We start from the raw sequence: 115,343 nt of genomic DNA, 5'->3' as shown, positions 1-115,343 counted from the left end.
TAGTTCTAATAACAGCTATAACATCAGCACCTTGACGAGCTGCTGCCTGTGCTTGGACTATATCCTCATAGATATTTCCTGTAGCTACTATTACATATAGATATGGTTTTTTTCCTTCACCTATTGTGCCTAGATATTCATTTCTTTTATTTCTATTTGTTTTAATTCTTTCTACTGTCTTTTCTGCTATTTCATATATTACTTCTTTTATTTTGCTTTCATCAGCAGCTGGAAGTCTTGTAATATCTATTTCTCCTGCTGCTATTTTTTCTGCTACTTCTTGAGGTGTAAGCCCTGTATTTACTACTGCATTCCCTATCCAATATGCCGCACCTCTTTCTAGTCCTCCGCCTTCTTTAATATTATCTACAACTACGTTTGGAAGAGGTTTTTCGATTTCATCTACTCCATCTATTCCTAGAAGTCTTGCTATTGTCCTTTCTGTTGCAGTTGTAGTATGAGCATCTATAAATTTTTGTACCTCATCTGCTATATTTCTAGCCGCATTTCTTGAACTTTCTATTAGTTTTTGATCAAGATTTAACTTGGACATATTTTATCACTCCTTTGTCATTTCAATTAACAATTAACAGATAACAATTAACAATTCAAAAGATTTTCTTTTGTTGTTTTAACAATAGAGTGTAATATTCTACAGATTTCTTGGCAATCTAATAAATATTGATCATGCTTTAATTTATCTAGATAACCTGTAGCAATTAATAATTGAATCCAATATTCAGTCTCATTAGCCTCTTTTAGGGAAATATACATTTTAGATAAAAAATCTCTTTTACTTTGTCCTTTAATTCCTTCTTTTACATTTGCTCCTATACTAGTTCCAGACCTTAATATTTGTTTAGACATTATAAATTCATTCTTGCCTGATAAATATTTATATATATTTATCGTATCAATTGCAAATTTAAATGTTTTATCTTCAATCAGATTATTATTCACTACATCACCTCTTTTAATTGTTCTTTGTTAATCGTTCTTTGTTAATTGTCTAAGTATTTTTCCGCCAGCTTAAGTATTTCTTCATCCAATCCCATTATTCTAGCTATATTTAATGCATCCTTAGGAACTGCAGTGTCTTTTTCTACTACTCTCAGGCTGTAGTCCATGTATTTGTTAATTATCTCCATTTTCTCATGGGAATCCATCTCTTTTGCCAAATCAAATATATTTATTTGAGATAGTCCTACTACTTGTAGGTGAACTACATTGTCTAGATTTGCTACATTATCATAATGTGTAGTTAATAGTGTTATGGAATTTTTGTCCTTTAGATAGTCAACTATTGCTTTGGATATAGCATAACCTTCCTCTGGGTTAGTACCCCTTGCTAATTCATCTATGAGAATTAGCCCTTTTCATTCGATTTAGATATGGCTTCTCCAACTATTTTAATTTCTCCGCCAAATGTAGATAGTCCTGAGTCCGTGGATTGCATATCTCCAATGGAAGATTTTATAAATTGATTTAAACCTAATTTCATTCTTTTGGCTGGTACAAATAATCCATATTGTGCCATGACTGACAATAGTCCCACTAACTTTAGACTAATTGTTTTACCTCCCATATTGGCTCCTGTAATGCAAGCTACCCCTTCTTTTAAAAATATGGATACGGGAGTAAAGCTTAATTCTTTTTCTTTCAGAAAATCAGCCACCTTTGGATGAATTCCATCGATGATTTCTATTTCATGTTCTTCTACTATATCTGGTTTTACTCCATTTATATCTAGGGCATATTTTGCTTTACCAAGGATTAAATCTAGCTTACCTATACTTGCCATATTTCTAAATATTTCTCTTCTCCTCTTACCAATTTCCTTAGAAAGATTTTCTCTTATTCTCAGCTCTTCTCTTTCTTCTTTGTCCTTTAAAATAAGAACTTCTCGTTCTAATTGATTCATTTTTTCCGTTGGCTTTATAGTAAACTTTATATTCATATAGGTTTCTGAAACATAGGTAAGATGAGAGTAGTTTTGGATTTTTTCTATTAGTTCCTTCTTATCCTTGGATATGACTACAGATGAATCAGGTCTCAGATCTAGATTTAACTTTTCCTTTATTGTATCCTTAAGTTCTTTTTTCTTTAATTTTATTTCTTTATCTGCTTCACGCTTCTTTTCTCTAATTTGTTTCAACTCATCAGAGTAGGTATCATATATATAAAATGTTGATATTCCTGTGTTTTCAGGATCTAAAAGCTTTTCTAAGGATTCTATTGGTTTAATTTCTGTATCATCAAAGATTGGTATATTATTTTTCTTTATTAATTCACTTAGGTCTCTAATTAAAAAAAGAAAGTTTTTTATCTCAAATAACTCTACTTCTGTGAGGATAAATCCCTCCATAGCCCGTCTAGTCGAGGTTCTTAAATCCTTTATATGAGCAAAGATATTGTTAAACTCCCTTCTTATCTCTTTATTGTAAACTGATGGCAAATAAGCTTCTATCTTATCTAGTTCCTCCATTAGTTCTCTTTCTCTACCTAATTCAAATGCTTTAAGCCTTCCTTTATACATCATCCATAGGGTGTAAGAGTGGATATCTTATTTAATATATATTGAAAATCTAAGGATTCTTGAGTCACTTCATCCATAAATATCATTCTATTCACCACCTAATATCAAATCCATTACTGGAATATTCTTTATATAGGATTGCATTTTAAATAAGAATTCTGCCGGTTCAAAGTAATATCCTTGGGGTGCATACGGATTTACCGTTATTCCTACTAAATTTATTTTATCCAGAACTTTGACCTTAACACCTTGCCTCATAAATTTCAGCCAATCCTTAGGATTTATAAATATTTTTGTACCGTCCGTAATTACTATCTCTATATTTTTATATCTTCTTGTTGATCTAGTTAAATCCTCTAGAGTATTTTTCACCAAAGAACCTGGAATTACTAAGTATTTTGAATCGTCTCTTAGGTGATCTCCTATTATTGCGCCTCCATTTAATGCTGTTTTTAATGGGATGATATCTACTTGATTATTTTCATTTATTACTGCTATTTGATTTTCATTTATAATATTTCTAGTGATTTCCCTTACATCATGATCTTCAATAGCTGGAAGTCCTAATGTATTCACCACATGAATTGTTTCTTCTATTACTTTATTTACATCTCTAGATAATACAGCTCCTGTAGATAAAATAGTAGCCTCTGATATAGCTGGAGCTGCTTGGGATAGCCTGTCAAGGGCTCCATCTATGATGACAAATTTGGCACCAAGATTTAACATAATATCAGAGACTGCTTTTATTTCAGAAAGGCGCTGGGGGCCTGCTATTTGAACATAGCCCCCATCCCTTACTCTGCCTATTATTATTTCACCTAAAGGTGTTCTATATTCTGTCACACTTATAATCTCTATGTTAGCATCTCCTAGATCTAGCATTCCTGTAGCTGTAGCTATAAGAGTGCCTTCTTCTACAAAGATACGCGGCTTCTCTGTTTCTGTTACTATATCTAGAGATTCTCCATCACGACCTATGGATGTAATACCAATAGAAAGCCCCTCGTCAATAGCTTCCCCTATTAAATGGTTTAATGCTACAGTCTTTCCACTATTTTTAGACATTCCTACTATAGATATTGTTTTGTACTTACCATTTATTAGTTCTAGCATGATAAAAACCCCCAGTTTTTTTCAATTCACAATTCACGGTTCACATTTCACAATTATTAGGATCTGGTTATGGAGTCTTTTTTTGCGACCTTTGATCGCTTCACTAGCTGTGAATTGTGCATTGTGAATTGTAAATTTATTTAAGCTATGCATTGTGAATTAGTCTTTTCTATGTCTTCTTTCTAGATAGCTTGGTTCTAGAGCTTTTACCTCTGGTCCTTGAAGTAGTTCTGCAACTCCTGTGATTCTGCCTTCTCTTTCACCTTTACATACAGGACAATTACATGGCTCTTCTATCATTTGTGGTTCTGTATATGTTGTGATTATACCTTCGTAGTTTCTTAATACTACCTTAGTTGGTGATTGTGATATTACATATTGAGGCATTACTGGGGTTTTTCCTCCTCCGCCAGGAGCATCAACTACAAATGTTGGCACTGCATATCCTGATGTATGTCCTCTTAATGCTTCTATTATTTCTATACCTTTTGATACTTTTGTTCTAAAATGTTCAATTCCCATAGAAAGGTCACATTGATAGATATAGTAAGGTCTTACTCTCATCTTAACTAATCCATGTACTAAGTCTTTCATTATATGTGGACAATCATTAATTCCTCTAAGCAATACTGATTGATTACCAAGTGGAATACCAGCATTTGCTAATTTTTCACAGGCTGTCTTTGATTCAGCAGTGATTTCCTTTGGATGGTTAAAGTGAGTATTTAACCAAATTGGATGATATTTCTTTAGCATGTTAACTAAATCATCTGTAATTCTTTGTGGCAATACTACTGGTGTACGACTTCCGATTCTAACTATTTCTACATGTGGAATTTCTCTTAGTTTTTTGATGATATATTCTAACACATCATCTCCTACTAGTAGAGCATCTCCACCTGAAAGTAATACATCTCTTACTTGTGGAGTATTTCTAATGTACTCTATACATGCATCTATTCTGTCTCTAGGCACTCCCATATCATTTTGTCCTGCAAATCTTCTTCTAGTACAGTGTCTACAGTACATAGAACATTGGTCTGTAATTAGGAATAATACTCTATCAGGATATCTATGGGTTAATCCTGGTACGGGTGAATCTTCATCTTCATCTAATGGATCTTCAAGGTCAGATGAGCTAATATGAGTTTCCATTAATGTAGGTACTGCTTGCATTCTAACTGGACAATGCGGATCATCTGGATCCATTAGAGATGCATAATATGGTGTAATACCTACTCTAAATTTCTCCATTACCTTACCGATGTTCTTTTCTTCTTCCTCTGTTAAGTTTATTATTTGTCTTAGTGTAGTTACATCGGTTACTCTATTTCTAACTTGCCATTTCCAGTCATTCCATTCTTCTTCAGTAACATTTTTCCAAAGCTCAATTTCACTATAATGACGCATTACTTCTCCTCCTTTATTAGGTTAATACTAACTAATTCATACTCAAAGGTCCGTCATGAAGCCTGCAATTTTATTCAATGCGCAACTTAGACAATGTATAATTGAGAAGGCAGAGAATTGGAATTAGACCCGAAAAATCTGCCCAAATAATTGTGAATTGACTAAGCGTATAGCTCTGTAAATATCTTTCTTAAGGATTCTGATTCTCTCATTAATTCTAGTGATATTGCTGCGTGGTCTTTAGTGTATCCGTTTCCTACTATCATAGTTACGTCTTTACCTACTCCTTCTGCTCCTAATGCTGCTTTTGTAAAGCTTGTAGCCATACTGAAGAAGTATACTATTCCTCTGTCTTTACAGATTAAAATAGATGACATTTCTGTATTTGGGATATTTACTGTATTGATTACGATATCAGCCATTTCTCCATTTGTAGCTTCCTTAACCTTTTCAAGGATTTCTACTGCATCTGTTGCATTTGCTTTGATATATACATCTGCTAAATTAGCATCTTTACATCTTTGTAGAGTAGTATCTCTTGAACCTATACAGATAACCTTACCTGTAACTCCTGCTCTTTTCTTTGCTTCATATAGACAAAGCATACCTGATTTACCTGTTCCACCTATAACTACTACTGTATCTCCAGGTTTAACTAATTTTGCTGTTTGAGCTGGTGCCCCTGCTACGTCTAGTACTGATAATGCTAGGTTTTCAGGCATATCTGATGGAATTACTGCATATATTCCTGATTCAAATAATATTGCCTTACCTACTATATCTACTTGATCTACATCTGGTCTTATTTCTTTGAATTCATCTATACGTAATGGTGTTAAAGATAAAGATACTAATGTAGCTATTTTGTCTCCAACTTTAAGATCAGTTTTACCTTCTAATGCCGGTCCAATTTTTTCTATTGTACCAATTAGCATTCCACCTGAACCTGTAACTGGATTTTGGTGCTTACCTCTTTCTGCTACGATACCTTTCATTATCTTTTTAATTTCTTCTATGTCGCCCTTAGCCTGCTCTTTAATTTGCGTAAAGCTTGCTGAGTCTACATTCAATGTTTGAACGTCTATAAGTATTTCGTTGTCATAAATTTCCATATCATTGTCAATTTTAAGTGCTGGTTGTGGTAAAACTCCCTTTGGTTCAATAACCCTATGAGTACCGTATGGACATCCTTTTTTCATAATTGCATTCCTCCCCAGTATTTTAAATTAAATTTATTCACTAATTAATATAATGCAATATCTATGCCAATGCCAAATCAAATGTCATTTTAAATCATAAAACGACATTTGTTAATTATATCACGATGTTTTAGCTGTTTTGGGGATTTTTTTCTTTGGAAATAAAAATTTAGAGTTGAAAAAATAGGTTTTTAATGATTTTAACAATAGAATTTGTGCCGAATATTGGGCAGTATGACAATGCACAATTCACAGTTCACAGTTCACAATTAAGGAAGCGACCGAAGGTCGCAAAAAAGACTTAAAAGCTAGACCCTAACAACTGTGAATTGTGCATTGCGAATTGTGCATTAAATCAAAGCCCTAGCTTTGACAATCTATACTGTAATGTTTGTCTTGGTATTTTTAGTAATTCTGCTGTTTTAGTTATATTATGATCTGTTTGTTTTAGAGCTTCTTTTATTAAATTTCTTTCTGTTTCTTCTAATATTTCTGAGAGAGAGGATTCGTGTAGTTCATGATTTTTCTTATGCTGTCTAAATTTATATGGAAGGTCCTCTATATCTATTATTTCTCCATCAGATATACTCATTATACCTTCAATTAAATGTTCCAACTCTCTTACATTTCCATCCCACTCATAATTATTGAATATATTTAGTACACCCTTGGATATACCTTTTACTTTTTTACCTAACTTCTCATTAAATTTATTAATGAAATAACTTGTAAGTACAGGTATATCATCCTTTCTATCTTTAAGGGGCGGGATTTCAAAAGATACTACATTTAATCTGTAGTACAAATCTCTCCTAATTTGTCTTTTCTCCACTGCTTCTTCTGGTGATATATTCGTTGCAGCAATTATTCTAACATTAACTTTAATTGTATTTGTAGCTCCCACTCTTCTTATGGTACCATCTTGTAAAACTCTAAGGAGCTTAGATTGAAGTTCTAAAGGCATAGAGTTAATTTCATCTAAAAATAATGTGCCTCCATGAGCTAATTCAAACAATCCAGGTCTATCTTCCGCTCCAGTAAAGCCTCCCTTTATAGTACCAAAAAGTATTCCTTCTAAAAGATTACCTGGAAGTGCTGCACAATTCTGTGTGATAAAGGGTTTATATCGCCTCGAGCTTGCATTGTGAATAGAATGAACAAATAATTCCTTTCCTGTTCCAGTATCTCCCGATATCAATACAGAGGCGTCTGATTCTGCCGCCTTTAGTGCAAGGGACTTCAACCTTATCATTTCTTTGTTTTCACCTACAATATCTAATAAGGTAAACTGAGCAGATTCTTTAGCTCTATCTATGGTATTCTTTTCTTTTTTATTATTATATAATTTATTTTGAAGGTCTACTATTTTCTCCGACATTTGACGTACTGTCGTTATATCCTTAGATATTTCTAATGCTCCTAAGATTTTACCTTTTGATGTTATTGGTATGGATGTATTTATTGTTGTAATTTTTTCACCTTTATAGTTAAGAAATGTTTGCTCCTTCTTATGCATGGATTCTCCTGTACGAATTACTGTGAGAAGGGTACTGGTTTCTTCTGTAAGGGATGGATATACTTCAAGTAAATGTCTCCCTATAACCTTCTCTCTTTCTATTCCATCTATGCCTTGAGCAAATTTATTATAATAAACTATTATTCCATTTTTGTCGATAATATGTAGCCCCTCTTCTAAATAATCTAGAATTTCCAATACATTTTCTCTAAAGAATAAATCTTTCATATCTTCATCCTCCTTAAGCTTAGAACCCCTCTTATATTCTGCCTAATTTTGGGCGGCATATGCCTAAAATTAGGCGGATATCCGCCTAATTCAAACTATTAATTATTATCATATATCTATTTTACTAATAATATATAAATATTACAACTAAAAAGAACACACTGTTAAAGTGTGTTCTCTAGTTTTATATAATTATTTTGCTGGAGCTTGTTGAAGTTGCTCTATTTGTTTCATTTGCATTTCCATCATTTTCATATAATCAATTGAATTATTTTCATCTACTTTAGGCATTTCTACTTTCACATCTTTACTATTTATATTGTAGCTCTTTGAAGTATAGTTGATACCTAATTTAATTATACCTTTCATTTCTGGAGCTTTTTCTCCTACAACTTCAGCTATTTGACCTAGATCTATTCTTAAGTCAATATTACCAACTTCATGAACTATATATCCATCTTTATTGATACCAAATTCAATTACTATACCTTTATCTCCTAAGATTTTAACATCTTCGTATTTATCCATGAATTCATTGAATTTTACTTTGAATTCTGGTAATTGTTTTTCAAGATCTTCTAATCCTTGTTTAATTTCAGCTTCTGCTGCTTTCTTTTCTGCTTCTGGAATAGTTACTACCTTCATTACTGCATTCATATATTCTTTTATGAATTCAACAACCTCTTTTTTATCTAAGCTATAGTTTACAGCATATTTTACAAGTTCTTTTAAGGTAGCATCATTTAATGTCAATTCATATATGTTTAACATTTCTTTGTTTACTACTTTGCTACCTTTTTCTTCAACCATTTTTATATCTGGTTTAAAATCTTTTTGGATTTCTTTCATAAACTCTGCTAATTTAGGTTGGAACTCTTTACTAAATTTCATCAATTCATTGAAATTTAATTCTTTACTTTCTTCTTTCATCATTTGTCCCATATCAAGAACTAAATATTGTTTTTCAGGATCATTTGGAACCATGGAATTCATTAACATTTGAGGCATCTTTATGATTTCTTTCATTTTTAGTTCATCAGTTGACATATCCATATCAACCCAAACATTCATAGGCATTACCATACCGCCAAAGTTCATATTCATATCTACTTGTGCTTGGCCTACTGTCTGTCCCTTGTTGTATTGTGCCTTTTGATTCATTGTGATTTTGGAATTATTTACCATAGCACTTACTTGCTCTAACATTATCTGATCTTCTTCTGAGAACCCTTCAGTTTCAAAGGTAAATCCCATTTCCATCTCAGACTCTATTGAAGTTACATCTTGCATTTTGTTAAAAGCATTGTATAGCTTTAATTCTCCGCCAACACAGCCCGTTAATGATATGGATAACGCTAATATCAATGCTAATACCGATATTTTTTTCATACAATCCCTCCTAGATTTTTTTGCATAATATTATGTATATGCTCATTATTATCATTATATCAAGTATTATCATTAGTATGCAAGTGATTTGACAAAAAAGTGACCAAGGTCATCAAAAAAACAAGGACTCATTTTTCAAAATGAGTCCTTGTTTTAAACTTAGAATGTTAAAGTGCCATTCTCATCTTTTATTATTTGCAATATTTGTTCTTCTCTACCATCCAATGCATTTATATAAATAATAAAATCAGAATCATTATATTTTCCTTTAAATTCATAGCATAAAATCTCGTTTTTTCCTTTTGGTATTATAGCTAACCTAGCAGAATCTATGTTGAAATCCACTTTAACTTTAGATCTTGCCTCGCTTTCATCTATATGCGGAGTTTCTATATTTCTCTCATGATGATTCATATAATAAGCTGATGCATCAAATCCTACTATTTCTCCTGTATCCAATGCTACTTTTACTTTAATTAAATCAGGATAAATTGTTACATCCTTTTCCTTATATGCAAAGTTAAATAAGATGGTTCCATCATACTTTAATGAATAGTTAGACTCCATATTATCAAAACCTTTTTCCTTTAAGTACTTCAATGCTTTGTCTTCTGCATTCTTTATTGATAATTTTATATTGGAAACTGGTCTTGGATTTACCATCCAAACTACTTTGCCGCCTTTTTTAGATACACCCATATATACCGCTAAGTCCTTTTGCTGATTTTGAGGATATAAATGGAATGTGTACGAAGGTATTTTAACTTCATTCATATTCTCACCTTCTTCAAATGCCTGTATATCTCTAACCCTATCTTTTCCAAAAAATTCTAGTGCTGTATTTCTGGCCTCATCCATTGATACATCATTATCTGGAAGACCTACGGGTTTTCTATTTAACATTTGATCTGAAAATGGTCCATCATATATCAGTTCAGGAGTTTTTGCCATTTGTTTATCTAATGTTACCAAAGATGTTTGAAATACCTTTTGATTTCCCTGCTCTACTTTTTTACTCTGCTTACTGCTCATTGAGCCCAGTGCGAAATTTGATTCTGCTAGACTATCATAAATCTTGGAAAGTTCACCGTTAAATGCTGCAGAGTTGGTTTGAAGATTGTTTAATGCTTCCCTTTGTTCTTTTGTTACACCTTCTCCCAAAAGATGTCTCTGTATTAAATATGATGAATAGTCTGCCGCTTGCGTTAAAAATTTCTCTGTTTTTGCTGATTCTGCATGAGTTATTGGCATCTGTCCTAATTTGTCTTTAGCAGAGAATGCTTCATTCATAATTTGTGAAAATAATACTATATTCTGCTCCTTTGAATCTGCTACTAAGGCCTTGGATAAATTTACTTGAACATTTTCTACATGCTTTTTCACATCAAAGAATAGTCTTTGGTAGTGATTTTCTAATGCTATTTCATGTTGTTTCCTAACTTGATATTGATTATATCCCCAAACAAGTGCTACGACTAATAGAAGACCTAGCAGAGTTGGTGCTATGAATCTTCGACTATCTCTCATGATTTCACCTCCTATATTCCAAACCAGTGTTTACCAATTTTTAGCGTTACCTTTCTAGACCATATCCATTTGGATGTGGCAGTGGCTGGATTCCAATAATAGAGACAACCATAAGTCGGATCCCAACCATTTAAAGCATCCCTTGCTGCTTTTATGGAATCTTTATTTGGAGTTAGATTTATTTGTCCATCAGCTACTGCTGTAAATGCTAGAGGCTGATATACTACTCCAGCTATAGTATTTGGAAAAGAAGAACTTCTTGTTCTGTTAAGAACTACTGCCGCTACGGCAACCTTACCTACATAAGGTTCTCCCCTTGCTTCACCATGAATAGTTCTTGCTAAAAGATACTCATCAGCTTTTCTATTTACACCTTGAGTCTGTGCCGCAGTTGTAGTTGTTGCCATACCTAAGGCTTTAGCAGTGGAAGGTCCTACTATTCCATCTACCTTCAAACCATTTTTAGCTTGAAACTTTCTAACAGCTCTATAGGTTCTTGCGCCATATATTCCATCTACACTGCCATCATAATATCTCCATCTGAGAAGTTTATCTTGCACTGTTCTTACATCATTCCCCTGTACTCCCCAATATAGGGTTCTAGGGCTGAATAATGAATTATAGTTCGTGGCTGTTGGCTCGTAGAAAAGAAAAACTGAAAGAAACAACATTGTTAAAGCAGTTGTGATTATAATGAATTTCTTCAAGATTATTTACTCCTTTCATTGTTTTTTCCTATAGCCCAATGATAAGTTCTCTCCTATTTTATCCCTATAAAAAGAACTTTACATCAATGGGTTTCAAGAAAAGCTACCTTAAAGATGTTTTAACAGGAGCTTCTTCTTATAACCCAATGATAAGTTCTCTATATTTTATTTTCATAAAATAACTTTACGTCAATGGGTATCAAGAAAAATTACCTTTAAAATGTTTTAATAGGAGCTTTTTCTTATTTTTAGTAAATTTCCATATTTTATACATGAAAATATTAAAACCTGCAATAACTATAATAATTATTGCAGGCTCATTATTTCCTTATATTTATTGACTTCATTTATTTTTTGTTCTTTGGTTAATTCTTCTTTCTTATTATTTTCTTTCTTATTATCTTTTTTCTTATCTTTTTTAAATTTTTTCACAATTTCTGCTGTCTTCCACTTTAATTTTAATTTTGGCTGTTCTTCTTCTAAGGTCATCTCCAATTCTTTCTCTAGATTATAAGCCACTGAATGTGTAACATCTACAAAACATAGTGGAGGAAACATTACACACCACCAATTTTGACCTTTTCCTTCTCCAAGTGTAATGAGTAATGTCTCATATTCTCCCGATGGAAGTACTAAATTTCCATACTTTCTTGTAGGAAAATTATCTTGTCCAAGGGTCACTGCTACATTATAATCTCTTCCTTCTTCCTCTATTACTCTCTCTGTTATGTACTTCATCTCTTCCATATTATCTTTTATTATTCTTCTACTTTCTCCTATAGATTTGGTATCTCTGAACTTATCATTCATTTCTTTTAATATTTCATCTCTAATTTTAAGTTTTAAAGCTTGATCTTCTTCTTTATCACTATTAGCTCTTATATGAAATCTAATAATTTCATCCTTGAAACCTTCTTTTGCTTTATTTTCTATCAATGGGTGTATTATATAGGTAAAACTAATAATAAATAAGGATAATAGCAGTATTAATTTTTTGTATTTCATATACTTGACCTCCTATTTGCTTGTCCTAGATTTGTATTATAATTCTTGCCAAATATAGTTTCTTTATACATATTTTCCAATAAAAATAACTATAAAAAATTGTGCAGCCTTATATCTCAGTATATAAGTTCATCAGAAGGCTCTACATTTTTTATAGTTACTGTTTCTCAATTATCTCTCAATTGTCACTGCACCAATCCTCTTCTTCTTATCTCAACAGTTAATGCTACTTCTATATCCATTTGAGAAAAAATCTCATCCCAATCTTTTGATACTTCTTTCCATACCTTTGGATGAAATTTAGATATATACTCTCCCACCCCTATGGCATCTGCCTTATATTCTTTCTGCAGCAACTTCAGAGTCTTATTTATTTCTTCTTTTAATTTTGTCTCTATTGCTTTTTCCATATCTTTTAGTGTGCTAGCACTGTCGATTAAAGGATTATCTCTTAAGATATATTCTTGTAATGCTCCCTCTAACTCCACATCTATTCTTACTTTTAAATTTTCTCCCTCTCTTACTAATTTCTTTTTGGCGCTTGCATCAGTTAATGAATATGATATAGCAGCATCTCCAAGTTTAGCATCTATTATATCTGACTTGACACTACCTCTTATTAATGATATCGCTCTATTTTCCAGTTCTCCTAAATGACCTATGAATTCATAATTTTTAAATATACATGCCCCAAATACTTTTATATCTTCACCATGAGCTGCAGTCCTAGGCATCAACGCCACACCTCCAATATCTGTGTTTTTAATGAATCCAGTTAGAGTTTGAGGTGTATATCTCGATGTAGTCCTTGTTCGTCTGAGCATACTAAAGAGAGTTCCTTCTATGACTTCTTGTCTTTTAGCTTCTGGTACAGCTAGAAGTAAATCTCTGGCTTTTTCTTCTGCCATTACAAGTCGTGTTTTTTTATTTATAACAAAATCTCTATTAAGTCCATCTAATATTTCTCTAATTGCTTCTTCATCTCTAGCAACTTCATGCCCTAATACTAGCAGTCTCAGATGCTTAAAATAAAATGGATATTGCAACCTTGTATGTAATTGAGAGCTTCCCTGAAAAACAGATGGTGCTATAGTTGATATTACATGGACCCTTTCCTGCTGGGTTGCATTCTTTCCTATGGTATTTATATTTGGATATGATATGGTTATAATATATTTTTCTCCTTCTCCATCATTTAAATCTACTCCTATGGAATAGGGAAATAATCTTTGGTTTATTTCTACCATATCCCAACACCCTGTAGTTAAAAAGGTTAAAATTATTATAATTAATATTAGTTTGAATTTCTTCATCTTCTTTTCCACCTTAACTTTATATATCCAATACAATAAATTAATATAGGTAATATAAATATTGATACTAATCCAGAGTAATTTATAAATGTTCCTAATTGTTTTTTTACATCTATAATGTTCTGAGGAATTAATGATACTATATATACAATTGGCAGTAGAGGTATAATAAACAAACTATGGTCTCTTGTAATAAATAACTTTGATAGAACCTTTCCCGCAGAGTAATAGGTCGAAGCCATAGTTGCAAATACAATTAAAACCCAGATAGCCATCACTAGTTCATCTAAGTTTTCTATAAAATATCCTGGCAAATCAATCTCCTTTATAATAGATAATGTAGGAAAAGTTTGCCTTTGTAAGTGATGTATTCCATATTGGGACAAACAAAGTATAAATATGATGACATACATAGCCATTACAATTCCAATTCCTGTAAGACTAGCCTTAAGAGTTTTTTTCCTTTCTTCAGTAAAGGGTATTGAAAATAATAATATTTCAAATCCAAGATAACTAAAAAAGCTAACCTCTATACTCTTGGGTAAGCCTTTCATACTAGACTGAAATACAGGAAGTATATTAGTAAAATCTGAATTTGGCAATGATACAAATATCAAAAATATTATGAATCCTAATATAACTGGATATATAAGATATGCTGCCCTACCAATTATTTGAATTTCAGATCTAGCTATATAGGATGTAGTAAGTACAAAAGTCACTATCATTATCTCAGTTGGTGTAGTCTCTAAAAGAAATGCCTTCAATATTTCATCTAGATTTCTGGCAACAGAAGACATCAAGGCTACAAGATAAGAAAATACAAAAATAAGGAATATATTAAATATCCACTTCCCTAACACTTCCTCACCTATCTCAAAGAAATCTTTATCTGGATAGAGATCAAATAATTTGTTGATAATTACAATCCCAGCAGCCATAAGTAATCCACCGATTATTATGGCTATCCATCCATCTTTACCGAGAAGTACCGCTACTTCATTAGGAAGTGATAATACACCTACTCCTACTATGGTGGAAACTACTAATGCCCTTATTTGTTTAGTTGATATTTTATTACTTTCTCTCATCTTTCCAAGATCTCCTCATCCTTATCTTATTCCTTGGTCGTGTGAAGGTAGGTCTCTCCTTAAGTTCTTGAATTGGTGCCTTAGTTAAAGTATCCTTTAGCTCACCAGTCCTTACTCCTAAACCTGAATATGGTGATGTAAATGGTACACCAAAACTATTTAATTTAATCAGATGTGTCCCTAAGAGAATAACTCCAAGCATTATGCCGTATAGCCCAAAGATAGCTGCACCTAAAATAAGTATAAATCTCCAGACTCTTAAACCTGCTGCAAATTCATAGCTAGGTATGGCAAATGAAGCTATGGTAGTTATAGCTACTATAATTATTAAAATAGCACTTACTATCCCTGCTTCTACTGCTGCTTGACCGATTATAAGCCCACCTACTATCCCTATGGTAGTACCTATAGGGCCAGAAATCCTTGTGCCAGCTTCTCTTATAAGTTCGATGGTAACTTCCATTAAAAAAGTTTCTACGACTGCTGGAAAGGGTACATTGATTCTACTGGCTGCTAAATAATATGTTAATTTTGTAGGAAGCAGCCCTGGATGATACGAGATAATAGCTATATAGAGAGCAGGAGATAGAAGGGACAGGGCCACTGCTATCAGTCTTAAAATCCTAACTCCCTGAGCTTCTTGCCATCTAGTATAATAATCCTCTGATGATTGTAGCAGTGTACCTACTGTGGCAGGTACTATTAGTGCAAAAGGTGAATTATCTACTATAATAACTACACGGCCCTCATAGAGAGCTGCCGCCGCTGAATCTGGTCTTTCTGTATTCTCTATTTGAGGAAATGCAGACATATAATTATCCTCTATTAAATTTTCCAGCATAGAACTATCTAATACGGCATCAATATCAACAGACTTTAATCTTTCATTCACTTCTCGTACTAAGGTTTTATCTACTATATCTTCCATATACATTATTGCTAAACTAGTCTGAGATCTTCTACCTACTGTTTGCATCTTAATTTTTAAGTTTGTGTCCTTTATTCTTCTTCTGACTAAGGTCATATTTACCTTTACTGATTCAGTAAATCCATCCCTTGGTCCTCTTATTACTGTTTCCGTCTGTGGCTCGCTAATACTTCTAGAAGCCCAACCCTTAGAATCAAATACCAAACATTTATCCACTTTGTCAATTAAGATTACTGTATCACCAGAAAGTACTGAATTTACTATATTATCTATATGAAATTCTTCTTTTACATCTATGGTCGTCAAAGTCTCTTTTGAAATTATATCTATTAAAGGGGTCTTAAAGCCCTTGAGGGAGAAAGTTTTTATCTCTTCTTCTATAAATAACGAATAAATAGCATGCTCTGCAATATATTCCTTATTTACTAATCCATCTATATATATTAAAGTCATCTTTACCCTGTAAACATCGCCTATCTCTATTTTTCTAAATATTATATCATCGCAATCAGTAAATAACGTCTTAAATACTTCTTCATTTTTCTCTAGATCTTTGAGTAATATTTTTTGCATACATTACCCTCCTACATCATTAATAATAGAATAAACATCAAACCACCTATGACCATATAGGAATAAGATATAATCTTAACTATCTTTAGTTCTCTCATATATCCTTTTTGTTTATATCTTCTTCCATCAACTACTAGAGTAAAGATTCCCACAGCAATTATCATCAAAATAGTATAATTACTAATGATTCCTTTTAATGCTTGAAGTAATTTAGAAAACAAAAAACCCACCTCCTGTAATTTATATACTTTACAAAAGATGGGTAATATATACATCTTAGTATTAAATTGTCTTTGCCAAAAGAACTATCCCTTTAGAATATTTTTCTGTTAAGATTCTCCTGCAAAATTTAAGTTTATCCATATCATCGAATAGCCCAAAGACTGTTGGACCACTACCACTCATAAGAGCACCTAAGGCACCATAACTCACCATATCTCTCTTAATTTCAGATATAATAGGATTCTTTTCTATAACTACCTTTTCCATGACATTAGTTATATTATCTGCCACAGATTTAATATCATCTCTTTCTATAGAAGATATTATTTTTTGTACATCCATTCTCGCTTCTTTATTTAGTCTAAGACTTCCATATACCTCAGTAGTTGAAACACCTATACCTGGGTTAACTAATAGTATATCCTTATCTTTAAATGACTTAATTTTCGTTAATCTTTCACCTATGCCCTCCGCTAAGGCGGTTCCTCCCATAATACAATATGGAACATCTGCACCAATTTCGATTCCTATTTCTCTTAATTCTTCTTCACTTAAGTTTAGTCCCCAAAGTTGATTTAGTCCCTTTAAAACAGCAGCTGCATTCGCACTACCTCCTGCCAATCCAGCTGCTATAGGAATCTTTTTGTGTATATTTATTTGAATACCCTTATTTATGCCAATTTTTTCCTGCATCTTTTTCCATGCACAATATACTAAATTTGTAGAATCTAGCGGAAGCTCTTTATTATTGCAATCTAATTCTATATCTTCTTCGATTTCTCTCATAATCAATGTGTCACTAAGATTTATTTGCTGCATTATAGTACTTATTTCGTGATAACCGTCTTCTCTTTTATATAATACATCGAGACCTAGATTGATTTTACCGTAGGACTCTAATACGATTTCTCTCATTTAAACTTCTCCCTTGTGAAAATTTACCTTTCCATTATATCATAGTTCCTACGATACTATAAAGATGCAAATTTAAAAAGATATATCTATTGTTTTTTCAATGATTATTTTCTCTCCTGGCAGTATATTGTTTGGACTTAAATTCTCATTCGCCTGTAATATTTCTTCTATTGTTGTATTATATCTTTTAGCTATATCCCATAATATATCATTTCTTTGTACTATATAAATTGTTATGCTAGGACGATTTTTCTTATCTATTATCTCTCCTGTTTCTTCCAATGAATTTATTACAGATAATAATCTATTTCTATTGATTTTTATTTTATGTTTTATAGCTCCTTCTATAACAAATATATCTTTAGACATATTTGATTTAATAGATTCTAAATCTAAACTTATATCTATCAGTGGATCTATAACTTTTTCTTCCATAGGCAAATAATATTTATATGGAATCTCCTCTCTCAAAGTATTGATTTCATCAGTATCAGAGTCCAGATAAATTCCATGTAATGAAAGAATTCCTTCTACTACTAGCTCATCATCTATAATTCTGCTGTCTATAATAGTTGGGTGCCCTGATATATTATATATTTCCTTTATTCTATACTCAGACAAATCTTTCAATATATTTTCTCTGTGAATTGTGCTTTTTATGTTTTCAATTAAATTAATTTCTCCTATTCCTATTTTAATTTTTTCCTTAGTTGAATATGCATCTACTATTAGATTTTTTTCATTTTCTGAATAAGCTAGACCTGATATTCTTAGTTTTGCTTCTATGTCTAATATTTTAAGTTCTCCTTCATCATTCTCCAATACCTCATAGCTTCCTTCCACCACTTCTATCATAAGTTCTTCCTGAGCTCCAGCTAATGCTCCGGGCATTTCTAAAAAATGATTGAAAGGTATTTCCTCTTCCACTGTGGCAATTCTATTTTCTCCATAATAAACTATCCTAGCGTTTACCATACCCGAAACTATTATTCTATCTTCTACCACTGTGGCTTCCTGCTCGTAAGCCTGTATAGTCATCTTAAGTATTTCTTCCATTGCTGGCTTTTCTTCCCCTATTTCAAAAGCTTCCTTTACAATAGCATAGGATGTTTCTCTACCATAAATCTCCTTATACTTAATGGTTTCTTTTAATGTCTGTAGGTTTTGCTTTTCTCCTATATCCTTAATTATCTCTATATTATTGACCTGCTCTACTTTCCCTTCAAGACTTACTAGGGCCTTTAGAGATAATTTTCTCTCATCTAATATCTCTTCCTCTATGTATTCAATATTAGATTTTATAGTTGCTGACATATCTTCCGTAATCCCTGATATTTCTATTTCCTCTCTAAAATCTGCGTTAGCATCTATTGTATATATATTATTTTCCTCTTCTTGTGATTTATAGACTACTTTAAATTTTACTACTCCTGATATTACTAGCCTATCTCTTATTACTTTAGTACTAAGTATTTCTACTAGACCGTCTGTCCAAAGTACCTTCCCTAGATCTGCTTTTGATGGATTTAAGTAAATTTCCGTTTCTACTAAGGCTTGGGTGTCTTCTTTTCCTCTTAGTTCTTCAATCCGTAAGACATCTTTTATTAACTCAATCGACATAATATCCCCCCTAATTATTTCATATAACTATCCTATGAAGATATATATGCGTAAATGTGCTAAATAATGAATAAAGACATAAAAATAACTGTACAATCAATGTACAGTTATTTTTTAAGATATTTTTACCTGTGGTTGGGTTTGTGAGCAAACAGTTACTTCTACGGTTCCCGTCAATATGTCTGTGTAGGTATATGATACTTTTCTACTACTATCATATTCGTTATTAATCCTCACAACAAATAAATTAGGGTATGCTGCTTCCAATATTCCTTCTCTAACTATAGTCTTTTTTCTACCCTTATTTGCTCTTAGTATTACAGTTTTGTCAATACATTTCTCGATGTCCTTACGAATCCTAATCAATATATCTTTTTCCAATATAGCAAACCACCTTCCATTAATTGCTCCCCGGCAGTCGAGGCAGAAGAAGTGTTTGGGACACTCATGTATGCATTATATCATAGAATTCCTATTTTGTCAAACAAATAAATTATTATACTATTATTGAGTTATTTTGTCAATTATAATTATCAATTATTTTTTATTAATTTTTTTATTTTTCTCCAGAATTTAGTTTAAGTATATCCTCTTCAGTCAGTTTTATATGCTCTATCATTGCATTAGCCGCCTTTTCTGGATTTCTGTCTTTTATTGCATTGATTATATTTCTATGTTGTTACACAAAGTAATACATATTTAAATATTCATCATCTCCGCTGTAAAGCTCCCTGATAGATTTTATGAAAGGTGAATAAGATTAGATATTATAAAAGCTATATGACTGAAAATATTGGGATTTTTGACAAATACTATGATATAATACAGTTAATTGTATAACAAGGGGGAAATAATTTTGAAGGGTACTATTGTTTCTGCATGGGTACAAACTTGTAGGAAACTGTATGGAGAAAATATAACCAACGAGGCATTAGATCATTTTAATATTAGTCCAAATAAAATTTTTACACCTACGGAAGATATTGAAGATAGAGTGGCTAGAGGAATTCTTGACTATATTGCTAAAAAACTAGGAAAAACCTCTGATGAGGTATGGAGAACCATGGGTAATCACAATGTCATTACTTATTCTAAGGTTTATCCTGCATTCTTTAGATACAAGAATTTATATTCTTTTCTTCAAGCAATGTATGATATTCATGTTGTAGTTACTAAGAGAATAACTGGTGCAAAACCTCCTATTTTAGGGATAAAACCTATAGATAAATATACTGCACATATGACTTATAATTCTTCTAGAGGAATGTTTCCTTATTTCCACGGTATGTTAGAAGGTGCTGCTAAATATTTTAAAGAGGACATTAATATTGAAACTTTAGAGAAAACAGAGGATTTTACAAAAATATCTATCACTTTTCCTGAGGAGATTTATTACCAAAAGAAATTTAGATTTAATAAAGCATTATCTTTTGGATTTATGAAGAATATGGAGGGAAAAATCGCCTTGTCTTCCCTTCTATTAGTAGGTATTCCTGGAGTTTTGTTATCTAAATTTGTAGTTCCGTCAATAGCCTTTCCTGGAATTTTAGTTCTTTCTACTCTTGTTCCATTTTTAGTTAGTAAAGGACTGTTTAAACCTCTTAAATCCATTTATAGTTCTTTAGATGAAATCATGAATAAAGACTTGTCTATAGTGGAAGACATATCTACTAATGATTTCTTTGAAGATATCAATAATAAGTTGAAGGATTTAAAAGAATCTCTAAAAACAGACTTTGTAGGATATAAGGGTACTACCGATGAGCTAAATGTTTTTGCCGATAAATTCGCCGAAATTTCTAGTAACATGAGCTTTACTTCATCTGAAATATCAAATGTAGTAGAACAAGTGGCAGGAGGAGCTATAAATCAAGCTGAAGAAACTGAGCAAGTAGCATATCAATTAAACAACTCAATTGTTTCTTTAAATGATGTTGTTAGAAAAGAAAATCTAGGTAAAGATGAACTGGAGTCAGCTGTTGAACAAATAAATATGGGTTTTGAAGATTTAAAATCTACCTCTGATAGCTTAAACCATGTACTGTTACAGTTCTCTAAAGTAAAATCTAAGGGCCAAGACTTACAAAATAGGGCTACTGAAGTTCGCAATATTGTTGAGACCGTTGAAAAAATTGCTGAGCAGACCAATTTATTGGCTTTAAATGCCAGTATAGAAGCATCCAGAGCCGGAGAGTATGGAAGAGGATTTACTGTTGTTGCAATAGAGATCAGAAAGCTTGCAGAGGGATCTAAAGAGGCGGTTCAAACTATCAATGATAATTTAGAATCCTTCATCAAAGATATAGATGGATTTGTATTTGATATATCAGATCAGTTTAATATACTCGAAAGGGAAAACGTTAAACTAAATTCAGTTGCAGAAGAAAATCAAGCATCTGTAAATTCCATATCACAAGTATCTGATTTAATTATTGAATTAACAAATGAACTTACAAACGAGACTAATAATATAAATAATATATCTCAGGGTATAGAATCCTTAGCAGCCATCGCCGAAGAAAACTCTGCCTCATCTCAAGAAGTATCTGCTAATGTACAAGCATATACTGAAGAGATTAGAAAGATGACCGAAAGTATACATGAGTTTAAAAAAGTCAGCATGGAATTTAGCAAAGACTTGGAAAAATACATTGTATAAAAGGGAAGCTTTTATGCAATTGACAGTTAACAATTAACGATTAACAATGTAAAATCATTAAAAACAATTAGAAATGTTGAAAGATAAAACCTAGATTTTTCTATTATAACGAAAAATCCAGGTTTTATTTGGTTTTAATTGTTATTTGTTCTTTGATAATTGTTAATTGAAAAACATCCTCGTTATGTATATCGCTGAAATCACTCCTGCCAAATCTGCTATTAATCCAGCTGCTAATGCATGTCGTTGCTTCTTTATAGATACTGACCCAAAATATACTGCTAGCACATAGAATGTAGTCTCACTAGATCCCATCATTACTGCCACTGTTCTAGCTATTAAAGACTCTGGTCCATAGTTTCCAGCTAATTCACTCATTATTCCTTGAGCACCAGATCCTGATAAAGGTCTCATTAATATCATGGGGACTACTTCTCCTGGTATATTAAAGATTTCAATAACAGGTGTTATTAATTTAATTAAAATATCCATAGCTCCTGATTCCCTAAAAACTCCAATGGCTACAAGCATGGCTACGAAAGAAGGTATTATTCTTATTGCCGTAGAAAATCCATCCTTTGCTCCTTCTACAAATGATTCATAAACTTTAACATTTTTACTCATTCCATAGGATATAATGCCAACTATCATAAAAGGAATTGCAAACTTAGATAAAAGTTGCATTATTTCAAGGAACATCTGATATCCCTCCCCTGTCTTCCATTAACCCTTTTTATTTCATATCTAGGAAGTCCCTGTAAAAACTTTGCTGCTATTATAGCTGCAGCAGTAGATATAGTAGTAGCAATTATAGTTGGTCCTATTATTTCTGTGGGATTAGTTGATCCTGCTGCTGATAATATAGCAATGGTTGAGGCAGGTATCAGAGTCACCGATGAGGTATTTATTGCAAGGAAAGTAACCATTGCATTAGTTGCTGTGTCCTTATGCCTATTTAAATTCTGTAACTCTTCCATAGCTTTTAGTCCAAAAGGTGTTGCAGCATTTCCTAACCCTAGTATATTAGCTGAAATATTCATTATCATAGCTCCCATTGCAGGATGTTCAGCTGGCACATCTGGAAATAAAATCACCATAACTGGCTTGAGTATCCTTGATATTCCTCTTATAAGTCCAGAATCCTCTGCTATTTTCATTATTCCTAACCATAACGACATAACACCTATTAACCCAATTGCCAGTTCTACAGCTGATTTAGCGTTCTCTATTGCCGCATTTGTTACAGCATCTAATTCTCCTGTTATAATCCCAACTCCAAATCCTATAATAATTAGAGCTGCCCAAATAATATTGATCATTCTCTCACAACCCTTCTTCAATGCACAATGCACAGTTCATAGCCAAAGGCCACTTACGCAATTCACAATTATTTCGGTCTGGCTTCTAAGTCTTTTTTGGCGACTGCGGTCGCTTTAAATTGTGCATTGTGCATTGTGAATTTATTTCATTACTATCCTATTCTCAATAACCTGTCCATATTCAAAAAATAATAAGAGTCTAGTTTCCTAGACTCTTACTATTTTTATCTTATTCTTTTAATTGTTCATTGCGAATTGTTAATTATAAATCCTTACAGTCCTAATAATACTGTAGCTATACCAAAGTATACCATCAAAGCTAATGCATCTACTATAGTTGTAATTAATGGGCCTGCCATTATAGCTGGATCCATTCTTAACCTTTTAGCTATCAATGGTAAAATACCACCTACAATTTTTGAAGCCATGACCGTTACTACTATAGTTATGGAAACTGTTATAGCTATAAGGATATCCACCCTTTCTAATAATATAAGTCTCATGAAATTGATACCAGCAAGGGCCACTCCAACTACAAAGCTAATCCTTAACTCTTTCCATAGTACTTTCCACCAATCATGAGTAGTTATTTCACCAGTAGCTAATCCTCTTATTATCAAAGTTGAAGACTGACTCCCTGAGTTTCCTCCAGTATCCATAAGCATTGGAATAAATGTACTAAGCACTACTACAGATGCTAATACATTTTCAAACTTTCCCATTATTCTTCCAGTAAATGTAGCCGAAACCATTAGTATAAGAAGCCAAGGTAATCTATGTTTTGCCAAAGTCAATACTCCTGTATCTAAATATGCTTCCTCTGATGGTGCCATAGCAGCCATCCTTTGGAAGTCTTCTGTAGCCTCTTGTTCCATAATATCCATAATATCATCTACTGTAATAATTCCTGTAAGTCTATTTTCATTGTCTACCACTGGTAATGCCAAAAATCCATATTTTCTAAACACATTTGCTACGCTTTCTTGATCATCGTGAGTATTTACACGAATTACCTCATTTTCCATGATATCATCTATAAGCAAGTTTTCATCAGATGTAACTAAAGTTCTTAAGGAAACAAATCCTTCTAAAGTTCTCTTTCTATCAGTTACATAGCAAGTATATACAGTTTCCTTGTTTAGACCAGTTTCTTTTATATGAGCTAGTGCTTCCTTTACTGTAATGCCTTTTCTTAAGTCTACGTACTCTATTGTCATTATACTTCCAGCAGAATCTGCGGGGTACCTTAAAAATTGATTTATTAGCTTTCTCTCATCTTCCTTAGTAGACTTTAGGACCTTCTTTACAATATTTGCCGGCATTTCTTCTATTAAGTCAATCATATCATCAAAGAAAAGTTCATCCATAATATACTCTAATTCTTTATCTGTTACAGAATTTATGATACCTAATTGTTGCTCCATAGAAAAATGGGCAAATACTTCTACTGCCAAATCCTTAGGTAACATTCTAAATATTAATAGCGTCATATGTGCATCTAATGGGTCTAAAAGCTCTGCTACGTCAACCTCATTCATTTCTGATAATTCTCTTTTAATTTCTATATACTTTTTTTGCTCAAATAATTCTAAGAGTCTTCTTTCATCCATGTTCTCCCTCCAATTTAGAGAACCATGTTCTGTGATAAAAATGGTTCTCTATTTATTATTTTTAAAATTCTATTTTTAATACTACTGGGCACAGGACCCGAATCCATTTTCATCACCAACCCTTCCTTTCATCAATTCACAATTTACAATTCACAATTCACAATTATTAGGTCCCGGCTATGGGGTCTTTTTTTGCGACCTGTGGCCGCTTTCCTAATTGTGCATTGTGCATCGTGCATTGTCTTTTTTATTATATCACATTTTCTTCATTTCCTTAAATAAAAAAGATAGGTCTCCCTATCTTTTTGATTTTAGCATCCGCCACCGGCTCTATCTGGTATTACTGTAAATCCTCTTTTTATCCAATTGTCACTATAGTCTACTGTAAATTTTCCAAAACTTTCTTCCAAACCTTCTTCTACTAAAAATGTAAATCTATCTATCTTAGTTTCAATATCTCCTTCTTTATGCTCATCCAGAGCTAATCCAAATGATGGACCGCCTCAACCATAACCTGCAATATAAATTCTCAAAGGTTTTTCGGTCTTTTTAGTTTCAACAATCTTTGTTAATTCTTCTGTAGCCTTAGGTGTTAAATCTATAATCATTATTATATCCTCCTTCTTTATATTCTTCTTTATATATTATATACCATATAGGGTATTTGTAAACATTAAATATTATTTTTATCTATAAAACTTTAAGTCATTATAGATTATCCTAATCACTAAATTTTTAATCAAAATAAAAACCGAGACCCATCCTCTACCCTTATAAGTAATTATGCATCACCACTTCAAAGATAGAAATGAATCTCGGTTTTTAATCTTAATCATTAATCATTTGTTCATTATTTTTTTATTTTTCTTACGGTTTTAATTGTCAGTTATATTACATTGCTCTTCCTGGTATTATTGCATCTACTATACCTATTACTAGAGCACCTATTATAGCTCCCCATACAGATATATTAAATCCAGGAACTATAAATTTGGTAACATAAAGAATAATTGCAGCAACTAGAAATCCTGTTATTCCTCTTCCAAATGGTGAGGCATTTACACCAGTAAACCTTTGGACTAAATGATCCAGTACTCCTATTACTACTGCTGCTAACAATAGACTCCATATACTATCTATTGTAAAGCCTGGAGTAAAATATGCTGCTATAGCCACCACTATTGCTGTCACCAAAACTCTTATAAGCATTTCCCCAATATTAAAGTCATTGTCCCTATCTCTGTCCCTGTCCCTATGTTGATCTCTGTTTCTATCGTCATTATCCATAACTTCACCTCCTGATATAATAATCTCCAATAATAGATTTTTTTATACAGCAAATTATTAAATAATTTTTATATTTTGTGAAATCATATAAATATACTAGAAAGGAAATAAAAGATATGCTACTATATTAGTAAGAATTAAAAAGGAGGTTGAGAGTATGGAAGTTACTAAAGATATGCTAATTGGTGAATTAATTAGAAAAAAACCAGAAGCGATAGAAATTCTTATGAGATTTGGTATGGGCTGTGTAGGTTGTCCATCAAGCCAAATGGAAAGCTTAGAAGAAGCTGCTATGGTACACGGCTTAGATTTAGATAAATTAATGGCTGCATTAAATGCATAATTGCCGACTGACAAAAAAGAAGAGCTTACAAATGTAGCTCTTCCTTTTTATAGTTTATTTTGCTAATAAGGTATCTATTTTTTCCTTATCAAAACCTACTACTTCTTCACCGTCTATAACTAATACGGGTACACCCATATGTCCCATAGCCATTAATTCTTTTCTAGCATCTTTATCTGTTTGAACATTTTTTTCAGTATAATCTATACCTTTTTCCTTTAGATAATCTTTAGCAGAAACGCAATATGGGCAAGTATTACTTGTATAAACTGTTACATTAGCCATTTTAATTCCTCCTTTAATATACTACTAATTCAATTATACCCTACGGGGGTATAAAAGTCAATAGCTTTTACGATAATATTTTACCCATAGTTATTTAAAATAATCATAGATATGAGAATTAATACTTATTAGCTGTATGTAAATTGACAATAATATTTATAAATAATATAATATTTCGTATGTCAAATTAAATTTTAAGGATGGTACTAATGATAAAAAACTATATGGAATTGTTAGTTGATGAGATTTTCAATGAAATAAAAAACAGTTATAAAATCTGCAATGAGGAAAAATGTATACATGATATTAAATCCATTGCTTTAAATAATCTACCAACCCATTATTTTAAATATGATACAACAGAAGCAGATAAAAAAGCTTTCTTATTAGAACGTCAACGGAGAATATCTGTATTAGCAAAAGTTGCTGAAGCAGCAGACATTGTATGCTCAAAATGTTATAGAAAAGGAAATTGAACCCACAGATTCCCTCCTAAGAGGGCCCCGTGGGCGTTATTTATGTTTCACGTGATTTAATCCTTGTTCAAACAGCTCCAACACATGTTCATCATCTAATGAATAGATAACAAGTTTACCTTCCTTTTTAAACTTGACCAATTTCATATCTCTTAAAATCCTCAACTGATGAGATATAGCTGATTGGGTCATTTCAAGTATATTAGCAATATCACATACACATAAAGATGACTTGGATAAGACATAAATGATTTTTAATCTGGTAGGATCTGATAATGCCTTAAACATATTAGATAAAAGATATATTTCTTCCTCACTATTTAAATTTTTCTTTAGATTTTTAAGCGATATTTCATCTGATAGATGACCTACACATACTAGCTTATCTTTTGTTTCTTTCATCATTTTAGCCTCCCATTATCTTAATTTTAATCCGTTGGCATCATTGGAGTTACAGGATGCACGGGTCTTCCAGTCATTGGATCTATATATATAATCCAATATCCTTCTACATGTAATCCTTGGTACCAAGTATTGAATCCATTAGCTCCTCTGTATGGATGCTCATCTGTAGTAAACTCACCTGGTATCCCATATACGAAGTATTTAACAGTTTCTCCTTCATTATATAGTCCAAATAAATAATGTCCATACTTACTCATCAGTTGATTGCAAGTAGTAGTAGTAGTAGTAGTAGTATTGTTATAGGGTTCTTTATTATTTCCTCCAATAATGTATGAAAAATATGGAAGAAAAGCTCTATATTCATTTTCTTTATCTAATTCTACTATCCACCAATTATATCCTTTTAGGTTATATTTAAAAGGATCAATATAAGGGAAAAACCTTAAAATACTCAATACATAATTAGTTGTTTGATTTTTTTGGTTTAATTTTCTTATATAGTCTAATGTCTTATAATCTGGTTCCATTGATTCTTCATCTAAATCTTCTAAATCAAACTTAACATCGGAATTCTCTTGAATATAATCTTCATTTTTTACTTCTATGTTTTCTTCTAAAGGTATATCCTCTGATAATTCATGTTGTACGACCTCAACATCTTGTTTCTCTATTATAGGCTCAGTAGCTGGTATATCATATGCTGGATTATATACTGGTACCTCATACGCTTGCTCGTATGCAGGTACATTATATATAGACTCATGTGTAGATCCTATCTTTATAGGTTCTTCAACTGGTTTAATTTCCTGCATTTCTATTTCTTGCACTTCCTCTAGTTTTTCAACTTCTTGGATCTCTGCCTCTTGTAATTCCTCTGGCTTTTCAACTTCTTGGATCTTCACATCTTGTATTTCCTCTGGACTTTCTACTTCTTTAGTTTCTTCTTCTTTTATTCTTTCTTGTACTTCTTCTTGTATGCTTATTTCTTGTACTTCTTCTGGCTCGATTACTTCTTTAGCTAATTCTTCTATTGCTAATCCTTTTATATGTTGTTCTATCTCTGTTGCTGGCTCAGATATAGATTGAATATGAGATTTAAAAGGTACGGATTCTATGTATCTCTCAATTGTGCCATCTTCTTTATCCAAATACCCTCCAAGAAGTACCTCCCCCTCTCGCATTACTAGAATACCAGATATTTTATCTGTTTGAAAGTTCTTAGATTCTAATTCTCTCTGTATAAAGGTATATTCTCCTTTTCCTCTTCCTATATCATCTGTAAATATCTTTCCTAATTCCCAAACTGAATGTGATTTATCCTTAGAGATAAATACAACATTATAGAAATTATCTACTTCTGCATTTTCAATATTTACTGTGACAATTCCTCTAGGACCCTTTATCTCTAGTTTGCAATGCCCCTTTGGGTTTCTTCCAGCCATGGTAGAAAGTTCTTTCTTCAGTATTATAAACTTCCTTGTATATGCTAATGATGACGGCATAATTTTACCCCCTTTTTACACTTTATTTAATTATATGTCTAATGGGGGCAATGTTTTACTAATCTTTATAAAATCTTCTACAGATAAGTTTTCTGCTCTTGTATCAACATTGATATTTAGCTTCTCTAGAGCTTCTTTTATAGTTTCCTTTTCAATATTAAATCCATAGGTAGATAATGAATTTAATATGGTTTTTCTTCTTTTTGAGAAAGCAGCTTTAACTATTTTAAAAAATTTGTCCTTATCCACATCTGGTAGTTCCTTTTTTATTTCAAGCTTTATAACGGCTGAATCTATCTTAGGCTGAGGCATAAAAACGGTCTTTGGTACTTTTACAACTATTTCTGGTTTACTATAAAAATTGACAAATACAGAAAGACTTCCATATTCTTTTCCTCCCGGACCAGCCTCCATCCTTTCGGCTACTTCCTTTTGAACCATGACTATAATTGACTCGAGATTTAAATTATCTTCTATTAGCTTTGCTATTATTGGCGTAGTCACATAATAAGGTAAATTTGCTACTACTTTTACAGGACCACCACTTAGATTTTCTTCTATTAACTTTTCTATATCAATTTTTAATACATCTCCATGTATTACTTCTACATTATCATATTTTCCAAGAGTTTCATCTAATATCGGCAATAAAGTATCATCTATCTCAATGGCTACAACCTTCTTTGCCCTTAGGGCTAATTCCTCAGTTAACGTCCCCATGCCAGGACCTATCTCTATTATATAATCTTCTGATGTAATATCTCCCTCATCTACTATTTTTCGCACAATATTACCATCTATTAGAAAGTTTTGCCCTAGAGATTTTGAAAATTTAAATCCATATCTTTCTAGAATTTCCTTTACATACTTAGGAGAATAAAGCCTTTTATCTTCCATATTTTTCTTCAATCCTTTCCAAAGCTTTCCCAAACTCTTCCCTAGTTACTCCAAAGTTATTTAACCTATTAAGAAATTGTTTAGAATTTGCATATCCAATACCTAATATCTCTCCCAATTTTTCTCTTTTCTCCCTTGACTTTGGTCCACCCGCTAATCCAAGGGCCGTTATCTCTTCCTTTGTAAACTCCTCTTTTCTTTCTATACTACTTGGCCTTGCTTTTAGGATTGCCTCAATAATATCTTCCTTATTTGCATTTTCTACTCCTATATCTCCCTTTTTCAAAGCTTTTCCTTGAGGCAAAAATGCGTGTTTACAATTTTTAATATGTTTGGATAAGTCCCTTCTAATTTGTTCTCCAGCATAATCTGGATCTGTTAAGATAATAACTCCTCTTTTTTCTGCTATGTTTTTAAGAGTCTTAATAAATTCTTTCTTATATCCAAAACCACCTGTTGCGATAACTTCTGCATCTAATGCTGCTTTGACAACAGTAATATCATCTTTTCCCTCTACTACTATTACTTCCTTTATCAATATAACAACCCCTTTAATCAGTTCACAATTAACAATTCACGGTTCACAATTATGAAAGTAGTAAACTATGGTCAAAAAACCCCAAAAACATTCCCCAACAATTGTGCATTGTGAACTGTGAATTGTGCATTTGAATTATTTAAGATTCAACGAATTTTAAATAATTCCTTAGTGTTTCTATTTGTAGCCTTTGCCAACTCTTCAAATGATATTCCTTTGGCTTCTGCTATGGTTCCTGCTACATATTTTACAAATATTGGTTCGTTTCTTTTCCCTCTATAAGGCTCAGGAGTTAAATATGGGCAGTCTGTTTCTACAAGGAGTTTATCTAATGGAACTACTTTAGCTACTTCCCTACTTACCCTAGCGTTTTTAAATGTAACCGGCCCAGCTAGGGATATATAAAATCCCATTTTTATATATTCTGCTGCCATTTCAGCACTGCCAGAATAGCAATGTAATACTCCCCTTAAAGTTCCGTCCTGAGCTTCCTTTAATATATTAAAGGTTTCCTCCGCAGCATCTCTAGTATGAATAACTACTGGCAAGCCTACTTCCTTTGCAAGATTAATTTGTTCCTTAAACCACTTTCTTTGTATATCTCTAGGAGAATTATCATAGTAAAAATCTAATCCTATTTCCCCTATAGCTACTACTTTATCTCTTTTAGCAAAGGCTCTTAATATCTCAATAGTCGAGTTATCCATTTCTTTTGCAGAGTGAGGATGTATACCAACTGCCGCATATATATTATCATACTTTTCAGTTAAAGACACCGAGGCAATACTAGATTGTAAATCTGCCCCTATGTTTATAACCATTTCTATTCCATTGTTTTTTAAGTTTTTAATTAGCATATCTCTATCATTATCAAATCTTCTATCATCGAGATGTGCATGACTATCTATAAGCATAATTATTTCTCCTTATGATATTGTAGCACCTGATTGTAGATCTTCTAAAGTTGATACTAAGCTAAGTTTACCAGTACTATCCTCTGCAGCTAATATCATTCCTTTAGATTCTACACCTCTTAATTTCACAGGTTTTAAGTTTGTGACTACTACTACCTTTTTACCCACTAAATCTTCAGGTGAATAATATTCTTTTATACCTGATACTACTTGACGTTGTTCCTCACCTAATTTTAATTGCAATACATAGAGTTTATCAGCCTTAGGGTGATCTTCACAAGATATAACTTCTGCTACTTTTAATTTTACTTTATCAAAATCATCTATTGTAATTTCTTCTACTTTTTCTTTTACTTCTTCCACTTTATCAGCCTTCTTTCCTTTGTTTCTTGAATCTATGAGCTTTTGGTTTGCATCATTTAGCTTAACTAATTCCTTTTCTATTTCAAGTCTTGGGAATATAATATTTCCTCTTTCCACTGTTGTACCTACTTCTAGTATTCCCCAGACCTTCGTATCATCCCATGATACTTCATTCTTTAATCCAAGTTGCTTTCTTATCTCTACTGAAGTTTTTTCCATAAATGGTTTAATCAGTATAGATACTATTCTTAAACTTTCTGCTAAATTATATAATACTGTATCTAATCTTTCTTTATCTTCTTCCTTTGCTAATATCCATGGGGCAGTTTCATCTACATATTTATTGGTTCTTCTAATCAACTTCCATATTTCTTCTAAAGCATTAGAGAAGTTTAATTTCTCCATATATTCTTCTACTTTAGCAGCTGCATTTATTCCGGTTTCTTTTAGAGAATTATCAAATTCTCCTTCCTTAACTGGAGAAGGAATTATCCCTTCATTATATTTTTCAATCATAGTAACTGTCCTACTAACTAGATTTCCTAAATCATTTGCCAAATCTGAATTTAGTCTTTGTAAGAATTTATCTCTATGGAAAGAGCCGTCTTGACCAAATGAAAATTCTCGAAGAAGAAAGTATTTGAAGGCATCTATGCCATATAATTCAATTATTGGCTCTGGATATATTACATTTCCCTTTGATTTAGACATCTTATCGTCTTCAAATAATATCCAACCATGACCAAATACCTTTTTTGGTAATTCTAACTCCATTGCCATTAAAAGTGCTGGCCAAATTATAGTATGGAATCTCACTATCTCCTTACCTACTAAATGTACATTTGCAGGCCAGAAGTCTTTAAAGTTCTTATTGTCATCACTGCCATACCCTAAAGCTGTAATATAACATGATAACGCATCTATCCATACATACACTACATGAGATGGGTCAAATGGAACCTTAATCCCCCAATCAAAGCTAGTTCTGGATACACATAAATCTTCCAAACCATCTTTTAAGAAATTGTTCACCATCTCATTTTTCCTTGATTCAGGTTGAATGAATTCAGGATTTTCATCGTAAAACGCTAATAGTTTATCCCTATATTCTGAAAGTTTAAAGAAATATGCTTCCTCCTCTGCAAGATGAACCTCTCTACCACAATCTGGACACTTTCCATCTACTAACTGAGATTCTGACCAAAATGCCTCACATGGAGTACAATAATGTCCTTCATACTTTGATTTATATATTTCACCTTTTTCATATAGTTTTGTAAATATTTCTTGAACTGCTTTTTCATGATGAGGGTCTGTAGTTCTTATGAAAGTATCGTAGTCTATCTCCAAAGTCTTCCATAGTGATTTTATATCTGCTACTATTTTATCTACATAAGCTTTTGGTGTAACTCCACTTTCTTTAGCCTTTTCCTGAATCTTTTGACCATGTTCATCTGAACCTGTTACAAAGTATACATCATAACCTTGCATTTTTTTAAACTTCTTTATCGCATCTGCTGCCACTGTAGTATAAGTATGACCTATATGCAGATTATCAGATGGATAATAGATTGGTGTAGTTAAATAATATTTTTTCATCTTTATTACCTCCCGTTTATTCAATGCACAATTCACGATGCACAGTGCATAATTAAGCCAGCGACCGCAGGTCGCAAAAAAAGACCCAACAGCTAGACCCTAACAATTGTGAACTGTGAATTGTACATTGTTTTTTATTTGTTTAATTCCCGCAGTCTCGCAACTCAAATCTATTTACTCGCTACCTCTATCTACCCCGTAGGGTATTATTCAGTGGTGTCCGTTAGGACCTATCGTTCGTTGTGTTAGGTCATAAAAAAACCCTCATCTCTGTATAGAGACGAAGGTTATCTTCGCGGTACCACTCTAATTTATCTAAATCTTACGATTTAAATCTCACTAGGTTATAATAAAACCTTGCAGTGTAACGGCTGCTTCCGTTACAGCCTAAAATCTTCGGCTGTAAAGTTCTGGGGTCATCTTCGGAATAATCTTAATCACTGGCTTTCACCCAACCCAGCTCTCTGTAGAATAATCTTAGTCCTACTCTTCCCTTCCACACCTTTAACATGATTTTACTCAACAGTCAAACTTAATATCTAATTAGTCTAATTTCCTTTTAGTATATCTTTTCTTATTTGATAATATATTATACTCTAACTCAAATATTTAGTCAACTAAATAATTGATATTACAGTATTAGTTGAGTAATTTTTTATAATCCTTATTTTTTGATTGCATAAAGAGACATTTAGTCTATAGTCTATTTAAGAGGTCCGTTAACATCTATTGTATATGAACCTGTTCCCGAATATTTATATATATAAAGATAATATCTACCTGCTGCTGCATCATAAGAACCTGTTAATCTTCCACCTGTCGTTGAAGTAGGATACGTTACATAATTTATGATATCTGATGCTTCATAAAGCATCCAGCTAATTCCTAAATCCCTATCTGGTGTTACATTGATATCAACCTGTCCATTGGAGATTACATCAAAATAGTATATATCTACATTGTCATCATCTTGAAACCTCGCTGAAACCGCAAGTTCAGTCATTATAGGTCCATTTGCATTATCAAATATATCATTTGGTTCAGCCTCAGATGTAATACCATTACTAGGATTAGTTTCAGGTTCATTAATTATTACCTGTGCTTCATCTGTATTTCTTTCTCCTTTATCATCTACTACTGTCAGAGTTGCTGTAAATATACCTGCTGTCGAGTAGGTATATTTTGGATTTGCTTCTACGCTTGTACTGCCATCTCCAAAATCCCATAGATATGATATTATAGTCCCATCACTATCTTTAGAGCTCATACTACTAAAGCTTATCTCCTCACCTTTCATCGCAATATATGGTCCATTTGCTTCTGCTACTGGAGGATTGTTTACCTGTGTTGTCTCATCACCTGTGAATATTCCATGAAATACTACATCAAATTCTGCTTCATTTGATGAATTTACTTTATAATTTGTAAAATAGCATACTACTGTTTCATACCCACTCCATGGATAAGATGCAAGTGTATTTAAAGATTCATTCGCCATTAAATCCATGTATTTCCAATCTGCTATAGGTCCTTGAGTTTCTGCTTTTGTATATGTCCCACGTAATGTAAAGGTCTTAAAAAATTCTGATTGTGATTGGGTTATTGTTACATTTGTCAGATCCGCAGCTGAAGTTATATCTGAGTATATTGACTCTAGATCTTTTCTTGTATGGGTTTCTAAGTAGTCATCAGCTACAAGGGGAACATAGTAAATATTTATATTATCTACTAAATATTGCATTTGATTTTGATATTCTGCATTTAATCGATTATCATTACTATATTGGCTTATTAAGTTATCATATTCCCTTACATTATTTGTCTTTACAGCATTATTCAAACTGTTCAACATATCCCTATTCTTTTCATGCATATAATTATAAACAACAAAACCATAGGTATAAAAAGTAAAGCCACTATCATATGATGAATGTAAAGTTTTAAATAAGGAATATCTGTCTTCCACTCTTCCAATATTGGATACCATAGTTTTTCTTGGAACAATCCCATCAGTACGAGTAGAACCAGCAAACCATTCAGCTCCACCTTCTTCAAACCATGTTAATCTTTCATTATCATAAATCTCTGATTCTCCCCACATACCAGGAACCAAATACCTGCCTTGTAAATAGTGAGTAAATTCATGGCGGAATAACTCTTCTAATGTATATATGCTGTCTTGAGGAGTTCTTTCATAGGTGTAAAAGGACCCCCAGCTCTCTATATACATGCCACCATTATTAGTATCTAGTCCAAACAAATATCTATTCATACCATACTCATAAGGACTATTATAAATATAGCATATCAACACTTCATCAGTATTATTGGCTTCAAGTGGAGTATCACTTCCTATGGCTCTATAAAATTGTGCTCTAACTTCATGTGAGGCCCAATATAACCTTTTAACTTTATCAATTGTAACATCATCTCCTGCATATATGATTAATTTATCATCATCAAAAGTATATTTTTTAGGCAGGTATTTATTTATTCCATCTTGTGTGATTTTTTTAATATCTATTCTTCTGCCATAATAATCTAATCCATCATAATTATCTACTATAGATGAAGCAGCTTGAAAATACGGTTCCCCTAAATACGGATAGGAGCTCATTGCCTGTGTGAGGACTCTATTTCCTTCACTTGGATTACTATGAACCTTACCTAATGTTCCCATCCAGTATAGCCCATTATTTATAAGCCATCCATTATCTGAATTAAAGTTTCCTAATAGTGCTATATTAGATACTTGTGTTATAAAATCATCAATTTTGCCATACCAAATAGTTTTTGATGGTATAACTCCATTATAAAGTTCTTCATTAATGTCATATTCTATACCACCACCTAAATTATAAATAGCTGTTCCTTTTGCATTATCATTTATATAGGTATTTATATTTGATTGAAATTGTTGAAATATAGAAATAGTACGGTTGATTATATCTACATTGGTTGAGCCGTTCCACATAAGAAGACCTATGGAAGATACTAAATCATCCTGCTGTGCTGTACCTAATTTGAAGTTAGCATTATTCATAACTGAAACTATTGAAGGTAAACATTTATCATGATAGTTTCTACTATTAAGCTCACTTAATTGGCTATTATAAAATCCTAAATAAAAACCTGCTCTAACTACTTCACAAAGTGTAGGTATACCTTTGTTATCTGTACTTGTATATTGTCTCCCACGAAGGTTTATTGCATCAATAAGCGCTTCCATACGACTTTGATTAGAATAAAATTCATATGCATCTTGGCTATATTGAAATAAGTCTGTAATATCACTGTATTTAAGAGTAACTAGCAAATTCACTAAATCAGTATAATTTAATGTCTTTAGATAAGACATTGAGTAGGTGCTTTCCCTTGCGGCAAATGATCTTACATCATGGGAACTTTGGTCAATAGATTCCGACTCTGGTGGTTCAGGTGATTTGATTGATAATAAATCATCTGTAATTTCTCTTGAAAATATACTACTCTCTATTTTTTCTCTATTCCCTATTTTTCCTATAGGTAGTTGATTTGATACTGATGAACCATTAGGATTATCATTTATTGCTAGAACTAAGTCACTGAAAACATTGCTTAACAATAAAGCAATAATACAGGACAAGCATATAACTTTATATAATTTATGCCTGCCTTTTTTTTGGTCTTTACCAGTTGTTTTTTCCATAATAGAATCCTCTCCTTTAAAATAATTTTATTTTATAAATAACCCTTAATGAAAATTCAATAGTCACCTCCTTGAATAATATAGTTAAAATTCAATTGCTATATTTTCTTTCTCACTGATTTCATGAGATAATGTTCATGATTTTTCTATAGTTTCTTTACCTAATAGATTTATAGATAATGTCAATACCATTTAACTTTCATAAATATAAAGCTATTACTCTTCCTATTTTTTGAATATTCCGAATATTTTCTTCGTACTTTCAAAACAACTTCTAAATAATCACTCTGTTTTTTATAATCTTGAAAATAATAAGGATATGTCAATTAATTCAATAATAGGTGATATTAAATAATAGAGATTACAATAGTTATATTACAGTGTTATTAGAGATCATGTTTTAACAATCTTTAATTTACATTTTTTAAACTATACGCTAAGGAACTGAGTCTGAAAGATATAATTTGAAATGAAAAAATCTTAATTTAAAAACTTATATTGCAACAAATACTTTAACATACGTGATATTCTTATATTTGACTTTTGTTATAATTTCTTATAGTCAAAAGTAATATTCATATCTAACAATTTACAATGCAATCTTCATGCCATTTTATCGCTTTAATACACTCTAGTGATATTGATGTATTTATTCAATAAAATTGAAAATAATTAAGAAAAAGTATTAAATTTAATACTTTTTCTTAATTATTTTTAAAGATCAATATGAAATTTCAGACCAAATTCAGAATCATAGTAGAATTAGTCTTATCTTATATCTACTCTCTATTACTCTTCATAATATTACTGCGCTTTTACTCTAGTCATATAGTTTTCAAAATTATATTTAAGTTCTTCTATACTATCTCCACCAAACTTTATCATCATCTCATTAGCTAATACATATGCCAACATATTCTCTGCAACAATACTAGCTGAAGGTACAGAACAAACATCCGTCCTTTCAACCTGAGCATGAATATGCTCTTTTGTTTCCATATCTACAGTATTCAAAGGCTTCTTCAGGGTGGGAATAGGTTTCATAATTGCTCTGAATACTATATCTTCTCCATTAGAAACTCCCCCTTCAATTCCCCCTGCATTATTGGTTTTCCTATAGTATCCATTTATATCATAGTATATCTGATCATGTACTTTTGAGCCAACCTTATTAGATGTATTAAATCCTAACCCAAATTCAATTCCTTTTATTCCGGGAATACTCATTATACTATAGGCAATCTTTCCATCTAACCTTCTATCCCAGCTGATATAACTTCCTAATCCTACAGGAATATTCATCCCTATTACTTCTATAATTCCTCCTAAAGTATCTCCTTCTTTTTTTATATTATCTATTTTTTCTATCATAAGCTTTTCAGCTTCTTTATCTAAGACTCTCACAATAGATTCATCTGCTTTTAATAATTCCTCTTTACTAATATTATTATAATTGCCCTTTGAAGTTTCAATATCTCCAATTTTAACTACATGACTATATATGCATATATTGAATTCCTTTAATAACAACTTACATATGCTCCCCAATGCAACTCTCATAGCTGTTTCTCTAGCACTAGCTCTTTCTAAAGTATTTCTACCGCCTTTTTGATTGTACTTTAAGGCACCTGCTAAGTCTCCATGACCTGGTCTAGGTCTTGTTATTTCTCTTAATTCTACATCAGTTCCTCTATTTTTAATTATAATGGATATTGGATTTCCCGTGGTATAAGAATTATTGATTCCAGATAAAACTTTTATTTCATCTTCTTCTATAGTCATCCTTTCACTTCTGCCATATCCTTTTTGCCTTCTTTCAAGCTCATGGTTCATATATTCTATATCAAAATATAAATTTGCTGGAAGCCCATCTATTATTCCCTGCAAACTATCTCCATGAGATTCTCCTGATGTTAAAAATCTAATCATTTAAATATCCTCCTACTATATAGGTTAATGGTCTAAACACAGAAATAATCTTTTCTATAACAGTTTATTTTCCAGTTTTGCAATAGCCCTTAAATCCTTCATAAGTTTTTGAAATCTATCTGGAGTTATAGATTGCTCTCCATCACATTTTGCATTTATAGGGTCATTATGAACTTCAATGATGAGTCCATCTGCCCCTGCTGCTATGGCAGCCTTTGAAAGCGGCTCTACCAACCACCACAAACCAGAAGCATGACTAGGGTCTACTATTACTGGAAGATGACTTAATTTCTTAATTATAGGAACTGCACTTAAATCCAAAGTATTCCTTGTATATCTTTCAAAAGTCCTAATCCCTCTTTCACATAAAACTACATTTTCATTTCCTTCCAGCATAATATATTCAGCAGCCATCAAAAACTCTTCTATGGTAGCTGACATTCCTCTTTTTAAAAGTACGGGTTTCTTCGTCTTACCTAGTTCTTTTAAAAGAGGATAGTTTTGCATATTTCTTGCTCCAATCTGAATAACATCCACATCCTCTATAAATTTATCTAGATAATCTAATGACATAAGCTCTGTTACAATAGGAAGTCCTGTTTTCTCTCTGGCTATCTTTAGCATCTCTAGTCCAGTTTCACCTAACCCCTGAAAGCTATAAGGGGAAGTCCTTGGCTTAAAAATACCCCCTCTTAAGAAAGCAGCCCCTGATGTTTTTACTTTTTCAGCTATGCTTAATATTTGTTCCTCACTTTCTACTGAACAGGGTCCAGCTATTATTGCTACTTCCTTACCGCCTATGGTATTTCTACCGACATTTATAATTGAGTTTATTGGCTGCAAAATTCTATTCACCTTATTAAGACCTATCTCCATGAACCTCCCCCCTTACTCATCAATTGCTTCTTTTAAACTTTTTACAAACTCAAAAACTCTTCCCTCAATATTATCCGATTCTATTTCCTTCTCTATTTCTTTGACAATTGCACTTCCAACTATTAGTCCATCAGCTAAATCCTTTAATTTCTTTACGCTCTTTACATCAGATATACCAAAACCAACGACTGTAGGAATGTTTGAATGTTTTTTTATTTCTTCCAAGAGATCTACCAGTCCTTCATCAAAGGATTCTCTCATTCCTGTAATGCCCTTTGAAGAAATGCAATAAATAAATCCTTTTCCTTCTTTAACTATTGCTTCTATACGACTATGAGAAGTTGGAGCAACTAGGACTATTAAATCAATAGAATAATCCCTCATCATTTCGCTTAATATTTTTCTCTCCTCTAAAGGAATGTCTGGGATAATCAAACCATCTATTCCACATTTTTTACATCCATTTAAAAATCTTTTTACTCCATAAGAAAAAATCGTATTATAATACACCAAGAAGATCAGAGGAATTTCCGTTTTACATCTTAGTGCTGACACCATTGAAAAAATAGTTTCCACATTAGTACCTTGGCTTAAAGCCCTTGATGAAGCTCTCTGTATAACAGGCCCGTCTGCTAAAGGATCTGAATATGGAATCCCTAATTCAATAATGTCGGCTCCTGCTTTTTCCATTGCCAAAACTAATTCTATGGTTTTATCCAATGCAGGATCTCCTGATGTAATATAAGTAATTAGGGCTTTTCTTTTTTCCTCTTTAATTTCATCAAATTTTTTCTTTATCCTACTGTCCATCTTTCAATTCCCCCAATACATTAAGCAATGTATCCATGTCCTTGTCTCCTCTTCCTGACAAATTCACTACAATAATATCTTCTTTATCTATTTGTCTAGCTAACTTCATTAAATATGCTATAGCATGAGCACTTTCCAAAGCAGGTATAATTCCTTCTGTCTTAGTTAAATATCGAAAAGCTTCTATTGCCTCATTATCATTGATGGCTACATATTTAATTCTTCTTATAGAGTAAAAATATGCATGTTCTGGACCAATCCCTGGATAATCAAGGCCTGCTGATATTGAATGTACTGGTTTAATCTGTCCATTTTCATCCTGCAACAAATAAGTCATCATTCCATGTATGATTCCTAATCTACCTTTGGAAATACTAGCTGCATGATATTCTGTATCTATTCCCTTTCCTCCTGCTTCAACACCATACATCTCTACTTTTTCTTCAATAAAAGGATAGAATAAACCCATTGCATTACTTCCTCCACCTACACAAGCTATTAAATAATCTGGTAATCTACCTTCCTTTTCCATAATTTGTTCCTTCACTTCATCTCCTATAATCCTTTGAAAATCTCTCACCATTGTAGGATAAGGATGGGGCCCTACTACTGATCCAATTACATAAAAAGTATCTTCTGGATTAGTAACCCAATGTCTAATAGCCTCATTAGTAGCATCCTTCAAGGTTCTTGTACCAGAAGCTACAGAGTTTATTTTAGCCCCCAACATCTTCATCTTCAAAACATTTAACCCTTGCCTTTTTATATCTTCCTCCCCCATAAAAACTTCACAGGGAATATCAAACATTGCACAAATAGTAGCCGTAGCCACTCCATGCTGTCCTGCACCTGTTTCTGCTATTATTTTCTTTTTTCCCATTCTTCTAGCAAGTAGTACTTGACCAATTACATTATTTATCTTGTGAGCTCCAGTATGGTTTAAGTCCTCTCTCTTTAGATAAATCTTACCTCCACCTAGTTTTTTTGTTAGATTCTCCGCATAATATAATGGAGTAGGTCTTCCAGAATACTCTTGACAATAATACATATATTCCTTTTTAAAATTCTCATCATCTTTTATACTAATAAATGATTTTTCCAGCTCGATCAATGGATTCATTAAAGTTTCAGGTACGAACTGCCCACCAAATTGTCCAAACCTCTTATTCATATAAATCATCCCCTTACTCTCTCTATAAAATCTTTTATCTTTCCATAATCCTTATGTCCTTCTATCTCCACCCCAGAGCTTACATCTACTACTGCAGGTCTAACTATCCCTATAGCATTTCTGATGTTTTCCGAACATAATCCCCCTGCTAAAACTATGGATTTAGTTTTACCAATCTCTGTAGCTAATTCCCAATTAAACCTTTTTCCTGTCCCCCCAGCTTCCCCTTCTATCCAAGTATCCAAAAGATACTTATCAACCCTATATTTTTCTAATAATTCTAGGCTATTTTCATCTCTTATAAGAAAGGATTTCCATACTTCATTCTCAAAACAACTACAATAACTAGAACTTTCATCTCCATGGAATTGAAGTACATCAAGGTGACAAAGTTTTTCTATTTCTTTTACTTCTTCTAGAGAATGATTTAGAAATACACCAACTTTTTTTATATCTTTATTTAATCTATCTACTAATCTCCTTGCCATATAAGGGTCAATTTGTCTCTTACTTTTTGCAAATACAAATCCTATATATTCTGGTCTTAATTTATTTACATAATCTATATCCTCATATCTTCTCAATCCACAGATCTTTATCTCTACCAAATTATTCACCTCTTAGTTCTTTTATCTTATCCTCAATAGATTTAGATTTCATAAAGCTCTCCCCAATTAGAACACCATCTACACCTATGGATTCTAGATACTCCATATCCCTTTTATTAGAAATACCACTTTCACTAACAATTACTTTATCCTTTGGTATATAGCCTATTAATTTTTCTGTAGTTTCAAGCTTTACTTCAAAGGTCTCTAAGTTTCTATTGTTAATCCCGATTATATCTGCCCCTGCATCTAATACCTTTTCTAGCTCTTTTAAATTATGGATTTCGACTAGGCACTGAAGATTAATGTCCTTGGCTATTTTTTGAAATTCATCTAATTGCTTTTTAGTTAGGAGGGATGCAATAAGCAAAATGGCATCTGCTCCTAATAATCTGGACTGATATATCTGATATGAATCGATTATAAAATCTTTTCTAAGTATAGGTACTTTTGTTTCTTGTTTTATCATCGATAAATATTCACCTTTTCCTAAAAAGAAGCTTTCTTCAGTCAATACAGAAATTGCATCTATCTGATTTTTGTCATAGATTCTACTCACGAATATAGGGTCAAAATCTTCTCTTATAATTCCCTTTGAAGGGGAAGCCTTCTTTACTTCCCCTATTATATTTAATTTTCCTATGTTCTCTATGGCTTTCTTGAAGTCTCTGATATCCATGTTTTTAATTTGGCTTTTCAGCTTTTCAAGAGGCACAATCTCCTTCTCTATCTCTAATCTTATTCTCTTTAAAGAGATAATTTCCTCTAATATCATTTCCTCAACTCCTGACTAAGTTTAATCAGTTGATTTAATTTCTCCAATGCAAGTCCTTTATCTATCATCTCCTTAGATTTGTCTATTCCTTCTCCCAGAGAATTCACTACATTTCCTACATACATAGCTGCACCTGCATTTAATAAAACCATGTCACGTTTAGGTCCCTTCTCACCCTTTAATATATTTAACAAGATCTTTGCGTTTTCTTCTGGGTCTCCTCCTTCAACTTCTTCAATTTTAGCGAAGGAGATACCATAATCGTTAGGATCTAAATAATATTCGTGAATTTTATTATCTTTCAGTTCAGATACCTTAGTCTTTGCAGTAATAGTAATCTCATCTAATCCATCCATGCCATAGACTACCATAGCCCTCTTCAAACCTAATTTCCTTAGAACGTTTGCCAAAATAGATGTAAGATTTTCATTAAACACACCGAGGACTTGCCCTTTAGGATTTGCAGGATTAGTTAAAGGCCCTAGAACATTAAATATAGTTCTTATCCCTAACTCCCTACGAGGATTTATAGCGTATTTCATAGTCTGATGAAAATTTGGAGCAAATATAAATCCTATTTGCAGTTCATCTATGCACTTTTTAACAGCTATGGGATAAAGATCTATATTGACTCCTAACCTTTCCAATACATCTGCACTTCCACATTTGCTGGAAACAGATCTATTTCCATGTTTTACAATGGTCACTGATGCAGCAGCTGCTATAAAGGCCGATGCTGTTGAAATATTAAATGTATTTCTTTTATCACCGCCAGTTCCACAGGTATCTACTGTGTAGCTACTATTTGTTTGAATTTTTGCAGCCTTTTCTCTCATAACCTTAGCAGCACCGAGGATTTCTTCTATGGTCTCACCCTTCATACGGAGACCAGCAAGGATTCCTCCTATCTGGGAGGGAGTAGCTTTTCCCTCCATAATGGTATTCATCACCTCAAGCATCTCATCTTCTGTCAGATCCTCATAATTTATAACCTTATCTATTGCTAATTGCATGATTTACACCTCATTTCTAACACACTCCATAAGAGCCTTTGCTTTCCTTAAGGTTTCTTCATATTCACTTTCGGGATTTGAATCTGCAACAATTCCAGCACCGGCTTGTATATATGCCATATTATCCTTGAATACTATAGTCCTTATGGCGATGCAAATATCCATATTCCCATCAAATCCCAGATATCCTATAGCCCCTGCATATATTCCTCTTTTCTCATTTTCCAGTTTCTCTATAATTTCTAATGCTCTTAATTTTGCTGCTCCAGACACAGTTCCTGCTGGTGCACAAGTCTTTATAACATCATAATGATTTAAACCCTTTTTCATTTTTCCTATTACATGGGATACTATATGCATTACATGAGAATATTTTTGTACCTCCATGAACTGCTTCACTTCAACGCTTCCATTCTCTGATATTTTTTCTAAATCTTCTTTAGATAAATCTACTAGCATCAAATGCTCACTTCGTTCCTTTTCATCTCCTAATAAACTATTTATATAAAATTTATCTTCCTCTAAATTTTTACCCCTCGGTCTTGTCCCCGCAATAGGACAGGTTTCTACCCTATCTTGATTTATTTTCACCAACATTTCGGGTGAAGACCCAACTATATGATAAAATCCAAAATCTATATAATACATATATGGAGAAGGATTTAATTTTCTTAGTTTTCTATAAATCCTAAAAGGATCAATTTTTGTATGAAAATCAAATCTTTGAGATAAAACCACTTGTGATACTTCTCCATTTCTTATATAATCCTTAGTTTCTAAAACCTTTTTCATAAAACTTTCCTTTGTTTCATTGCTGGTATAATTAACTTCTTCCATATATGACTTTGTTTCTTTCTCTATATAAAGTTTATTTTCCAGTATTTCTTCTTTTATTTTTTCTAGCTTCAATACTCCTTCTTCATATATTTTTTTTAAGGAGTCATCTGCTTCTAGATTTACAACTATCCTTATCCTTTGTGTTATATGATCATAGATAATAATATCTTTAGGTAATAAAAGATGTAAATCTGGAGTTTTTATGCTATCTTTATTTGTATTCTCTACTCCATAGGTATTCTTTATTAAATCATAACCTATAAAACCTACAGCTCCAGCTGTAAAGTCTTCTAGACTTTCTAATGAAGCCATCTTATATTCATCCATAATTTCTTGCACAATTTTAAGGGCGTCTCCCTCTTTATTTATTGTCTCATTCCCTTTAATTATTGTAATTTCATTGCCATAAGCCATAATCTCCATAAAAGGATTTCTTCCCATATAAGAATATCTGCCCCACTTAATTCCTCCTTCAACACTTTCTAATAGAAAGGTCTTTTTACATTTGCATAACTTACTAAATAAAGAAATAGGTGTTTCCATATCACCATCTATTTCCAATGAAATGGAAATTATTTTTCTTTCTTTACTTAATCTTTTAAATTCTTCATAATCTGGATACATAGTATATCCCCCCTTTTTTTAGTACAAAAAAAGCACTCCGTCCCTAATATAAGGACGAAATGCTCAGCACTCCGTGTTGCCACCTTTTTTAGATAATCATATACCCTATATGATAAAACAAAAAAACATTTCAATCCTAGTACCTAGGACGAAATGTTAAATTTCGTTATGCCACCTAATATAGATAGTTGACTATCTCACTCTAAAGGTACGGAAATAATAATATTTCGATACCCCGTCTTTATAACGTAAGACACTCGGCTAATGATACTCTCCTAAGATTTCACACCGCTTCTCATGGAACCATTCAGCAGACCATCCGTATCAGGTTTCCACCATCCCCGACTCTCTAGACCTTCAAGTATTGCTTACTTTTTCCAATCAATTGAATTTTTTAACTTTTCCAAAATTATAGTATTTAAAAACATTTTTGTCAACTATTAATTTTATTATATGTTATTATCTTTTAATTTTATAAAATCACATTTTCAAAAAATATATATTTGCACTTTAACTAAATAATTGAAAACTCCATCTTCCTCTGACCATGGCCTCTTGAAAAAACAAAAAAACTCCTATCATCAAAAAAATATCTCCAACGCTTATTATCCTGGCTAAAGGATAGGGTTTCGGTATTACAATAACATCTGCTAGATAAACAAGCTTAGTATCTTCCGTGACTAAAGAATGTTTTATATCAAAGGATTTCTCTGGCATATTTTCTGTATAATGCTCATATCCTGTAAATCCCTTAAAGGATACTGGCATTTTACCACCGTTAGAAAATATGACTATAAAGTTTAACATAATTCCTATAAGAATAAATTTCATGAATTTCTTCTTAATATTGAGAATAACTCCTGCTATCATGATTAAGTATGTAAACAAAAGAACATAAACAAAATATTTATCAAAAAACTCTGGTCCTAATATAAGATTTCTGCCCTTCAACCAAGATATACATCCCTGAATAAGTCCTGCTATAAGAAACAAATACCAGCCCTTTATACGTATATTTCCTATATTTCTTATTCTTCCTTTTCTGAATATGGCTACAATAAATCCAAGAACCATAGCTTCAATAAACAATGATATCACTCCCTTTCTCTTAAGATATCTGCAAACTTTTCTGCAAGATCTGGATGAAATTGTGTTCCAGCATTATTTATAATCTCCTGTAAAGCCTCTTCCTTAGTCAGAGCATCTCGATATGGTCTGTCTGAAGTCATTGCATCGTAAGAATCTGCTATGGATAATATATAGGCTTCCATAGGTATGTCATCTCCAGATAATCCATCAGGATATCCTTTACCATCATATCTTTCATGATGATATCTTACAATTCCAGAAATTTTCTTTAAAAAATCAACCTTGCTAATTATTTCTGCACCAATACTCGGATGCCTTCGAATATCTTCATATTCCTTTTGAGTCAATGCTGTAGCCTTATTTAATATATTATCATTGATACCTATTTTACCAATATCATGTAAAATAGCCGCATTTTTAATATTTTGAATCTTCTCGTATGACAATCCATATGCCTCTGCTAATTTGACAGCATAACTTTCCACCCTAGAGGCATGTCCAGATGTATAAGGGTCTTTTGCCTCCATAGCAGAGTTAAAAGCTTGTATAGTAGATAGATATAGATTTCTTGTCTCTATATATAATTTAAAGGAATATCTTGCTAGTAATAATGGTCCGAAAAATAATAAAACAGCCCAATAGCCATATCCTATAAAAGCCAAGGCTATAATTATACCTATAATACCTACAGCTAATGAACTTGCAAAGGTTCCTTTAATGTTAGAATACCAAACTTTTATAAATTGTTGTTTATTTAATAATGACATTAAACCAGATATTATTATAGTATTAAAAATTGTCCCTAAAATTACTATTAAAATTGTTTGCGGTAGAAAAAATTCTCCTATCTTACCTCCAGTGCCTATATATATAATTCCCATGACAGATGTTACAATAATGCTCTGGGATACATTAAATACTGTAACATAATAAGGAGTATTGAATAAATGAGTACATCCATATTCCGGCACATTAGGGCATCTGAATAATAGTCCTAAAAAAGATGATGTAGTACCTAATAATGGTCCGCCTACTACGATAGATGCTAGATTTATAGCAGATCCTACAGAAACTCCTATTGAATTATTTGTTAGGGGTATTAGTAAAGACTCAACTATAATTGTAAGAATTGTCCAAAACAATAGCATTTTTATATCTGTAATTGTAAAACTTCGAATTAAGAAACCATAAGCTATGATCGATATCAAGAAAAGTATTCCTATGTATATATATGTTGTTTTATTTGGTTTCAAATCACTCATCTCCTAATATATCTCATTCCGGCTAATAAATTAAAATATTATCTAATCCAAGTATAATTTGCTCCAGCTGATAAAACTAAAGCTAAAATGCTAAGTAAAACCATTAATATTCTTTTCATCGAATATAGCCTCCTTTTTAGGATACTATGTTGATTCGCTATTACAACACGCCATATTCGCTTCGCTATTTTTGTTAATGAGAAATTTATTAGCCGGCATTGATACCTACCTTGATGTAAAACGATTTAGAGCATCTAAAGTAGCTTTTACAACTGCCTCCTTATAATCATTTTTTATTAAACAGGAACCACAAAATTTTTGCTCCAAACCTTCACTGATACAAGTAATAACAACTATCACTACTTCATCCGTGGAGATGTTAACAGTTTTTATATCTTCTAATATAAAGGTTTCCTCATAACCATAAGCATCTTCCACAGTCTTTAATGTAACATCTACTAACATTCTATCAATATTTGTACTAGTATTTATTCCTATCCTTGAATTCTCAAAAATATCCTTATGGTTGTCCAAGGTTACTTTTACCATGGCCTTTTGCCCATTATTATCATGGGATATTGACATTATCTTAAGCCTGTTTTCAATTTTCTTAAGACTATCATCTTGTATTTCTGCTATACTTATTTTCTTATGATCTACTTGAATATTATATGTAGCTATTAGAATAGATTGGATATCCCTAACTAGCTGTTTGGCAGATCTATTCCTATTTGAAACTATATGAATTTCTTCAAAATTATTATCCTCTGAAATAATTTTACAAGAAACTACGGAATCTAATTTCTCAATTGTTTGTTCTATTATTTCTATATTCAATATTATCCCCCCGGATGCATATTTTTTTGAAATTCATCATAATATTGGTAAATCCCCTAAATTATAATTTGATTCTACCATTAATATATCTTAGTTACAACATAAAACTACAATAATAGGTATAAATAAGCCTCACTCTTATATAAATTTTATTAATATAATTAACCTTTTTCTCCACTATAAAATAACAATTCTCATTTTTTATGAATAATTTTCCAGTTTTTGTATATGATATCCATATATAAAGAAACATTGTACAACCACCAGAATATTATGTGTATTATATCAAAAATTTGACAAACAATAAGTTTTTGATTACAATACAAGAATAGTTAAATTATAGGAGGTATATTATGGAAAATCATACAGTCAATAAGACTTGGAAGTTTATAGTCTTGGCTGCCCTCGCTATAGCAGTAACTGTATCTTTAGGGTTTTATATGTACCAGGGTAGTATTAATAATATTACCTTACAACTAGAAAATGAAGTTATAGAAATAGCTTCAACTGCTAGAACTTTGGAAGAATTACTTGAAAAAGAATCCATTCCATTCAATAAAGATGCTTATATTAATATGGACTTAGACACAGAACTTGAAGATAATATGAATATCATTATAAAAAATCCTAAGTCATATACTATTTCATTTGCTGGAGGAGAATACGAGGTAAAATCTTTTTACAGAACAGTAAGTGAAGTATTAGATGAACAAGGAATTGTATTAGGGGATAAGGACTTTACTTCTCCCAAGTTAGATTCTACAGTTTCAGATGGAGGAAATATCGAACTATTTAAAGTCGAGGAGGTGGTTGAAACCGTTGAGGATATTATTCCTTTTGATAAGATGGTAAATAAAAATAACAAAATGGATATTGGAACATCGAAGGTTGTTCAAAATGGTAAGGATGGGCTTAAAAAGTCTCATTTTAAAAAGGAATTTATCAATGGTAAACTACATTCAATAGAGTTGGTAAAGGAAGAGATAGTTACCGAACCTATTTCTGAAGTTGTAGAAAAAGGGACTAAGGATTTAATTGTTACATCTAGAGGTAATACTAGCTATAGAAAAGCTATAACTATGACAGCCACTGCCTATGACGCATCATTTGAAAGTACTGGTAAAAATCCAGGAGATAAATATTATGGTCTTACAGCCTTAGGTACAAAGGCTAGACCTGGCGTAGTTGCTGTTGACCCTAGGGTAATCCCATTAGGCACGAAACTCTATGTTCAAAGCCTTGATGGATCTAAAGATTATGGTTTCGCTATAGCAGAGGACACTGGAGGGGCAATCAAAGGAAATAAAATTGATTTGTTCTTCGAAACTTCTAGTGAAGTTAATAGGTTTGGAAGAAGAAAAGTTAAAGTATATGTATTAAAATAAAAAAAGTTTCTTATAAAAGATTAGATTCCTTTTTGGAATCTAATCTTTTTAATCTTCTATCCATTTAGATTTCAGAACTTGCTCTACGAATATCCTTGCCAGCTGAGGATCAAATTGTGTTCCAGCATTTCTTATAAACTCTTTTATTATTTCCTCATTTGATAAAGCTTTTCTATAAGATCTATCACTTGCCATTGCATCATATGAGTCAGCTATAGCTATGATTCTTGATACTAAGGGAATTTCTTCTCCTTTTAATCCTCTAGGATAACCTCTACCATCATATCTTTCATGATGAGCCAATGTATACTCAGCTATTTGAGACATCTCATTTACTGTACTAAGTATTCTATATCCAATCTCAGGGTGTTTCTTCATATCTTCCCATTCTTCGTCAGAAAGATATCCTGGCTTGTCTAGAATAGCTTCATTAATAGCAATCTTCCCTATATCATGAAGCAGTCCAACATTTTCAAGTTCTTTTAATTTTTCTTCCTTCATACCTAGAATACTACCTAATTGTTGAGAAATCATTGCTACTCTTTTGGAATGTTCTTCTTCTCTTTTGTTTTTTTCGTATAATGCTGTCATTATAGTATCTATGGTCTTACTTCTCATACTAGGGCCTTCAAATAATTTGTGAGTATACATATTATCTTCAGCCTTTTTTAATATCTCTGACATGTCAGTATCTACAGTACATTTAGTTCCCAAGCCAAAAGATACAGATAATTCCATATTTGATAATTTGTCATTTGAGAACTTTTCATCTGCACTTAATGCCTTTAATCTTCCTATAATAGCTTCTGCTTCTCTTTCATTGGTCTGAGGTAGAATAATAACGAACTCATCCCCACTTATTCTTGCGATTATATCATCTTCTCTACAACCTTTTTTCATTATATTTGCAATATCTTTCAATAGCTCGTCTCCTGCCTTATGTCCAAAGGAGTCATTTATAAGCTTTAATCCATTTACATCTGCCATTACAATTGTAATAGGTAAATTTCTAGGAACGTCTAACCTCTTAAGCTCTTCTTCAAAAAATCTTCTATTATATAATCCTGTTAATTGATCCTTATAAGATAATCTTATTAGTTTATCTTCCATTTTCTTCTTATCTGTTATATTTCTAGTTACTGATACTACTTCATCTCCATTAAGTTTTACTATTCTAATTTCATAATTTTCCATGCCTTTTGGAACTTCCAGGCTATATTCAAAGGTTTCCATGATATCATTTTCTAATACATTTTTTATTTTTTTCATAGCAATCTCTGCTATTTCAGTTGAAAATAGGTCTTTAATCTTTTTCCCTAGAAAATCTTCTTTTTCTATATATAATTCCTGACTATCTGCTACTTCAACTTCAACAAATCTTCCTTCTCTATTGATTATAAATAATATATCTGGTAAGACTTCTATAATTGCTTTATTTTTTTCCAATGCTTGCTTTAAATCTTTTTCAGATTTAACAAGCTTTTCATACTGATCTCTTATCTCTTCCTCCATTGCTGCTAGCTGCCCATAGGAAGCTTCTAACTCTTCATTCTGAGCTACTATTTCCTCAGTGTCCTGCTCATGTTGCTGTAAGAATTCGTGGGTCTTATTTAATATAAAATTAATTGATTTTCTTAAATCAATAAAGGGGTCATTTTTCTCCATTGGTATTCTATATCCAATATTTCCTTCAATATTGATATTTCTAATATCCTTATCTAATTTATATACAGGCATTAGAAAATTTACCTTTTGCAAATAAGTAAAAGAGATAAAAATAATCATAGATATTGCTAGAGCAATCAAAAGTATTCTCCAGATATCACTATTATTGCCTCTAAATTCTTCTAGGGACATAAAATTTCCAATAATCCAGTCCGTCTTTTCTACAGGTTGATATGATAAATATCCTAGAACACCGTCTAATTCTACTTCTATTTTTCCAGTCTTAGTTTCTTTAAGTTTTTCATGAATTCCACGGCTTATTGAATTAATATTTATTAATTCAGAATCAACTTCGTATTTATATTTAGGATGGGCTAGTATATTTCCTGCATTATCAATTAGAAAAGAATAGCCTAGATCTTTGACTTTCGTATCTTCCACTATCTTTATAATCTCTTCCATACTGATATCAGAGGCTACAACGCCTAATAATTCTCCATTTCTATTATATATAGGTCTTGATATGGTGGTTATAAGTTTATTCTCAAGTGCATCTATATACACATCAGAAATCACAAGTTTATTTTCTTCAATTGCTTTTATGTACCATGGTCTTATTTTTATGTCGTAGGCTTTTGGCGGTTTCCAATTATCACTATTTATTAATTTATTATTTATATCACCTAGGTAAATAGATCTTATGGTAGTATTATTTTCTACAAGTCTTTTAAAATATTCTACCACTTCCTTATCTGACCATTCTCCTATAGCTATAAACTCCGAAGCTGCAACGGTATATTGGCTATGATATTTTAAATTACTATTTATCTGATAACCTAGATGTTCTATAGATTTTTCCATATTTAATTCTTTATCCTTAGTTATAACATTATTCAGATATCCATATTGAATTACCAATCCTATAGCAACAATGAAGGTCAGCAATATACCAAACAAATAAAATTTCCTTTGTATAATTTTCATATCCCCCACCTCGACAGTTTATTATAGACATATGTTTATTTTGACATAATATATCTATACCCATAATTTGCCATTACTCTCCTTAATAGACAGTTTTTTCTAAATATTAAAAAATATTGTTTGTAAGACAAACAATATTTTTATAACGAACAGGAAAATCCTACTTCAATATTCTTATATAAGGAAATTGATCTTTATGAGTTTTAAGCAGATTTGCGAAATCTTTGATTTCGTCCGAGTTGCTTATGCAGTGGCAAAAAAGCTTCATTAATGTCTTTATACTTTAATAGAAGCTTTTTTATAATACTATATTTTAAATTTATCAGTAATCCCTATATTTCTTTATATCTATATCCAAATATGGTTTCTTCTCTTTTTAGATGCCCCTTTTCCACCATTTGCTTCAATCTGCCTTCTAATGATTCTATAGTCATTGTAATGCCCGCTTCTTTTTCTATTTCTCCAATGATATGAATTAGTTCAGTATCATTTATAGGAAATTTTCCAGATATAATTTTCATAAATTTATCATCATCTTCTTTTTCTTTGCCTTTTAATTCATCAAATGGATTCTCTGTATGAGGGCTAGAACTTATAGCAGCTCTTATTCTTGCGAATATAGTTCTCCCCATAGAAGCAGATGAAATAAATACATCACCTGTCCTTAGGTATGGTAATCTCCTAGTTTCTTCCATTGTAAGGTCAGTTTCTTCCTTTATAGTTTGTATATCTGATGCTCTAACAGTTCTAAATATAAATTTGGTATTTAACTGTGCTGTAATGGTTTCATCTAATAATGTAGGTCTCTGAGTTGCTAAAACTAGAAATGCACCGTATTTTCTACCTTCCTGAGATATTTCCTTTAGTATGGATTTAGATGGAGAATCATAACCCTTTGGCGCAAAGTTATGAGCTTCATCTGTAACTACTATAAATGGTGGAAAATACTCAGCATGAGTCTTTTTATACAAGGCATCTTTATAGTCTCTTCTCTTGTGATAAAGATTGTTTAATAGATAGGTACTAAATACCTGAAGTATCCTAGTATTTCCCTGAATAACCATTAGTTTTCCTCTTTGAAGCCCTTCTTCTATTTCTCGTATATCCTTTGAGAATACTCCTTCATTATCTAACCTCTTTAATCTCCACATTATTCCCTTTACGGAATTATATGGACAATTTTTATCGTATTTAAGATAGGTTTCCTTTCTTCTTTCCCATGCCTTTCTCTCTTCTTCTGAATCTGCATAATTAATTCTATTATCTATTCTGTCAATGGAACCTTCCTCTTGGGCCTCTGTCAGCATTTGTAACCTAGTGTAAAAACTATGATAAGAATCTCTCTTTTTAAATAATACATCTACTACATTATTCATAGCATCCGTAAGGTTTGAAGCAGCATCTAGTAAATTCTTTAAATCTGAGACTGCTAAATCTTCAAATTTTACTCCCACATGATAGCCTACTTGTAGACATTTGAACTTATCTTCAAAACTTATTGTATTTCCTTCTAAATAAGGGGCTACATGGCTAAAATCCATTTCAAAATGAGGATCTAATACTATAGTAGGAATATTTTGTTTCATCAATTCTTCTAATAATACCCTAAGACCGAAGGATTTACCTGAACCTGAACCTCCGAACACACCGATATGGGGATAATGATGCATAGATTTTATATCTAATATATATGGAATTTCTCTTTGAGGACATAGCCCTTTTTCTTCAAAGGTATATAGAAGATTTTTAAATTCCTCATCCATACCTAAAGCCATATCATCTGTATTTCTAATAACTCCTAAAACTAATCCCTCTTCTTTTTTAGTCTTTATCATTAAATCCTTTACTTCATAAAATTCCGGCAATCTAATATCTGACCCAGTTTGTACTGGATATAAAGCTTCATTTAAAAGTCTTACTTTGGCTATATAAATGGTTTCTTCATCAATATTATAGCCTAATGTTCTTAGGGACTCTAATACAGAAGAGTCTACAAAATCTCCTGCTATATTTAGAGGTATATATCTGTTGAAAGTCTTTGCCTCTACAACTTCTCCCATTAAATCTCCTTGATATGGATCTTCTATTATTAAAAACTCATTTATTCTAAAATTTCTGGTTTTGGAACCTATAAATACTTCCTGTTGAGTTGTAATACCCACTACCTTCATCTAATCACCCCTTCTATTTAGTTAATAGTTAATAGTGAATAGTGAATAGTGAATAGTTTTGAGTAAGGCTTTTGGGTCTTTAAGGTTTTAACTATTAGTTATTCACTATTCACTTTTCACTGTCTTTTAGCTCTTTCTGATATAAAAAACCTTTCATACAAATCTCTGTCCATATACCTTTCCATAAGTCCCTTTATCATAGCATCAGATATTTTGACCTCTTTATCTACTATATCCAGCCATAGAGGTACTCCTCTGCTATTTTCTGGAGTTAAAGTGAAAACTAGCCTTCCCATCTCCTCTAAATAGTCTTTCTGACTATCTATAATATCCATTCCTATAACCGTAGGGGCTAATGAGGACCTCATAAATACAGAAGAATATCCCGCTTCCTTCTTCTTGTTAGCTTCGTCATCTATAATTATCATCTCACCATACTCTAATTGCCCAAATAATAACTCCCTATCATAGGCATTTATGTTCATTTTAGGATATACTTCTCCTAGCTTATCTCCTATGATAGAAGTTTTTATGTCTTTGATAACCCCAACTAAAAGGATACCCTGTCTTTCACATTCTTCCCTTAATTCTACCCACAAATCATAGGAATCTATATTATATCTAATAAGTGAACCATCCATAAGAATTGCATAGGGCTTAAATCTCTTAGCAGCTTCAAGAGCAACTTCTACCTCTATACTAGCTAACAGCTTATTCCTCTTATCTACTATTATTTTTTCATCTTCTTCCAATATATTTTCTTCTCTTTCAGAAAATAATGGAGTATATATATCTGATTTAAATATAGGCTTGTCTTTAATTATAGTTGATTTGGCTAAACCTTGAAAGACATCTACAAAATGAGGATAAGCTCCACCCATCCTATTTGTAGAACCATCCACTCCAACAATACCACCTTTGGCTTCATATAGAGCTAAATGATTGTTTTCTAATTTTTTCATTGATTTAATAGAACCTACATGCTCCTTTATAAATTCTCTTAATATATTTTTATCTAAAGACAATACTTCCTTATATTTGTCTTGTATTAAACTGTTTAAATTAGATATCTTTTCTTTTAATTCATTATGTATAGTATAAATGGCAATCACCCCTTTGTTTAGTGAATAGTTAATAGTGAATAACTAATAGTTGAAAAGATTAAAAGACCCAAAAGCCTTACTACAAACTATTCACTTTTCACTATTCACTGATTCTAATGCTTTCTTTATACACCAAATTTTTCGGTATATTGTATTCTTCTGATACTTTTTTTACTGCTTCCTTTTTAGTCAAGCCTTCATCTATATATTTTTCTAGTAATAAGCCTATATCTATTTCTTGTACCTCTTTTTCTTCATGATTTCCATCAACTATTATAACGAATTCACCTTTTACTCCAGAATCTTTAAATTTCTCTAATGCTTGTGGCGCTGTACCACGAAAGGTTTCTTCATATTTTTTTGTCAATTCTCTAGAAATAGAAATTTGTCTATCTCCTAATATATCTTCCATATCCTCTAGTAAGTTCATTAATCTATGAGGTGCTTCATAAATAATCGTTGTTTTCGTATATTCTTTAATCTTAGCAAGTTCCTTTTTTCTTTCTCCCTTTTTAGAAGATAAAAAACCTTCAAAAATAAACTTCTCCGTTGATAATCCTGAAATAACTAGAGCAGTAATAGAGGCTGTAGCTCCTGGTAATGCAATTACTTCTATTCCTTCATCGATTGCTTGTCTTATAAGTTCTTGCCCGGGATCAGATATACCTGGCATTCCAGCATCCGATACTAATGCAATGTTTTGGCCAGAACTTAATTTTTCTATTAACTCAGTTCCTTTTTCCTTTATATTATGCTCATGATATGATGTTAAAGGCTTTTTAATATCATAATGATTCAACAGCTTAATAGTATGTCTAGTGTCCTCAGCGGCAACCAAATCTACTTCTCCTAATATCCTTATGGTCCTAAGGGTAATATCCTCAAGATTTCCAATGGGAGTAGGACATATATATAGAACTCCTCTTTCCATCTTATTTCTCCTTCCAATAAGTATGATTTTAGTGCATCTCCAATCCTTGATAAGCTACCTATAAAGGTCACCATAAATTATACTTATTTCATCTGTATAAGATCCATCTTCATTATACACTATCAATGGATCATAAAATTTCAAATCAGGTTTACCTGTCTTTACTGCTTCAATTAATACTAAATTAGGTTTTTTAGTTAATTTTGGCTGAACAAATCTTATGTATTTTGGCTCCAATTTATATTTTCTAAGGCTATAAATTATATCTACCAATCTATCTGGCCTATGAACCATATAAAATTTTCCTAATGGCTTTAATAGATATTCGCTAACTTTAATTATATCCTCAAGAGTACAAGCTATTTCGTGGCGGGATATGGCAAAATTCTCCTCAGGATTTACTAATGCTCCTCCTGCTTTCATATATGGGGGATTTGTTGTAATAGTATCTATTGAATTCCTGCCAAATTTTGCTGGTAGCTCCTTTAAATCCATATTTAGGATATTAATCTTTTCTTCTAAATTATTTAATTCTATGGATCTTTTTGCCATATCTGCTACTTCTTCTTGAATTTCTACACCATAGATTATATCCACTTTGTCCTTTGCATATAGCCTCAAAGGTATAATTCCCGTACCAGTTCCTAAATCTACTACTTTTCCCTTAGATTTTGCAAAGTGGGATAGGAATATAGCATCAGTACCGTAAGAAAATTTATTTTTATTTTGTATTATTTTAAAATCAGACCCCGGAATTATATCTATTCTCTCATCATCTCTTAACATAGAATTCTCCTTTAATTTCCTCTAATGGAACATAAAGTTATATAAACATATAATTTTATATCTCTTTTAATAAAAAAGACCCTTAAGGGTCTTTTTTCTAAGTACTATTCTGGCTTAGGTGCGTCTACTGGACAAACGTTAGCACATGCACCACAGTCAATACATTTTTCAGGGTCTATAACATAGATATCTCCTGCAGATATAGCGTCAACTGGACATTCCGCTTGGCAAGCGCCACATGCAATACAATCATCATGAATCTTATATGCCAATTGTTTCACCCCCTTGTTATGCTTGTATGTTAATACGATTTAATTTTAACAGATTTCGCTCAATATTAAAAGAGATTTTAAATTTATTTAACTTTTACCTAATCTTCTAAACTTTTAATATCTATTTCCTCCACGTCTATAACTTCCTGTACTAGCTCCATTACCTTCTCATATGCTGAATCTACTTCTCCCGTATCTTCTATCTCCTTAACTTGGAAGTATAATAAGTCATCTGTATTATCTTTTAATCTTACCTTTACTTTTACCTTTTCAAGCAGAGTAAATGTCTCAACAACAGTTCCTCTTCCCTCTGGGGTAATAACTATAGCTCCTACTTGTGGCATTTTAGCAATAATTCCTCGTATACATCATGTTCATATTTTAGACAACACATGAGTCTTCCACAAAGTCCAGATATTTTAGTTGGATTTAAAGATAAAGATTGCTCCTTAGCCATTTTTATAGATACTGGCTCAAATTCACCTAAGAATTGCCCACAGCATACTACCTTTCCACAAGGTCCTATGCCACCTACCATCTTAGCTTCATCTCTTACTCCTATTTGTCTAAGCTCAATTCTGGTTTTAAATATAGCAGCTAAATCCTTTACTAACTCTCTAAAATCCACCCGGCCATCAGCAGTAAAATAAAATATTACTTTATTATTGTCAAAGGTATATTCCACATCGACTAATTTCATAGATAATCCATGTTCTTCTACCTTTTGTTGACATATGGATATTGCTTCATTGGCTTTTCTTTTATTTTCTCTATGAATATCAAAGTCTTCATCTAAAGCTACCCTAATAACTTTTTTTAGGGGAGCTACTATTTCACTCTCTGTAACTTCCTTTGGTCCCACTACTACATGGCCAAATTCTATTCCTCTAGCTGTTTCAACTACGACAAAATCATTAAATTTTACATCTATATCATCAGGGTCGAAATAATAAATTTTTCCTGCTTTCTTAAATCTCACTCCCACTACTGTTACCATTATAATTAATTCCTCCTATATACTGAGAAGCATAGTTTCTATGGATAAACTAAAGTTCACATTCCTTTTAATATTTATCTTAGTATCTTCTACTTTATATATTATATCATTAATTCTATTTAAATCTATAAAGGATTCCTTGGATAATATCTCAATCTTATCTTTATTTATTAAAAGGCCAGTGTTTCCTATTTCTTTATAAATAAGCAAATCCCTAAACCAATAAAGAATAATATCTAATATTTCCTCAATATTTTCCTTATTTTCATTAAAAAAGTCCATAGAAGTAAGAGCTTTTGTTTTATCACCCTTTAACAGACCATCTATTATCTTTATGATTTCCTCTCTTTTATCAAAAAAGCTATTTGATTCAGCTAATTCTATAGATTTCTCCACAGACCCCTTTGTAATACCTGCAATAAATTTAGCCCTATTCTCATCAATTCCATAGTCTCTCATTAACAAATCTATTATCTTAGAAATATCCAGTGGATAAAATTTGACTATTTGACATCTAGATAATATTGTTGGAAGTAATTTACTACTACTGGAAGTAACTAAAATTATATTAATATATTCTGGGGGTTCTTCTAATGTTTTAAGTAAAGCATTTTGACTCTCTAGTCTCATCATATCACAATCATCAATAATGAATACTTTTCTTTTACTCTCAAATGGGGACGTTGCCATGGAATTAATTAGTTTCTCTATTTCAGATTTTTTTATTATTCCCTTTTCAGGAGACAAAATTTTAAAATCCGGATGATTTTCACTATCAAATTTAATACAAGAACTACATTTATTACATGGTTCAGCCTGTCCTTCTCTACAAAGAAGTGTTTTAGAAAAGGCTAGGGCCAAATTTCTTTTCCCTAAGCCTTTTTCCCCTTTAAATAAATAGCAATGGCTAATACTTTTATTCCTTATGGAGTTTTTTAAAGCCTCTATTTGCTTTTCATGTCCTAGAATCTTATTAAAATCCATTTATATCCCTCAACTCTATATCTTCATATATTTATCTATATCCATTACAAATAGATTAGCGCCTCCAACAGTTATTTCATCATTTCCTGATTTTACTTTTTTGCTAACACATTCTTTCCTTATTAATTCTACTACCTCATCTACTTTATTATCTTCCACACCTATGAAAAGTGTAGTATTTCCAGATTTGAGAAAACCACCTGTTGAGGAAAGCTTTGTGGTTCTTATTTTATTTTCCATTAAAGCTTTTATAACCTTTGTAATATATTCATCTTGAATTATAGCGATAATAAGTTTCAAAGAACTCACTCCTTATATTTTAATATGTTTTTCTACATCAAGTATAAATAATGTTGCGCCCCCAACTTTTACTTCCAATGGGAATGGTATATAGGTATCTCCCGGCATAGTCACTGTAAGAAGAGATGTGGTAAGCTCTCTCGTTTTACAATTTTCCTCTATTACCTTTATTACAGAAGGTACCTCCTCCTCCTCTACTCCAATTAAAAGCGTAGTATTTCCGGATTTTAAAAATCTCCTGTTGATGATAATTTTGTGATTCTAAATTCCTTTTCTGTTAAATCATCAATTAAAGCTCCAGCATCTTGATCCTGAACTATACATATTATAAGTTTCATACAATCACTCCCTCTTCTTAGTTAGTAAGTCTTCCACTTCTTTAATACTTTGCTCAAGAACTTCTTCTATTGATTTTGTAGCATCTATAACTTTTATATTCTTTGGGTACAATTTTAAAAGCTCCATGTAACCTTCATAAACGGTCTTGTGAAAATCATTGCCTTCCTGTTCCAGCCTATCTCCACCTTGATTCCCAGTTTTTCTCTCTAAAGTAACTTCTGGATCAACATGAAAGAAAAGGATTAAATCTGGATACACTCCTCTAATTGCAAAATCATTTATAGCTTTAACCTTTTCTATGCCTAACCCTCTTCCTACTCCTTGATAGGCTAAACTGGATAAAACAAATCTCTCACATAAAACCAATTTTCCTTCTTTTAAAGAAGGCAATATTTTCTCGTGGACATGCTGTCCTCTTGCTGCTGCATAAAGCAGTGCTTCTGTTTCATCACTTATACCAGTGTTTTTTTCATCTAAGACAATATGGCGGATTTCTTCGCCTATTAAAGTCCCTCCGGGTTCTCTAGTCATTACAAATTCTATGCCTTTATCTTTTAAATAATTCCCTATTAGTTTTATTATCGTTGATTTCCCTGAACCATCCGGTCCCTCTAAAGCTATAAAAAGTCCTCTCACCAAATATCTTCCTTTCTTATTCCACTACAACTAGTCTATCTTTATTATAGCCCATTAATCCTACTATTTCTATACCGTTTTCCATTAAGAAAGTAATTTGCTCATACAGTTCTTGAGTTATTTCTTCCCCAGGTACTACTAACGGTACTCCTGGTGGATACGGAATAATAGCAGTGGCAGATATTTTACCTATACTATATTTTAGCTCTCTTTGTTTTTTGTTGCCGTGATAAGCCTCATATATAGGCATTATAACTTCTGGTGTTGGTAATTTGATACTAACTGGTGTTATATCATCATATGGGGCTGTCTTTGCCAGATCTTCCACAGCAGCTATTAATCTTTCATAATCCTCTTCTTCATTCATAAAAGATGTAAGAGCTAAAGCATAGTAATAATCTGTCATTTCTAATCTTATATTGTATTTTGCATATAATTGCTTCTTTACTTGAGAACCTTTCATCCCATCTATTCTAAACAATATCTTTGTATTATCCTTTGCAAATATGGTTTTGTCATTTTCATCTCCAGTAAATACGAATACCCTATCTATAGCATTAAGTCTTTTTATAGTTTCTTCACATTTATCTATATTCCATTCTAATTTTTTCCTTGCCTCCATTGAGTCCATATAAGCTGTTGCTATTTCATTTGATGCAGTGAATAAATATGAAGGTGAAGTGGTTGTATACAGTTGAAATCTATCCCTAAGCTTATTTAAATCCACTCTATCAGTACCTACGTGAATCATTGATGTCTGAGTAAAGCTGGCCATAGTTTTATGTGTGCTATGAATTACTATATCTGCACCACATTCTAAGGCTGGCTTAGGAAGTCTCTCTGAGAAGGTCATATGAGGTCCATGTGCCTCGTCCACCATTAATATTCTATTATGCTTATGAACTATCTTTGCTATTGTTTCTAAATCAGAACATACCCCATAATAATTTGGATATGTTATGACTACTGCTTTGATCTCATCATCTTCAGTTAAAATATCATCTATATCCTTTGGATCTAAACCCGTCATTACATGGTATTCCTCATTATAGTTTGGATACATGTAGATTGGATTTAGTCTGTTGAGTATCATTGCATTATATACTGCCTTATGACAGTTTCTTTGAACTAGTATTTTATCTCCTGGCTTCGTTATTGTAGCTAATGCTATATATATACTTCCAGTTGAACCATTTACTGCATATTGGGTATATTTTGCACCGAAGACCTTAGCTGCTAGTTCTTGGCTCTCTTGGATGATGCCCCTTGGGTCTAGCAAATTGTCCATGCCTTCTGTTTCTGTTGTGTCTATAAAAGGTATATAGTCACCCCAATTAATTAGTGTATTTTTGCCTTTATGTCCAGGCATATGAAAAAAAACACTATCCTCTTCCATCAATCTTTTTAGCGCATCAAATACGGGAGTTTTCATTCCCAACCATCATCCTCCTAATCAAAATAAATTTTCTTACTTATTATATATCACTTTTACAAATATATAAACCATAAATTTAAAAAACCCTGTATTAATTTACAGGGTTTAGTTGGTGCTTTTCAGATATGTAATATCCTAATAAGATTCTAATGAGATTTTTATACAAATCATATGTTTCATCAAATACAGATGTCCTTGTAATTTCATCTATACATTCTTTGCAAATGCTTTGCCCAAGTAAATTTGTTATTACTCTATCGTTACCACATATTTTGCAATACATATATCTCACCCCTTACCTTTATTTCCCATTACGATTATTGCCCTAATACTATATTTTATTCTTAATAATTTATTTCGTGCTTGGCAAGGGGTAAGTATTAATATTTAAAATTTAATGTGTACTGGCATTTTTTGCATTTTCCATTTTCTACTCCAACTATCTCCCCATTTAAATGTCTATCTACTAATTTGTTGTAACATTTGGGGCAATAGCTATTATTATCGACACCCCAAACATTACCTATATATACATAATCTAAAAATTTCTTAGCTATATTTTTAGCTTGAATCAAGGTTTCAATATTAGTTGATGGAAGTTTCATTTTATATGCTGGGAAATATCTACTTAGATGGAGAGGTATAGAAGGATCTACCTCTGCAATTCTTTGGGCTAATCTCCTTATTTCATCAAAAGAAGCATTTTCTCCATCAATTAACATGGTAGTCACTTCAACATGAACGTCTTTAGAAGCTATCTCAATTGTCCTTATAACAGGGTCTATACTTCCTTTACATATAGATTTATAAAAAGAATCTTCTATAGACTTTAAGTCTATGTTCATGGCATCCACATAAGGCAGAAGCTCCCTTAAAGGTTCTTCATTTATATATCCATTTGTGACCATTACATTTTTGAAGCTTTCTTCTTTTATTTTCTTAGATATGTCTAAAACGTATTCAAACCAGATACTGGGTTCATTATAAGTATAAGCTATACCAATGGAATCCTTTGCCTTAGACAGTGTAATTATGTCATCCTCAGATATGTCCATCATCAAAGATTCCTCGTACACTATCTCCCAATTTTGACAAAAATCACATCCTAAATTACATCCGAAACTGCCAACTGAAAATATACTAGTTCCAGGGTAAAAATGATATAACGGCTTTTTCTCTATTGGATCATAAGAATAAGAAGTTACCTTTCCATAATTTAAAGTATATAGAGTTCCATCTATATTCTTTCTTACTTTACATTTACCTGCATTTCCGTCTCTAATCTTACAATAATGGGGACAGAGGACACAATATACATCCTTGTTGTCGCCTTTTTTATAGTGCTTAGCTTCCTTCATGATCTTCACCTCGAAAATTCAGTGAATAACTAATGGTGAATAACTAATAGTTAAAAAGATTTAAAAACCCTAGAACATTACCCAAAACTTTTCACTATTCACTATTCACTATTCACTATTCACTAATAATATCTCGTCACTTCAAACCTCTCCATGGTATAATTCTCATCTGGCATAATATTAGCTTTTCTTAGAGCTATGTCTAGCTGTTCATCTACAGTATCTACACCTTCTAAATTAGGAAGTAAAAGACCTTTTTTATATCCATGAGAAACTATTACTCCATATTTCTTTGCATCTAGTTCCTCCTTAGTTTTAATAGGCTCTGGCTCCGACAATACATCTACAGAATATATTATATCTTCTAATTCATATTCTGTTACCCTATCAAACCTCTGATCCTTCATTCCTGCTGATACTGCATTTTTTATTATCTCCAATGCTATATTTGGTTCTGTTGGCTCAGTAGTGCCTATACAGCCTCTTAGCATATCATCTTTTTTTAAAGATACAAACACTGCTTTTCGTATATTTAAAAACTCTTCAGGCAGTCCATCTGGAACATCTATATATTGCCTGTACTTTACATAATGCTCTAAGCTTTTTCTAGCTAATTTAACATATAAACTTTCATTTTCTCTAGCCTCCATAATTTTAGCCCTTTTCTTTTCTTCTATTATATCTAGGAGATTTTTTCCTTCCAAGGGATTACCAAAAATCTCTCCTAATATATCAGCTTTTGCTGTGCAATATCCTACACCAAAAGGACCTTCATAGGACATAACCTCTGACTTTAATTTATATCCATCTACAATTCCAGTGGCTATCATCAATGACCTTAATCCACATTCTCCTGCTGCTTCAGCTAATTCTAAGTCAAATGTAACAATATCTTCTAATCTGTTTTCTTTTAATATATCTATAATTTTCTCATCAAATATTTTTCCCTTTGGTGAATAAGTGTAGGGACCATCATTTGAAAGTCTATGAGATAAATCTCCAGATGCGATTATCACAACTTCTTCATCTGAATCCATTATTGCAGATTGTATTGCCCTTCCAAACTTATATAATTCCTTTGGAGATAAAATTCCATAGGTAATGTGGATAAGTTTATAATTCTTATATTCTTTATCCACAAAATATAAAGGTACTAAGGCCCCATGATCTAGTTCTCTCTCCACTTTATACCTTTTAGCAAAGCTTTCATCTACTCCTGCTACCATTATCTCCGCTTCTAAACTATTGTTGATTATTTTCTTTACTAAGGATAGATTATTTTCAAATTTAAACTTTAATTCACTATTACCAAAATTTCCAAAATCCCCAGATAAATCTTTTTCTATGGATATTGATATTGCATCACTAAATAATGGTCCGTGAGGCGTAATAATTATTATAGTAGATGGAGATTTTTCTTTTATATCTATACTTAAGGTTTTAACACCTTCCATTGTTTTTTGTATCTTCTTCTCTTCTCCTTTTCCTATTTCTGGAATAATAATAGGTGGATGTGGAAATAAATAAGCCCCTAAAATTTTACCCATTAGATCAATCCTTTCTAAATGCAGTGAATAACTATTAACTAATAGTGAATAGTTAAAAAGACCCTAAATATTTACTTAAAACTCTTCACTCTTCACTATTCACTCTCATTTATATCTTACCCAAAAAATAGAAAAACCTATATAGAAAACTCTATATAGGTTTCTTTTTTTTCTAATCCCAGAAGAAAGCTCTTTTTTCCTAATTTTATTTAATTGCAACTTAATCTATATGGATTTCAAAGAGGCTTCCCTGATGTGTTAATATCTCAATAGAAGCCTTTTTTGTTTTATTAGGAATATTTCTTAACTGCTTCTATACCTTTTTGTGTTACATAAATTTTTCTCTTAAATAAACCTTTTTCTAATATATATCCTTGTCTTGTTAAATGGCTGGTTACGCTTGATACCTTTAATGATTTCCATTGTTGATCTTTCACATATTTATTTACATTTTGAGGAGCTTCCTTTGCAATTTTTAGCAATCCAACATAAGTCGAATTCAACCCTTCCCGATTCATTTCTGCTTCTTTCCCCACCAAGGCTGATAATACTTGATTTGCTTTTTCCGTTACATAGAACTCATAAAACTTACTACCTATTAAACCAGCTCTCTCAATATAACCTCCACGATCTAACTTTTCAATCGACATATTTGATGTCTTAGAGTCTACACCTAATGCATCAGTTATATCTGCCATATATATATGTCCGTTTCTTATTAGTTCTAATACTTGTATGTCAATTTTATCTAATGTAACTTTTTCTCTTTTACCTTCATTTGCTTTAACTTTCCAATCTGATTGAGCATAGTATTTAGAAGATTTAGATCCATTAGCTAAAAGACCTACTATAACAGTTACTGCAAATCCAACAATTGCCAAATGAGTCCATTTTCCAACGGTAAATATTCCTAGTAATTCAGTCAATGTTAAAACTGCCATTGATATCATTCCTGCTAAAACTCCCCATAATGCTCCATTTGAATTAAATTTAGGCCAAACAGCTCCAAAACAAAGTAATACTGCAGGTGGTACTAACCAAGCATTGGCAAAAGCGAATAAATAAGTTGGTCCTCCTGGAAAGTAACATAATGCCCATGTTAATATTCCTACTAATAGCATTATTATCTTACTTGCTTTTAATGTTGTTTTAGCATCTGCTTTAGGATTAATCATTCTTTGATAAATATCTCTAGTAGCGGTTGATGATGCTCCTATTGCAGCTGTAGATGCTGTAGAGATAGATGCAGCTACAGAACCTATAATAAAGAAAGATGATACAATTGGGGGGAATAAACTAGCAAATACTCCATATGCTGCAGTGGGCAGACTTGTCCCACCACCAAGTGTAAATGATTCTGGCGTTACCGCTCCAGCATATGCACCTATGAATGCAAGAGGAATCATAAATACTACTATTAATAATACTCCAGCTATGGCAAATGATTTCTTTGCTACTTTTTCACTTCTACAGGAAGCAATTTTCATCCAATAATAATTATTTCCCCAAACTAAGGCAGCACCGAAGAGTAAAACAAAGGTTAGTGCACTTGGGTATTTAAATGAAGTAATTCCCATACTTCCACCTGTAATTCCTTCTGTAAATACATTTGCACCTCCCCAGCTTGATTGTAGAAAATCAATTCCTCCATATTTTTGAATAGCCATTGTCAAAAATAAAGGAATCGCTATAATACCAACAGACACTTGGAAAAAATCTGTTATTGTAGCCGCCCACAATCCACTAATATAGGTAAATATTAAAATTATAGCGAAAACTATTGCAAGGACAACTCCTTGTGGCCAGCCTACAAATCCGGAAACTATTCCAACTACAGACATTATATTATTAGCTAATATACCGCATAACCCTATAATAGTACCTGCAGCAACTACATTTCTTACTTTGCCGCTATATCTCATTTCTAGGTATTCTGGAAGTGTTTGAGCTCCATTTATTCTAATAAATTTTGAGAATACTAGTCCATAAAATATAAGACCTAATGCAGAATATATAATTCCCCATATAAGAGATCCTTTGATTCCATATAGAATAGAATATCCTGGAGCTAAGGATACTGTTGTACCAGCAAAGCCTATAGCCGCTACCCCCATAATATTTATTAATAAACTTACTTCTCTTCCTGCTAGGATATAGTCAGAAGTGTCAGATACCCACTTCTTGCTATATACTCCAGCGCCGACCATTATTGCTGCAAATACAATAAAGAAAATACTGAAGATAACTTGCACATTCATTTTTTCTACCACCTTTATATTTTATTTGTAGTTATATCCTTAATGTTTAATTATCAGTTTCTATTCTTCTATTATTCCAACAGCTCTAATCCATCCTGCACTTGCATCCTTGATTTTAATTGGAAGACAAATTATTTCAGAGCCAGTTATTGGAAGTTGATCAAGGTTAGTAAGTTTTTCTATATGAAGATAAGCTTCTTCCATGCCAGCTCTATGTCCCTCCCAGATAATGGAACCATCTCCTGTACGATTAAACTCTTCTCCAGTTAATGGCAGCGGTATATCCCAGCTCCATCCGTCTGTTCCCATGACCCTTACTCCTTGTTCTATTAGCCATAAAGTAGCCTCCTTACCCATTCCACATCCAGCAGTTAAAAATCTTTCTGTTCCCCAATACTTAGGTGCACCAGTCATTATTAAAACAATATCGCCTTTTTTTAATTTTATAATCAATCTTCTCAAAATACTCAATAAAATCTTTGCTCATAACTTTATATCCATCTGGCTTATCTCTAAAATCTACTATTACTCCATGACCGAAAAACCAGTCTAAAGGCACTTCATCAATAGTCCATGCTCTTTCTCCCCTATTCATAGTTGGATAAAAGTGATATGGAGCATCAATATGAGTTCCTGTATGGGTCGATAATGTTACATATTCTATTGCCCATCCATTCCCTCCTGGTAAATCATCTACAGTTGCATTTCCAAAGAACTTTGCCATTTCTTCTGCTGTATCCTTATGGTTATTATATACTATCTGTGGAATTTGTTTTGGTGGGTCACTAGGTAAATTATTTTCAACTGAAATACTTAAGTCAATAATCTTTCTCATCTTTAATTCTCCTTTTGTAGTTTTACTTTTTCAATCCTAAAATTTCTCTAGCTTCATCTGGTGTAGCTACTTCATTACCACTTTGTATTATTATATTAGCTGCTCTTTCAACAAATTGATTATTTGATTCTGCTAGTTGCCCCTTAGCAAACATTACATTATCCTCCATGCCTACTCTTATATGACCACCCATAGCTATGGTAGCTAACATAATTGGTATATGCCCTCTACCAATGCCCAAGGCAGACCAAGTAGAGCCTTGAGGTATCAAGCTCTTCAAATAAACTAAATTTTCTACAGTTGCAGCTGTTCCTCCCGCTGCTCCTAAAACAAACTGATAATGTAAAGGTGCCTTTAATATACCTTTTTTCACGTAATATTCTGCATTGTAAATCATACCTGCATCGAAAATTTCAATTTCTGGCTTAACTCCATATTCTTGCATTGTTTTGCCTAGTTCCTCCAAGAAGGAAGGTGTATTTAGAAACACAGTACTATGTTGCCAGTTCATAGAGCCACAATCGTATGATGCCATTTCAGGTCTAATGGTTTTTAGGTGAGCTTGTCTTGTCTCATCTGTAGCATTTAAATCTCCGGAAGTTGTGCAGTTAATTACAATATCACATTTTTCTTTAATAAGTCTTACTGTTTCTTCAAATTTTAATTTATCCATAGTTCCTAAACCTTCATCATCTCTCATATGAAGATGAGCAATTGCAGCTCCTGCTTTATAACATTCAAAAACATCTTCTGCAATCTCTTTAGGTGTCAAAGGTACATTTGGATTATCCTTCTTTGTTGGCCACGCACCTGTTGGTGCTACTGTAATAATTGTTTTTCCCATTTTTATCCTCCTCTTTATTATTTAATATCTTTCAAGCAGCATAGCTACTCCTTGTCCACCACCACAGCAAAATGTTACTAACCCTAATTTTGCATCTCTATCTTTCATCTCATAAACCATTTTAGTTACTAATATAGCTCCCGTTCCTGCTAGAGGATGACCTAAAGCAATAGCTCCTCCATTAACATTCAGCTTTTCTTCATCAATACCTAGTTCCTTTACGCAAGCCAAAGTCTGTGCGGCAAAAGCTTCATTTAATTCAATTAAATCAATATCCTCTAACTTAAGATTGGTTTTCTCAAGAATCTTTTTAGTAGCAGGTACTGGTCCAATCCCCATAATATTTGGATCACAACCTACAGATGCAAAGGTCTTGTATCTTGCCAAAATCTCTAAACCAAGTGATTTTGCTAATTCTTCCTCCATAATAACTACAGCTCCTGCTCCATCACTCATAGGGGAACTATTCCCTGCAGTAACTACTCCATCTTTTTTAAAGACCGGCTTTAATTTAGACATAGATTCTACATTAGCATCTATTCTAATCGGTTCATCTTCAGATACTGTAATAGTCTTTCCTTTACCTAAATCAACTTCAATAGGTAATATTTGCTCCTTAAATTTCCCTGCTTTCAATGCTTCTGTAGCTTTTCTATGACTATTTACTGAATATAGGTCCAGTTCTTCCCTTTTCAAATTATATTTTTCTGCAAGATTCTCTGCTGTAATACCCATATTTGGGTTTCCAATATGATCTGGAGCAAGTCTCAATCCTTCAGAAAATCTTGGTGGAGTTACAGAATATGCTGTTTCAGGTTTTAACATCACATATGGTCTACGAGAATCACTTTCAACTCCGCCTGCTACAATCACCTTAGCTTCTCCTAGTTGAATCATCATTGCACCTAGTGCAATTGCATTGAGAGAAGTCCCACATTGTCTATCAACTGTAAGTGCAGGTTTTTCCATTGGTATGCCAGCTTCAAGTGCTACCATTCTTGCAATATTGTTTATATCGTGTCCCATTAGATTTCCAAAAATTACTTCATCTATTAAATCCATATCTATGCCTGCTCTATTTACTGATTCTTTGACAACTGCTGCACCCATTTTATATGGCTCTACTGACGATAGTATTCCTCTGCATTTACCTACAGGAGTTCGTACAGCAGAAACTATAACTGCATTTTTCATATTTTCCTCCTTTATATAATTATTTTTCAAATATAAATAATGCAAATACCATGCCAAATTTAAAATAAAAAAGAAGTTTGAAATTACAGGCTTCTAGCCATATGATTTCAAACTTCTTTTCATTTATGTGTAAACAATTGTTTACATCCTTTAGATTTAATCTTGTAGTTTATTGTAATGCAGCAGTATTTGTAAATATAAGTTTACGTAAACTATAGTTTACACTTTAGTTTTTATCTATGAAGTATTTTTCCATCTTTTTGTATAGCAATGTTCTGGATATCCCAAGCATATTTGCTGCCTGAGTCTTATTATTATTACATTTAGAGAGAGCTTGTATTATAGTTTCTTTTTCTAGTCTATCCTTCATATCTTTAATTAAAAATTCATTTTCATTAGTTGATAATTCATTATTTATATTTATTTTATGATTCTTTCGAAGTCTCTTATTCTCAAAGTAAGGACTAAAATGTTTCCATTCTAAAACCTCTCCCCAGGACATATTCATGGCTCTTTCCACCACATTTTGTAGCTCTCTTATATTTCCTGGCCAATCATATTCCTTGAGTTTCATCTTAGCCTCATGAGATATACTAGGTACACTCATTCCCAGCTGAAAGTTTAATTTATCTAACAAATTGCCAACTATAAGCGGAATATCTTCTTTTCGTTTTCTTAATGGTGGAATAACTATCTTTATTACATTGAGCCTATAGAATAAATCACTTCTAAATTTATTCTCTTTTACCATTTTTTCTAGTGAAGCATTAGAAGCTACAATAATTCTAACATCAATAGGAATACTCTCTTTTCCACCTACTCTTTCGATTTCTTTTTCTTGCAGAGCCCTCAAGAGTTTTGGCTGTAATACCAATGGCATCTGATTTATTTCATCAAAAAATAAACTTCCTCCTTTAGCCATTTCGAATCTGCCCTCTTTACCACCTTTCTTAGCTCCAGTAAAGGCTCCTTCTTCATATCCAAAGAATTCAGATTCTAGCAGATTACTTGGTATTGCAGCACAGTTTACCTTTATAAAAGGAGCTGAGGATCTCATACTCAGATCATGTATGGAATGAGCTACTAACTCTTTTCCAGTTCCTGTCTCTCCTTCAATTAGTACAGTAGAGTTTGATCTTGCAGCATTAATTATGATATCTTTCATTTTTCTAATCTCTAGACTATTTCCAACAATATTATCTATAGAGTATTTTGCTCCTCTAATCTTCCTTAATTCCTCTTGATAGTACTCGATTTGATTTAGCATACTATTTACTTTCGATGAAAAATCTACTGCACTTTTCATTCCCCTAATAAATACATGTATAAATCCCGCTACCAATTCACCATCCTTTAGAATAGGAATATAAGTTGAAAATGCCTCTGTCTTAGAAGGACCTTTTGAAATAATAACATGGCCTGTAACTGCTTTTTTAGATTTAAGAACAAAGTCAATCTTTGTATCTGGTATAATATCATGAACAAATTTTCCTTTTATATCTTCAAGCTTAATTCCACCCATCATTTCAGACCAAGCTTCATTTACATATACATATCGGCCCTGTGGGTCAGTTATAACAACACCATCTAAATGATCTATGATAAGTTTTGTAATCTCTGGACTTAAATCCATAATATTATCTATCACCTTAGCTACACCTCCAATATATTTGTTGTTAGGTGCATTTCAATAACTATAAATTCATAAGTATTATATAATATTTGACAAAATAAGACAAAATAATCCTTTACTTAAAAAATAAAAAACCCATAAAGAAAATTCTTTATGGGTCATAGTTTATAAATCATATTATTCTTCTGATTCAATTACATCTGGTGCCGCTTCTGTTGCTTCTGGTATGGATGTTTCCTCATCTTCATCTTCTCTATTTATAGATGGTTGAGTCAATGTACAAACTGCATCTTCTAATTCTCTTAATATTGTAATGTTCTCATTGTTAGCTATATCTAAATCCTTCACTAACATTGGAGTTGTAAAGTCCATATTTTCCACATCAACTTCTGCACCATTTGGAATATCCGTAGGTAAACATTCAATTTCAATTTGATCCAATAGTTGCATCAATATTGAAGGCTGAAGTTTTATACTATCCCTATTAACTAGTACTATTGGTACAGTCATTCTTACCTTCTCATCCATGTTTAGTTTCTGAAAATCAACATGAAGTATTTGATTTTTCACAGGATGTCTTTGGATTTCTTTTATAATAGCTGGTATAGTCTCTCCTTCTAATTCTAAGCTTAATAAAGAAGAACTTCCTGCTGATTTATATACTCTTAAAAATTCGGCTGAATCTACTGAAACGCTCGCTGTTTCGCCACCCCTGCTATATACAACTGCAGGTATAACATTATCTTTTCTAATTTTCTTTACTAAATTTTTTCCAGATTCTGTCCTTTTCTGTATCTGCATTTTTATAGCTGTCATGTAATATACCCCCTATCCTTTTTATAGTATACTCTAATAGAATATCACATTTTGGCTCTTCATGCAAATAACAGATGCTATGCCCCTACAAGCTATAAAATCACTTGAAGTATTAACAATAATATTACTCCGGGAACTCCTAAAAAACCAACTATTATAGCATTTAATGGATTGATTGCTATACTTAGTCCAAAGAACTTTCCTATGAAGTTGAAAAGTAATAGTGTTAATCCTCCTAAAATTCCATTACCTATTAATTTAATTATCTTTTTAATTGGCCATACAAGTATAAGACCTATAATATATAGCAAAAAGAGTCCAATAATATAATAAAAAATTGTGCCTAATTCCATTATTCTCCCTCCTAAATCTTATTATACTATAATTATAGGAGGACTTAAGAAAATATTACAATTATTTGTACTAGCCATGAGTAGAAATGTTTTTATTGTTTTCTTCTTCCAGCTCTTGCTGTAAGACAGCTCCTGCTTCCCTATCCCATTCCTTCATTTTCTTCAATAGATATATATATTTTAATTTAGATGCCTCCATATCATATATGGCATAATCAATTAAATCAGGATCTGTAGCTGTTTCAAAAAAACTCTCCTTATCTCTCCACTCCTTATGAGCCAGTCTCAAATTTTCTAACATATCATCCCTTGAGTAGTCTTTTTCCTTTTTCTTAAAACTCATCATAAAAACACCCCCTACTTTTTATCATTGACAAAAACTAAGGGGTATATACTTAAATATCCGTTACACTAAATAACATTTTTGAAACTTTAATAGCTTCATTAACATTTAGACAAAATATCTCAGACTTATCTAACTCCATTTCTTCGATCCAGATATTATATTCTTTCTCCTTACAGAAGAAGTTCATAATATTTCAGCAGCTACCTGACCAATTTGAATTTTTATTTAAATCCACATGAAGTATATGTAAATCACTAGGTTCATAGCTATGTAATCTTCCATCTCTGATACTTACCTTGATATCAGATCCACAATTGCTGCACTTTGATACTACATCTATATCCTGTTTGAAGGTAAATGCCGCTCCCATGGCATCAATAGCACACATAGCCGTAAATTCTCTTCCATCAGCAAGTCTAATTCTATGATTCGTAGGAATTGCCGATACCGGATATATAAAATTGATATTTCCTTCTTCATCTGCCACTATTCCATTTTTCTGAATCAAACTATCCAATATAATATTTACTTCTTCACCTGTTATTCCTAAATTCTTAGCAACCTGAGATGAGTTATTTATATTAAATGCTTGTCCATTATCAATAACATAATTCATCAAATATCTTCTTATTCTTTTCTCTTCTATAGATAATTTACTATCTATACTGGCTATTTTCAGCTGCTCATCAGAATAATACCTATAATCATATTGTTCCATAAAAAAATCAACTCTTTCTAACTAATATCATTTCATAAAGATATCATCTTTTTTAACAATTGTTAAATAGAAAATATTAATAATTACCTCATTTACTATAATATATTTTAATTGTTATTTTTTGCACAATTATGATATTATTTAGAGGATTTCAAGATATAAGGGGGAATTTTAGTGAAAGTTGCATATGTTATCAGTTCTGATAACGCCAGAACTATCTTAAGAGATATGGTAATCCCACAATTAGAGGAAGGAAATCATGGAGCTGAAGTAGTTGGTATGTTTTTCGTATTTGATAATACTTTCTTATTATTAAAAGATACTGATATTGGTGAAAGACTTCAAAAATTACACGAAGAAACTGGCATGATACTTTTAGCCTGTGATCAATGTGCTATTGAAAGACAAATAGAAAACAATCTTGTACAAGGTGCTGCTATTGGTTGCTTCCCTGTATTATATGGAGCCCTTGGTTCAGTAGATCTTGACCAAGTAATTACATTCTAGAGCCACAAGGTCCGTTAATACGGACTTTTTTATTTTTTTATGGAGGGGAAATGATTTGAACAAAGTTTTAGTTGAATTTATCAATACCTGATCTGGCTGCGACGGTTATACCCGTGCTGTAGAGGCTGCTGCAGCTAAATATAAGGACAAGTTAGAGGTGAAAATCTACTACGCTGGCAAGAATATGGATTATGTCAGAAAATATGGAGTTATTTTTAGAGGAACTTTAATTATTAACGAGAAAAAGAAAATTCAGCGAATATCTAAAGATATTATTGAGAAAGAAATAGCTTTGGCTATTCAAGAATTAGAAAATGGACGGTGATTTATAATTGTTATTATTAGATTTTTTAAAGAATATATTATTAACTTCTATTAGTTTACTCAATGGAACCTCTGGTTGGCTTGTTTTCAGTTACATAATAGCTGGACTTCTTCATGATGTTATATCTCCAGTAAGATTCCATAAGCATTTAGGAAATACTAAAATTAGCTCTATTCTAAAAGTAACAATTTCAGGCATGTGTTTACCTATTTGTAGCTGCGGAACAATACCCCTTGGCATTAGTTTATACTACTCAGGGGCTTATGTAGGACCTACATTAGCATTTATGGCATCTACTCCTGCATTAAATCCTATAGCGTTAATACTTAGCTATGGACTCCTAGGAAAAGAACTAACAATAATAAATATAGTTGCAGGATTTTTACTTCCTTTTATTATAGGAATAATTGGTAATAAGTTAGGAGGCAATGAAGTATGTAAACCTGACTTAGAAAATGAAATATCCACTATGTCTTTAGATCCGATGGAAAAAACTACTTTACTAGAAAAATTCAAATCAGGTATGCAATGGGTAATAGGAGATTTAGCTGTGGTATTAAGTAAATATGTAGTTCTAGGAATGTTATTTGGAGGGTTTATTCTAACAGCATTTCCAGACTCATTCATACAAAAATACCTAGGAAATCCCAGTATGCTGTCACTTTGGAATGTGGCAGTCCTTGGTGCATTTATGTACGTTTGTGCAGTTGGTCACATACCATTTATAGCTGCTTTAATTGCCAGTGGGGCTTCACCTGGTGCAGCAATTACTTTCTTGATGGCAGGAGCAGCTACTAACTTCCCTGAACTATTGAGTATTTATAAGATGATTGGTAAAAAAACTGCTATCATTTATGGAACAGTAATATCTGTCTTTGCACTAACTGTTGGATATTTAACAAATTTATGGCTTATGCCTGGATTTGAACCAGCAATTAACTACAATAGAATCGATAGTACTATTGAAAGTGCCAATAAATTGCTTTTTACAATACCAGAGCCACTTAAATATATATGCTCATTCATTGTTTTTCTATTTTTTCTAAAGTCTATGTATCCTAAGGTAAGAGATTTGTTCGGAAAACTTGCAGAACAAGCGAGGTAACTAGATGAAAAAAAACATAAAATCTATATTAATATTTTTAGTTATCTTTGGATTAGGGCTCTATTCCTTTTCCATTAAAAAGAATATTACTGTAAATTATTTAGGGGTGGAATCAGATAATGAGCTTCTCTTATATTTTCAAGAAACTCATCCTGATAATGACGCAATATTATGTGGATATGAGGATTTAAATGACGATGGTCGTAAGGACCTATTGGTAATTTATGCAGAAGAATATAGGAAAAATGCAATGGTCGTAGTTATAGATACAGGAGAAGGATTTAAATTATCTGACCATACTCATGCTCCAATACAGAATCAAAAAATCGAATTTAAAGATATCGACAAAACCGGTCCCATAGAATTTATTGTATCTGGTTCAAAGGATGGCAAATACGGCTATGCAATATTTAGATTGATAGATGATAAAGAAATAAAAGATTTATTTGGTGAAGGTATGGAGGATTGCTGTTAGATAAGATATAAAAATGTGGCTATTTTAAAATAGCCACATTTTTATATCTTATTTATATATTCTATTGCTCAGTAATGCCATCTATTGTTTTCGCCTTAGTCATCCATTCTTCATAGGAAAGCCCTATTGGAAACTCTTTGTTAATCTTCTCTTCTATAAATGTATTGAAATCTTCAATACCGCATGTCTCTAATAGATTTGTAGACATAAATTTTTCGATGTCAGCTATATTAGGAATTTCTTCTTCTGGAATATCAAAATCATAATAATATTGTATATAATTGTCTAAATTTTCTTGTGAGAATTGCCATGTGATAGTTCTTCCCTCTGACACAGTTTTCATATAAACAGTTTTTAGCCCTACTTCTGGCTGAACTCCAAATCCTTCAGCAAACATCATACCTGCATTATATGGATGTTCATATAAGTACTTTATTGCAAGAGCATGTGCAAGCACCAATCTTTTAGCTAATTCTGGATGTTCTTCTAGGAAATCATTGTTCATACAGTAGATACAACACATTCCCCAGCCAGTCTCAAGGTCATCTGAAATATGAGCACCCCATCCTGTTGCCATAATTTTACCAATTCCCTCAAATTCTGCTTGAGAAGCATAAGGGTCACAGCAGGAAAATCCATCAAGCTGACCAGCCTTTAATGCAAATAATTTATCCTTATCTCCCATATCAACTACTTCATAATTTTTTAGTTCCATAGGAATATCTAATTCTTCAGACCATTTACGCCATTCTGGTTTTACCTCTGCACCTGAACCTATAGCTAAAGTCTTTCCAATTAAATCCTTTGGTTCTTTTATGTCGTTACTAACGACTAGATACCTAGAACCTCCTATATGATTGGCTGCAGCCATAAATAATGGGGCTCCTTGATTAACTGATTTAATGGCACCTTCAATCCCTTGATATCCAACATGCATTTCTCCTGAAGACATAGCCTCCATAATTTTACCAGTCTTTGTAACAACAACATTAAGTCCTAGTGCCTTATAGATACCTGCCTTTTCTCCTATAATTGACGGAACCATATGGTCACAGTCCCTATATCCCATTTGCACAACGAAATTTTTATCCGCTTCTGTCAATTCACCTAGCTTGTATTTAGCTACCTCTGCAACTGGGTCATAATCTACTTCTTGAATTGCAGTTTCTTTACTACTATCAGTACAACCTGATAAAAAAGTAATTCCCATTGCTAGGACTAAAACCATAGCAATTATTCTTTTTGTCATATATTTTTCCTCCCTAGATTATATATTATATAATATGTCTTACATATCATAGACGGCTTTAATATACTTTGCTGCTCATTGGGCATTTTTCATGCCTGTTTCCTCAGATACCTTTTCATTTTCATTTCCTTCGATATAATGGCATATAGAGCCTTTACACCCACTTACCTTTCTTGCATCTGATAAATGTTTCTCTAGTTTGTTCTTTTCTTTTTCTAATCTTACTATTTCTGCTTTTATAAAGGATATTTTTTCTTGTATCTTATGGCTTACATAATTACAGGGAGGTATCCCATTGTTTTTTAATACCAGTATCTTTTTTATTTCTTCCAATTCAAATCCCAAGGCCCTAGCCTTTTTTATAAATAATAATTTTTCTATATCTCTTTCATCAAATACTCTATAGTTATTAGAACGTCTTTCTACTTCCCCTAATAAACCTTGGCTATCATAGTATCTGACAGCAGAACTATTAAGTCCAGTAATCCTGCAAACATCTTTTATAAATAACATGGCTTCCTCCTACCTCCTATTATAAACCTTAAAGCCGACTTTAAGGTCAAGGGAAAAAAATAGAAATTGTATAAAAATTATCAATAAATATTTCTTGTAAAAAAGGTTTCTAGCGAAGCATTAGAGCCTTTCTAAAAACTAAATTAAGTCAAGTTCTTTTATTTATAAATCTAAAGACAAAACTCTCCTATTTCTTATAAAAAACATCCATCAAATAATCTGATAGATGTCCTAATCAGCTTTCCATCTAAGTAATATACTTTCAATTAAGAGCATCAATTTATCAATACCAAACCCTATCAAAGCAGCTATAAACATATACGCTATAATTGTATGAGTTTGCATTCTAGATTGAGCCTCTACCATACAGTAGCCGAACCCGGCACTGGTCGCAATGAACTCCGCTCAGATAACTGACATCCAGCCCATACCAATGGCTAATCTTATTCCAGTTATAACTCCAGGAAGCGATCCCGGAAGAACAATATCTTTTATTATATCAATTGTACTTGCCCCCATACTTCGAGCCGCATTATAAAAATCCCTGTTGATATCCTGAACACCTGCTATAGTATTTAGAATAATGGTAAAAATTCCTGAAAATGCAATCATAAAAATTGTAGGCCCATCACCAAGACCAAACCAAATAATAGATAGTGGCACCCATGCCATAATAGGAACTTGCCTTAATGAGTTTATAAATGGAGCCATGGCCCTTAGCATTGTTTTTGAATAACCCATAATCATACCAATGGGCAACCCAATAATAAGTGCATAAAAAGCACCCGTTAAAACACGTCTCATAGTAATACTAATGTTTCTAAGTACATATAGATCCGTTACAGCCTTAAAAAAGGCTTCAACTACACTTTTTAATGAAGGAAAAAGAAATGGTTTATCTACAATTTCTGCTGCAATTGACCATATTATGCCAATGATTATTAGTGCAATTGGAGTATAAATATTAAAATCTTTACCATTAAGCTTTCTCCAAGCGTTCCTGTCTTTCATCTTACTTGCATGTACCATTCTTTTTATGTCTTTTTCTTGTGTATTCAATTCTTTTCTTCACCTCCTCCTAAAGCATTTCCAAGAATGCTTCTATTCTTGTTCGTAGTTGTCCTTCATCGCCCTGTCCATAATTTGTCTCTAAATGCAAATAAGGCTTACCGCATTGGTTTGCGATGTTTTTGATATTTGTGGACTCAATTCCAAATGGGTTACATGAGTGAAGAATAATTCCAACAACTCCATCAACCTTCCATTCATCAATAGTAAGAGCCACCTGTTCGAGTCTCTTTTGATTAGGTGACATGACTGCACAAGGTACCTCTAAATATTTTTCTGCAATACATTTAATAGGATCCTTTGTTTCAGATTCCTCAATGAGCCTTCTTCTAGAAACAATTCCACTGCAGCCCTCATAACAAACTATGACACCACCAAGTTCTTCAATGACCTTAATGGTTTTCTCAAATACTCCTCCACTTGGTCCTCCTGATACTAAGATTCTAGGCCTCTTACTACCTTTAGGAATAGGTCCTTTTCCATTTCTCCAATCCTCTTCACACTTATCTAAAACCTCTTGCACTTTCTCATAACGTTCCTTACGATCAAATATGTATTGGACTCCCTCCATTACACTACGCATATGTAAACCTGTAATAGCAGGCGGATCATAACGTCCAAGCTCATATAGCCGAGCCATTTGAAGACGTTCCTTATTCCCCCATTTAATGGCTTCCCTTAGCATTTCATCTGTAATAGTAATATCAAATTTCTTTTCTAATACTTCCTTAAAGTGGCATAATTCCATAATCCAAGATTCCAGAGATCTTTCAGGGTCAGGATTATTTGGCAAATGTATTATATGAACATCCTTTAATTCCCCAAGCATTTCATACATTTTTTTCTTTCCATCACAAGTCGTTTCACCTACAATAAGATCAGAAAAATAAGCGTAAGGACATGTTTCCGTTAGTGCAAATCCGTAACTTGATTTAATTAAAGGACAAAGATTTGCTGGTAGTTCTGCTTCTGCTGCAGGGATAGGTTCAGGACTCTGACCACATAATCCTACACGATAAAGACCTGCTGCATCAATCATTTCAGAAGGAGCAAATTGACAAAATGTCCCACATAACTTTCCACCATTATCCTTTAGTTCTTTCATCCTAATAAAACCTTGTCTTCTAGCATCAGCAAATTCTTCAAAGCGTTCTGGTAAAGTTGTCATAAATATTCTCCTTTTATAAAAATATTATAATTAAATTATTTATTGCTGTTACAAATTGCCTTTTCAGCGAAGACTACTCTCTTATTGCTCTTTTTATCTGTTTTTTGAATAAACTCCAACAACTCCTCATCACCTTGATTTTTGACTTCTCCATTTAAAGCAGTCCTTAGAATATCAGATAATTCATTTGTATATTGATGATATTTTTCATTTTTTCTATCTCTAGGTCTAGGAAGTTCAATTTTTATATCAGCTAATATTCTTCCTCTATCCCTAGACATAACTATAACTCTATCGCTTAGATAAATAGCTTCATCAACATCATGAGTTACCATAAGAGCTGTTTTCTGATTCTCTTGCAACATTGCTTCCAGCTGTGCTTGAAGCATTTGCCTCATTTGAAAATCAACTGCACCTAAGGGTTCGTCCATCAATAAAACCTTTGGATCACATGCAAGAGCTCTAAGCAAAGCAACCCTTTGTTTCATGCCGCCTGATATCTCATGAATGTAGTAATTTGCATATTCCTCCAGATGTGCCATCTCTAGAAGATTTCTAAGTCTATCTTCTCGTTCTTTTTTTGGTACTCCTTGCATTTTCATTGGATACATAATATTCTCTGAAACTTTCATCCATGGAAAAAGTGCATAATTTTGAAATACAAAAGCTCTATCCGGTCCCGGTTTATTTACTTTCTCTCCGTTTATATAAATATTTCCACCTTCATGCTTCAAAAAACCTGCAATAATATTCAGAGTAGTTGTCTTTCCGCATCCTGATGGCCCTAATAAGGAAACAAATTCCCCTTCATTTACATCAAAAGAGATCTCTTCTAATACAGTATTCATTGATCTTTTATCTCTTCTGTTTGAAAAAACTTTAGTAATTCCTTGTACTGATATTGACATGTCTTCACCTTTCCTATTCTAAACTTAAAAATTTAATATTTTTATTCTGCCAAAATTCCTCTCTCATGCTAATATATTCCTTAAGTATCTCAGTTTGATTTAGCTCTTGAACTGTATTATTATAAGCTGTTATAAAATCTTCAAAAACCTTTGTGCCTATAATATCTTTCTTAACAATTAGACTATAAGAAATATAATCATCTTTGGAAAGTGGAACAAAATTAATGTCTTTTAATAATGCTGCCTTTGTTATATCTAAGACCACTCCATCTACTTGCCCTCCTTCTAGAGAATAGGGCAAGGAAATAGGTGACATCTCAATAACTTCTTTAACCTGTTTGTAGCTTTCTGTGGCAAGTTTATGTAAATGTTCCCTTTTATGACCAATTCCAAGTCTGTGAATGCTTTCTACATCTTCCTTATAACCAATAACCTCTGCATTCATGATAACTGGACCATATATTTCAAAATCATCATTAGCTTGTACTAAATGCAAAGCCATATGATTACAATAAAATGCCATATCGATTTCATCTGAGCTCAAGGCCCATTGCGCTGTATTACTTCAGCAGTCCTTAAATGTAAAATCAGATAAAACTTCTTCTTTTCCTTCTGTAATACCAATGCTATCTATACCAATATTTTTACTCGTTCTAATAATCTTCTCTAGAAGCAATCCTGTTATATCATCTCCAGAGCCGATTCTTAATCCTATGATCGTATTTTTTACTTTCTCCTCCCTAGGCATGAATTTAGAAAACCCTAATCCTAAAATCAATAGCAATAGAAAGAAAAGAAATATCCTTTTAGTTGTGTTCATATAATCATCACTCTATGTCTTAATTTGTCAGTTTTTTAACCATATAGACTAAAAATGTACTAGTTTTATATCAGAAATACTATATCAAACCTTTCAATATGATTAAATAAATATAGAAATATTTGATGGTAATATATACTAATATAGAAAAACATAATCACAAACTCTCTACAATTCGTATATAATTGATTTTATAGATAGAAGGAGCCTACAATTTATATAATATCAAAGGACTGAAATACATTTGGAGGGATATATAGTGCGTGACTTAAATTTATCAAATCAATTTGAAGAATATTTAGAAGCAAAAAGAAATGGTATTCTGAAGGCAAAGGAAGTTAAGGAAAAAGGTGGTATAATTGCAGGTACTTTCTGTAGTTTTGTACCAGTGGAAATACTAGATGCCGCGGGCATCCATATAGTAAACCTATGTGGTACAAGCAATAAAACAACTATAGGTTCAGAAGCAGATCTTCCAAAAAATCTCTGCCCTTTGATCAAATCAAGCTATGGTGCTGCTATTTCAGACAAATGTGGTTATACCCACTTTTCTGATATAGTTATTGGAGAAACGACCTGTGATGGTAAGAAAAAAATGTATGAATTACTGAGTGAGTTAAAGGATATACATATCATGCAATTGCCTCAAGGAGCTGATAGAAGCTATTCACCTCTTATGTGGGAAAAAGAAGTTAGACTATTGATTAAAGTTCTAAAAGAAAAATTTGATATAGAAATTACAGAGGAAAAACTAAAAGAAGCAGCTTCATTTAGAAATAAATTTAGATCTTTATATGGTGAATTATTTGAACTAAGCAAGTTAGAACCACCTGCTATTACAGGTTTTAATGCATATAAAATACTTGAAGGCTACAGATTTAATTTTGATCTAAATGATGAATATAGACAACTAGAAGAACTAATTCATAAAATTAAAAAAGAATATAATGGAGACAAAAGACCTATAGATAATAAGGCTAAGCGAATTCTTATTACAGGCTGTCCATTAGGTGGAGTTTTAGATAAGATTGTTAATACAATTGAAAATAACGGCGGCGTAGTTGTTTGTTTTGAAAATTGTGGTGGCATAAAACCTATTAGAAATAATGTTGATGAAAGTACCGGTGATATCGTAAAGGCTATAGCTGATAGATACTTGGATATCGGTTGCTCAATTATGTCACCTAACCATAAGCGTATGGAATTATTACCCGAACTAATAGAAGAGTTCAAAGTTGATGGTGTTATTGAAGTAATACTGCAAACATGCCACCCTTATAGTGTTGAAACAAGAGCAGTCAAGAAATTAATGTCAGATATGACTACACCATATATGTCCATAGAAACAGATTATTCAGATTCCAATATCGGTCAAATAAAGACCAGAATTGCTGCATTTATGGAGATATTATAATATTGAAAAAGCTAGAAATCAAGTTCTAGCTTTTTTCATTATCATATGTATATTAACCGATAGTTCCAAGTGCCTTCTTTATAGTTTCCACTATAATCGGACCACAGCATTTACCCAATGGATTGTTTAATATACATCTTCCATTCTTCATAGCTCCTGTTAAATTAACTATATCTTTCATATTCTTAGCCCCTTGAACTATCACAGCATTTATGATCTGTTCTTCAGTTACTTTACTGCAATAACATACATATTTAGGATTTGCATCTTTTTTAAACCATATTGGAACCTTTACTTTTTTCTTGTCAATAAGACTTTCATTATTTAAGTTGTAATACACTATATTACAATTTTCATTCATACATAAATAATGAATATCTTCACTATTGATTTCTTCGGCAATATCATCTAATACTAAATGCTTTACAGTTATATTCTTTACTTTTTCTCCTATTTGATGGCATATAGGGCATTTTTCTTCCATCTATGTCCAACTCCTTCACTCATTTTAAGTTTCCCAATATAATTCCCTCTTATTGTCATTATAAACCTTAAAGTTAACTTTAAGGTCAAGAAAGAATGAAGACTGGAATTTATCTTCCAGCCTCATTTTTCTCCTATTAAATCTTCCAAACAGATACCCTGTTTCTTCCATATCTCTTTGATAAATAAAGAGCTGTATCTGCATAGTTGAAAAATTCTTTTATATTTATTTCATCCTTTGGGATTGTACTTGTAACACCAATACTTACAGTTTGAACCTTTCCTATTGGTGAATATGGATGTTCTAGCTTTGCATCATTTATGGCTTTCAAAATAGTATTGCCAACTTCTTCTCCTTGAATGATATTTGTATCAGGAAATAAAATTACAAATTCATCCCCACCATATCTAAATACATAACCTCCATATTTAGATGACTCTTTTTCCAGAATCTCTCCTATGTTTTTTAACATAACGTCCCCTGCAGAATGACCATAATTATCATTAAATTCTTTGAAATAATCTAAATCTATAAGCATTATTGATATATTCTGTTTTTCTTCTTTTGCCTGATTCCATAATTCTATAAATAATTCATTGAATTTTCTTCTATTAAATACATGGGTCAGTTCATCTATTCCCGAAAGATGTCTCTCCTTTTTAAGATCATTATGTACTTTTCTCATATATCTATATAAAGCAAAGGCAATCAGCCAATCATTAGATTTATTACTATATAAACTGTTATTAGGGGAACATATCTTTCTCTTATTCTTCCCAGCTCATATACATCTGTATCAACACCTAGTAACCCGATATAATTGCCTTCAACAGTATAAAATGGTACATAAGCATATACTCGCTCTGCACCTTTATATTTGTCGACTTTATATGAAGGGATTTTTGTCTTTTCTACCTCTTTAAATAACTCATCTGCTATACCATATCTAATTTCATCATCATAATAATTTTTATCCTCTGCGTCTTCTCTTCTAGTTTTAACACTATCTACTGCATCCAATAGATAAATAACATCATTATTATACTTTTTTTCACTACCCTCTAGTCTTGATACTATATAGATATACTTATAATTTGAAACATCCATTACTGCCCTAGCCATTTCTTCAAAGTCTTTGTTTATCTCACTTTCCAGTAACTCTTTAAATGTAAGTGATTTTAAAAATAAGTAATCTTCATTGCTTATCTTTAAACTATTGGCAATATATGTGGCTAAGATTATGGCATTACTGCTACTTCATCCTTTACGTAGAAATTTATTTCATAATTAGAATAGATAATCACACTTAGGAATACAACGAACCATAAGGCTATAAGAATTTTAAAATAGAATTTAATATTATCATACTTTTTTAAACTCAATTCTTCCGCCAACCCACTCACTACCTTTAAATATATTAGATAATAATATCTATTTTGAATTATATCATAATTTGGGTATTTAGTCCTCCTATTTTTATCTAATTCTAGGATATAAAAATATCAATATATTCATTTCAAATTTTATGTCTTATAACCCATAAGAAATTTCTCGTTTGATTCTTATTCCTTAAGACAATTTGACCTAATTGAATCTTAAGCAAATTGCCAAAATCTTTGATTTGATGCAAGTTGCTTATGCAGTGGCCAAAAATTCTATCTCCTAATTCTTCCTTGGTAATTTTTTATAATTTTTGTTACTATAATTTCACTTTTATGCTATAATTAGCTACGTTAATATTTGATCAATGTGAGGCGTATTATATAAAAATGAAAAGAAAAAAAGCAATGAAGGAAGCAACTCTTTATATTATTTATTTTGGAATCGCTGCTAAAGTTTTATCCTTTATAAAAGGAATTCTTACTGCATCCAAAATAGGAGTAAGCTATAAAATGGACTCCTATCTATTGGCTTTCAGTACCATTATGCTTCTTACAAGTTTAATAAGTGATGGAATAATTATTGCAGTTATCCCTTTATTACAGGAGATACAAGAAAGGCATGGGATAGAAAGAAAAATAAGTTATACCAACAATTTAATAAATATTACTGCTGTATTTTCCTTTATTCTAATCTTGATAGGATTTATCGAAGCACCTGCAATAATTAAAATCTTTGGTCCTGGATTTAAAGGAAAAGAATTGGACAAGACCATCCTATTATTCAGAATAGGGCTGCCAATTATCTCACTCTCCTGGATTAATGCAATATTTTCTGGTTTTTTGCAATCAGTCCACTCTTTTAAGGGAGGACCTAAAGGAAAGGTTGCAAGTGGAATTCTGTACATAATCTATTTATTATTCTTTGCAAAGACCTGTGCCCTTAAAGGTCTTATGGTAACAGGTATTATATCTGCTATTGGTCAAATATATATATTTAGAAAAGGACTCAAGAGAAATGAATTTAAATATAGTTGGAATTTTGACTTGAAGGACAAGTATATTAAAAAACTAAGAGGTTATCTAATACCAATAATTGCAGGTGTCGGAATCAATGAGTTAAATGTTTCTATCGATAATGCTGTGGCCTCAACCCTTAGCGCAGGTAGTATTGCAGAATTAAGCTATGCAAATGAAATCATAGATTTATTTTTGGGAGTATTTATTGCAGCAATAGTTACAGTTATATTTCCAGTGCTATCTGAAGATTATAATAAACATGATGAAGACCATTTGAAAAATGAAATAAAGCATGGAATGAATGTGGTCCTAATTATAGCCATACCTGTATCTATTATATTGATAACTATGGCAGAGCCATAGTTAAGATAATATTCCAAAGAGGTGCATTTGATGCTAAAGCATCCTTGCTGACATCAAAAGTACTGGCACATTATGCATTTGGCTTAGTCGCCATGGCACTTATTCCATTAATTACAAGAGCTTATTATTCAATTCAAGATATGAAAACTCCTATAGTCATTAGTCTAGCTGCCTTAGGAATAAATACAATTTTAGACTTATCACTGGCACCATTGATGGGAAGCAGTGGAATTGCATTAGGTACTAGTATTTCTATTATATTAGCTTTAATATATGGAATATTTGATTTGAATAGAAAGCTGGACATTGTAAGAGATGATGGTTTGAAGGATACCGTACTTAAGATTGGTGTAGCAACTGTGGTTATGACTGAAAGTATGTTCCTAGCCCACGGTACAATTTCAACTCTGTTAAATGATTTACTTATAAATAATATACTAGACATTTCTTTCTCAACAATAGCCGGAGTAGGTGTATATGCCGAAGTATGTAAGGTGTTACGTGTAAAAATATAGAAAAATAGAGATGATTTTCAAAAATCCCCTCTATTCTTCTAATTTATTTAATTTTACAATTAATAATTTCGTTATTAAATTTATCCAATTTCAGACACCAATGCCCTATAAAATTTACATCTTTTCTTTCTTCTTTTATCTTTTTAACCATATCAAAATAATTACAGTCTTCTACCTTTATCTTTTCACTCTCTAACAATCCTATGACCTCCAGGGATGTTGACGTCTTCCCACAGAGATGAATTACACTTTTTCCCAGCCGTTCTTCAACTCTTTTCAGTATATTATATGTAGAATTTCCCGCTACTTCCTTATATATTTTAGGTCCAACTATGTCTATAGTACCTGTAGGGTCTGCAAAGGAAATCACATCTACATTCTGTTTAACTCCCTCTAGAATAAGTTTTACTAAACTATTCTCAACTTTTTCTAATAATCTATTAATTTTTTCTCTATCTTTTCTTATAGCCCTGTAAAACAATTGACTGTCCATAATAGATGTAGCAATACTAAATGGACCTGTTATATCCAGTATTACATTCTCTTCATTTTCCTTTAAAATACTTATTGCCTTTAAAACTTCAGCAATTCTCCCGTTATTTAAATCTATTTCTAATATGTCCTCAGCTAAATTTATATCATTAACTTTATACTCTCCAATCCTATTTCCTACTTTTTGATCAAAAATCACTGTCGAACCAAATGCCTCAGCTTCTACAGTATGGCAGAAAGGTACTTTACAATATTTTTTATTTTTATATTCTTTTAAAGCCTTTGCCAATATAACCATCTCAGAAGCATTTTTATTTGATTCTTCATATGATATATTTAACTCTTCCAAAATACTGTCAGGTACTATTTCGATTTCCTTTCCTACACATTTAAAAATATTTGTAGCTGCCATCTTATCACCTTTTCTAAAAATTTAATTGAGACACAAAAATATCTTGAAAGTTCTCTTTAAGGGATAATTCCAATACCTCTATATTATTCCTAATATTATATATCTCTTCAAAGCATTCTTTATTAATTAGTGCTAGCCTAGCTCCTTCCAATGAAGTATTCCCTAAAAAGCTTATCTCTCCTTTAAATCCCTTAGGAATAAGCCCTATTATCTTTATATTATCAGGGTTAACATGGTAGCCAAATGCACCAGCAATATATACCTTTGATATTTCTTCTATCTTTAGCCCTATTTCCTCCAGCATTAAAATTACACCGGCAGCTATGGCTCCCTTTGCCAGTTGAATCTGCCTTATATCCTTTTGGGAAATATATATATCCTCTGTTATATAAAATTTTTTATCTACTAATCTATTTTCGAGTTTAGAATCTAAATTTTTATTCCATCTCCCCGATTCCAAAAGAATATTTCTCTTAACCAATGCTCCGGCTATATCTATAAGTCCGCTTCCGCAGATTCCCAGGGGTTTTTCATTTCCTATGGTAGTATAGCTAATATTAAACTCTTCATCTATACTAAAGGTTTCTATAGCACCCCTTTGTGCACGACAGCCACATTCAATATTCATACCCTCTAAGGCAGGACCTGCCGCAGTAGATGTAGCTATTATCTTTCCATTCTTTAAGACTGCCATTTCACCATTGGTTCCAATATCTATAAATACGGCTTCCTCATTGTTTTTAAAATCTGATGCCATAATACCCGATACTATATCTCCTCCTACATAGGATGAAGCAGATGGAATTAAGCTAAGTATAGCCTCATCATTAACTTCAATGGATATATCTCTTGCCTTAAAAGCCTTTGGACTTAAAAATACTGATCTATAGGGGGCTTTAGCCAATGAATTTGGATTAATGCCCAACAAAAGATGCAGCATAGTAGTATTGGCAGAAATGATAATATAATAAATATCATCTCTATTATAGAGAGTCCCTGTTAGATTTTTTATTGAATTATTTATTTCATCTACTATCAATTCCTGAAGCTTAACAGCCCCTGCTGGATTTTCCATACAATATGTAATTCTGGTTAGGACATCTCCCCCATATTGAGTTTGAGGATTTAGGGATGACAGCTTTTCTATTATTTCTCCACTGGATAAATCCATTAAATAGTAAGAAATACCTGTAGTACCAATGTCTATTGCTATTCCTAGAATATTCTTTTTATGGCTACTGATATCTAACAACGTATCCTCAAATACTACACCCCATATTTCTCTAGAATTCCTTTCTTCTAGTATAGTAATTTTTCTATATAATTCTAGTGAATTAAAATCATATCCTAGATAATCAACATATGGAACATAGCTATCTTCATTAATCTCTGGAAGCTTTCTAATTTTAATAGGGCTGTCTATTGGAACATTGATACTAAACCCCTTATTTATAGTCTTCAACACCCTTTCCTTTTCAATCAACTCTACTTCTACATCTCCAAGTATTATTGCCATGCAGGACAGCCTTTCGGATTTCTTTTCATCAATGATTTTTCGTTCTCTATCACTAGGCTCAGATAGCTGTCCCCCTGCTATTACCTTACATTTACCACAAAACCCCATACCATTGCATGGGGTTTCAATCTTTAATTTCGCTTCTCTAATGGCATCTAATAAAATTGTACCTTTCTCTACTTGAATATTTATATTTTCATTAATGAATTTAACTATAGGCATTATATACTTCCTTTCACGTAGTCTGTCATAACTCTAAGATTTCCTAGTGGAGTAGACATACCTAAACCGCATGCCGGAGACACAATATCTACTCCCGAACCTATTGCGTTCTTTGTAATTGAAATAATCTTATCCTTAGGACCATTTTGCAACAGAAGTGTACTCACATTACCCATCAGTCTTGTATTCAGCTTAGATTTAGCAAATCTCATATTTACTATGGAATCGAAGCTAAGTGCTTGTACCTCTAAAGAGTTTAAGCTATCGATTATAGTTTTTGCATCTCCGCATATATGAATTATCACGGGTGTATTTATTTCTCTCATTGATTTTAAAAACTCAGTATACATAGGCATTGCAAATTTATCAAAATTTTTCTTGCCTAATATTTCACCTGTTGCTGTAGGATCTGAAATTGCAATGATATCAGCACCTGCCCTTACCATTCCTTTAGCATACTCTATAAGATAGTTATTTATATATTCAATAAAAGTGTGGGCTTCATCAGGTTCTTTTCTTATCATTTTAAACAACTTAATAGGATCCACAATTGAAGTAGCCGTACTTATAGGACCAGTGATATTCCCAATTACTGGAATCTCGTCATTCTTCAATCTTCCAATTGCTTTGATTACAGTTTCACTTCTTAAATTATTGGATATCTTTGGATCAGAGGATTTCATGATATCTTCCAATTTAGATTGATTATATTCCAGTATCCTTGGCTCATTAATCTTATCTCCTTCACTAATAATTACACCAAAGGGCTCTGATTCGCACGTCATGCAAAATGGTACTCCATAATTCTCAAATCCTATAACTTCTCTCACCTTAATGGCAGCAGCTACCATGGCATCTAAATCCGTATTATGATTAGCATTTATTTCTCCTAAAAGTTCTGTAACCGCGGCATTCATCATCCCCCCCGGACATATAACAGGAGGTCTGTCTGTTTCTTCGCCCTTTAAGGCTCTTAACAATCTTTCTTTTTCATTCATATTTTATTCTCCTAATCTTCACTAAATAATAGTTCTTCATCAATAGGATAGCTGCCATATATTCTGGCCGCATCCATTAATGCATCTATATTTTCCATTGGAGTATTCATAGGGATTTGACATCCAGAACTAAGTATATATCCCTTTTTAGTTCCATAAGTTTTTCTAATACATTCTTTAGCTGCTCTAAGTACATCTTCCCTTGTACCCTTTTGCATTATATCAACTGGTGGAACATTTCCTGATATTGTAATTCTATTTCCCATTATCTCCTTAGCATCTTGAAGGTCTTCTACGTTGTCTATACTAAAGCTTGATATTCCAGTATCCATTACAGATTCCCAAATACCCTTGCTTTTACCACAAATATGAATTGAAATACTACGTCCTGTTAAAGATTTCATCTTATCCACATTTTTCTTAATATAAGGTGCGGAAAATTCATTGAATTGTTTAACACTTATTAAACTTGTAGATGAAACAGGATCTGATAATCCCATCCCAACACCTAATTCTGCAGCTTTCTCTATAAATCTATTATTAGATTCTGTTACTATCTCCATTAATGTATGTACCTTGTCAGGATACTTTAGCATCCATTTCAATAGATTTTCGGTACCAACTACTGAGGCAGCAGTACTAAAAGGTCCGGCTAATCCTGTTCCAATATTTACTTCATGTCCTATCTTATCCTTTATAATCTTTACAGCCTTGAGAACTAATGGCAGCTTTCCGTCCTTTTCAGGATCACAAGGCTTTAAATTTTCTATTTCATCAACATGCTTTACAGCAGGAGTATCCATAAGTGAAATATTATTATCGGGATAGTACATCTTAGAGCCCATGGCCTCAGCAACTCCCCTTAAGGTAGCTGAAACGCTTACACCATCATGTCTTAATCTTTTAAACAACGCTATTTCCAGTTCTGCCATCCTCTCCGCTGAATGATAGTACTCTTTTAAAGCGATTCCTATAAAGGGAGCCATAGTTACTCCCATATGAGGATTGCATGGGATTCTGTCTACTTCAAGTCCCTGTGCAAATGCCGTCATCCTTTCCTTTGGAGTCATCTGATCCTTATTCAACTTTATCCCTCCGATCTAATTAACTGCCGCCATTGTTTTTATTCTCTTTACAGCTTCACCTGCATCAGCAGTATAAGCATCTGCACCAATCTCATCTGCAAATCTTTGAGAAATAGGTCCACCACCGATCATAACCTTATACTTATCTCTTATATTTCTTTCCTTCAACATATCAATTACAGTCTTCATTCCCATCATAGTAGTTGTCATCAAAGTTGACATACATATAAAATTTGCTCCTACCTCTTCCGCTACTATGATAAAATTTTTTAATGGAACATCTCTGCCTAAGTCGTATACCTCAATACCTGCCGATTCCGTCATTATCTTGACTAAATTCTTTCCTATATCATGGGTATCCCCTTCCACAACTCCTATTACCACCTTAATAGCATTGTCTGATGTTTCCGTCTTTATATGTGGTTTCAATATATCCAATCCTATATTTAATGTATCTGAGCAGGTAAGTACCTCTGGTAAAAAGTATTCCTGTTCCTCGTATAGTTGTCCTACTTTATCCATTCCTGCAACTAAGCCTTTAGTAATTGTTTCATCGGCCGGTATAGAAAGTTCCAAGGATTTATTGCAAAGTTCCTCTACTAATTCGTCCTCCATCTCTACTACTGCATCGCTTATTTCTTGAAATAAACTTTCTTCCTTCACTATATATTCCTCCCTTATACTTAACTTTCTAATTTATATTGTATATTAATTGACAATAGTATTCTAATAGGTATTATCTATTAATGTTATGATTGCTATAGAATAAAATAATATGTTTTGAAATTAGCAAGCCTTCTCATAGTTTTATTTATGTACTTTATTTTTTCTACATATAATCTTTTATCCTATCTAGTCGATAATTAACAATTCACAAAGAACCAGTGAAATTTCTTCTCTGGTTCTTTGGTTAACTATTATTAATTTAAGTAATAATCATCAAAAATACATCTTATTTACTATTTACCTTGCTAATCTAGTCATTAAATAATTTATATGCACCGCCATAAAATTCATTAAATTTATCCTTAAACTCATCTGTTTGTGTGACTTCAATTATAGCCTTTACCCACTCTTCATCAACATTTTCTGGTTGCACAACTAAACCTGTTGGAAATTGAGTAGAACTCTCATCTTCATAGAGATACACTTTAGGATCAAATCCAGCCATCTTCATTGTACTGGAGAAAGTTATTATTGCATCTACATCTTCAATACTTCTAACTGTTGCAGTAGTTTCCGTTTCAATTAATTTTATATTTTTAGGATTATCCTCGATATCTAATAAGGAATAAAAATTTCCTGTTTTCTCACCTAAAGTAATAAGGCCTGTATCTCTAAGTACCCTCAAACTTCTATCCATATTAGTAGGATCACCAGCTATTGCTATTTGAGCATTTTGTGGCAATTCATCTATACTCTTATATTTAGATGAATATATTGCAAAATAAGAATAGTAAACATAAGGCTCTACCATAGTAAGATTAGTATTATTTTCTTCATTGAAGGTATTTATCCAAGGTAAGTGATTGAGAATCAAACTATCGATATTACCTTCCTTAAGAGCTACAGCTGGAAGATGATTACCATCAAATACAGTTATCTCTAGGTCGTAGCCCTTTGGCTCAAGCAACTCCTTCATTATTTGAACTGCTGGTTCATTTAGAGGCATACATCCGACTGTAAATTTTCTCTTTTCTTCTATCTTAGTCTTATCATCTAGTTCATCGCCTGAATTAATTATAATATCCTGCTTTTTATCATCTTTTCCACAAGCTGTCAATATTGTAGATAAGATTATCAAACTCATCATAAAAATTAGTATCCTTTTTCTCTTTTTCATTATCTTCGCCTCCATTTAATGTTTTTACTTCTACTTATAGTTGTCTAGTCCTTTTATACCTATGTATGCTCCATCATCATAGTTTTTGTTATATTCAATATTTAAAGTATCCTCTAAGTTATTTTCTTTAAGCTTTTTCTGAATTATTTTCTTTTGAGGATTTCGTTCCAAAGGATTTACAGTTTGCTTTATTCCATCTAGTATAGTTGCGAATTTATTAAATGGAATTCCTATAGCCAGCTCATCTCTGTTCCACTGTGCTAAAAGCCTTGTGCCGGAACACATCATTGATATATTAATCTCGTTAGTTTCAAATGGAAAGGAAGTACATTCCTGACATAATGCCTGCATTCCCGCAATTTTTATTCCTTTAGCCTGTCCACTATGATAGGCATTCCCCTGTATAATTCTCATGGCATTATATGGATCGGTTATTATTATGACTACGTCTGGATTTTCTTTATATTGTTCTAAGGGCATTATTGCAACTCCATAAATATCATGCTGGCAATATACCATATCCCTTGATAAGCTTCTGCTAATACATAAATCTTTATATGACCCATTTTCTGAACGTCTTTTCCCTGATATAGTTCCATTATTTGGTTTTAATAAACCTAATGCCATAGCTGCACCAAGACATGCAAAGTTTTTTAAGCAAACCTTATAGGATTTACCCTGTGATGCATTTCTTACCATGGTACAATACGCCATCATATTATCCATTGTGCTGGCTTTAAATTCATCATATTCTTCTTTTTCAAATATAAATTTTATGCCTACTGCTTTTCTCTCTAATTCCAATAAAGATTCCAATAAAATTGAACTAGTATTAATATCTGACATATTTGATTTTCACCTCCTGAATCTATAAGAATTTTTTATATAACCAGGATCCAATTGCCTGAGTAATTATTACCATTATAAATAGTATAAATACGGAGGTATAAAGTATAGAATTATTAAAGCTTTGATATCCATAGTTTAAAGCTACAGCACCTAATCCTCCTCCGCCTACTGCTCCTGCTATAGTTGTACTTGCAATATAAGTAATTGTAGACATGGTAGCAATAGATATTATAGAGGGCACAGATTCTTTAACAATAATTTTAAATATAATCTGCATATCTGTTGCACCAAAGGATCTAGCTGCCTCTATAAGTTGCTTGTCCACTTCTCTAAAGCTATTTTCCAGCATTCTTGCAATAAATGCAGTCGCAGCAATAGATAAAGGCAATATGGCCGCCTTTTCGCCTACAGTAGTGCCTACAATCATTCTAGTTAAAGGAGATATGGCAACAATAAGTATCAATATTGGAAATGACCTTATGGTATTAACAAGGAAATCAAGTAGCTTATATATCTTCTTTTTAGGATTCAAACCATCTGGTCCATAGATTGTGAGCAATATTGCAAGACCAAACCCCAAGGCAAATCCAATAGTTACTGTAGCTATAACCATCCTCAATGTGGCAAAAATAGATGGTCCAATTATCTTTTTAAAATATTTCATCCATAATGTCCAAAACTCACCATTCAACATATTTCCCCCCTTCCTAAGAATTCTTCATCTAATTCAAAGCACTTCCAAATAACATTTTTGTCATCAAGATACTTCCTTACATTATTAAATTCATCATTGGGTATATTTATTATTATTGAACCTAATGGACTATTTTTATAACTTTCCATCTCTCCGCCTAATATTATGCAGTCTATATTAAGTTCCCTCGCCATCTTTGTAATAATAGGCTGAGAAGCATTATCTTGAGAATAGAATATCTCAATATTTATTCCTGTTTCAGGTAAAGCTATTTCCTTCTGTCCTATAAGGTTCTTTAAGGCTGGCGGCTGATTTAGGAACACTTTCTCCACTGGTCCGACTGCTCAATTCTTCCATCTTCAATAATTGCTATTTCTTCGCATATACTTCTCAAAACATGCATTTCATGAGTAACAATCACCATTGTTATTCCTAAATCCTTATTGATCTTATTTAATAATGAGATTATAGATTTAGTGCTTTTAGGATCTAATGCGGATGTTGCTTCATCACATAAAAGTATTTTAGGTTCCATGGCTAATGCCCTTGCTATTGCAACCCTTTGCTTTTGTCCTCCTGATAATTCTCTAGGTTTTGAGTTGATTTTATCTGGTATATCTATTACCTCCAGCAATTCTCGTACCCTTTTGTCTATAAAGGATTTGTCATAATTCCAGCATCTCAAAGGTAAAGCTATATTTTCATAGACCGTCAGCCTCTCCAGCAATGAGAAATGTTGAAATATCATACCTACATCCTTTCGAAAACTTCTTAGTTCCTTTTCTGAAAGATTTTTCACATCAATATCACCTACATATAAACTTCCTTCATTATATTTCTCCAAGCCATTTATGCATCTAAGCAAGGTTGATTTTCCAGTTCCGCTTCTTCCCACTAATCCAAATATTTTGCCTTCTTCTATTTGTAAATCTATACCTTTTAATACTTCCAGATTACCATAGAATTTCCTAAGGTTTTTAATTTCTATCATATTTTCACTGACTTCCTTTCCTTCCCATAATCCACTTTTTTTCCTTAATTGGTAAAGCTCTCATTAGTTAACCTTTTAACATCTTTTATCAGTGTATATTAATTTTAAAAACTAATCTAATCATTTTTCCAAATACCAACAGTGCAATCTATAGCTGCAATTTATGGTAAAATCATCGCTAAAAATTCTTTTATACTTACTAAAATTAATATTATTAATTTAATTATGCGTGAATTTACTAGAAAGGTTAAAATAGCTAGTATTATTCAATAAATTCCTGTTATCTGGTTAATTCATTTGCCCAAATACTATTTTCAATTAATGACTTTAATTGCAATTCAGAAGACCTTCCAAATGAAAGTGTATCTATCATAGCATTTGCTGCTGGATGATAGTATTGTCCTCTTTCTTCCGCTTCTTTACCCGCATTTTTAGCCTTTTCTATTATGGTTAAATCTTTTAATCTCATTTCATTTGGTACAGGATTTAATAACAATGTTTTTCCTTTTAATGGTTGTCCATTGTATTTACCTGTAAGTTTAACTGGCTTATCAGTTACCATAAAACCATCTACAGTATCTGTATCTTTCCCCCATATACTGACATCATGGTTCAATAACCATTTAATAGTTCCCTCTATATCTATAACATCCTTTGGCGAAGTAGCTATCAATGTTACATCCATAGTTGCTATGGCAGGTAAATCTGCACATAGCTCTTCTCCTATAATATCTCCAATGCCACCCATTCCAGCAGTTACTGCAATATGGATTCCTCTTTCCTTTGCTGCCATCATAGTCCCTGATGCAGTTAAAGCACCGCTTATACCATTATTACAGGACTCTATAAAGATATCCTTATCTATGCGTATCAATTCCTTAGCTCTATTTCTAAAGCTAATAAATTCGTTTATATTACCTATTATTATTTCTCCCCTATCAACCCAAGCTATACATTTATGCTCCCATGGCCATAATTTAACAAGGGTTTCATTATCAATGGATTTTAGCCCATGGGTCAATAAAGCTGTCTCTACAAGAAATTTAGTTTCTATATTCATTAATTCTTCACTTCCTTAAACTAATATTATTGATTTAAATCCGTTGTTAACTGCAATTGCTTTTAGTTTCTCCATCTCCTCATCATCAGGAGGCTCGTGGTTTGAAAACTCTTGACGTACTCCAAAGGGTCTATATCTTGTTATCTTATATTTAATATCTTGGTTTTCTAAATATGGCTGCAAAAGCTTTGTTATACTATCTATGGTTTCATAATTATTAATGCCTTTAATTACCACTGTCCTAATTTCATACAGCTTACCTAAACCAGCTAAATACTCAGCATTCTTAATAACCATATCATTATATTTTCTTGTAATAGAAAAATGTTCATCCCTATCCATAGCCTTTATATCCAGAATAAATTTATCAGCTATTTCTACTATTTCTCTTTCCTCTAATAAATCTACTCCTCCGTTTGTGTCTACAAAATTAGTTAGACCTATTTTAGTGGTTTCTTTAAACAGCTCTACTAAGAACTTAGATTGCAAAGTACATTCTCCTCCACTGGCTGTAATCCCTTTGATAAATGGTCTATTATACTCTATTCTCTTGAGAACATCTTCTACTGTCATATTATATATTTTAGGTGATGCATCATATTTACATGTTTTTATACAATTATCACAATCTACACATTTAACACTATCCCATATTACTTTATTATTTACAGAATCTAAGGCTTTTTCAGGACATTTCTCTATACATTCCAAACAGTTTATACAATGATTTATAGTTTCCGGATTATGGCAGTAAAAGCAGTTAAAATTACATCCTTGAAAAAATATTGCAGTCCTATTCCCAGGTCCATCTACTACGCTCATATCTATGATTTTATTGATTTTCGCCTTATTCATCTGTAGTCCTTACCATTCTATCTAATATATTATGATTTAGAATCTGTTCTTTTCCATATCTAATATTGCCATAATTCACATGGAAACCATTTTTAAGTCTTTCAAGATCAGATTTTTTAACTAAATACCCACTTACTCTGACTAGATCTCCGTCTTGTCTATAGGACGAAAGATACCTTGCACCAACTTCAAAGCCACCTTTAAATATATCCAAAATAGCATCTGGATTATTTATTGCCGTACTGTCAAATGGAAAATGGTCACTGACTCCTGAAGGAAAGTATTTATGAAATAAGCCTGAATGTCTTAAATGTGCATATATGGGAAGCTCCTGTCCATTGGCTATTCTAACTCCTGCTGTTGTTTCCGCTGTTGATTCTATTTGAGCATGAAGTAAAAAACGGTTATTCATTGCTTTTCCGTATTTACTTTTGAAACTCTTCACCCTATTATCTATGAATTCCATTATTTCTAACCCTAATTTATTCGCTTCATCATCCTTTCCATATACAAATGATTTTCCCTGAATTTTCATCAAATAGGTAACACATTCATGCATGCCAACTATGCCAAACATACCAACAAACCTATCAAGCTCAATAAAGCCTTCTGTTACTAAGAAATTAGTCTTGAAAAAAGTGCTTTCCTCCACTAGAAATCTTATTTTACTTTCCATAAAATTACATAATATATCTATGGTATAGGGTAAATTCTTCTCAAAAAATTCTTCTATGGATTCTGAATCAAAAGCTACTTTATTTAATTTAATCTTTGACAAGGTAAAAGCTCCTCCATTAGATGGAAGTCCATTAAAACAGCTTGCTATACCGTATTCGTCTCCGAAATCCGCCTTAAACATTCTGTCGTTGGCAAAGGCGGGATTAGCACATATAAGAGAGGATTCTATACATTTAACAGCAAAGCCATCTGGAGTTTTTTCTTTATCATATAATAATGTCATATTGGGAATGGTATTTTGTAATTCCTTTTCTAAGTCAATGATTATATTACCTGCCAATGTTTCTTCCGGGCCTATATTTGCATGACAAAAACTATCATTTATTGTTCTATCTAAATGAATTAAAAACCATTTAATCTGTTCCCTTGCCATTTCTTCATTCTCAATATACGGATCTAACAATTTATCAATTCTTCCGACAAAGACCGGATAATTACTAAAGGATGGTACATGATGATAAAATATTAATAGCGAATTAATTACTTCCATCAATGTCTTGGCAGGTTTTAACCTTAGAAAATCACAACCTTCCTTTAAAAGTTTTTCATAATTTGGCAGTATATATCGGGGAGTAAATGTGGCATGTCCTTCACCAAGGTCTGATACTATATCCTTCTCAAATAATTCAAAGTATTCTTCACCAACTCCCTCCGGATATGGAAGCTGATTTTCTGCTATTTTTGCTAATCTTGATACTATTTGGTCATAGGTTAAACTGGGATTTTTTATCTCCTTTAAAACATCTGCCTTTGTTTCATCTATATTTCTATATATCAATATATCCACCTCCATCTATTGATTATCTATTATAGGTTTCCTGCTAAAATTCTTTAAATTACTAATTATCAATACTAAAATAACCACTACAAATGGCAGCATCTGCAATAATTGAGTAGGGACTCCAAATGATGTTAAGGTAAGTGTTATCGCATTGGTATAAGCAAATAATATACCTATAAGAGCTGCCTTTAAAGGATTTCCCTTTCCCACAAGTATAGCTGCAAAGGCTAAAAATCCACGCCCTGCTGTCATATTTTCAGAAAACATACTTAGTCCTGATAAGGGCATATAGGCACCACCTAAGCCTGACATCATTCCCATAATAATCAATGCTATCCACCTATATTTTAATATATTTACTCCTGAGGTCTGAGCTCCTACTTCATTAATTCCAATACCCCTAAGCCTTAGTCCAAAGGGAGTCTTATACATAATTATAGTTCCTACTAATATAGAGATATAGGCTATATATACAAGTATAATTTGATTGTTTAATATCCTATTGATATATGGAATTGACCTTAAAACAGGCATATCTATAGGTTGAAAATTCACAATTTGAGGACTATGGAAGAAACCCCTTACTTTAAATATCTTAGTTAATAACAAGGTAGTCATTGCCCATGACCCAAAATTAAGTGCTATACTTACAATCATTGGATTTGCATTAAAATGAAGTACAAATATACCAAAAACTGCAGCAAGGATTATTCCTGCAAGAATAGCAAGTAAAGTACCTATATAGGGACTTCCTGATAAATAGCTTCCCCATGCAGCGAAGAATGCTGCTGAAAGCATAAAACATTCAAAGGCAATACAAAATGTTCCTGTTTGTTTACTGAAGGAACCACCTATGCTCGTCAATATAATTGGAGTACTCAATCTAAAGGCAGCTGACCATGTTACAGTTCCAAATAAGATTTCCATTATAGTCAACATATTGAAGATCCTCCTTTATAATTAATTTTCTTTAACTTTATTTTCTCTTTCCATTTGTTAAATAAGTTATCATAGTCAATAGAAACAAATAATACAAATAACATTTGAATTATGATGACTACAAGTCTATTTAACGTAGTCATACGTTCCATATGCAATGCCCCTTGTTTAAGAGCTCCCCATATAAGAGAAACGATTATTACTGCAATTGGATTGTTATTTGCTATACGAGTTATCATAATCCCATCCCAACCTAAATTATTGCTGAAATTAGGTGTAAATCTATAATATGAACCCGTTACCTCTATACCTCCGCCCATTCCCGATATTAGCCCTGACATTAGAAAGACCATTATAAAGGATTTTTTGATATTTATTCCACCCATTCTGGCAAAATTCATATTCTGTCCTATCTGAGTAAATTCATAGCCTTCTAAGGTATATTTATAGATAAACGCTATGAATAGCAGAATTCCTAATGCTATAAAAATCCCAGTATTGGCAGTAGTACCTTTGATGATTGTAGAAAGCCTGGCAGTCTTAAGTATCTGGGGAGTTGTTATAGATGCAGAGCCGTTAGCAGACTGCTGCCCTCCCATTATCACCCACATGGTTATATATTCTGTTAGATACTTTGCTATGAAATTAAGTATTAGAGTTGTTATAAGCTCGTTGATTTTAAAATACATCCTAAGTAATGCCGGTATTAATGCATATAACATTCCAACTACAGATGCAGCTAATAAACATGCTATTACATGCAATCCATGGGGTAATTCTATGGAATATCCGATTATTGCTGCTGATAATGCTCCCATATATAGCTGCCCTTCAATACCTAGGTTAGAAACTCCTGATTTAAAGGCAACTATAGCTGCTCCTCCTACCATTAAGCTGGATATAACCCATCGAATTGTATTTCCAATATTTATCTTGCTTCCAAAGGCACCTTCAACGATATACCCTACAGCTTGCAAAGGGCTCTCCCCTTGAACAGCAATCAGAATACATCCAAATAAAAGAGTTAATATAATTGATATACTATATCTTAATATAGTTCCCTTAACCTCATGACTCATCTTAAGCTTCATGGATTTCACCACCTAACATCATAAGACCTATCTGCTCTTCTGTTAATGATCTGCTGTCTTTATGCTCAATTATTGAGCCATTATACATTACCAATATCCTATCAGAAAGCTGCATCACTTCATTGAGCTCATGGCTGATTAACAGTATCCCTACTCCTTCTTCTGCCATTTCAATTATTCTCTTCCATATAAATTCAACTGAGCCAACATCAATCCCTCTAGTCGGGTCTTCAATAATCAATAGCCTTTGCTCTTGTAAAAATTCACGTCCTACTAGAAGTTTCTGTACATTACCTCCTGACAGAGTCTTTACCTTATCTTCTATTCCCTGTATCTTTACTGCATAATCCTCAACTATTTTATTTGTAAATATATTTATATCTTTATAATCAAGTAGATGTTTGGTTTTAAAACCTTTGGCCCTATGGTAACCCATTATTGCATTTTCCCATATAGTCCCTTCTTTATTAGTACCTACAGATGATCTATCTTGAGCAATATATCCCATTCCCATTTTTCGCCTTTTAGCTATTGTCTCATCTATTACATTTTCTCCTGAGAACAGTATTTCCCCATCATTATTACAGTTTGACAGACCTACTAATGCCTCTACCAGCTCTGCCTGACCTGAACCTGCTATTCCCGATATACCTACTATCTCTCCGGCATGTACACTAAAATTGGCATTTTTAACTCTTGTTATTCCTGATGAATCCTTAACTGATAGGTTCTCAACCTCCAGTACAGTATCTCCTATTCTAGGTTCCGGTTTATCAACTTGCAATATGACTTCTCTTCCAACCATAAGTCTAGCTAATTCTAATTCGTTTGTGTCCTTAGCCCACAAGTTTCCTGTTACTCTGCCATTTTTTAATACTGTAATATCATCAGCAATTTCCAATACTTCTTTCAATTTATGAGTTATAAGTATTATTGTTTTCCCTTGAGCCACTAAAAATCTTATGGCATTAAATAAACCCTCTACTCCTTGAGGAGTCAATACAGAAGTTGGCTCGTCCAATATTATAATATCTGCATTTCTATATAAAACCTTTATAATCTCCACTTGCTGCAAAGCAGCAACAGGTAATTCATCTACCTTTGCATCAATTGGAATATTGAATTTATACTTTTTACATATTTCTTCCACTTTTCTTCTGGATTTCTTATAATCTATAAAGATTCCTTTTTTCTGCTCAAACCCCATTATTATATTATCCAAAACTGTCATCTCAGGAAAAACCATAAATTCCTGATATACCATTCCTATTCCATGCCGAACTGCATCTAAGGGGTTCTTAAAATTTACCAGCTCCCCATGAACATATATCTTTCCACTATCAGGGCTTTGAATATTAGTTAGTATATTCATCAAAGTACTTTTGCCCGCACCATTTTCTCCAATTAGTGCATGTACTGTACCTTGTCTGACTTTAAACGTAATATTATCATTGGCCAGCAGGTCCTTAAATTTCTTATTAATATTATGCATTTCCAATACAAATTTATCTTTACCCATATCTCTATCTCCTTGATATGCAAATATAGGAACGATTAAACGTTCCTATATTTAAAAAATATTATTAATAATTTAGTCTATATTGTTCAAATCCTTCATAAACATCTACTTTCCCACTTTTAATATCCTCAATTAATTGTTTAACCTTTACTAATAAATCTTTCGGAATATTTTTTTCATCTCTTTCATCATAAACAGCACCGCCTGAGCTTAAGTCAAAGTCAACTGATGTTCCAAATTCTTTTCCTGCTGTATGATCTTCAGCTAAGGATATAATTGCAATATCCATCGACTTAACTGCTGACCAAAATACAGCTGGGTCTATATCTCCTTGCCAATCATCAACGCCAATAACTTTGATACCTGCTTCTGCACAGGCTGATATTACTCCAGGTCCTCCTAAATATGCACTTTGATATATAATATCTACATCATTGTTTTGAATCATTGTCTTAGCTGTTTCTTGTCCCTTAACCGGATCAAATGGGTCTCCTGTAAAGGCAGAGATTACTGATTTACCATTGTTAGCATAGTTAACGCCTGCTGTATATCCATCACGGAATCTTTGAACCTTTAGTATATCTTTATGTCCAATCCAACCTACTATATCCTTTTCAGTCATATTTGCAGCTACATAACCAGCTACAAATGATGATTCAAATGGGTCAACAGATACACTTGTTGCATTCTTCTTATCATGTTCCATATAAGTATCTAACATAAATATATGAAGATCCGGATAACTTTCTGCCAATTCATCGGAAAGCTCTAAAGCTACATTGCTTAATTCATCAAACATAGTAAACATAGCTGTATATCCTTGAGCTGCCATTGCTCTAATTTGTTCCGGATACTCTGATGCTTCTGATACTTCAATTGCTTTAACTTCCCAGCCTTTTTTCTCTAATTCTTGGAAACCGCTCCAAATTAAATCTGTAAAATCATTTCCCAATGGTGTTGTTGTTATTAAACATGCTTTTTTAGCAATTTCATCTTTACTTTCTTTACCATTTTCTTCTCCTGTAACTTCTGGTTTTCCTTGATCTGCATTTGCTGGATCTGCCTCTTTCTTTGTACATGCTGTCATTGTCACTACTAGCATAATAGCCATAACTAAACTAAGTAATCTTTTCACTTGTATCTCCCTTTCTTTTAATTTTATAGTTCATCTTTGAACAGGTTTTTCGGATAAAATATAATCAAATTATAATTATCTGGTTTAATTATTAATCACACTTTATCTGCATCTCCTTTATACAAAGATTTTCTTATTTTTTATAAAAATAACCCTCAACATTTTGTCGAGGTTATATTTTTAACAATTTAAATTATAGAAATCTTTATCAAAATACTTAGGAAATTACTATTTGGAGCAAACCGATTTTCCTCCACATCCCCAATTCTCACTTGGATGTTCTTCAATGATTACAGTAGTCTTAGCATAATAATCTTCATTACCTATGGCTTCTGCTAAAGCACGGCTAACTTTCTCTATTGCATCTTGTTTCATATTACTATCCTTCAAAACTCCCTCTTTCATCTTCAATATGATTAATGGCATAATATCTGCTCCTTTCCTATACCTATTAATATAATATTTCTGCTCTTAAATATGGTCTGTCAGTAAACTTCATGGATTCGACATATATCGACATCCACTTAATATTTTTCATCATAGCATATTAATTCTAGATAGTACAATTAAATATATCTATCCTAATATTTTATCTATATGTTTTTTCTATAACGTTTATTTTTACAGTTATAGCTACAATATTTTATAAATAACCCAATAATTTGCTGCATAATTTATTTATTAGAATGAATGAACTGTAATACATCTTCTACAGTAGCTCTTGTTCTAGGGCCTTTTTGCATACATTTTAGAGCAGCCGATGCAGAGGCAAATTCAATGGCTCCATATCTATCCATTCCTTTGCAGAAATAAGCATAAATGAATCCTGCCAAGAAACAATCTCCGGCTCCCGTAGTATCAATAGCTTCTACAGTATATGCATCCCTATAAATGGATTCCTCAGCATCATACCACAATGCCCCTTCATCGCCAGCAGTACATATTACCCCTTGAGGAACAGAATATTTTTTCAAGAATTTTTCTACTCCCTTATGATAATCTACCTCGCCTGTGATTTCAAAATAACCCTCTCGTCCACCGGAAACTATAGTAGAAAGACTAATCATTTCCTCTATCTCTTCCATGGTAACACCACATGCATTCATAAAGCTTGGGATACACTGCATATTATACACAACGGGAATTCCTTTTTTCTTAGCTAATCTCCCAAGATAAATAGATGCACGAGATGAAAACATATCAGTATAAAATACATCAATCTCATCCAGTATATCCTCCGGAAGCTCTTCCGGCTGCAGGTCTAATACCGAATCTCCTAAATTCGCAATAATACAGTGCTTCCCACCTGGAGCAGTTATAATGAATGTATGCAGAGTTGAACCACCCGGCTTAGTAACTAGAAATCTATCACAAACACCATCTTCTACTAAGGTCCTTCGGAATTCATCTCCATATTTATCATCACCAATTTTTCCTGCCTGATAAGCCTCTACACCATAGCTAGCCAATGCTACTGAAAGATTAGCAGCACTCCCTCCCGGTAAAAGTTTTTCAGAATCTATAAAACCAAATCCATCCTCCTTTGGTAGTTCTCTTGTTTCTAATATGACATCCATAGCCACCGTTCCAAGCGAAAGTACCCTCTTCTTTTTTTCCATTAGATATCTCTCTCCTTCATCTTACCTTATTAAATCCTTACAAGCTTTATATGTATGATTAGTTCAATGTCTACAAGCTAACTCTAAAGGTATCAAAATTTTATTCTTAATTAAAGAACTATTAAAGGATTTAATAATTCAAGTCTCCAATATAGAAAAATCTAATGATCTTTAGTCTGCTGTAATAATAAAATATAAGAAAAGCTACTTCTAATAAAAAATTAGAAGTAGCTTTTCTTTAAACTCATCAAGGTTAATTTCTTAAAGTAAAAAACAAAGAGTAGAACTTTTCGATCTGTTATAAAATATAATTCATGTTATTTTAATGATGATGGTGAAATATACTCATAGATAATGCCATGACGATCATACCCGCTATAGCTCCATATACTGATATATGATGATCCTCATATCTTTGAGATGATGGTAATAATTCGTCTAATGACACAAATATCATAATTCCTGCCACTATGGAAAAAAGAATTCCAAAGACTAAATCATTAAAAAATCTTGAGAGGATTAAATATCCAATAATTGCACCGAAGGGCTGACAAAGACCTACAAATAAGGAATATAGAAATGCTTTCCTTTTACTTCCCGTTGAATAATAAATTGGTACCGATATAGCAATACTCAATGGTATGTTATGAAGGATTACTGCTGCTGCTATTGGAACCGCTACAGATATATCTTTTAATCCAGCGGTAAAGATTGCTAATCCTTCAGGCAAATTATGTATAGCTATTGCAACAGCTGACATAATTCCTAGTTTTGATAAGTGTTCACCATTTTGATCATGATCATGACCATGTTCATGATGATGGTCATCATGTCCATGATAATGTCCTCCAAATTTATGGACTAGTTTCTCTACAATTGCAGTAATTAGCATTCCGCCAAAGAAACCTGCTAAGGCCACTAGATGACCTCCTTGTTCCCCAAAATATGATTCTATCAATTCCATACCTTCTGGTAAGATAGCCATAAAAGATACATATATCATTATTCCAGCTGAAAAACTTAAAGCGATAGCTAAAAATCTTTTATTTGTTTCTTTTATAAAAAAAGATAATATACTACCAAGTCCCATAGATAAACCCACTATGGTTGTAAGCCCCAACGATAATACTACTTCTTTACTCATTTTTCACATCCTCTCTTAGCTTTTGCTTTTTTGCTAAAAAACTGGCTATTAGTGCTGTAATTGGAATAGTAAGCACTAGCCCAATACTGCCTGCTAAGGATCTAACTACTTCCGTAGCTATTATATCCGAATTCATAATCTCTATTAATTGTGCTTCATACGCCATAAATAATAATAGAAGAGGAATAGATGACCCAGTATATGCAAGTATTAAGGTATTGGTCATAGTTCCCATTACATCTTTACCCACATTCATACCTGATATAAATAATTCTTTTCTTGAAAGATTATTATTTACATTATTAACTTCCTCTATAGCTGATGCTATGGACATCCCAACATCCATGACTGCCCCTAATGACCCTAATATTATCCCTGCAAAAAGTAGATTTTTAAAATTGAATTCTATTTCCTGAGGAATATACATTAACATTGTTGCCTCATCAGCACTTAATCCTGTAAGATGTATTTTTAATCCCACATAATATGATATTAAACCTGCTATAATAACACCTGCCGAAGTACCTGCTATTGCTGCTATACTCTTAGTATTGACACCAGATACTAAAAATATAGTTATAATCGTAACTCCTATTGAAATTAGCACAGATATAGGTATAGGGTTTACCCCTTTAAGTATCTGAGGTAATAGTATATAAAATACTGATCCTATTGTTAGAGCTAGTGATATAATTGCTTTTAATCCTTTAGTCCTTCCAATTATAAGAATCAATATAGCGAATAAAATAGCTAGATATATAATATAATTAGCTCTCTCGTAATCTGCAATATATACTTCATAATCTCCATCCTGAAGCTCTTCCATCACTACTAATATCTTGTCCCCCTTCTTCACAAAGAAGTTATAGGCCTCATTATCAGAGAGATGGTTTTCTATGTCAATTATTTCTCCTTTATGATTTCCACTAGTAATCTTTAATTTTACTCTTTGTAACCTGATGCCCTCATATAAATCTTCACTCTCTTCTGCATCTCCAGCTTCAAGGACCACAGCCTTTTCCACCACTGATTGCATATCTTCTGCCAATACCATGGAATTAACCAAAATCAATAATAATATAATAATTGATATTACTTTTTTCATAATTACCTCCCTTATGATCTTTTGTAAAAAAGGCTTCTACCTAAAGAATTAATATATTAAGGAAGCCTTTTTGAAACCCATCTAGAAAAAATTCACCTTAAAAATATGGCTTTCCTATGTATTATAGAATATTATATCATATTGAACTATGATAAAAGAATAAAAAATATATTGCCAAGAGAACCCCTTCCCTTGGCAATATCCTAACTCATTGCTACTGTTATAATTGGTACAATAATAGATATTATAAAAGATGCTATAAGTAAATATATTATAATTTTGGTCATTTTTGATCTATTCATAGTACACCTCCAACTATATAAATTATACTCTAATTATATACAGGATTCCAGTCTAATATATTGTAAATTCTTTAATTTTATGATAATATATTATAGAACTATTTAAGGGCGGTTAACTCAGCTGGTAGAGTGTCATCTTGACGTGGTGAAAGTCGTAGGTTCGAGTCCTATACCGCCCACCAATATTCAATTAACAATTCACAATGCACAATGCACAATTAAAAATTTAAGTAATTAAAAGGATAGTAAATCTACTATTCTTTTTTTGTCTATTTTTTTCTAATTATATCTGATATAATTAGAGTGTCTAAATAAATTAAAAGGGGTGTTTTGATTGAAGATATTAGTTGGTAAAGGCGGAGAAATAAAAGTTCTTCTAGTATTTAAGGGACAAGATAATTTAGATAGCTCACCTGAATTATATAGCTATTTGAAGGAAAGAGAAATTTTTAAGGGTACTTGTGGTGAAATTTATTCAGACATTTCTCCTAAGGGAAATAATGTAATTCTATTGGGACTAGGAGAAGAAGAAAAATTAACCCTTGAGTCTCTTAGAAAAACTTTTTATAAACTAGGTAAAGAATTGATGAAATATAAGGTAGAATCAGCAGAAGTAGAAGTACCTAAATTTGAAAATCTTTGCTATAGAAAGACTAGTATGGCCATAGCAGAGGGTCTTTTACAATCAGAATATGCATTTGAAAAATATCTATCAAAAAAGAAAACAAAACCTACAGTTAAAGAGTTTTTCTTAAATGTATTAGAAGATAGAAAAGATAAGGTTGAAGAAGGAATTGAAGAAATTAACAATATTATTGAAGGTATATTCCTAGCAAGAGATCTAGTTAATGAGCCTGCAATGGCAATGACTCCTGTAGAGCTTGCTAAAAGAGCTAAAGAAGAATTAACAGGCTTAGGAGTTGAAGTAGAAGTTTATGGCAAAGATAAAATAGAAGAAATGGAAATGAAAGCATTTCTAGCTGTATCTAAAGGCTCTGCTATTCCACCTCAATTTATAGTAATGAAATGGAATGGAGATAGTGCATCAGAGGAAAAACTTGCTCTCGTTGGTAAAGGACTTACCTATGATTCAGGTGGATATTCTATAAAACCTGGAGATAGCATGATAAATATGTATAACGATATGGCCGGATCTGCTTCTGTAATTGGTACAATGAAATCAATCGCTAGATCTAAGCTAAAGAAGAATGTTGTTGCAATTGTGGCAGCTTGTGAAAACTTAATCTCTGGAGAAGCATATAAACCTGGAGATATAGTTGGATCCATGGCTGGAAAAACTATAGAGGTATCAAGTACTGATGCAGAAGGTAGATTAACTTTGGCAGATGCATTATGGTATGCTGCAACAGTGGAAAAAGCAAATCAAATAATCGATATAGCTACTCTTACTGGAGCATGTGTTGTTGCTTTAGGCAGCATAAATACTGGAGCTGTAACTAATGATGAAAGTTTAATGAATAAAGTCAAAGATGCTGCAGAATTAGCAGGTGAGCCAGTATGGCAAATGCCTTCAAATGATGAATATAGAGATTTAATAAAAGGAACTGTTGGTGATTTAAAAAATACCGGCGGAAGGGGAGCAGGCACAATAACTGCTGGACTTTTCTTAGAAGAGTTTGTAAACAATACTCCTTGGGTTCATTTAGATATAGCTGGAACTGCTTTTCTATCATCTGAAAGAGGATATTTACCTAAGGGAGCTACGGGAGTTCCTGTAAAGACTTTATATCATTTAGCTAAGGGATGTAAAGGAGAAGGATGTAATCATTAAAAGCTAGAGGTTGCCTCTAGCTTTTTTATCTTTAACCATAATATATCTAACCTTCTTGCCTTTCAGACTTAAATGTAAATGCAATTATAGTTGATATTACAAGAAGTATTCCTGCTACTATATATGCAGTATTATAGTTATGGGTGGAGTCAAAAATCGCTGCTGCTGTCATAGGACCTATAATCCCTCCAACTCCCCATCCCGTATAGGTAAGACCATAATTTATTCCAAAATTCTTTATTCCATATAAATCTGTTACAGTTGCAGGAAAAACTGAAAACCCCGCACCATAGCATAAGCCTGCTATGGCCACCCCTATTGCTAGAAGACCTATATTTGAATATTTGGCAAATAGAAACATATTTACTCCTTGTAGAATAAATACCATTTTCATAAGACTTACTCTTCCTATTTTATCTGATAGAGTGCCTCCCAATATTCTCCCAAGAGCATTAAATATAGAAAGCAAAATTACTAATATAAATCCTGCTTGCCAATTTACTTGGCTTTTAGCGATACTGGATACATGTCCTATAATCATTAGACCCGCAGAAGATGAAAAGGTCAACATAAGCCAAAGTTTATAGAAATTCAGTGTCTTTATCATTTCCTTCCATGTGAAATCATTAGATGCTTTATCTTTTTTCTTTTCAGTAGAAGTGGTTTTCTGAGACAAGAAACCTTCAGGCGGATTTTCCAATAACTGTGCCAATATCAATGTGAGAATTAAGGCTCCAACTCCTATGTAGATAAAAGTCTTAGATATTCCTACTTTACTTATCAAATAATTTGCTAATGGCGAATAGAATACGGAAGATAAACCGACACCAGCTACTACTATTCCAGTTATCATTCCCTTCTTTTCATAGGGAAACCATTTTACTGCTGGCGGTACTGTAGATGCATTTACAGTACCTATTCCAGTTCCAGCTATTACTCCCATGGTCAGTATCATAATCTTCGGATCTGTAAATATCCCTGAGAATATGAGACCTGCCCCCATTAATATACCCCCAATCGTAACTGTCAATTTTGGACCTTTTTCATCTTGTATTTTCCCAAATATAACCATAGCAATTACAAAAAATACTGTAATCATTGTATAAGGAAGTGATGCTTCTTTACTGGTCCAATTAAGGTCTTCAATTAATGCTTTGCTAATTACACTCCATATGTACACTAAACCTGCTATGACATTAGTTAATGTAGCTGCCCATAATACTTTATATTTTTTTGTGTTTATATCCTTCTCCATATTAGCCCCCTTGTAAAGTCATTATTTTGTACTACAATATTATATCATTGAAAAATCCTACCTACAACAAAGATAGCATAATCATAGTATTAAAAAATCTCCTTAGAATTTTCTCTTTTATAAAACATATAAATAAATATCTGACTATTTTCAAGAGGTGATTTTTTGAATAAAAATAGATTTATTTACGGATCAATTATTATGGTTTTTATGAACTTTCTTATGAAAATCATTGGGTTTGCTTATGAAGTTGCTTTATCAAAATTTCTAGGAGCAGAAGCCATGGGATTATTTCAAATTTCCATGTCCACCCTTATGACTTTCTTAATTATAACTACTTCTGGAATTCCTACGTCTGTAACAAAGCTAGTAGCTCAAGAAAATTCTAAAAAGAATTCTAATAATGTAGAAAGCATATTTAATTCAACCCTTACTTTTAACCTTTTTGCTTCTATTATAATTAGTATAATCCTATTATCATTTTCTGAACTCATTTCTATTAAGATGCTTAAAAATAAAGATATGGTGCTTGGCGTATATTTCATGATTCCAGCTATTATTATTCTTTCTGCAAGCTCAATATTGAGATCATATTTCTATGGTATGAAGGATATGATAACTCCCAGTATTGCACAGATAATCGAGCATTTGACCAGATTCATCATTATTGTGGGCATTCTTTATTATATATGCCCTGTGGAACCTATACATGGAGCCACCATAGCTATTCTAGGAATCAGCATTGGGGAATTCTTCGACCTTATGTGGTCACTATTCTCTAAAAGACGGCTATATAAAACTAAGAGCAATTACCCAATTGATAAAAAAAATGAAAAATCTTGCTTAATTAAGGTTTTATATATGTCTATACCTTTAACTATCTCAGGATCATTTGGTGTTATCCTAAGATTTATCAACACAATCCTTATACCTAACAGACTTATGGCTGCAGGATATACTAGTAGTGAGTCTATCTCAATATTTGGGAGAATTATGGGAATGACCATGCCCTTGATTGGATTATCCTTTATAGTTACATCTGCTTTAGTTATCAATCTAATACCTAGCTTATCAGAGCAGATAGCTTTGAAGAGATATAAAGATATAAAAAGAGATATACATTTATCTATCAAAGTTACTTTGTTAGTAGCACTTCCTCTGATGTCTTTATATGTAGGACTCTCTAAACCATTAGCTATCCTTTTATACAATGACCCTCTAGTGGCTAGTTTTATACATGTAATGGCTTATGGTACTGTTTTGTTGGCACTACAACATACCTTCTCGGGCATACTATTGGGTCTTAATAAGCAAACCAGTGCTACTGTCAATAGTATAATAGGTATGATTCTCCGAATAATTCTTATATATATTTTCGTGGGAAACCCCAGATTCGGAGTAAATGGAATTTTTATTTCTTTTTATGGTTCTAATACAGTGATTTTAATCTTGAATCTTATTGCAATACGGTCTGTAGTAAAATTTGATATTGACTATATAGATATTATAGGAAAACCTTTAGTTGCTTCTATATTTATGATTGGGTTTATCTATTTATCTATCCATGATATAGGAAACCTTCAAAACATTAGCACCTTAGGGTTTGTATCTAGCTTATTAGCTGGCAGTCTAGCTTATATTTTTGTTCTATTCTTGACTAAAGCAATACCTAAAAACCTCTTTAAAAAATTAATTAAACTTCCTTAAAATATATGATATTGTAAGGTTTTTGTAACCCCTCCTTTACCAAATTATTGTATAATTTAGCTAAAGGAGATGAATAAAATGAGGAATAGAAAATCAATCTTTATAATGGTTTTAGTTTTTGCTTTGATAGTTTCAGGATGTAGTGCAAAAAAATCTGAATCCTATGATATGTCTGTTCAGGATAGGGCTCCTGCTGAACCATCAGCCGAAAATGAAGAAAGAGGCATGGATAGTGTAGGTGAAGATAAAAAATCCGAATATGATCTAATCGAGCCTGATAAGATAATTACCACAGTATCAATTTCTATGCAAACAAAAGAATTTATGGCTACTGTTGAAAAGTTAAATTCTCTCATAGGTAAATATAAGGGTTATATTGAGAATTCAGATATCTCCTACAATAATTATGTTTATTCTACTAGTTTAAAGCATTCTCAGTATTCAATTAGAATTCCAAGGGAAAATCTAGATACTTTTAAAAATGAATTAAAGGAAATTGGAAATATAATCTCTGAAAACACTTCTAAAGTAGATATTACTAAGCAGTATCGAGATACAGAATCTAGACTAAAGGTTTTAGAAGTTAAGGAAGGAAGAATACTTGATCTGCTAAAGAAAGCAGAGAAAATGGAAGATATAATAGCTCTTGAAAATCAACTTACCAATATTATTTATGAAAAGGAAAATTTAACTGCTAATATAATGGATATGGATGATAAGGTAAATTATAGTACTGTTAATTTCTATCTTGAAGAAGTGGCAAAACTAACTCCCGGTGAAAATATAAAAACTCCTTTCTGGACTAAAGTAGGAAATGCATTTAAAGATTCTTTATATTTCTTTACCTACAATATTGAAAACTTAATTATATCCTTTATATATTTCCTTCCATATGGAATAATCATAGGAGTTGTAGCTTATGTAGTATGGAAGTTTATAAGAAAGAGGAATAATACGCTTCCTAAAGAGTAAAAAGCAAGGGAAC

At 32.3% G+C, this 115,343-nt stretch carries 110 protein-coding genes, 1 tRNA gene, 3 pseudogenes and 1 other annotated feature (1 of these 115 running past the window's edge); of the genes and pseudogenes, 14 read left to right on the top strand and 100 right to left on the bottom strand.

Going from position 1 to position 115,343, the window contains the following annotated elements:
• The 20 genes from CIW83_RS08530 to CIW83_RS24845 form a co-directional block, all read right to left on the bottom strand.
• A protein-coding gene (locus CIW83_RS08530) for a lysine 5,6-aminomutase subunit alpha (protein ID WP_094900418.1) crosses the window boundary here: on the bottom strand, positions 1 to 553 show its start. Its footprint begins 1,001 nt before the window's first position; only the first 553 of its 1,554 coding nucleotides appear in the window; the start codon lies at positions 551 to 553; its stop codon lies off the left edge, out of view.
• Between the two features lie 47 nt (positions 554 to 600).
• Positions 601 to 960 carry a four helix bundle protein gene (locus CIW83_RS08525; RefSeq protein ID WP_094900417.1) on the bottom strand — a complete coding sequence of 120 codons (360 nt, stop codon included), beginning with the start codon at positions 958 to 960 and terminating at the stop codon, positions 601 to 603.
• 41 nt (positions 961 to 1,001) lie between these two features.
• A complete protein-coding gene (locus CIW83_RS24305) occupies positions 1,002 to 1,316 on the bottom strand; it encodes a hypothetical protein (protein WP_255374320.1) in 315 nt (104 codons plus the stop codon).
• Between the two features lie 50 nt (positions 1,317 to 1,366).
• A complete protein-coding gene (locus CIW83_RS24300) occupies positions 1,367 to 2,485 on the bottom strand; it encodes a hypothetical protein (protein WP_201259741.1) in 1,119 nt (372 codons plus the stop codon).
• 138 nt (positions 2,486 to 2,623) lie between these two features.
• On the bottom strand, positions 2,624 to 3,652 hold the full coding sequence (locus CIW83_RS08515) for a hypothetical protein (RefSeq protein WP_235601270.1): 1,029 nt from the start codon (positions 3,650 to 3,652) through the stop codon (positions 2,624 to 2,626).
• Positions 3,653 to 3,811: 159 nt separating this feature from the next.
• Positions 3,812 to 5,062 carry a lysine 2,3-aminomutase gene (ablA, locus tag CIW83_RS08510; RefSeq protein ID WP_094900415.1) on the bottom strand — a complete coding sequence of 417 codons (1,251 nt, stop codon included), beginning with the start codon at positions 5,060 to 5,062 and terminating at the stop codon, positions 3,812 to 3,814.
• Between the two features lie 161 nt (positions 5,063 to 5,223).
• Entirely contained in the window at positions 5,224 to 6,261 is a 1,038-nt protein-coding gene (locus tag CIW83_RS08505; protein ID WP_094900414.1) for a zinc-binding dehydrogenase, read from the bottom strand.
• A gap of 355 nt (positions 6,262 to 6,616) precedes the next feature.
• Positions 6,617 to 8,005 carry a sigma-54-dependent Fis family transcriptional regulator gene (locus tag CIW83_RS08500; protein ID WP_094900413.1) on the bottom strand — a complete coding sequence of 463 codons (1,389 nt, stop codon included), beginning with the start codon at positions 8,003 to 8,005 and terminating at the stop codon, positions 6,617 to 6,619.
• Between the two features lie 192 nt (positions 8,006 to 8,197).
• The gene (locus tag CIW83_RS08495) at positions 8,198 to 9,394 is read right to left on the bottom strand and encodes a hypothetical protein (protein ID WP_094900412.1); all 1,197 of its coding nucleotides are present in this window, start codon (positions 9,392 to 9,394) and stop codon (positions 8,198 to 8,200) included.
• A gap of 159 nt (positions 9,395 to 9,553) precedes the next feature.
• Positions 9,554 to 10,921, bottom strand: a complete 1,368-nt coding sequence (gene ypeB / locus CIW83_RS08490) for a germination protein YpeB (RefSeq protein WP_094900411.1) — start codon at positions 10,919 to 10,921, stop codon at positions 9,554 to 9,556.
• Positions 10,922 to 10,932: 11 nt separating this feature from the next.
• Positions 10,933 to 11,628, bottom strand: coding sequence for a spore cortex-lytic enzyme (gene sleB / locus CIW83_RS08485; protein ID WP_235601269.1), 696 nt, complete (start codon positions 11,626 to 11,628; stop codon positions 10,933 to 10,935).
• A 306-nt stretch (positions 11,629 to 11,934) separates the two neighbouring features.
• Positions 11,935 to 12,633 (bottom strand): stage II sporulation protein R, encoded by a 699-nt coding sequence (gene spoIIR, locus CIW83_RS08480; RefSeq protein WP_094900410.1) that lies wholly within the window; start codon positions 12,631 to 12,633, stop codon positions 11,935 to 11,937.
• Between the two features lie 185 nt (positions 12,634 to 12,818).
• Positions 12,819 to 13,946 carry a Ger(x)C family spore germination protein gene (locus tag CIW83_RS08475; RefSeq protein WP_094900409.1) on the bottom strand — a complete coding sequence of 376 codons (1,128 nt, stop codon included), beginning with the start codon at positions 13,944 to 13,946 and terminating at the stop codon, positions 12,819 to 12,821.
• Entirely contained in the window at positions 13,943 to 15,037 is a 1,095-nt protein-coding gene (locus CIW83_RS08470; protein WP_094900408.1) for an endospore germination permease, read from the bottom strand. Before CIW83_RS08470 ends, CIW83_RS08475 begins: the two co-directional genes overlap by 4 nt.
• Positions 15,024 to 16,538: a spore germination protein gene (locus CIW83_RS08465; RefSeq protein ID WP_094900407.1), complete on the bottom strand. Its 1,515-nt coding sequence runs from the start codon at positions 16,536 to 16,538 to the stop codon at positions 15,024 to 15,026. Before CIW83_RS08465 ends, CIW83_RS08470 begins: the two co-directional genes overlap by 14 nt.
• Before the next feature lie 11 nt (positions 16,539 to 16,549).
• Positions 16,550 to 16,759: a CLC_0170 family protein gene (locus CIW83_RS08460; RefSeq protein ID WP_094900406.1), complete on the bottom strand. Its 210-nt coding sequence runs from the start codon at positions 16,757 to 16,759 to the stop codon at positions 16,550 to 16,552.
• Positions 16,760 to 16,820: 61 nt separating this feature from the next.
• Entirely contained in the window at positions 16,821 to 17,675 is an 855-nt protein-coding gene (gene ispE, locus CIW83_RS08455; RefSeq protein WP_094900405.1) for a 4-(cytidine 5'-diphospho)-2-C-methyl-D-erythritol kinase, read from the bottom strand.
• 72 nt (positions 17,676 to 17,747) lie between these two features.
• Complete coding sequence (locus CIW83_RS08450; RefSeq protein WP_094900404.1) at positions 17,748 to 19,295, bottom strand: SPOCS domain-containing protein; 1,548 nt, start codon at positions 19,293 to 19,295, stop codon at positions 17,748 to 17,750.
• A gap of 114 nt (positions 19,296 to 19,409) precedes the next feature.
• On the bottom strand, positions 19,410 to 19,661 hold the full coding sequence (locus CIW83_RS08445; protein WP_235601268.1) for a Veg family protein: 252 nt from the start codon (positions 19,659 to 19,661) through the stop codon (positions 19,410 to 19,412).
• A gap of 190 nt (positions 19,662 to 19,851) precedes the next feature.
• Positions 19,852 to 19,962 carry a hypothetical protein gene (locus tag CIW83_RS24845; RefSeq protein ID WP_369819384.1) on the bottom strand — a complete coding sequence of 37 codons (111 nt, stop codon included), beginning with the start codon at positions 19,960 to 19,962 and terminating at the stop codon, positions 19,852 to 19,854.
• Positions 19,963 to 20,151: 189 nt separating this feature from the next.
• Here CIW83_RS24845 and CIW83_RS08440 point away from each other — a divergent pair, with 189 nt between their 5' ends.
• Positions 20,152 to 21,954, top strand: a complete 1,803-nt coding sequence (locus CIW83_RS08440; protein WP_094900402.1) for a heme NO-binding domain-containing protein — start codon at positions 20,152 to 20,154, stop codon at positions 21,952 to 21,954.
• Between the two features lie 162 nt (positions 21,955 to 22,116).
• On the opposite strand, the gene CIW83_RS08435 is transcribed toward CIW83_RS08440, so the two are convergent.
• From CIW83_RS08435 to CIW83_RS08420, 5 genes are all read right to left on the bottom strand, one after another.
• Positions 22,117 to 22,653, bottom strand: coding sequence for a spore maturation protein (locus CIW83_RS08435; RefSeq protein WP_094900401.1), 537 nt, complete (start codon positions 22,651 to 22,653; stop codon positions 22,117 to 22,119).
• Entirely contained in the window at positions 22,638 to 23,273 is a 636-nt protein-coding gene (locus CIW83_RS08430; protein WP_094900400.1) for a nucleoside recognition domain-containing protein, read from the bottom strand. The genes CIW83_RS08435 and CIW83_RS08430 overlap by 16 nt, the downstream gene beginning before the upstream one ends.
• Positions 23,274 to 23,545: 272 nt before the next feature.
• A complete protein-coding gene (gene mgtE, locus CIW83_RS08425) occupies positions 23,546 to 24,883 on the bottom strand; it encodes a magnesium transporter (protein WP_094900399.1) in 1,338 nt (445 codons plus the stop codon).
• A gap of 311 nt (positions 24,884 to 25,194) precedes the next feature.
• A complete protein-coding gene (locus CIW83_RS24840; protein ID WP_369819383.1) occupies positions 25,195 to 25,491 on the bottom strand; it encodes an iron-sulfur cluster biosynthesis family protein in 297 nt (98 codons plus the stop codon).
• A 283-nt stretch (positions 25,492 to 25,774) separates the two neighbouring features.
• On the bottom strand, positions 25,775 to 26,170 hold the full coding sequence (locus tag CIW83_RS08420; protein WP_094900398.1) for a phage holin family protein: 396 nt from the start codon (positions 26,168 to 26,170) through the stop codon (positions 25,775 to 25,777).
• A 157-nt stretch (positions 26,171 to 26,327) separates the two neighbouring features.
• On the opposite strand from CIW83_RS08420, the gene CIW83_RS08415 reads away from it, so the two are divergent.
• A complete protein-coding gene (locus CIW83_RS08415) occupies positions 26,328 to 26,513 on the top strand; it encodes a DUF1858 domain-containing protein (protein ID WP_094900397.1) in 186 nt (61 codons plus the stop codon).
• Between the two features lie 54 nt (positions 26,514 to 26,567).
• On the opposite strand, the gene CIW83_RS08410 is transcribed toward CIW83_RS08415, so the two are convergent.
• Positions 26,568 to 26,798, bottom strand: coding sequence for a glutaredoxin family protein (locus tag CIW83_RS08410; RefSeq protein WP_094900396.1), 231 nt, complete (start codon positions 26,796 to 26,798; stop codon positions 26,568 to 26,570).
• 209 nt (positions 26,799 to 27,007) lie between these two features.
• Between CIW83_RS08410 and CIW83_RS08405 the strand changes: the two genes are divergently transcribed.
• Positions 27,008 to 27,274: a late competence development ComFB family protein gene (locus CIW83_RS08405; RefSeq protein WP_158220060.1), complete on the top strand. Its 267-nt coding sequence runs from the start codon at positions 27,008 to 27,010 to the stop codon at positions 27,272 to 27,274.
• Between the two features lie 36 nt (positions 27,275 to 27,310).
• On the opposite strand, the gene CIW83_RS08400 is transcribed toward CIW83_RS08405, so the two are convergent.
• The 18 genes from CIW83_RS08400 to CIW83_RS08315 form a co-directional block, all read right to left on the bottom strand.
• Positions 27,311 to 27,676: a metalloregulator ArsR/SmtB family transcription factor gene (locus tag CIW83_RS08400; RefSeq protein WP_201259740.1), complete on the bottom strand. Its 366-nt coding sequence runs from the start codon at positions 27,674 to 27,676 to the stop codon at positions 27,311 to 27,313.
• Between the two features lie 26 nt (positions 27,677 to 27,702).
• Positions 27,703 to 29,181 (bottom strand): hypothetical protein, encoded by a 1,479-nt coding sequence (locus CIW83_RS08395; protein WP_094900393.1) that lies wholly within the window; start codon positions 29,179 to 29,181, stop codon positions 27,703 to 27,705.
• A gap of 30 nt (positions 29,182 to 29,211) precedes the next feature.
• Positions 29,212 to 30,078 carry a 16S rRNA (adenine(1518)-N(6)/adenine(1519)-N(6))-dimethyltransferase RsmA gene (gene rsmA, locus CIW83_RS08390; protein ID WP_094900437.1) on the bottom strand — a complete coding sequence of 289 codons (867 nt, stop codon included), beginning with the start codon at positions 30,076 to 30,078 and terminating at the stop codon, positions 29,212 to 29,214.
• Complete coding sequence (rnmV, locus tag CIW83_RS08385) at positions 30,068 to 30,616, bottom strand: ribonuclease M5 (protein ID WP_094900392.1); 549 nt, start codon at positions 30,614 to 30,616, stop codon at positions 30,068 to 30,070. The genes rsmA and rnmV overlap by 11 nt, the downstream gene beginning before the upstream one ends.
• A 146-nt stretch (positions 30,617 to 30,762) precedes the next feature.
• A complete protein-coding gene (locus tag CIW83_RS08380) occupies positions 30,763 to 31,530 on the bottom strand; it encodes a TatD family hydrolase (RefSeq protein WP_094900391.1) in 768 nt (255 codons plus the stop codon).
• A 12-nt stretch (positions 31,531 to 31,542) separates the two neighbouring features.
• Positions 31,543 to 33,492, bottom strand: a complete 1,950-nt coding sequence (metG, locus tag CIW83_RS08375; RefSeq protein ID WP_094900390.1) for a methionine--tRNA ligase — start codon at positions 33,490 to 33,492, stop codon at positions 31,543 to 31,545.
• A gap of 273 nt (positions 33,493 to 33,765) precedes the next feature.
• Positions 33,766 to 34,000: a binding site (T-box leader), on the bottom strand.
• Between the two features lie 195 nt (positions 34,001 to 34,195).
• Positions 34,196 to 37,180 (bottom strand): collagenase, encoded by a 2,985-nt coding sequence (locus CIW83_RS08370; protein WP_094900389.1) that lies wholly within the window; start codon positions 37,178 to 37,180, stop codon positions 34,196 to 34,198.
• A gap of 804 nt (positions 37,181 to 37,984) precedes the next feature.
• Positions 37,985 to 39,109, bottom strand: a complete 1,125-nt coding sequence (aroC, locus tag CIW83_RS08365) for a chorismate synthase (RefSeq protein ID WP_094900388.1) — start codon at positions 39,107 to 39,109, stop codon at positions 37,985 to 37,987.
• Positions 39,110 to 39,163: 54 nt separating this feature from the next.
• Entirely contained in the window at positions 39,164 to 39,985 is an 822-nt protein-coding gene (aroF, locus tag CIW83_RS08360; RefSeq protein ID WP_094900387.1) for a 3-deoxy-7-phosphoheptulonate synthase, read from the bottom strand.
• Between the two features lie 12 nt (positions 39,986 to 39,997).
• A complete protein-coding gene (trpA, locus tag CIW83_RS08355; RefSeq protein WP_094900386.1) occupies positions 39,998 to 40,795 on the bottom strand; it encodes a tryptophan synthase subunit alpha in 798 nt (265 codons plus the stop codon).
• Positions 40,785 to 41,966, bottom strand: a complete 1,182-nt coding sequence (gene trpB, locus CIW83_RS08350; protein WP_094900385.1) for a tryptophan synthase subunit beta — start codon at positions 41,964 to 41,966, stop codon at positions 40,785 to 40,787. The genes trpA and trpB overlap by 11 nt, the downstream gene beginning before the upstream one ends.
• A 5-nt stretch (positions 41,967 to 41,971) precedes the next feature.
• Positions 41,972 to 42,574, bottom strand: coding sequence for a phosphoribosylanthranilate isomerase (locus tag CIW83_RS08345; RefSeq protein ID WP_094900384.1), 603 nt, complete (start codon positions 42,572 to 42,574; stop codon positions 41,972 to 41,974).
• Between the two features lies 1 nt (position 42,575).
• Complete coding sequence (gene trpC / locus CIW83_RS08340; protein ID WP_094900383.1) at positions 42,576 to 43,349, bottom strand: indole-3-glycerol phosphate synthase TrpC; 774 nt, start codon at positions 43,347 to 43,349, stop codon at positions 42,576 to 42,578.
• A complete protein-coding gene (gene trpD, locus CIW83_RS08335; protein WP_235601267.1) occupies positions 43,346 to 44,362 on the bottom strand; it encodes an anthranilate phosphoribosyltransferase in 1,017 nt (338 codons plus the stop codon). Before trpD ends, trpC begins: the two co-directional genes overlap by 4 nt.
• Before the next feature lie 3 nt (positions 44,363 to 44,365).
• Entirely contained in the window at positions 44,366 to 45,823 is a 1,458-nt protein-coding gene (gene trpE, locus CIW83_RS08330) for an anthranilate synthase component I (RefSeq protein WP_094900381.1), read from the bottom strand.
• A gap of 510 nt (positions 45,824 to 46,333) precedes the next feature.
• Complete coding sequence (locus tag CIW83_RS08325) at positions 46,334 to 46,912, bottom strand: DUF5317 domain-containing protein (RefSeq protein ID WP_094900380.1); 579 nt, start codon at positions 46,910 to 46,912, stop codon at positions 46,334 to 46,336.
• 5 nt (positions 46,913 to 46,917) lie between these two features.
• Positions 46,918 to 48,165 carry an HD-GYP domain-containing protein gene (locus tag CIW83_RS08320; protein WP_158220059.1) on the bottom strand — a complete coding sequence of 416 codons (1,248 nt, stop codon included), beginning with the start codon at positions 48,163 to 48,165 and terminating at the stop codon, positions 46,918 to 46,920.
• 234 nt (positions 48,166 to 48,399) lie between these two features.
• Positions 48,400 to 49,011, bottom strand: a complete 612-nt coding sequence (locus CIW83_RS08315) for a hypothetical protein (RefSeq protein ID WP_094900378.1) — start codon at positions 49,009 to 49,011, stop codon at positions 48,400 to 48,402.
• Between the two features lie 353 nt (positions 49,012 to 49,364).
• Between CIW83_RS08315 and CIW83_RS08310 the strand changes: the two genes are divergently transcribed.
• Positions 49,365 to 50,396 carry a 3D domain-containing protein gene (locus CIW83_RS08310; RefSeq protein WP_094900377.1) on the top strand — a complete coding sequence of 344 codons (1,032 nt, stop codon included), beginning with the start codon at positions 49,365 to 49,367 and terminating at the stop codon, positions 50,394 to 50,396.
• A 48-nt stretch (positions 50,397 to 50,444) separates the two neighbouring features.
• On the opposite strand, the gene CIW83_RS08305 is transcribed toward CIW83_RS08310, so the two are convergent.
• From CIW83_RS08305 to saoL, 25 genes and pseudogenes are all read right to left on the bottom strand, one after another.
• Positions 50,445 to 53,045: an HD domain-containing phosphohydrolase gene (locus tag CIW83_RS08305; RefSeq protein ID WP_094900376.1), complete on the bottom strand. Its 2,601-nt coding sequence runs from the start codon at positions 53,043 to 53,045 to the stop codon at positions 50,445 to 50,447.
• 332 nt (positions 53,046 to 53,377) lie between these two features.
• Positions 53,378 to 55,216 carry an ATP-binding protein gene (locus CIW83_RS08300; RefSeq protein ID WP_094900375.1) on the bottom strand — a complete coding sequence of 613 codons (1,839 nt, stop codon included), beginning with the start codon at positions 55,214 to 55,216 and terminating at the stop codon, positions 53,378 to 53,380.
• 116 nt (positions 55,217 to 55,332) lie between these two features.
• Complete coding sequence (locus CIW83_RS08295; RefSeq protein ID WP_235601266.1) at positions 55,333 to 56,328, bottom strand: DNA double-strand break repair nuclease NurA; 996 nt, start codon at positions 56,326 to 56,328, stop codon at positions 55,333 to 55,335.
• A 91-nt stretch (positions 56,329 to 56,419) separates the two neighbouring features.
• Positions 56,420 to 57,250 carry a 16S rRNA (cytidine(1402)-2'-O)-methyltransferase gene (gene rsmI, locus CIW83_RS08290; RefSeq protein ID WP_094900374.1) on the bottom strand — a complete coding sequence of 277 codons (831 nt, stop codon included), beginning with the start codon at positions 57,248 to 57,250 and terminating at the stop codon, positions 56,420 to 56,422.
• Between the two features lie 54 nt (positions 57,251 to 57,304).
• Entirely contained in the window at positions 57,305 to 58,036 is a 732-nt protein-coding gene (locus CIW83_RS08285; RefSeq protein ID WP_094900373.1) for a tRNA1(Val) (adenine(37)-N6)-methyltransferase, read from the bottom strand.
• A 104-nt stretch (positions 58,037 to 58,140) separates the two neighbouring features.
• On the bottom strand, positions 58,141 to 58,308 hold the full coding sequence (locus CIW83_RS08280) for a DUF362 domain-containing protein (protein ID WP_094900372.1): 168 nt from the start codon (positions 58,306 to 58,308) through the stop codon (positions 58,141 to 58,143).
• A 98-nt stretch (positions 58,309 to 58,406) separates the two neighbouring features.
• Positions 58,407 to 59,305, bottom strand: a pseudogene (locus tag CIW83_RS08275) (stage 0 sporulation family protein).
• A gap of 15 nt (positions 59,306 to 59,320) precedes the next feature.
• A complete protein-coding gene (holB, locus tag CIW83_RS08270; RefSeq protein ID WP_094900371.1) occupies positions 59,321 to 60,289 on the bottom strand; it encodes a DNA polymerase III subunit delta' in 969 nt (322 codons plus the stop codon).
• A 15-nt stretch (positions 60,290 to 60,304) separates the two neighbouring features.
• A complete protein-coding gene (locus CIW83_RS08265; RefSeq protein WP_235601265.1) occupies positions 60,305 to 60,598 on the bottom strand; it encodes a cyclic-di-AMP receptor in 294 nt (97 codons plus the stop codon).
• Between the two features lie 3 nt (positions 60,599 to 60,601).
• Positions 60,602 to 60,927: pseudogene (locus CIW83_RS08260) on the bottom strand (cyclic-di-AMP receptor).
• 4 nt (positions 60,928 to 60,931) lie between these two features.
• Positions 60,932 to 61,564 (bottom strand): dTMP kinase, encoded by a 633-nt coding sequence (tmk, locus tag CIW83_RS08255; protein WP_094900369.1) that lies wholly within the window; start codon positions 61,562 to 61,564, stop codon positions 60,932 to 60,934.
• Between the two features lie 16 nt (positions 61,565 to 61,580).
• Positions 61,581 to 62,996 (bottom strand): aminotransferase class I/II-fold pyridoxal phosphate-dependent enzyme, encoded by a 1,416-nt coding sequence (locus CIW83_RS08250; RefSeq protein WP_094900435.1) that lies wholly within the window; start codon positions 62,994 to 62,996, stop codon positions 61,581 to 61,583.
• Positions 62,997 to 63,090: 94 nt separating this feature from the next.
• A complete protein-coding gene (locus CIW83_RS08245; RefSeq protein ID WP_094900368.1) occupies positions 63,091 to 63,282 on the bottom strand; it encodes a sigma factor G inhibitor Gin in 192 nt (63 codons plus the stop codon).
• A 97-nt stretch (positions 63,283 to 63,379) separates the two neighbouring features.
• Positions 63,380 to 64,357: an AmmeMemoRadiSam system radical SAM enzyme gene (gene amrS / locus CIW83_RS08240; RefSeq protein WP_094900367.1), complete on the bottom strand. Its 978-nt coding sequence runs from the start codon at positions 64,355 to 64,357 to the stop codon at positions 63,380 to 63,382.
• A 122-nt stretch (positions 64,358 to 64,479) separates the two neighbouring features.
• Positions 64,480 to 65,904, bottom strand: coding sequence for an AmmeMemoRadiSam system protein A (gene amrA / locus CIW83_RS08235; RefSeq protein ID WP_094900366.1), 1,425 nt, complete (start codon positions 65,902 to 65,904; stop codon positions 64,480 to 64,482).
• Positions 65,905 to 66,194: 290 nt separating this feature from the next.
• Positions 66,195 to 68,162, bottom strand: a complete 1,968-nt coding sequence (locus CIW83_RS08230; RefSeq protein ID WP_094900365.1) for a sodium:solute symporter — start codon at positions 68,160 to 68,162, stop codon at positions 66,195 to 66,197.
• Positions 68,163 to 68,222: 60 nt separating this feature from the next.
• Positions 68,223 to 68,576: a cyclase family protein gene (locus tag CIW83_RS24295; protein WP_255374312.1), complete on the bottom strand. Its 354-nt coding sequence runs from the start codon at positions 68,574 to 68,576 to the stop codon at positions 68,223 to 68,225.
• Positions 68,560 to 68,997 carry a cyclase family protein gene (locus CIW83_RS24290; RefSeq protein ID WP_201259737.1) on the bottom strand — a complete coding sequence of 146 codons (438 nt, stop codon included), beginning with the start codon at positions 68,995 to 68,997 and terminating at the stop codon, positions 68,560 to 68,562. Before CIW83_RS24290 ends, CIW83_RS24295 begins: the two co-directional genes overlap by 17 nt.
• 22 nt (positions 68,998 to 69,019) lie before the next feature.
• Complete coding sequence (locus tag CIW83_RS08220) at positions 69,020 to 69,841, bottom strand: 3-keto-5-aminohexanoate cleavage protein (RefSeq protein ID WP_094900364.1); 822 nt, start codon at positions 69,839 to 69,841, stop codon at positions 69,020 to 69,022.
• A 21-nt stretch (positions 69,842 to 69,862) separates the two neighbouring features.
• Positions 69,863 to 71,035 (bottom strand): thiolase family protein, encoded by a 1,173-nt coding sequence (locus CIW83_RS08215; protein WP_094900363.1) that lies wholly within the window; start codon positions 71,033 to 71,035, stop codon positions 69,863 to 69,865.
• Positions 71,036 to 71,261: 226 nt separating this feature from the next.
• On the bottom strand, positions 71,262 to 72,683 hold the full coding sequence (locus tag CIW83_RS08210; RefSeq protein ID WP_201259736.1) for a sigma-54-dependent Fis family transcriptional regulator: 1,422 nt from the start codon (positions 72,681 to 72,683) through the stop codon (positions 71,262 to 71,264).
• Between the two features lie 162 nt (positions 72,684 to 72,845).
• Positions 72,846 to 73,484 carry a 50S ribosomal protein L25 gene (locus CIW83_RS08205; protein WP_094900362.1) on the bottom strand — a complete coding sequence of 213 codons (639 nt, stop codon included), beginning with the start codon at positions 73,482 to 73,484 and terminating at the stop codon, positions 72,846 to 72,848.
• 92 nt (positions 73,485 to 73,576) lie between these two features.
• Complete coding sequence (locus CIW83_RS08200) at positions 73,577 to 73,837, bottom strand: pro-sigmaK processing inhibitor BofA family protein (protein WP_094900361.1); 261 nt, start codon at positions 73,835 to 73,837, stop codon at positions 73,577 to 73,579.
• Between the two features lie 70 nt (positions 73,838 to 73,907).
• Positions 73,908 to 74,183, bottom strand: coding sequence for a DUF2508 family protein (locus tag CIW83_RS08195; RefSeq protein ID WP_094900360.1), 276 nt, complete (start codon positions 74,181 to 74,183; stop codon positions 73,908 to 73,910).
• A 49-nt stretch (positions 74,184 to 74,232) separates the two neighbouring features.
• Complete coding sequence (saoL, locus tag CIW83_RS08185) at positions 74,233 to 74,901, bottom strand: MerB-like organometallic lyase SaoL (RefSeq protein WP_238493461.1); 669 nt, start codon at positions 74,899 to 74,901, stop codon at positions 74,233 to 74,235.
• Positions 74,902 to 75,075: 174 nt separating this feature from the next.
• Here saoL and saoD point away from each other — a divergent pair, with 174 nt between their 5' ends.
• From saoD to saoC, 4 genes are read left to right on the top strand one after another with little or no spacing between them, the layout of a single operon-like run.
• Complete coding sequence (gene saoD / locus CIW83_RS08180; RefSeq protein WP_094900357.1) at positions 75,076 to 75,408, top strand: DsrE-related protein SaoD; 333 nt, start codon at positions 75,076 to 75,078, stop codon at positions 75,406 to 75,408.
• Positions 75,409 to 75,463: 55 nt separating this feature from the next.
• Complete coding sequence (gene saoT / locus CIW83_RS24285; RefSeq protein WP_255374311.1) at positions 75,464 to 75,733, top strand: thioredoxin-like (seleno)protein SaoT; 270 nt, start codon at positions 75,464 to 75,466, stop codon at positions 75,731 to 75,733.
• A gap of 7 nt (positions 75,734 to 75,740) precedes the next feature.
• On the top strand, positions 75,741 to 76,838 hold the full coding sequence (gene saoE / locus CIW83_RS08170; protein WP_094900356.1) for an efflux transporter SaoE: 1,098 nt from the start codon (positions 75,741 to 75,743) through the stop codon (positions 76,836 to 76,838).
• 4 nt (positions 76,839 to 76,842) lie between these two features.
• On the top strand, positions 76,843 to 77,313 hold the full coding sequence (gene saoC / locus CIW83_RS08165; RefSeq protein ID WP_094900355.1) for a Cys-Cys-COOH (seleno)protein SaoC: 471 nt from the start codon (positions 76,843 to 76,845) through the stop codon (positions 77,311 to 77,313).
• Positions 77,314 to 77,374: 61 nt separating this feature from the next.
• Here saoC and saoX read toward each other — a convergent pair whose 3' ends face one another.
• From saoX to saoB, 6 genes are all read right to left on the bottom strand, one after another.
• Positions 77,375 to 78,562, bottom strand: a complete 1,188-nt coding sequence (saoX, locus tag CIW83_RS08160) for an ABC transporter substrate-binding subunit SaoX (protein ID WP_094900354.1) — start codon at positions 78,560 to 78,562, stop codon at positions 77,375 to 77,377.
• A 75-nt stretch (positions 78,563 to 78,637) separates the two neighbouring features.
• Positions 78,638 to 79,075 carry a MerR family transcriptional regulator gene (locus CIW83_RS08155; protein WP_094900353.1) on the bottom strand — a complete coding sequence of 146 codons (438 nt, stop codon included), beginning with the start codon at positions 79,073 to 79,075 and terminating at the stop codon, positions 78,638 to 78,640.
• Positions 79,076 to 79,306: 231 nt separating this feature from the next.
• Positions 79,307 to 80,104, bottom strand: a complete 798-nt coding sequence (gene saoP / locus CIW83_RS08145) for an ABC transporter permease subunit SaoP (RefSeq protein ID WP_255374319.1) — start codon at positions 80,102 to 80,104, stop codon at positions 79,307 to 79,309.
• Between the two features lie 49 nt (positions 80,105 to 80,153).
• Positions 80,154 to 81,311, bottom strand: a complete 1,158-nt coding sequence (locus tag CIW83_RS08140) for a double-cubane-cluster-containing anaerobic reductase (protein WP_094900351.1) — start codon at positions 81,309 to 81,311, stop codon at positions 80,154 to 80,156.
• A gap of 35 nt (positions 81,312 to 81,346) precedes the next feature.
• Positions 81,347 to 82,219, bottom strand: a complete 873-nt coding sequence (gene saoA / locus CIW83_RS08135) for an ABC transporter ATP-binding protein SaoA (RefSeq protein ID WP_094900350.1) — start codon at positions 82,217 to 82,219, stop codon at positions 81,347 to 81,349.
• Between the two features lie 13 nt (positions 82,220 to 82,232).
• Entirely contained in the window at positions 82,233 to 83,039 is an 807-nt protein-coding gene (gene saoB, locus CIW83_RS08130; protein WP_369819382.1) for an ABC transporter substrate-binding (seleno)protein SaoB, read from the bottom strand.
• A gap of 259 nt (positions 83,040 to 83,298) precedes the next feature.
• Between saoB and CIW83_RS08120 the strand changes: the two genes are divergently transcribed.
• Positions 83,299 to 84,453 (top strand): double-cubane-cluster-containing anaerobic reductase, encoded by a 1,155-nt coding sequence (locus tag CIW83_RS08120; RefSeq protein WP_094900347.1) that lies wholly within the window; start codon positions 83,299 to 83,301, stop codon positions 84,451 to 84,453.
• A 52-nt stretch (positions 84,454 to 84,505) separates the two neighbouring features.
• Here the strand turns inward: CIW83_RS08120 and CIW83_RS08115 are convergent, their stop codons facing one another.
• From CIW83_RS08115 to CIW83_RS08105, 3 genes are all read right to left on the bottom strand, one after another.
• A complete protein-coding gene (locus CIW83_RS08115) occupies positions 84,506 to 84,937 on the bottom strand; it encodes a Csac_0668 family 2Fe-2S cluster-binding (seleno)protein (RefSeq protein WP_094900346.1) in 432 nt (143 codons plus the stop codon).
• A 136-nt stretch (positions 84,938 to 85,073) separates the two neighbouring features.
• Complete coding sequence (locus CIW83_RS08110; RefSeq protein ID WP_094900345.1) at positions 85,074 to 85,622, bottom strand: GGDEF domain-containing protein; 549 nt, start codon at positions 85,620 to 85,622, stop codon at positions 85,074 to 85,076.
• Positions 85,623 to 85,645: 23 nt separating this feature from the next.
• On the bottom strand, positions 85,646 to 86,059 hold the full coding sequence (locus CIW83_RS08105) for a hypothetical protein (RefSeq protein ID WP_094900344.1): 414 nt from the start codon (positions 86,057 to 86,059) through the stop codon (positions 85,646 to 85,648).
• Positions 86,060 to 86,706: 647 nt separating this feature from the next.
• On the opposite strand from CIW83_RS08105, the pseudogene murJ reads away from it, so the two are divergent.
• Positions 86,707 to 88,214, top strand: a pseudogene (gene murJ / locus CIW83_RS08100) (murein biosynthesis integral membrane protein MurJ).
• Positions 88,215 to 88,257: 43 nt separating this feature from the next.
• Here the strand turns inward: murJ and CIW83_RS08090 are convergent.
• From CIW83_RS08090 to CIW83_RS07995, 21 genes are all read right to left on the bottom strand, one after another.
• Positions 88,258 to 89,118, bottom strand: coding sequence for a uroporphyrinogen decarboxylase family protein (locus tag CIW83_RS08090; RefSeq protein WP_094900341.1), 861 nt, complete (start codon positions 89,116 to 89,118; stop codon positions 88,258 to 88,260).
• A gap of 13 nt (positions 89,119 to 89,131) precedes the next feature.
• Positions 89,132 to 90,856, bottom strand: a complete 1,725-nt coding sequence (locus CIW83_RS08085; RefSeq protein WP_094900340.1) for an ASKHA domain-containing protein — start codon at positions 90,854 to 90,856, stop codon at positions 89,132 to 89,134.
• Positions 90,856 to 91,854 carry a uroporphyrinogen decarboxylase family protein gene (locus tag CIW83_RS08080; RefSeq protein WP_094900339.1) on the bottom strand — a complete coding sequence of 333 codons (999 nt, stop codon included), beginning with the start codon at positions 91,852 to 91,854 and terminating at the stop codon, positions 90,856 to 90,858. Before CIW83_RS08080 ends, CIW83_RS08085 begins: the two co-directional genes overlap by 1 nt.
• Positions 91,855 to 91,865: 11 nt before the next feature.
• The gene (locus CIW83_RS08075) at positions 91,866 to 92,939 is read right to left on the bottom strand and encodes a uroporphyrinogen decarboxylase family protein (RefSeq protein WP_094900338.1); all 1,074 of its coding nucleotides are present in this window, start codon (positions 92,937 to 92,939) and stop codon (positions 91,866 to 91,868) included.
• Between the two features lie 15 nt (positions 92,940 to 92,954).
• Positions 92,955 to 93,602 carry a corrinoid protein gene (locus CIW83_RS08070; protein ID WP_201259734.1) on the bottom strand — a complete coding sequence of 216 codons (648 nt, stop codon included), beginning with the start codon at positions 93,600 to 93,602 and terminating at the stop codon, positions 92,955 to 92,957.
• A 313-nt stretch (positions 93,603 to 93,915) separates the two neighbouring features.
• Entirely contained in the window at positions 93,916 to 94,782 is an 867-nt protein-coding gene (locus tag CIW83_RS08065) for a MetQ/NlpA family ABC transporter substrate-binding protein (RefSeq protein ID WP_094900336.1), read from the bottom strand.
• Positions 94,783 to 94,812: 30 nt separating this feature from the next.
• On the bottom strand, positions 94,813 to 95,628 hold the full coding sequence (locus tag CIW83_RS08060; protein WP_094900335.1) for a DUF169 domain-containing protein: 816 nt from the start codon (positions 95,626 to 95,628) through the stop codon (positions 94,813 to 94,815).
• A 22-nt stretch (positions 95,629 to 95,650) separates the two neighbouring features.
• A complete protein-coding gene (locus tag CIW83_RS08055; RefSeq protein ID WP_094900334.1) occupies positions 95,651 to 96,325 on the bottom strand; it encodes a methionine ABC transporter permease in 675 nt (224 codons plus the stop codon).
• Complete coding sequence (locus CIW83_RS23655) at positions 96,319 to 96,657, bottom strand: NIL domain-containing protein (protein WP_235601263.1); 339 nt, start codon at positions 96,655 to 96,657, stop codon at positions 96,319 to 96,321. The genes CIW83_RS08055 and CIW83_RS23655 overlap by 7 nt, the downstream gene beginning before the upstream one ends.
• Positions 96,639 to 97,316: a methionine ABC transporter ATP-binding protein gene (locus CIW83_RS08050; protein ID WP_235601262.1), complete on the bottom strand. Its 678-nt coding sequence runs from the start codon at positions 97,314 to 97,316 to the stop codon at positions 96,639 to 96,641. Before CIW83_RS08050 ends, CIW83_RS23655 begins: the two co-directional genes overlap by 19 nt.
• A gap of 280 nt (positions 97,317 to 97,596) precedes the next feature.
• Positions 97,597 to 98,376 (bottom strand): pseudouridine-5'-phosphate glycosidase, encoded by a 780-nt coding sequence (locus CIW83_RS08045; protein WP_094900333.1) that lies wholly within the window; start codon positions 98,374 to 98,376, stop codon positions 97,597 to 97,599.
• A 15-nt stretch (positions 98,377 to 98,391) separates the two neighbouring features.
• Positions 98,392 to 99,231 (bottom strand): YjjW family glycine radical enzyme activase, encoded by an 840-nt coding sequence (locus tag CIW83_RS08040; protein WP_094900332.1) that lies wholly within the window; start codon positions 99,229 to 99,231, stop codon positions 98,392 to 98,394.
• A complete protein-coding gene (locus CIW83_RS08035) occupies positions 99,224 to 100,747 on the bottom strand; it encodes a YjjI family glycine radical enzyme (RefSeq protein WP_235601261.1) in 1,524 nt (507 codons plus the stop codon). Before CIW83_RS08035 ends, CIW83_RS08040 begins: the two co-directional genes overlap by 8 nt.
• A 15-nt stretch (positions 100,748 to 100,762) precedes the next feature.
• The gene (locus tag CIW83_RS08030) at positions 100,763 to 101,689 is read right to left on the bottom strand and encodes an ABC transporter permease (protein ID WP_094900330.1); all 927 of its coding nucleotides are present in this window, start codon (positions 101,687 to 101,689) and stop codon (positions 100,763 to 100,765) included.
• Positions 101,683 to 102,780: an ABC transporter permease gene (locus tag CIW83_RS08025; RefSeq protein WP_094900329.1), complete on the bottom strand. Its 1,098-nt coding sequence runs from the start codon at positions 102,778 to 102,780 to the stop codon at positions 101,683 to 101,685. The genes CIW83_RS08030 and CIW83_RS08025 overlap by 7 nt, the downstream gene beginning before the upstream one ends.
• The gene (locus CIW83_RS08020; RefSeq protein ID WP_094900328.1) at positions 102,770 to 104,299 is read right to left on the bottom strand and encodes an ABC transporter ATP-binding protein; all 1,530 of its coding nucleotides are present in this window, start codon (positions 104,297 to 104,299) and stop codon (positions 102,770 to 102,772) included. Before CIW83_RS08020 ends, CIW83_RS08025 begins: the two co-directional genes overlap by 11 nt.
• Before the next feature lie 64 nt (positions 104,300 to 104,363).
• Complete coding sequence (locus tag CIW83_RS08015) at positions 104,364 to 105,434, bottom strand: BMP family ABC transporter substrate-binding protein (protein WP_094900327.1); 1,071 nt, start codon at positions 105,432 to 105,434, stop codon at positions 104,364 to 104,366.
• Positions 105,435 to 105,662: 228 nt separating this feature from the next.
• The gene (locus CIW83_RS08010) at positions 105,663 to 105,860 is read right to left on the bottom strand and encodes a tautomerase family protein (RefSeq protein ID WP_094900326.1); all 198 of its coding nucleotides are present in this window, start codon (positions 105,858 to 105,860) and stop codon (positions 105,663 to 105,665) included.
• A 248-nt stretch (positions 105,861 to 106,108) separates the two neighbouring features.
• Positions 106,109 to 107,053 (bottom strand): carbohydrate kinase family protein, encoded by a 945-nt coding sequence (locus tag CIW83_RS08005; protein WP_094900325.1) that lies wholly within the window; start codon positions 107,051 to 107,053, stop codon positions 106,109 to 106,111.
• A gap of 322 nt (positions 107,054 to 107,375) precedes the next feature.
• Positions 107,376 to 108,197, bottom strand: a complete 822-nt coding sequence (gene zupT / locus CIW83_RS08000) for a zinc transporter ZupT (RefSeq protein WP_094900324.1) — start codon at positions 108,195 to 108,197, stop codon at positions 107,376 to 107,378.
• Positions 108,190 to 109,302: a YibE/F family protein gene (locus CIW83_RS07995; RefSeq protein ID WP_094900323.1), complete on the bottom strand. Its 1,113-nt coding sequence runs from the start codon at positions 109,300 to 109,302 to the stop codon at positions 108,190 to 108,192. Before CIW83_RS07995 ends, zupT begins: the two co-directional genes overlap by 8 nt.
• Positions 109,303 to 109,710: 408 nt before the next feature.
• Here CIW83_RS07995 and CIW83_RS07990 point away from each other — a divergent pair.
• Together CIW83_RS07990 and CIW83_RS07985 are read left to right on the top strand one after the other, a co-directional pair.
• Positions 109,711 to 109,786 (top strand) — tRNA-Val (locus tag CIW83_RS07990).
• A 152-nt stretch (positions 109,787 to 109,938) separates the two neighbouring features.
• Positions 109,939 to 111,396 carry a leucyl aminopeptidase gene (locus CIW83_RS07985; RefSeq protein WP_094900322.1) on the top strand — a complete coding sequence of 486 codons (1,458 nt, stop codon included), beginning with the start codon at positions 109,939 to 109,941 and terminating at the stop codon, positions 111,394 to 111,396.
• 46 nt (positions 111,397 to 111,442) lie between these two features.
• On the opposite strand, the gene CIW83_RS07980 is transcribed toward CIW83_RS07985, so the two are convergent.
• A complete protein-coding gene (locus tag CIW83_RS07980) occupies positions 111,443 to 112,651 on the bottom strand; it encodes an OFA family MFS transporter (RefSeq protein ID WP_201259733.1) in 1,209 nt (402 codons plus the stop codon).
• A gap of 165 nt (positions 112,652 to 112,816) precedes the next feature.
• On the opposite strand from CIW83_RS07980, the gene CIW83_RS07975 reads away from it, so the two are divergent.
• Entirely contained in the window at positions 112,817 to 114,358 is a 1,542-nt protein-coding gene (locus CIW83_RS07975; protein WP_094900321.1) for a polysaccharide biosynthesis protein, read from the top strand.
• Positions 114,359 to 114,436: 78 nt separating this feature from the next.
• The gene (locus CIW83_RS07970; protein WP_158220055.1) at positions 114,437 to 115,330 is read left to right on the top strand and encodes a DUF4349 domain-containing protein; all 894 of its coding nucleotides are present in this window, start codon (positions 114,437 to 114,439) and stop codon (positions 115,328 to 115,330) included.
• The last annotated feature ends 13 nt before the right edge of the window (positions 115,331 to 115,343 follow it).

The sequence above is a fragment of the Tissierella sp. P1 genome (assembly GCF_002266425.1).
GTDB classification, from domain to species: Bacteria; Bacillota; Clostridia; order Tissierellales; family Tissierellaceae; genus Tissierella; species Tissierella carlieri.
Note: the sequence above shows the minus strand (reverse complement) of the source record. Positions and strands in the feature narration are given on the sequence as shown.

What these genes read in the sequence shown, in the direction of transcription:
- CIW83_RS24300 (WP_201259741.1), bottom strand. Translation starts at nt 2,485, where the DNA reads ATGGAGGAACTAGATAAGATAGAAGCTTATTTGCCATCAGTTTACAAT.
- CIW83_RS08515 (WP_235601270.1), bottom strand. Translation starts at nt 3,652, where the DNA reads ATGCTAGAACTAATAAATGGTAAGTACAAAACAATATCTATAGTAGGA.
- ablA (WP_094900415.1), bottom strand. Translation starts at nt 5,062, where the DNA reads ATGCGTCATTATAGTGAAATTGAGCTTTGGAAAAATGTTACTGAAGAA.
- CIW83_RS08505 (WP_094900414.1), bottom strand. Translation starts at nt 6,261, where the DNA reads ATGAAAAAAGGATGTCCATACGGTACTCATAGGGTTATTGAACCAAAG.
- CIW83_RS08500 (WP_094900413.1), bottom strand. Translation starts at nt 8,005, where the DNA reads ATGAAAGATTTATTCTTTAGAGAAAATGTATTGGAAATTCTAGATTAT.
- CIW83_RS08495 (WP_094900412.1), bottom strand. Translation starts at nt 9,394, where the DNA reads ATGAAAAAAATATCGGTATTAGCATTGATATTAGCGTTATCCATATCA.
- ypeB (WP_094900411.1), bottom strand. Translation starts at nt 10,921, where the DNA reads ATGAGAGATAGTCGAAGATTCATAGCACCAACTCTGCTAGGTCTTCTA.
- spoIIR (WP_094900410.1), bottom strand. Translation starts at nt 12,633, where the DNA reads ATGAAATACAAAAAATTAATACTGCTATTATCCTTATTTATTATTAGT.
- CIW83_RS08475 (WP_094900409.1), bottom strand. Translation starts at nt 13,946, where the DNA reads ATGAAGAAATTCAAACTAATATTAATTATAATAATTTTAACCTTTTTA.
- CIW83_RS08470 (WP_094900408.1), bottom strand. Translation starts at nt 15,037, where the DNA reads ATGAGAGAAAGTAATAAAATATCAACTAAACAAATAAGGGCATTAGTA.
- CIW83_RS08465 (WP_094900407.1), bottom strand. Translation starts at nt 16,538, where the DNA reads ATGCAAAAAATATTACTCAAAGATCTAGAGAAAAATGAAGAAGTATTT.
- ispE (WP_094900405.1), bottom strand. Translation starts at nt 17,675, where the DNA reads ATGAGAGAAATCGTATTAGAGTCCTACGGTAAAATCAATCTAGGTCTC.
- CIW83_RS08450 (WP_094900404.1), bottom strand. Translation starts at nt 19,295, where the DNA reads ATGTCGATTGAGTTAATAAAAGATGTCTTACGGATTGAAGAACTAAGA.
- CIW83_RS08435 (WP_094900401.1), bottom strand. Translation starts at nt 22,653, where the DNA reads ATGTTCCTTGAAATAATGCAACTTTTATCTAAGTTTGCAATTCCTTTT.
- CIW83_RS08430 (WP_094900400.1), bottom strand. Translation starts at nt 23,273, where the DNA reads ATGATCAATATTATTTGGGCAGCTCTAATTATTATAGGATTTGGAGTT.
- mgtE (WP_094900399.1), bottom strand. Translation starts at nt 24,883, where the DNA reads ATGGATGAAAGAAGACTCTTAGAATTATTTGAGCAAAAAAAGTATATA.
- CIW83_RS08420 (WP_094900398.1), bottom strand. Translation starts at nt 26,170, where the DNA reads ATGGATAATGACGATAGAAACAGAGATCAACATAGGGACAGGGACAGA.
- CIW83_RS08415 (WP_094900397.1), top strand. Translation starts at nt 26,328, where the DNA reads ATGGAAGTTACTAAAGATATGCTAATTGGTGAATTAATTAGAAAAAAA.
- CIW83_RS08410 (WP_094900396.1), bottom strand. Translation starts at nt 26,798, where the DNA reads ATGGCTAATGTAACAGTTTATACAAGTAATACTTGCCCATATTGCGTT.
- CIW83_RS08405 (WP_158220060.1), top strand. Translation starts at nt 27,008, where the DNA reads ATGATAAAAAACTATATGGAATTGTTAGTTGATGAGATTTTCAATGAA.
- CIW83_RS08400 (WP_201259740.1), bottom strand. Translation starts at nt 27,676, where the DNA reads ATGAAAGAAACAAAAGATAAGCTAGTATGTGTAGGTCATCTATCAGAT.
- CIW83_RS08395 (WP_094900393.1), bottom strand. Translation starts at nt 29,181, where the DNA reads ATGCCGTCATCATTAGCATATACAAGGAAGTTTATAATACTGAAGAAA.
- rsmA (WP_094900437.1), bottom strand. Translation starts at nt 30,078, where the DNA reads ATGGAAGATAAAAGGCTTTATTCTCCTAAGTATGTAAAGGAAATTCTA.
- CIW83_RS08380 (WP_094900391.1), bottom strand. Translation starts at nt 31,530, where the DNA reads ATGCTTATAGATAGTCATGCACATCTCGATGATAGAAGATTTGATAAT.
- metG (WP_094900390.1), bottom strand. Translation starts at nt 33,492, where the DNA reads ATGAAAAAATATTATTTAACTACACCAATCTATTATCCATCTGATAAT.
- CIW83_RS08370 (WP_094900389.1), bottom strand. Translation starts at nt 37,180, where the DNA reads ATGGAAAAAACAACTGGTAAAGACCAAAAAAAAGGCAGGCATAAATTA.
- aroC (WP_094900388.1), bottom strand. Translation starts at nt 39,109, where the DNA reads ATGATTAGATTTTTAACATCAGGAGAATCTCATGGAGATAGTTTGCAG.
- aroF (WP_094900387.1), bottom strand. Translation starts at nt 39,985, where the DNA reads ATGGAGATAGGTCTTAATAAGGTGAATAGAATTTTGCAGCCAATAAAC.
- trpA (WP_094900386.1), bottom strand. Translation starts at nt 40,795, where the DNA reads ATGGACAGTAGGATAAAGAAAAAATTTGATGAAATTAAAGAGGAAAAA.
- trpB (WP_094900385.1), bottom strand. Translation starts at nt 41,966, where the DNA reads ATGAATAAGAGGTTTGGACAATTTGGTGGGCAGTTCGTACCTGAAACT.
- trpC (WP_094900383.1), bottom strand. Translation starts at nt 43,349, where the DNA reads ATGATATTAGAGGAAATTATCTCTTTAAAGAGAATAAGATTAGAGATA.
- trpD (WP_235601267.1), bottom strand. Translation starts at nt 44,362, where the DNA reads ATGCAATTAGCAATAGATAAGGTTATAAATTATGAGGATCTGACAGAA.
- trpE (WP_094900381.1), bottom strand. Translation starts at nt 45,823, where the DNA reads ATGTATCCAGATTATGAAGAATTTAAAAGATTAAGTAAAGAAAGAAAA.
- CIW83_RS08310 (WP_094900377.1), top strand. Translation starts at nt 49,365, where the DNA reads ATGGAAAATCATACAGTCAATAAGACTTGGAAGTTTATAGTCTTGGCT.
- CIW83_RS08305 (WP_094900376.1), bottom strand. Translation starts at nt 53,045, where the DNA reads ATGAAAATTATACAAAGGAAATTTTATTTGTTTGGTATATTGCTGACC.
- CIW83_RS08300 (WP_094900375.1), bottom strand. Translation starts at nt 55,216, where the DNA reads ATGAAGGTAGTGGGTATTACAACTCAACAGGAAGTATTTATAGGTTCC.
- rsmI (WP_094900374.1), bottom strand. Translation starts at nt 57,250, where the DNA reads ATGGAAAGAGGAGTTCTATATATATGTCCTACTCCCATTGGAAATCTT.
- CIW83_RS08285 (WP_094900373.1), bottom strand. Translation starts at nt 58,036, where the DNA reads ATGTTAAGAGATGATGAGAGAATAGATATAATTCCGGGGTCTGATTTT.
- holB (WP_094900371.1), bottom strand. Translation starts at nt 60,289, where the DNA reads ATGGATTTTAATAAGATTCTAGGACATGAAAAGCAAATAGAGGCTTTA.
- CIW83_RS08250 (WP_094900435.1), bottom strand. Translation starts at nt 62,996, where the DNA reads ATGAAAACTCCCGTATTTGATGCGCTAAAAAGATTGATGGAAGAGGAT.
- CIW83_RS08245 (WP_094900368.1), bottom strand. Translation starts at nt 63,282, where the DNA reads ATGTATTGCAAAATATGTGGTAACGATAGAGTAATAACAAATTTACTT.
- amrS (WP_094900367.1), bottom strand. Translation starts at nt 64,357, where the DNA reads ATGAAGGAAGCTAAGCACTATAAAAAAGGCGACAACAAGGATGTATAT.
- amrA (WP_094900366.1), bottom strand. Translation starts at nt 65,904, where the DNA reads ATGGGTAAAATTTTAGGGGCTTATTTATTTCCACATCCACCTATTATT.
- CIW83_RS08230 (WP_094900365.1), bottom strand. Translation starts at nt 68,162, where the DNA reads ATGAATGTGCAAGTTATCTTCAGTATTTTCTTTATTGTATTTGCAGCA.
- CIW83_RS24295 (WP_255374312.1), bottom strand. Translation starts at nt 68,576, where the DNA reads ATGACTGGTGCACCTAAGTATTGGGGAACAGAAAGATTTTTAACTGCT.
- CIW83_RS24290 (WP_201259737.1), bottom strand. Translation starts at nt 68,997, where the DNA reads ATGAGAAAGATTATTGACTTAAGTATTTCAGTTGAAAATAATTTACCT.
- CIW83_RS08220 (WP_094900364.1), bottom strand. Translation starts at nt 69,841, where the DNA reads ATGGGAAAAACAATTATTACAGTAGCACCAACAGGTGCGTGGCCAACA.
- CIW83_RS08215 (WP_094900363.1), bottom strand. Translation starts at nt 71,035, where the DNA reads ATGAAAAATGCAGTTATAGTTTCTGCTGTACGAACTCCTGTAGGTAAA.
- CIW83_RS08205 (WP_094900362.1), bottom strand. Translation starts at nt 73,484, where the DNA reads ATGACAGCTATAAAAATGCAGATACAGAAAAGGACAGAATCTGGAAAA.
- CIW83_RS08200 (WP_094900361.1), bottom strand. Translation starts at nt 73,837, where the DNA reads ATGGAATTAGGCACAATTTTTTATTATATTATTGGACTCTTTTTGCTA.
- CIW83_RS08195 (WP_094900360.1), bottom strand. Translation starts at nt 74,183, where the DNA reads ATGATGAGTTTTAAGAAAAAGGAAAAAGACTACTCAAGGGATGATATG.
- saoC (WP_094900355.1), top strand. Translation starts at nt 76,843, where the DNA reads ATGAAAAAAAACATAAAATCTATATTAATATTTTTAGTTATCTTTGGA.
- saoX (WP_094900354.1), bottom strand. Translation starts at nt 78,562, where the DNA reads ATGACAAAAAGAATAATTGCTATGGTTTTAGTCCTAGCAATGGGAATT.
- CIW83_RS08155 (WP_094900353.1), bottom strand. Translation starts at nt 79,075, where the DNA reads ATGTTATTTATAAAAGATGTTTGCAGGATTACTGGACTTAATAGTTCT.
- CIW83_RS08140 (WP_094900351.1), bottom strand. Translation starts at nt 81,311, where the DNA reads ATGACAACTTTACCAGAACGCTTTGAAGAATTTGCTGATGCTAGAAGA.
- saoA (WP_094900350.1), bottom strand. Translation starts at nt 82,219, where the DNA reads ATGTCAATATCAGTACAAGGAATTACTAAAGTTTTTTCAAACAGAAGA.
- CIW83_RS08115 (WP_094900346.1), bottom strand. Translation starts at nt 84,937, where the DNA reads ATGGAAGAAAAATGCCCTATATGCCATCAAATAGGAGAAAAAGTAAAG.
- CIW83_RS08110 (WP_094900345.1), bottom strand. Translation starts at nt 85,622, where the DNA reads ATGAGAAAAGTACATAATGATCTTAAAAAGGAGAGACATCTTTCGGGA.
- CIW83_RS08105 (WP_094900344.1), bottom strand. Translation starts at nt 86,059, where the DNA reads ATGGCTAGGGCAGTAATGGATGTTTCAAATTATAAGTATATCTATATA.
- CIW83_RS08090 (WP_094900341.1), bottom strand. Translation starts at nt 89,118, where the DNA reads ATGGCAGCTACAAATATTTTTAAATGTGTAGGAAAGGAAATCGAAATA.
- CIW83_RS08085 (WP_094900340.1), bottom strand. Translation starts at nt 90,856, where the DNA reads ATGCCTATAGTTAAATTCATTAATGAAAATATAAATATTCAAGTAGAG.
- CIW83_RS08080 (WP_094900339.1), bottom strand. Translation starts at nt 91,854, where the DNA reads ATGAATGAAAAAGAAAGATTGTTAAGAGCCTTAAAGGGCGAAGAAACA.
- CIW83_RS08065 (WP_094900336.1), bottom strand. Translation starts at nt 94,782, where the DNA reads ATGAAAAAGAGAAAAAGGATACTAATTTTTATGATGAGTTTGATAATC.
- CIW83_RS08060 (WP_094900335.1), bottom strand. Translation starts at nt 95,628, where the DNA reads ATGTCAGATATTAATACTAGTTCAATTTTATTGGAATCTTTATTGGAA.
- CIW83_RS08055 (WP_094900334.1), bottom strand. Translation starts at nt 96,325, where the DNA reads ATGTTGAATGGTGAGTTTTGGACATTATGGATGAAATATTTTAAAAAG.
- CIW83_RS08050 (WP_235601262.1), bottom strand. Translation starts at nt 97,316, where the DNA reads ATGATAGAAATTAAAAACCTTAGGAAATTCTATGGTAATCTGGAAGTA.
- CIW83_RS08045 (WP_094900333.1), bottom strand. Translation starts at nt 98,376, where the DNA reads ATGAATATAGAAACTAAATTTCTTGTAGAGACAGCTTTATTGACCCAT.
- CIW83_RS08040 (WP_094900332.1), bottom strand. Translation starts at nt 99,231, where the DNA reads ATGAATAAGGCGAAAATCAATAAAATCATAGATATGAGCGTAGTAGAT.
- CIW83_RS08030 (WP_094900330.1), bottom strand. Translation starts at nt 101,689, where the DNA reads ATGTTGACTATAATGGAAATCTTATTTGGAACTGTAACATGGTCAGCT.
- CIW83_RS08025 (WP_094900329.1), bottom strand. Translation starts at nt 102,780, where the DNA reads ATGAAGCTTAAGATGAGTCATGAGGTTAAGGGAACTATATTAAGATAT.
- CIW83_RS08020 (WP_094900328.1), bottom strand. Translation starts at nt 104,299, where the DNA reads ATGGGTAAAGATAAATTTGTATTGGAAATGCATAATATTAATAAGAAA.
- CIW83_RS08010 (WP_094900326.1), bottom strand. Translation starts at nt 105,860, where the DNA reads ATGCCATTAATCATATTGAAGATGAAAGAGGGAGTTTTGAAGGATAGT.
- CIW83_RS08005 (WP_094900325.1), bottom strand. Translation starts at nt 107,053, where the DNA reads ATGGAAAAAAAGAAGAGGGTACTTTCGCTTGGAACGGTGGCTATGGAT.
- zupT (WP_094900324.1), bottom strand. Translation starts at nt 108,197, where the DNA reads ATGAGTAAAGAAGTAGTATTATCGTTGGGGCTTACAACCATAGTGGGT.
- CIW83_RS07995 (WP_094900323.1), bottom strand. Translation starts at nt 109,302, where the DNA reads ATGAAAAAAGTAATATCAATTATTATATTATTATTGATTTTGGTTAAT.
- CIW83_RS07980 (WP_201259733.1), bottom strand. Translation starts at nt 112,651, where the DNA reads ATGGAGAAGGATATAAACACAAAAAAATATAAAGTATTATGGGCAGCT.
- CIW83_RS07970 (WP_158220055.1), top strand. Translation starts at nt 114,437, where the DNA reads ATGAGGAATAGAAAATCAATCTTTATAATGGTTTTAGTTTTTGCTTTG.